The organism is Photobacterium sp. J15, from assembly GCF_963870815.1.
GTDB lineage: Bacteria > Pseudomonadota > Gammaproteobacteria > Enterobacterales > Vibrionaceae > Photobacterium > Photobacterium marinum.
In genome coordinates this window covers 57,672-173,014 of sequence record NZ_CAWMUI010000001.1, presented here as the reverse complement: position 1 = coordinate 173,014, position 115,343 = coordinate 57,672, and the positions used below count along the sequence as shown (strand labels likewise).

Annotated in this window: 98 protein-coding genes, 6 tRNA genes, 5 rRNA genes and 3 riboswitches (1 of these 112 only partly in view); of the genes, 35 read left to right on the top strand and 74 right to left on the bottom strand. The window is 51.3% G+C overall.

Annotated features, from left to right (window positions below; all coding sequences use genetic code 11):
• The 10 genes from AACQ93_RS00825 to AACQ93_RS00780 all read right to left on the bottom strand — a co-directional run.
• Positions 1-2,130, bottom strand: a 23S ribosomal RNA gene (locus tag AACQ93_RS00825); it reaches 758 nt to the left of the window's first position.
• Positions 2,131-2,371: 241 nt separating this feature from the next.
• Positions 2,372-2,447: transfer RNA gene (locus AACQ93_RS00820), tRNA-Ala, on the bottom strand.
• Between the two features lie 28 nt (positions 2,448-2,475).
• Positions 2,476-2,551 (bottom strand) — tRNA-Val (locus tag AACQ93_RS00815).
• A 30-nt stretch (positions 2,552-2,581) separates the two neighbouring features.
• A tRNA-Lys gene (locus AACQ93_RS00810) sits at positions 2,582-2,657 on the bottom strand.
• Between the two features lies 1 nt (position 2,658).
• A tRNA-Glu gene (locus AACQ93_RS00805) sits at positions 2,659-2,734 on the bottom strand.
• Positions 2,735-2,825: 91 nt separating this feature from the next.
• Positions 2,826-4,377 (bottom strand): 16S ribosomal RNA (locus AACQ93_RS00800).
• A 378-nt stretch (positions 4,378-4,755) separates the two neighbouring features.
• Positions 4,756-4,871: ribosomal RNA gene (gene rrf / locus AACQ93_RS00795) — 5S ribosomal RNA — on the bottom strand.
• An 89-nt stretch (positions 4,872-4,960) separates the two neighbouring features.
• Positions 4,961-7,848: ribosomal RNA gene (locus AACQ93_RS00790) — 23S ribosomal RNA — on the bottom strand.
• Positions 7,849-8,090: 242 nt separating this feature from the next.
• Positions 8,091-8,166, bottom strand: a tRNA-Glu gene (locus AACQ93_RS00785).
• Between the two features lie 91 nt (positions 8,167-8,257).
• A 16S ribosomal RNA gene (locus tag AACQ93_RS00780) occupies positions 8,258-9,809 on the bottom strand.
• The 16S, 23S and 5S rRNA genes sit together here with 5 tRNA genes alongside, the layout of an rRNA operon.
• A gap of 460 nt (positions 9,810-10,269) precedes the next feature.
• On the opposite strand from AACQ93_RS00780, the gene AACQ93_RS00775 reads away from it, so the two are divergent.
• Positions 10,270-10,716 (top strand): RNA recognition motif domain-containing protein, encoded by a 447-nt coding sequence (locus AACQ93_RS00775; protein ID WP_064601587.1) that lies wholly within the window; start codon positions 10,270-10,272, stop codon positions 10,714-10,716.
• Here AACQ93_RS00775 and murI read toward each other — a convergent pair.
• The 3 genes from murI to AACQ93_RS00760 all read right to left on the bottom strand — a co-directional run bounded on the left by murI (position 10,685) and on the right by AACQ93_RS00760 (position 14,105).
• Entirely contained in the window at positions 10,685-11,476 is a 792-nt protein-coding gene (gene murI / locus AACQ93_RS00770) for a glutamate racemase (protein WP_064601586.1), read from the bottom strand. The genes AACQ93_RS00775 and murI overlap by 32 nt on opposite strands.
• A gap of 71 nt (positions 11,477-11,547) precedes the next feature.
• Positions 11,548-12,228 carry a Dph6-related ATP pyrophosphatase gene (locus AACQ93_RS00765; protein ID WP_064601585.1) on the bottom strand — a complete coding sequence of 227 codons (681 nt, stop codon included), beginning with the start codon at positions 12,226-12,228 and terminating at the stop codon, positions 11,548-11,550.
• 53 nt (positions 12,229-12,281) lie between these two features.
• A complete protein-coding gene (locus AACQ93_RS00760) occupies positions 12,282-14,105 on the bottom strand; it encodes a TonB-dependent receptor domain-containing protein (RefSeq protein WP_064601584.1) in 1,824 nt (607 codons plus the stop codon).
• A gap of 40 nt (positions 14,106-14,145) precedes the next feature.
• Positions 14,146-14,371, bottom strand: a riboswitch (cobalamin riboswitch).
• A gap of 148 nt (positions 14,372-14,519) precedes the next feature.
• On the opposite strand from AACQ93_RS00760, the gene trmA reads away from it, so the two are divergent.
• Positions 14,520-15,626, top strand: coding sequence for a tRNA (uridine(54)-C5)-methyltransferase TrmA (trmA, locus tag AACQ93_RS00755; RefSeq protein WP_064601583.1), 1,107 nt, complete (start codon positions 14,520-14,522; stop codon positions 15,624-15,626).
• 60 nt (positions 15,627-15,686) lie between these two features.
• On the opposite strand, the gene AACQ93_RS00750 is transcribed toward trmA, so the two are convergent.
• Both AACQ93_RS00750 and fabR read right to left on the bottom strand, forming a co-directional pair.
• The gene (locus AACQ93_RS00750) at positions 15,687-16,061 is read right to left on the bottom strand and encodes a YijD family membrane protein (protein WP_064601582.1); all 375 of its coding nucleotides are present in this window, start codon (positions 16,059-16,061) and stop codon (positions 15,687-15,689) included.
• A 24-nt stretch (positions 16,062-16,085) separates the two neighbouring features.
• The gene (gene fabR / locus AACQ93_RS00745) at positions 16,086-16,718 is read right to left on the bottom strand and encodes an HTH-type transcriptional repressor FabR (protein WP_007471138.1); all 633 of its coding nucleotides are present in this window, start codon (positions 16,716-16,718) and stop codon (positions 16,086-16,088) included.
• 325 nt (positions 16,719-17,043) lie between these two features.
• On the opposite strand from fabR, the gene sthA reads away from it, so the two are divergent.
• The gene (sthA, locus tag AACQ93_RS00740) at positions 17,044-18,459 is read left to right on the top strand and encodes a Si-specific NAD(P)(+) transhydrogenase (RefSeq protein ID WP_064601581.1); all 1,416 of its coding nucleotides are present in this window, start codon (positions 17,044-17,046) and stop codon (positions 18,457-18,459) included.
• Positions 18,460-18,513: 54 nt separating this feature from the next.
• Here sthA and cysQ read toward each other — a convergent pair whose 3' ends face one another.
• The 14 genes from cysQ to gspC all read right to left on the bottom strand — a co-directional run bounded on the left by cysQ (position 18,514) and on the right by gspC (position 31,315).
• Positions 18,514-19,347, bottom strand: a complete 834-nt coding sequence (cysQ, locus tag AACQ93_RS00735; RefSeq protein WP_064601580.1) for a 3'(2'),5'-bisphosphate nucleotidase CysQ — start codon at positions 19,345-19,347, stop codon at positions 18,514-18,516.
• Positions 19,348-19,356: 9 nt separating this feature from the next.
• Complete coding sequence (gene nudE / locus AACQ93_RS00730; RefSeq protein WP_007471131.1) at positions 19,357-19,908, bottom strand: ADP compounds hydrolase NudE; 552 nt, start codon at positions 19,906-19,908, stop codon at positions 19,357-19,359.
• 159 nt (positions 19,909-20,067) lie between these two features.
• Positions 20,068-20,826 (bottom strand): type II secretion system protein N, encoded by a 759-nt coding sequence (locus tag AACQ93_RS00725; RefSeq protein WP_064601579.1) that lies wholly within the window; start codon positions 20,824-20,826, stop codon positions 20,068-20,070.
• Between the two features lie 2 nt (positions 20,827-20,828).
• The gene (locus tag AACQ93_RS00720) at positions 20,829-21,305 is read right to left on the bottom strand and encodes a type II secretion system protein M (protein WP_064601578.1); all 477 of its coding nucleotides are present in this window, start codon (positions 21,303-21,305) and stop codon (positions 20,829-20,831) included.
• Positions 21,302-22,558, bottom strand: coding sequence for a type II secretion system protein GspL (gspL, locus tag AACQ93_RS00715; protein WP_232323260.1), 1,257 nt, complete (start codon positions 22,556-22,558; stop codon positions 21,302-21,304). The genes AACQ93_RS00720 and gspL overlap by 4 nt, the downstream gene beginning before the upstream one ends.
• Entirely contained in the window at positions 22,527-23,537 is a 1,011-nt protein-coding gene (gspK, locus tag AACQ93_RS00710; RefSeq protein WP_064601576.1) for a type II secretion system minor pseudopilin GspK, read from the bottom strand. The genes gspL and gspK overlap by 32 nt, the downstream gene beginning before the upstream one ends.
• Positions 23,534-24,208 carry a type II secretion system minor pseudopilin GspJ gene (gene gspJ, locus AACQ93_RS00705; RefSeq protein WP_064601575.1) on the bottom strand — a complete coding sequence of 225 codons (675 nt, stop codon included), beginning with the start codon at positions 24,206-24,208 and terminating at the stop codon, positions 23,534-23,536. The genes gspK and gspJ overlap by 4 nt, the downstream gene beginning before the upstream one ends.
• Positions 24,195-24,557 (bottom strand): type II secretion system minor pseudopilin GspI, encoded by a 363-nt coding sequence (gene gspI, locus AACQ93_RS00700; protein WP_064606432.1) that lies wholly within the window; start codon positions 24,555-24,557, stop codon positions 24,195-24,197. The genes gspJ and gspI overlap by 14 nt, the downstream gene beginning before the upstream one ends.
• On the bottom strand, positions 24,554-25,147 hold the full coding sequence (gene gspH / locus AACQ93_RS00695; protein WP_064601574.1) for a type II secretion system minor pseudopilin GspH: 594 nt from the start codon (positions 25,145-25,147) through the stop codon (positions 24,554-24,556). Before gspH ends, gspI begins: the two co-directional genes overlap by 4 nt.
• Before the next feature lie 52 nt (positions 25,148-25,199).
• On the bottom strand, positions 25,200-25,634 hold the full coding sequence (gene gspG, locus AACQ93_RS00690) for a type II secretion system major pseudopilin GspG (protein ID WP_007471116.1): 435 nt from the start codon (positions 25,632-25,634) through the stop codon (positions 25,200-25,202).
• Between the two features lie 25 nt (positions 25,635-25,659).
• Positions 25,660-26,880, bottom strand: a complete 1,221-nt coding sequence (gspF, locus tag AACQ93_RS00685; RefSeq protein WP_064601573.1) for a type II secretion system inner membrane protein GspF — start codon at positions 26,878-26,880, stop codon at positions 25,660-25,662.
• A 3-nt stretch (positions 26,881-26,883) separates the two neighbouring features.
• A complete protein-coding gene (gspE, locus tag AACQ93_RS00680) occupies positions 26,884-28,386 on the bottom strand; it encodes a type II secretion system ATPase GspE (RefSeq protein ID WP_064601572.1) in 1,503 nt (500 codons plus the stop codon).
• 2 nt (positions 28,387-28,388) lie between these two features.
• Positions 28,389-30,398 (bottom strand): type II secretion system secretin GspD, encoded by a 2,010-nt coding sequence (gene gspD / locus AACQ93_RS00675; protein WP_064601571.1) that lies wholly within the window; start codon positions 30,396-30,398, stop codon positions 28,389-28,391.
• Between the two features lie 29 nt (positions 30,399-30,427).
• Positions 30,428-31,315: a type II secretion system protein GspC gene (gene gspC / locus AACQ93_RS00670; protein WP_064601570.1), complete on the bottom strand. Its 888-nt coding sequence runs from the start codon at positions 31,313-31,315 to the stop codon at positions 30,428-30,430.
• Between the two features lie 290 nt (positions 31,316-31,605).
• Between gspC and hslR the strand changes: the two genes are divergently transcribed.
• The 4 genes from hslR to AACQ93_RS00650 all read left to right on the top strand — a co-directional run bounded on the left by hslR (position 31,606) and on the right by AACQ93_RS00650 (position 37,084).
• The gene (hslR, locus tag AACQ93_RS00665) at positions 31,606-32,013 is read left to right on the top strand and encodes a ribosome-associated heat shock protein Hsp15 (protein WP_064601569.1); all 408 of its coding nucleotides are present in this window, start codon (positions 31,606-31,608) and stop codon (positions 32,011-32,013) included.
• A gap of 26 nt (positions 32,014-32,039) precedes the next feature.
• The gene (hslO, locus tag AACQ93_RS00660; protein WP_064601568.1) at positions 32,040-32,918 is read left to right on the top strand and encodes an Hsp33 family molecular chaperone HslO; all 879 of its coding nucleotides are present in this window, start codon (positions 32,040-32,042) and stop codon (positions 32,916-32,918) included.
• Positions 32,919-33,235: 317 nt separating this feature from the next.
• On the top strand, positions 33,236-34,867 hold the full coding sequence (gene pckA, locus AACQ93_RS00655) for a phosphoenolpyruvate carboxykinase (ATP) (protein ID WP_064601567.1): 1,632 nt from the start codon (positions 33,236-33,238) through the stop codon (positions 34,865-34,867).
• Between the two features lie 171 nt (positions 34,868-35,038).
• Positions 35,039-37,084, top strand: a complete 2,046-nt coding sequence (locus tag AACQ93_RS00650; protein WP_064601566.1) for an AsmA family protein — start codon at positions 35,039-35,041, stop codon at positions 37,082-37,084.
• Here the strand turns inward: AACQ93_RS00650 and AACQ93_RS00645 are convergent.
• The 3 genes from AACQ93_RS00645 to AACQ93_RS00635 form a co-directional block, all read right to left on the bottom strand.
• Positions 37,009-37,932: a bifunctional GNAT family N-acetyltransferase/hotdog fold thioesterase gene (locus tag AACQ93_RS00645; protein ID WP_064606430.1), complete on the bottom strand. Its 924-nt coding sequence runs from the start codon at positions 37,930-37,932 to the stop codon at positions 37,009-37,011. The genes AACQ93_RS00650 and AACQ93_RS00645 overlap by 76 nt on opposite strands.
• A gap of 61 nt (positions 37,933-37,993) precedes the next feature.
• The gene (gene dtd, locus AACQ93_RS00640; RefSeq protein ID WP_007471096.1) at positions 37,994-38,431 is read right to left on the bottom strand and encodes a D-aminoacyl-tRNA deacylase; all 438 of its coding nucleotides are present in this window, start codon (positions 38,429-38,431) and stop codon (positions 37,994-37,996) included.
• Positions 38,428-39,369, bottom strand: a complete 942-nt coding sequence (locus tag AACQ93_RS00635) for a virulence factor BrkB family protein (RefSeq protein ID WP_007471095.1) — start codon at positions 39,367-39,369, stop codon at positions 38,428-38,430. The genes dtd and AACQ93_RS00635 overlap by 4 nt, the downstream gene beginning before the upstream one ends.
• A gap of 104 nt (positions 39,370-39,473) precedes the next feature.
• On the opposite strand from AACQ93_RS00635, the gene AACQ93_RS00630 reads away from it, so the two are divergent.
• A complete protein-coding gene (locus AACQ93_RS00630; protein WP_064601565.1) occupies positions 39,474-40,115 on the top strand; it encodes a DUF2959 domain-containing protein in 642 nt (213 codons plus the stop codon).
• On the opposite strand, the gene AACQ93_RS00625 is transcribed toward AACQ93_RS00630, so the two are convergent.
• Positions 40,112-40,642 carry an AAA family ATPase gene (locus AACQ93_RS00625; RefSeq protein WP_064601564.1) on the bottom strand — a complete coding sequence of 177 codons (531 nt, stop codon included), beginning with the start codon at positions 40,640-40,642 and terminating at the stop codon, positions 40,112-40,114. The two genes, AACQ93_RS00630 and AACQ93_RS00625, sit on opposite strands and share 4 nt — an antisense overlap.
• Positions 40,643-40,732: 90 nt before the next feature.
• Positions 40,733-42,562 (bottom strand): translational GTPase TypA, encoded by a 1,830-nt coding sequence (gene typA, locus AACQ93_RS00620; protein ID WP_007471089.1) that lies wholly within the window; start codon positions 42,560-42,562, stop codon positions 40,733-40,735.
• 564 nt (positions 42,563-43,126) lie between these two features.
• On the opposite strand from typA, the gene glnA reads away from it, so the two are divergent.
• The 5 genes from glnA (at position 43,127) to AACQ93_RS00595 (ending at position 50,577) form a co-directional block, all read left to right on the top strand.
• Positions 43,127-44,536, top strand: coding sequence for a glutamate--ammonia ligase (gene glnA, locus AACQ93_RS00615; RefSeq protein ID WP_064601563.1), 1,410 nt, complete (start codon positions 43,127-43,129; stop codon positions 44,534-44,536).
• 125 nt (positions 44,537-44,661) lie between these two features.
• Complete coding sequence (locus AACQ93_RS00610; protein WP_064601562.1) at positions 44,662-45,231, top strand: DUF4124 domain-containing protein; 570 nt, start codon at positions 44,662-44,664, stop codon at positions 45,229-45,231.
• 124 nt (positions 45,232-45,355) lie between these two features.
• The gene (gene glnL / locus AACQ93_RS00605) at positions 45,356-46,405 is read left to right on the top strand and encodes a nitrogen regulation protein NR(II) (protein WP_198160089.1); all 1,050 of its coding nucleotides are present in this window, start codon (positions 45,356-45,358) and stop codon (positions 46,403-46,405) included.
• A gap of 55 nt (positions 46,406-46,460) precedes the next feature.
• Positions 46,461-47,876 (top strand): nitrogen regulation protein NR(I), encoded by a 1,416-nt coding sequence (gene glnG, locus AACQ93_RS00600; protein WP_064601560.1) that lies wholly within the window; start codon positions 46,461-46,463, stop codon positions 47,874-47,876.
• A gap of 178 nt (positions 47,877-48,054) precedes the next feature.
• Positions 48,055-50,577 carry a bifunctional diguanylate cyclase/phosphodiesterase gene (locus AACQ93_RS00595; protein WP_064601559.1) on the top strand — a complete coding sequence of 841 codons (2,523 nt, stop codon included), beginning with the start codon at positions 48,055-48,057 and terminating at the stop codon, positions 50,575-50,577.
• 486 nt (positions 50,578-51,063) lie between these two features.
• Here AACQ93_RS00595 and hemN read toward each other — a convergent pair whose 3' ends face one another.
• The 4 genes from hemN to AACQ93_RS00575 form a co-directional block, all read right to left on the bottom strand.
• Positions 51,064-52,437 carry an oxygen-independent coproporphyrinogen III oxidase gene (hemN, locus tag AACQ93_RS00590; protein ID WP_064601558.1) on the bottom strand — a complete coding sequence of 458 codons (1,374 nt, stop codon included), beginning with the start codon at positions 52,435-52,437 and terminating at the stop codon, positions 51,064-51,066.
• Positions 52,438-52,640: 203 nt separating this feature from the next.
• Entirely contained in the window at positions 52,641-53,111 is a 471-nt protein-coding gene (locus AACQ93_RS00585; protein WP_036801620.1) for a DUF2489 domain-containing protein, read from the bottom strand.
• Positions 53,112-53,123: 12 nt separating this feature from the next.
• Positions 53,124-53,669, bottom strand: coding sequence for a Der GTPase-activating protein YihI (gene yihI, locus AACQ93_RS00580; RefSeq protein ID WP_064601557.1), 546 nt, complete (start codon positions 53,667-53,669; stop codon positions 53,124-53,126).
• Positions 53,669-54,310, bottom strand: coding sequence for a class I SAM-dependent methyltransferase (locus tag AACQ93_RS00575; protein ID WP_064601556.1), 642 nt, complete (start codon positions 54,308-54,310; stop codon positions 53,669-53,671). The genes yihI and AACQ93_RS00575 overlap by 1 nt, the downstream gene beginning before the upstream one ends.
• 55 nt (positions 54,311-54,365) lie before the next feature.
• Between AACQ93_RS00575 and AACQ93_RS00570 the strand changes: the two genes are divergently transcribed.
• The gene (locus AACQ93_RS00570; protein ID WP_007471069.1) at positions 54,366-54,653 is read left to right on the top strand and encodes a hypothetical protein; all 288 of its coding nucleotides are present in this window, start codon (positions 54,366-54,368) and stop codon (positions 54,651-54,653) included.
• A gap of 554 nt (positions 54,654-55,207) precedes the next feature.
• Here AACQ93_RS00570 and AACQ93_RS00565 read toward each other — a convergent pair.
• Positions 55,208-55,825, bottom strand: a complete 618-nt coding sequence (locus tag AACQ93_RS00565; RefSeq protein WP_064601555.1) for a c-type cytochrome — start codon at positions 55,823-55,825, stop codon at positions 55,208-55,210.
• A 157-nt stretch (positions 55,826-55,982) separates the two neighbouring features.
• Between AACQ93_RS00565 and yihA the strand changes: the two genes are divergently transcribed.
• Positions 55,983-56,648: a ribosome biogenesis GTP-binding protein YihA/YsxC gene (yihA, locus tag AACQ93_RS00560; protein WP_007471066.1), complete on the top strand. Its 666-nt coding sequence runs from the start codon at positions 55,983-55,985 to the stop codon at positions 56,646-56,648.
• 735 nt (positions 56,649-57,383) lie between these two features.
• On the opposite strand, the gene AACQ93_RS25425 is transcribed toward yihA, so the two are convergent.
• Together AACQ93_RS25425 and polA are read right to left on the bottom strand one after the other, a co-directional pair.
• The gene (locus AACQ93_RS25425) at positions 57,384-57,431 is read right to left on the bottom strand and encodes a hypothetical protein (protein WP_438616993.1); all 48 of its coding nucleotides are present in this window, start codon (positions 57,429-57,431) and stop codon (positions 57,384-57,386) included.
• 194 nt (positions 57,432-57,625) lie between these two features.
• The gene (gene polA, locus AACQ93_RS00555) at positions 57,626-60,397 is read right to left on the bottom strand and encodes a DNA polymerase I (RefSeq protein ID WP_064601554.1); all 2,772 of its coding nucleotides are present in this window, start codon (positions 60,395-60,397) and stop codon (positions 57,626-57,628) included.
• Between the two features lie 328 nt (positions 60,398-60,725).
• Here polA and elbB point away from each other — a divergent pair, with 328 nt between their 5' ends.
• Positions 60,726-61,376 carry an isoprenoid biosynthesis glyoxalase ElbB gene (elbB, locus tag AACQ93_RS00550; RefSeq protein WP_064601553.1) on the top strand — a complete coding sequence of 217 codons (651 nt, stop codon included), beginning with the start codon at positions 60,726-60,728 and terminating at the stop codon, positions 61,374-61,376.
• Positions 61,377-61,630: 254 nt separating this feature from the next.
• On the opposite strand, the gene AACQ93_RS00545 is transcribed toward elbB, so the two are convergent.
• From AACQ93_RS00545 to recQ, 4 genes are all read right to left on the bottom strand, one after another.
• Positions 61,631-62,068 carry a GNAT family N-acetyltransferase gene (locus AACQ93_RS00545; RefSeq protein WP_064606428.1) on the bottom strand — a complete coding sequence of 146 codons (438 nt, stop codon included), beginning with the start codon at positions 62,066-62,068 and terminating at the stop codon, positions 61,631-61,633.
• An 89-nt stretch (positions 62,069-62,157) separates the two neighbouring features.
• A complete protein-coding gene (locus tag AACQ93_RS00540; RefSeq protein ID WP_198160088.1) occupies positions 62,158-62,847 on the bottom strand; it encodes a 7-cyano-7-deazaguanine/7-aminomethyl-7-deazaguanine transporter in 690 nt (229 codons plus the stop codon).
• 202 nt (positions 62,848-63,049) lie between these two features.
• On the bottom strand, positions 63,050-63,367 hold the full coding sequence (locus AACQ93_RS00535) for a DUF3630 family protein (protein ID WP_064601551.1): 318 nt from the start codon (positions 63,365-63,367) through the stop codon (positions 63,050-63,052).
• A gap of 320 nt (positions 63,368-63,687) precedes the next feature.
• Complete coding sequence (recQ, locus tag AACQ93_RS00530; protein WP_007471054.1) at positions 63,688-65,529, bottom strand: ATP-dependent DNA helicase RecQ; 1,842 nt, start codon at positions 65,527-65,529, stop codon at positions 63,688-63,690.
• A gap of 213 nt (positions 65,530-65,742) precedes the next feature.
• Here recQ and rarD point away from each other — a divergent pair, with 213 nt between their 5' ends.
• From rarD to ggt, 4 genes are all read left to right on the top strand, one after another.
• Positions 65,743-66,654, top strand: coding sequence for an EamA family transporter RarD (gene rarD / locus AACQ93_RS00525; RefSeq protein WP_064601550.1), 912 nt, complete (start codon positions 65,743-65,745; stop codon positions 66,652-66,654).
• A gap of 105 nt (positions 66,655-66,759) precedes the next feature.
• Positions 66,760-67,560: an AraC family transcriptional regulator gene (locus AACQ93_RS00520; protein WP_064601549.1), complete on the top strand. Its 801-nt coding sequence runs from the start codon at positions 66,760-66,762 to the stop codon at positions 67,558-67,560.
• Between the two features lie 136 nt (positions 67,561-67,696).
• Positions 67,697-68,389: a LysE family translocator gene (locus AACQ93_RS00515; protein WP_064601548.1), complete on the top strand. Its 693-nt coding sequence runs from the start codon at positions 67,697-67,699 to the stop codon at positions 68,387-68,389.
• A 118-nt stretch (positions 68,390-68,507) separates the two neighbouring features.
• Positions 68,508-70,289: a gamma-glutamyltransferase gene (ggt, locus tag AACQ93_RS00510; protein ID WP_064601547.1), complete on the top strand. Its 1,782-nt coding sequence runs from the start codon at positions 68,508-68,510 to the stop codon at positions 70,287-70,289.
• Between the two features lie 80 nt (positions 70,290-70,369).
• Here ggt and uvrD read toward each other — a convergent pair whose 3' ends face one another.
• Positions 70,370-72,541: a DNA helicase II gene (uvrD, locus tag AACQ93_RS00505; protein WP_007471044.1), complete on the bottom strand. Its 2,172-nt coding sequence runs from the start codon at positions 72,539-72,541 to the stop codon at positions 70,370-70,372.
• A 24-nt stretch (positions 72,542-72,565) separates the two neighbouring features.
• Between uvrD and AACQ93_RS00500 the strand changes: the two genes are divergently transcribed.
• The 6 genes from AACQ93_RS00500 to AACQ93_RS00475 are packed head-to-tail and all read left to right on the top strand — an operon-like array spanning position 72,566 to position 75,541.
• A complete protein-coding gene (locus AACQ93_RS00500; protein ID WP_064601546.1) occupies positions 72,566-72,895 on the top strand; it encodes a hypothetical protein in 330 nt (109 codons plus the stop codon).
• Between the two features lie 2 nt (positions 72,896-72,897).
• Positions 72,898-73,164, top strand: coding sequence for a BufA1 family periplasmic bufferin-type metallophore (locus AACQ93_RS00495; RefSeq protein WP_007471042.1), 267 nt, complete (start codon positions 72,898-72,900; stop codon positions 73,162-73,164).
• Positions 73,165-73,207: 43 nt separating this feature from the next.
• The gene (locus AACQ93_RS00490) at positions 73,208-73,471 is read left to right on the top strand and encodes a BufA1 family periplasmic bufferin-type metallophore (RefSeq protein WP_007471039.1); all 264 of its coding nucleotides are present in this window, start codon (positions 73,208-73,210) and stop codon (positions 73,469-73,471) included.
• 24 nt (positions 73,472-73,495) lie between these two features.
• Positions 73,496-74,332 (top strand): MNIO family bufferin maturase, encoded by an 837-nt coding sequence (gene bufB / locus AACQ93_RS00485; protein ID WP_064606426.1) that lies wholly within the window; start codon positions 73,496-73,498, stop codon positions 74,330-74,332.
• Positions 74,310-75,083: an HvfC/BufC N-terminal domain-containing protein gene (locus AACQ93_RS00480; RefSeq protein ID WP_064601545.1), complete on the top strand. Its 774-nt coding sequence runs from the start codon at positions 74,310-74,312 to the stop codon at positions 75,081-75,083. Before bufB ends, AACQ93_RS00480 begins: the two co-directional genes overlap by 23 nt.
• A 2-nt stretch (positions 75,084-75,085) precedes the next feature.
• The gene (locus AACQ93_RS00475; RefSeq protein ID WP_064601544.1) at positions 75,086-75,541 is read left to right on the top strand and encodes a DoxX family protein; all 456 of its coding nucleotides are present in this window, start codon (positions 75,086-75,088) and stop codon (positions 75,539-75,541) included.
• Between the two features lie 83 nt (positions 75,542-75,624).
• Here AACQ93_RS00475 and yigB read toward each other — a convergent pair whose 3' ends face one another.
• From yigB to lptM, 6 genes are read right to left on the bottom strand one after another with little or no spacing between them, the layout of a single operon-like run.
• A complete protein-coding gene (gene yigB / locus AACQ93_RS00470) occupies positions 75,625-76,341 on the bottom strand; it encodes a 5-amino-6-(5-phospho-D-ribitylamino)uracil phosphatase YigB (protein WP_064601543.1) in 717 nt (238 codons plus the stop codon).
• Positions 76,342-76,377: 36 nt separating this feature from the next.
• Positions 76,378-77,298, bottom strand: a complete 921-nt coding sequence (xerC, locus tag AACQ93_RS00465) for a tyrosine recombinase XerC (RefSeq protein ID WP_064601542.1) — start codon at positions 77,296-77,298, stop codon at positions 76,378-76,380.
• Positions 77,295-77,996, bottom strand: a complete 702-nt coding sequence (locus AACQ93_RS00460) for a DUF484 family protein (RefSeq protein WP_064601541.1) — start codon at positions 77,994-77,996, stop codon at positions 77,295-77,297. The genes xerC and AACQ93_RS00460 overlap by 4 nt, the downstream gene beginning before the upstream one ends.
• Positions 77,993-78,823: a diaminopimelate epimerase gene (dapF, locus tag AACQ93_RS00455; protein WP_064601540.1), complete on the bottom strand. Its 831-nt coding sequence runs from the start codon at positions 78,821-78,823 to the stop codon at positions 77,993-77,995. The genes AACQ93_RS00460 and dapF overlap by 4 nt, the downstream gene beginning before the upstream one ends.
• A gap of 14 nt (positions 78,824-78,837) precedes the next feature.
• Positions 78,838-80,091 carry a diaminopimelate decarboxylase gene (lysA, locus tag AACQ93_RS00450; protein WP_064601539.1) on the bottom strand — a complete coding sequence of 418 codons (1,254 nt, stop codon included), beginning with the start codon at positions 80,089-80,091 and terminating at the stop codon, positions 78,838-78,840.
• A 30-nt stretch (positions 80,092-80,121) separates the two neighbouring features.
• The gene (gene lptM, locus AACQ93_RS00445) at positions 80,122-80,250 is read right to left on the bottom strand and encodes an LPS translocon maturation chaperone LptM (RefSeq protein WP_084418879.1); all 129 of its coding nucleotides are present in this window, start codon (positions 80,248-80,250) and stop codon (positions 80,122-80,124) included.
• Positions 80,251-80,328: 78 nt separating this feature from the next.
• Here lptM and cyaY point away from each other — a divergent pair, with 78 nt between their 5' ends.
• Positions 80,329-80,640: an iron donor protein CyaY gene (gene cyaY / locus AACQ93_RS00440; RefSeq protein WP_007471017.1), complete on the top strand. Its 312-nt coding sequence runs from the start codon at positions 80,329-80,331 to the stop codon at positions 80,638-80,640.
• 94 nt (positions 80,641-80,734) lie between these two features.
• Here cyaY and AACQ93_RS00435 read toward each other — a convergent pair whose 3' ends face one another.
• Positions 80,735-83,350 carry a class I adenylate cyclase gene (locus AACQ93_RS00435; protein WP_064606424.1) on the bottom strand — a complete coding sequence of 872 codons (2,616 nt, stop codon included), beginning with the start codon at positions 83,348-83,350 and terminating at the stop codon, positions 80,735-80,737.
• A 353-nt stretch (positions 83,351-83,703) separates the two neighbouring features.
• Between AACQ93_RS00435 and hemC the strand changes: the two genes are divergently transcribed.
• The 4 genes from hemC to AACQ93_RS00415 are packed head-to-tail and all read left to right on the top strand — an operon-like array spanning position 83,704 to position 87,752.
• A complete protein-coding gene (gene hemC, locus AACQ93_RS00430) occupies positions 83,704-84,636 on the top strand; it encodes a hydroxymethylbilane synthase (RefSeq protein WP_007471012.1) in 933 nt (310 codons plus the stop codon).
• Positions 84,636-85,391, top strand: a complete 756-nt coding sequence (locus tag AACQ93_RS00425) for a uroporphyrinogen-III synthase (protein ID WP_064601538.1) — start codon at positions 84,636-84,638, stop codon at positions 85,389-85,391. Before hemC ends, AACQ93_RS00425 begins: the two co-directional genes overlap by 1 nt.
• Before the next feature lie 4 nt (positions 85,392-85,395).
• Positions 85,396-86,568 carry a uroporphyrinogen-III C-methyltransferase gene (hemX, locus tag AACQ93_RS00420; protein WP_064601537.1) on the top strand — a complete coding sequence of 391 codons (1,173 nt, stop codon included), beginning with the start codon at positions 85,396-85,398 and terminating at the stop codon, positions 86,566-86,568.
• Positions 86,565-87,752 (top strand): heme biosynthesis HemY N-terminal domain-containing protein, encoded by a 1,188-nt coding sequence (locus AACQ93_RS00415; protein ID WP_064601536.1) that lies wholly within the window; start codon positions 86,565-86,567, stop codon positions 87,750-87,752. The genes hemX and AACQ93_RS00415 overlap by 4 nt, the downstream gene beginning before the upstream one ends.
• Before the next feature lie 342 nt (positions 87,753-88,094).
• Here the strand turns inward: AACQ93_RS00415 and AACQ93_RS00410 are convergent, their stop codons facing one another.
• The 3 genes from AACQ93_RS00410 to AACQ93_RS00400 all read right to left on the bottom strand — a co-directional run bounded on the left by AACQ93_RS00410 (position 88,095) and on the right by AACQ93_RS00400 (position 92,594).
• Positions 88,095-88,529 carry a hypothetical protein gene (locus AACQ93_RS00410; protein WP_064601535.1) on the bottom strand — a complete coding sequence of 145 codons (435 nt, stop codon included), beginning with the start codon at positions 88,527-88,529 and terminating at the stop codon, positions 88,095-88,097.
• 70 nt (positions 88,530-88,599) lie between these two features.
• Positions 88,600-89,382, bottom strand: a complete 783-nt coding sequence (locus tag AACQ93_RS00405) for a class I SAM-dependent methyltransferase (protein ID WP_007470995.1) — start codon at positions 89,380-89,382, stop codon at positions 88,600-88,602.
• Between the two features lie 71 nt (positions 89,383-89,453).
• A complete protein-coding gene (locus tag AACQ93_RS00400; protein ID WP_064601534.1) occupies positions 89,454-92,594 on the bottom strand; it encodes an EAL domain-containing protein in 3,141 nt (1,046 codons plus the stop codon).
• A 160-nt stretch (positions 92,595-92,754) separates the two neighbouring features.
• Between AACQ93_RS00400 and asnC the strand changes: the two genes are divergently transcribed.
• Entirely contained in the window at positions 92,755-93,216 is a 462-nt protein-coding gene (gene asnC, locus AACQ93_RS00395; RefSeq protein ID WP_007470990.1) for a transcriptional regulator AsnC, read from the top strand.
• A gap of 103 nt (positions 93,217-93,319) precedes the next feature.
• On the opposite strand, the gene hemB is transcribed toward asnC, so the two are convergent.
• The 9 genes from hemB to rmuC all read right to left on the bottom strand — a co-directional run bounded on the left by hemB (position 93,320) and on the right by rmuC (position 101,360).
• Positions 93,320-94,369 carry a porphobilinogen synthase gene (gene hemB, locus AACQ93_RS00390; RefSeq protein WP_007470989.1) on the bottom strand — a complete coding sequence of 350 codons (1,050 nt, stop codon included), beginning with the start codon at positions 94,367-94,369 and terminating at the stop codon, positions 93,320-93,322.
• Positions 94,370-94,426: 57 nt separating this feature from the next.
• A complete protein-coding gene (gene tatD / locus AACQ93_RS00385; RefSeq protein ID WP_064601533.1) occupies positions 94,427-95,215 on the bottom strand; it encodes a 3'-5' ssDNA/RNA exonuclease TatD in 789 nt (262 codons plus the stop codon).
• Between the two features lie 78 nt (positions 95,216-95,293).
• Positions 95,294-96,058 carry a Sec-independent protein translocase subunit TatC gene (tatC, locus tag AACQ93_RS00380; protein WP_007470985.1) on the bottom strand — a complete coding sequence of 255 codons (765 nt, stop codon included), beginning with the start codon at positions 96,056-96,058 and terminating at the stop codon, positions 95,294-95,296.
• An 11-nt stretch (positions 96,059-96,069) separates the two neighbouring features.
• On the bottom strand, positions 96,070-96,408 hold the full coding sequence (gene tatB / locus AACQ93_RS00375) for a Sec-independent protein translocase protein TatB (protein ID WP_007470983.1): 339 nt from the start codon (positions 96,406-96,408) through the stop codon (positions 96,070-96,072).
• Between the two features lie 3 nt (positions 96,409-96,411).
• Positions 96,412-96,660, bottom strand: a complete 249-nt coding sequence (tatA, locus tag AACQ93_RS00370; RefSeq protein WP_007470981.1) for a Sec-independent protein translocase subunit TatA — start codon at positions 96,658-96,660, stop codon at positions 96,412-96,414.
• A 68-nt stretch (positions 96,661-96,728) separates the two neighbouring features.
• The gene (ubiB, locus tag AACQ93_RS00365) at positions 96,729-98,363 is read right to left on the bottom strand and encodes a ubiquinone biosynthesis regulatory protein kinase UbiB (RefSeq protein WP_064606422.1); all 1,635 of its coding nucleotides are present in this window, start codon (positions 98,361-98,363) and stop codon (positions 96,729-96,731) included.
• Between the two features lie 5 nt (positions 98,364-98,368).
• Positions 98,369-98,974: a ubiquinone biosynthesis accessory factor UbiJ gene (locus AACQ93_RS00360; protein ID WP_007470976.1), complete on the bottom strand. Its 606-nt coding sequence runs from the start codon at positions 98,972-98,974 to the stop codon at positions 98,369-98,371.
• A gap of 7 nt (positions 98,975-98,981) precedes the next feature.
• A complete protein-coding gene (gene ubiE / locus AACQ93_RS00355; RefSeq protein WP_007470974.1) occupies positions 98,982-99,737 on the bottom strand; it encodes a bifunctional demethylmenaquinone methyltransferase/2-methoxy-6-polyprenyl-1,4-benzoquinol methylase UbiE in 756 nt (251 codons plus the stop codon).
• A gap of 72 nt (positions 99,738-99,809) precedes the next feature.
• On the bottom strand, positions 99,810-101,360 hold the full coding sequence (gene rmuC, locus AACQ93_RS00350) for a DNA recombination protein RmuC (protein ID WP_064601532.1): 1,551 nt from the start codon (positions 101,358-101,360) through the stop codon (positions 99,810-99,812).
• 297 nt (positions 101,361-101,657) lie between these two features.
• Between rmuC and AACQ93_RS00345 the strand changes: the two genes are divergently transcribed.
• Complete coding sequence (locus AACQ93_RS00345) at positions 101,658-102,566, top strand: DMT family transporter (protein WP_064601531.1); 909 nt, start codon at positions 101,658-101,660, stop codon at positions 102,564-102,566.
• A 135-nt stretch (positions 102,567-102,701) separates the two neighbouring features.
• Here the strand turns inward: AACQ93_RS00345 and AACQ93_RS00340 are convergent, their stop codons facing one another.
• Positions 102,702-103,904, bottom strand: a complete 1,203-nt coding sequence (locus AACQ93_RS00340; protein WP_064601530.1) for a multidrug effflux MFS transporter — start codon at positions 103,902-103,904, stop codon at positions 102,702-102,704.
• A gap of 119 nt (positions 103,905-104,023) precedes the next feature.
• On the opposite strand from AACQ93_RS00340, the gene AACQ93_RS00335 reads away from it, so the two are divergent.
• Together AACQ93_RS00335 and AACQ93_RS00330 are read left to right on the top strand one after the other, a co-directional pair.
• On the top strand, positions 104,024-104,971 hold the full coding sequence (locus tag AACQ93_RS00335) for a LysR family transcriptional regulator (RefSeq protein WP_064601529.1): 948 nt from the start codon (positions 104,024-104,026) through the stop codon (positions 104,969-104,971).
• A 127-nt stretch (positions 104,972-105,098) separates the two neighbouring features.
• Entirely contained in the window at positions 105,099-106,886 is a 1,788-nt protein-coding gene (locus tag AACQ93_RS00330; protein ID WP_064601528.1) for an aminopeptidase P family protein, read from the top strand.
• Between the two features lie 180 nt (positions 106,887-107,066).
• On the opposite strand, the gene thiH is transcribed toward AACQ93_RS00330, so the two are convergent.
• The 8 genes from thiH to AACQ93_RS00290 all read right to left on the bottom strand — a co-directional run bounded on the left by thiH (position 107,067) and on the right by AACQ93_RS00290 (position 115,336).
• Positions 107,067-108,179, bottom strand: coding sequence for a 2-iminoacetate synthase ThiH (gene thiH / locus AACQ93_RS00325; RefSeq protein WP_064601527.1), 1,113 nt, complete (start codon positions 108,177-108,179; stop codon positions 107,067-107,069).
• A gap of 9 nt (positions 108,180-108,188) precedes the next feature.
• Positions 108,189-108,959 carry a thiazole synthase gene (locus AACQ93_RS00320; RefSeq protein WP_064601526.1) on the bottom strand — a complete coding sequence of 257 codons (771 nt, stop codon included), beginning with the start codon at positions 108,957-108,959 and terminating at the stop codon, positions 108,189-108,191.
• Entirely contained in the window at positions 108,960-109,181 is a 222-nt protein-coding gene (thiS, locus tag AACQ93_RS00315) for a sulfur carrier protein ThiS (RefSeq protein ID WP_064601525.1), read from the bottom strand.
• Positions 109,182-109,188: 7 nt separating this feature from the next.
• Positions 109,189-109,950 (bottom strand): HesA/MoeB/ThiF family protein, encoded by a 762-nt coding sequence (locus AACQ93_RS00310; RefSeq protein WP_157097502.1) that lies wholly within the window; start codon positions 109,948-109,950, stop codon positions 109,189-109,191.
• Positions 109,940-111,190: a thiamine phosphate synthase gene (gene thiE / locus AACQ93_RS00305; RefSeq protein WP_064601523.1), complete on the bottom strand. Its 1,251-nt coding sequence runs from the start codon at positions 111,188-111,190 to the stop codon at positions 109,940-109,942. The genes AACQ93_RS00310 and thiE overlap by 11 nt, the downstream gene beginning before the upstream one ends.
• Positions 111,187-113,112 carry a phosphomethylpyrimidine synthase ThiC gene (gene thiC / locus AACQ93_RS00300; RefSeq protein ID WP_064601522.1) on the bottom strand — a complete coding sequence of 642 codons (1,926 nt, stop codon included), beginning with the start codon at positions 113,110-113,112 and terminating at the stop codon, positions 111,187-111,189. The genes thiE and thiC overlap by 4 nt, the downstream gene beginning before the upstream one ends.
• A 136-nt stretch (positions 113,113-113,248) precedes the next feature.
• Positions 113,249-113,346: riboswitch (TPP riboswitch) on the bottom strand.
• A gap of 103 nt (positions 113,347-113,449) precedes the next feature.
• On the bottom strand, positions 113,450-114,820 hold the full coding sequence (locus AACQ93_RS00295) for a voltage-gated chloride channel family protein (protein ID WP_064601521.1): 1,371 nt from the start codon (positions 114,818-114,820) through the stop codon (positions 113,450-113,452).
• A gap of 85 nt (positions 114,821-114,905) precedes the next feature.
• Positions 114,906-114,969, bottom strand: a riboswitch (Fluoride riboswitch).
• 290 nt (positions 114,970-115,259) lie between these two features.
• Positions 115,260-115,336: transfer RNA gene (locus AACQ93_RS00290), tRNA-Trp, on the bottom strand.
• Positions 115,337-115,343: the final 7 nt, after the last annotated feature.

Genomic DNA, 115,343 nt, shown 5'->3' with positions numbered 1-115,343 from the left:
GGCGTACCTGCTTCGAAGCCTCCCACCTATCCTACACATGTAGGGTCAATGTTCAGTGCCAAGCTGTAGTAAAGGTTCACGGGGTCTTTCCGTCTAGCCGCGGGGACGCAGCATCTTCACTGCGATTTCAATTTCACTGAGTCTCGGGTGGAGACAGCGTGGCCATCATTACGCCATTCGTGCAGGTCGGAACTTACCCGACAAGGAATTTCGCTACCTTAGGACCGTTATAGTTACGGCCGCCGTTTACCGGGGCTTCGATCAAGAGCTTCGACCTAAGTCTAACCCCATCAATTAACCTTCCGGCACCGGGCAGGCGTCACACCGTATACGTCATCTTTCGATTTTGCACAGTGCTGTGTTTTTAATAAACAGTTGCAGCCACCTGGTATCTGCGACTGCCGGCAGCTCCAAGAGCAAGTCTCTTCACCGCCAGCAGCGTACCTTCTCCCGAAGTTACGGTACCATTTTGCCTAGTTCCTTCACCCGAGTTCTCTCAAGCGCCTTGGTATTCTCTACCTGATCACCTGTGTCGGTTTGGGGTACGATTCCTTACTATCTGAAGCTTAGAGGCTTTTCCCGGAAGCATGGCATCAATAACTTCACTGCCGTAGCAGCTCGACATCGGGTCTCAGCCTGATGTATTCCCGGATTTGCCTAAGAATACAGCCTACACCCTTGAACCAGGACAACCGTCGCCTGGCCCACCTAGCCTTCTCCGTCCCCCCATCGCAATAGTAAGAAGTACGGGAATATTAACCCGTTTCCCATCGACTACGCCTTTCGGCCTCGCCTTAGGGGTCGACTCACCCTGCCCCGATTAACGTTGGACAGGAACCCTTGATCTTCCGGCGAGGAGGTTTTTCACCCCCTTTATCGTTACTCATGTCAGCATTCGCACTTCTGATACGTCCAGCAAGCCTTACGACTCACCTTCAACCGCTTACAGAACGCTCCCCTACCCAATACGCCAATGCGCATTGCCGCAGCTTCGGTGTATAGCTTAGCCCCGTTAAATCTTCCGCGCAGGCCGACTCGACCAGTGAGCTATTACGCTTTCTTTAAATGATGGCTGCTTCTAAGCCAACATCCTGGCTGTCTGAGCCTTCCCACATCGTTTCCCACTTAGCTATAACTTTGGGACCTTAGCTGGCGGTCTGGGTTGTTTCCCTCTCCACGACGGACGTTAGCACCCGCCGTGTGTCTCCCGGATAGTACTTACTGGTATTCGGAGTTTGCAAAGGGTTGGTAAGTCGGGATGACCCCCTAGCCTTAACAGTGCTCTACCCCCAGTAGTATTCGTCCGAGGCGCTACCTAAATAGCTTTCGGGGAGAACCAGCTATCTCCAGGTTTGATTGGCCTTTCACCCCTAGCCACAAGTCATCCGCTAATTTTTCAACATTAGTCGGTTCGGTCCTCCAGTAAGTGTTACCTCACCTTCAACCTGCCCATGGCTAGATCACCTGGTTTCGGGTCTAATCCCAGCAACTGCACGCCCAGTTAAGACTCGGTTTCCCTACGGCTCCCCTATTCGGTTAACCTTGCTACTGAAATTAAGTCGCTGACCCATTATACAAAAGGTACGCAGTCACCCCGAAGGGCTCCTACTGCTTGTACGTACACGGTTTCAGGTTCTATTTCACTCCCCTCACAGGGGTTCTTTTCGCCTTTCCCTCACGGTACTGGTTCACTATCGGTCAGTCAGGAGTATTTAGCCTTGGAGGATGGTCCCCCCATGTTCAGACAGGATATCACGTGTCCCGTCCTACTCGATTTCACTCGTTATGCGCCGTCGGCTACGGGGCTGTCACCCTGTATCGCCAAGCTTTCCAGCTTGTTCACCTAACGCAAGACTAGCTTAAGGGCTAATCCGGTTTCGCTCGCCGCTACTGCCGGAATCTCGGTTGATTTCTGTTCCTCGGGGTACTTAGATGTTTCAGTTCCCCCGGTTCGCCTCACAACGCTATGTATTCACGTTGTGATACTTGCTTATACAAGTGGGTTTCCCCATTCGGAAATCCGAGAGTATAGTGATTCTTACCATCTCCTCTCGGCTTATCGCAGGTTAGCACGTCCTTCATCGCCTCTGACTGCCAAGGCATCCACCGTGTACGCTTAGTCACTTAACCATACAACCCCAAGAGGTTTCGTATGGCAAACAACCAAGGTTTTCCATCTGAGTATTGATGGAATAGTTTTGCCGGACTCTTACACAAGACACTTGAATGTGTATTGCTTGAGAACTCGTTTGTCTTTCGACAAACAATAATTCAATTATGAATTACTAGTCAGCTTTCCAGATTGTTAAAGAGCATGTGTTTCCATCAGGAACCACTTTTTAAATATTCTTGTGTAAAAACACTTAAAGAGTGGTGGAGCTAAGCAGGATCGAACTGCTGACCTCCTGCGTGCAAGGCAGGCGCTCTCCCAGCTGAGCTATAGCCCCATCATGGGTATCTTTCAAAGAGAAAGAGTGGTGGGCGATACCGGGCTCGAACCAGTGACCCCCTCCTTGTAAGGGAGGTGCTCTCCCAACTGAGCTAATCGCCCTCCGATGTTTTACATCTTCCGAGGAGAAGATGGTGGGTCGTGCAGGATTCGAACCTGCGACCAATTGATTAAAAGTCAACTGCTCTACCAACTGAGCTAACGACCCGTGGCGTCCCATAGGGGAGTCGAACCCCTGTTACCGCCGTGAAAGGGCGGTGTCCTAGGCCTCTAGACGAATGGGACTAAGTGTGTCAGGTTTGGGCACCTGAACATGTTCTTTACTTTTTAACCAGGCAATCTGTGTGGACACTGCATCAAATGAGCAGTCTATCGTTAAGGAGGTGATCCAGCCCCAGGTTCCCCTAGGGCTACCTTGTTACGACTTCACCCCAGTCATGAACCACACCGTGGTAAACGCCCTCCCGAAGGTTAAGCTATCTACTTCTGGTGCAGCCCACTCCCATGGTGTGACGGGCGGTGTGTACAAGGCCCGGGAACGTATTCACCGTGGCATTCTGATCCACGATTACTAGCGATTCCGACTTCATGGAGTCGAGTTGCAGACTCCAATCCGGACTACGACATACTTTCTGGGATTCGCTCACCATCGCTGGTTGGCCGCCCTCTGTATATGCCATTGTAGCACGTGTGTAGCCCTACTCGTAAGGGCCATGATGACTTGACGTCGTCCCCACCTTCCTCCGGTTTATCACCGGCAGTCTCCCTGGAGTTCCCACCCGAAGTGCTGGCAAACAAGGATAAGGGTTGCGCTCGTTGCGGGACTTAACCCAACATTTCACAACACGAGCTGACGACAGCCATGCAGCACCTGTCTCACGGTTCCCGAAGGCACTCCTCTATCTCTAAAGGATTCCGTGGATGTCAAGAGTAGGTAAGGTTCTTCGCGTTGCATCGAATTAAACCACATGCTCCACCGCTTGTGCGGGCCCCCGTCAATTCATTTGAGTTTTAATCTTGCGACCGTACTCCCCAGGCGGTCTACTTAACGCGTTAGCTCCGAAAGCCAGAACTCAAGGTCCCAACCTCCAAGTAGACATCGTTTACGGCGTGGACTACCAGGGTATCTAATCCTGTTTGCTCCCCACGCTTTCGCATCTGAGCGTCAGTCTTTGTCCAGGGGGCCGCCTTCGCCACCGGTATTCCTTCAGATCTCTACGCATTTCACCGCTACACCTGAAATTCTACCCCCCTCTACAAGACTCTAGCCTGCCAGTTCAAAATGCTGTTCCGAGGTTAAGCCCCGGGCTTTCACATCTTGCTTAACAGACCGCCTGCATGCGCTTTACGCCCAGTAATTCCGATTAACGCTCGCACCCTCCGTATTACCGCGGCTGCTGGCACGGAGTTAGCCGGTGCTTCTTCTGCAGCTAACGTCAAAGATATACGCTATTAACGCATACCCCTTCCTCACTGCTGAAAGTACTTTACAACCCGAAGGCCTTCTTCATACACGCGGCATGGCTGCATCAGGGTTTCCCCCATTGTGCAATATTCCCCACTGCTGCCTCCCGTAGGAGTCTGGACCGTGTCTCAGTTCCAGTGTGGCTGATCATCCTCTCAGACCAGCTAGGGATCGTCGCCTTGGTGAGCCGTTACCCCACCAACTAGCTAATCCCACCTGGGCTAATCCTGACGCGAGAGGCCCGAAGGTCCCCCTCTTTGCTCCGAAGAGATTATGCGGTATTAGCTATCGTTTCCAATAGTTATCCCCCACATCAGGGCATATTCCCAGGCATTACTCACCCGTCCGCCGCTCGCCGCCCATAATTTCCACCGAAGCTTCTATTATGTCGCTGCCGCTCGACTTGCATGTGTTAGGCCTGCCGCCAGCGTTCAATCTGAGCCATGATCAAACTCTTCAATTCAAGTTTTGGCTCAATGAATACTGATTGTTCCAACCGAAGTTGAAACGAATTGACTGTGCCAAATAATAAGTAAACTTAGTATTTGTATTGGTCACTCAGTTCATTGATAAATCTTTTTGACTAATCATTTCACGAGTGCCCACACAGATTGCATGGTCAAATTGTTAAAGAACGTTGACTTTCAATGCCTTAGCACTGTGTGCATCAGCAAGTCAGGTGGCGTATAATACGCTTTTCTGATGTCCAGTCAAGATAAAATTTTCAACTTTTTCATTGCCTCAATGGAAAAGCAAAAACCCTATGTTGACTCCGCTCACATCCTGTCCGGTTTGAGCGAAAGAAAAGCCCGTTGTTGCCAACGGGCTTCCTGAAATCAAAGCCTGGCGATGTCCTACTCTCACATGGGGAGGCCCCACACTACCATCGGCGCTATTACGTTTCACTACTGAGTTCGGCATGGGATCAGGTGGGTCCATAATGCTATGGTCGCCAAGCAAATTCGTTACAATCTTGGAAAATCTGACTATGTTCTCGCACTACATTCAAGTGCTCATGGAGTCCTATAAAACCCCTTGGGTGTTGTATGGTTAAGCCTCACGGGCAATTAGTACAGGTTAGCTCAACGCCTCACAGCGCTTACACACCCTGCCTATCAACGTTCTAGTCTTGAACAGCCCTTCAGGATACTTAAAGTATCAGGGATGACTCATCTTGAGGCTCGCTTCCCGCTTAGATGCTTTCAGCGGTTATCGATTCCGAACTTAGCTACCGGGCAATGCGTCTGGCGACACAACCCGAACACCAGCGGTTCGTCCACTCCGGTCCTCTCGTACTAGGAGCAGCCCCTCTCAATCATCCAGCGCCCACGGCAGATAGGGACCGAACTGTCTCACGACGTTCTAAACCCAGCTCGCGTACCACTTTAAATGGCGAACAGCCATACCCTTGGGACCGACTTCAGCCCCAGGATGTGATGAGCCGACATCGAGGTGCCAAACACCGCCGTCGATATGAACTCTTGGGCGGTATCAGCCTGTTATCCCCGGAGTACCTTTTATCCGTTGAGCGATGGCCCTTCCATTCAGAACCACCGGATCACTATGACCTGCTTTCGCACCTGCTCGAACCGTCATTCTCGCAGTCAAGCGGGCTTATGCCATTGCACTAACCTCACGATGTCCGACCGTGATTAGCCCACCTTCGTGCTCCTCCGTTACGCTTTGGGAGGAGACCGCCCCAGTCAAACTACCCACCAGGCACTGTCCTCACCCCGGATAACGGGGCCAAGTTAGAACATCAACACTACAAGGGTGGTATTTCAAGGACGGCTCCACAGATACTGGCGTACCTGCTTCGAAGCCTCCCACCTATCCTACACATGTAGGGTCAATGTTCAGTGCCAAGCTGTAGTAAAGGTTCACGGGGTCTTTCCGTCTAGCCGCGGGGACGCAGCATCTTCACTGCGATTTCAATTTCACTGAGTCTCGGGTGGAGACAGCGTGGCCATCATTACGCCATTCGTGCAGGTCGGAACTTACCCGACAAGGAATTTCGCTACCTTAGGACCGTTATAGTTACGGCCGCCGTTTACCGGGGCTTCGATCAAGAGCTTCGACCTAAGTCTAACCCCATCAATTAACCTTCCGGCACCGGGCAGGCGTCACACCGTATACGTCATCTTTCGATTTTGCACAGTGCTGTGTTTTTAATAAACAGTTGCAGCCACCTGGTATCTGCGACTGCCGGCAGCTCCAAGAGCAAGTCTCTTCACCGCCAGCAGCGTACCTTCTCCCGAAGTTACGGTACCATTTTGCCTAGTTCCTTCACCCGAGTTCTCTCAAGCGCCTTGGTATTCTCTACCTGATCACCTGTGTCGGTTTGGGGTACGATTCCTTACTATCTGAAGCTTAGAGGCTTTTCCCGGAAGCATGGCATCAATGACTTCACTGCCGTAGCAGCTCGACATCGGGTCTCAGCCTGACGTATTCCCGGATTTGCCTAAGAATACAGCCTACACCCTTGAACCAGGACAACCGTCGCCTGGCCCACCTAGCCTTCTCCGTCCCCCCATCGCAATAGTAAGAAGTACGGGAATATTAACCCGTTTCCCATCGACTACGCCTTTCGGCCTCGCCTTAGGGGTCGACTCACCCTGCCCCGATTAACGTTGGACAGGAACCCTTGATCTTCCGGCGAGGAGGTTTTTCACCCCCTTTATCGTTACTCATGTCAGCATTCGCACTTCTGATACGTCCAGCAAGCCTTACGACTCACCTTCAACCGCTTACAGAACGCTCCCCTACCCAATACGCTAATGCGCATTGCCGCAGCTTCGGTGTATAGCTTAGCCCCGTTAAATCTTCCGCGCAGGCCGACTCGACCAGTGAGCTATTACGCTTTCTTTAAATGATGGCTGCTTCTAAGCCAACATCCTGGCTGTCTGAGCCTTCCCACATCGTTTCCCACTTAGCTATAACTTTGGGACCTTAGCTGGCGGTCTGGGTTGTTTCCCTCTCCACGACGGACGTTAGCACCCGCCGTGTGTCTCCCGGATAGTACTTACTGGTATTCGGAGTTTGCAAAGGGTTGGTAAGTCGGGATGACCCCCTAGCCTTAACAGTGCTCTACCCCCAGTAGTATTCGTCCGAGGCGCTACCTAAATAGCTTTCGGGGAGAACCAGCTATCTCCAGGTTTGATTGGCCTTTCACCCCTAGCCACAAGTCATCCGCTAATTTTTCAACATTAGTCGGTTCGGTCCTCCAGTAAGTGTTACCTCACCTTCAACCTGCCCATGGCTAGATCACCTGGTTTCGGGTCTAATCCCAGCAACTGCACGCCCAGTTAAGACTCGGTTTCCCTACGGCTCCCCTATTCGGTTAACCTTGCTACTGAAATTAAGTCGCTGACCCATTATACAAAAGGTACGCAGTCACCCCGAAGGGCTCCTACTGCTTGTACGTACACGGTTTCAGGTTCTATTTCACTCCCCTCACAGGGGTTCTTTTCGCCTTTCCCTCACGGTACTGGTTCACTATCGGTCAGTCAGGAGTATTTAGCCTTGGAGGATGGTCCCCCCATGTTCAGACAGGATATCACGTGTCCCGTCCTACTCGATTTCACTCGTTATGCGCCGTCGGCTACGGGGCTGTCACCCTGTATCGCCAAGCTTTCCAGCTTGTTCACCTAACGCAAGACTAGCTTAAGGGCTAATCCGGTTTCGCTCGCCGCTACTGCCGGAATCTCGGTTGATTTCTGTTCCTCGGGGTACTTAGATGTTTCAGTTCCCCCGGTTCGCCTCACAACGCTATGTATTCACGTTGTGATACTTGCTTATGCAAGTGGGTTTCCCCATTCGGAAATCCGAGAGTATAGTGATTCTTACCATCTCCTCTCGGCTTATCGCAGGTTAGCACGTCCTTCATCGCCTCTGACTGCCAAGGCATCCACCGTGTACGCTTAGTCACTTAACCATACAACCCCAAGAGGTTTCGTATGGCAAACAACCAAGGTTTTCCATCTGAGTAAATGATGGAATAGTTTTGCCGGACTCTTACACAAGACACTTGAATGTGTATTGCTTGAGAACTCGTTTGTCTTTCGACAAACAATAATTCAATTATGAATTACTAGTCAGCTTTCCAGATTGTTAAAGAGCATGTGTTTCCATCAGGAACCACTTTTTAAAGTTTCTTAAGGAAAAAACCTTAAAGAGTGGCGTCCCATAGGGGAGTCGAACCCCTGTTACCGCCGTGAAAGGGCGGTGTCCTAGGCCTCTAGACGAATGGGACTAAGTGTGTCAGGTTTGGGTACCTGAACATGTTCTTTACTTTTTAACCAGGCAATCTGTGTGGACACTGCATCAAATGAGCAGTCTATCGTTAAGGAGGTGATCCAGCCCCAGGTTCCCCTAGGGCTACCTTGTTACGACTTCACCCCAGTCATGAACCACACCGTGGTAAACGCCCTCCCGAAGGTTAAGCTATCTACTTCTGGTGCAGCCCACTCCCATGGTGTGACGGGCGGTGTGTACAAGGCCCGGGAACGTATTCACCGTGGCATTCTGATCCACGATTACTAGCGATTCCGACTTCATGGAGTCGAGTTGCAGACTCCAATCCGGACTACGACATACTTTCTGGGATTCGCTCACCATCGCTGGTTGGCCGCCCTCTGTATATGCCATTGTAGCACGTGTGTAGCCCTACTCGTAAGGGCCATGATGACTTGACGTCGTCCCCACCTTCCTCCGGTTTATCACCGGCAGTCTCCCTGGAGTTCCCACCCGAAGTGCTGGCAAACAAGGATAAGGGTTGCGCTCGTTGCGGGACTTAACCCAACATTTCACAACACGAGCTGACGACAGCCATGCAGCACCTGTCTCACGGTTCCCGAAGGCACTCCTCTATCTCTAAAGGATTCCGTGGATGTCAAGAGTAGGTAAGGTTCTTCGCGTTGCATCGAATTAAACCACATGCTCCACCGCTTGTGCGGGCCCCCGTCAATTCATTTGAGTTTTAATCTTGCGACCGTACTCCCCAGGCGGTCTACTTAACGCGTTAGCTCCGAAAGCCAGAACTCAAGGTCCCAACCTCCAAGTAGACATCGTTTACGGCGTGGACTACCAGGGTATCTAATCCTGTTTGCTCCCCACGCTTTCGCATCTGAGCGTCAGTCTTTGTCCAGGGGGCCGCCTTCGCCACCGGTATTCCTTCAGATCTCTACGCATTTCACCGCTACACCTGAAATTCTACCCCCCTCTACAAGACTCTAGCCTGCCAGTTCAAAATGCTGTTCCGAGGTTAAGCCCCGGGCTTTCACATCTTGCTTAACAGACCGCCTGCATGCGCTTTACGCCCAGTAATTCCGATTAACGCTCGCACCCTCCGTATTACCGCGGCTGCTGGCACGGAGTTAGCCGGTGCTTCTTCTGCAGCTAACGTCAAAGATGCACGCTATTAACGTACACCCCTTCCTCACTGCTGAAAGTACTTTACAACCCGAAGGCCTTCTTCATACACGCGGCATGGCTGCATCAGGGTTTCCCCCATTGTGCAATATTCCCCACTGCTGCCTCCCGTAGGAGTCTGGACCGTGTCTCAGTTCCAGTGTGGCTGATCATCCTCTCAGACCAGCTAGGGATCGTCGCCTTGGTGAGCCGTTACCCCACCAACTAGCTAATCCCACCTGGGCTAATCCTGACGCGAGAGGCCCGAAGGTCCCCCTCTTTGCTCCGAAGAGATTATGCGGTATTAGCTATCGTTTCCAATAGTTATCCCCCACATCAGGGCATATTCCCAGGCATTACTCACCCGTCCGCCGCTCGCCGCCCATAATTTCCACCGAAGCTTCTATTATGTCGCTGCCGCTCGACTTGCATGTGTTAGGCCTGCCGCCAGCGTTCAATCTGAGCCATGATCAAACTCTTCAATTCAAGTTTTGGCTCAATGAATACTGATTGTTCCAACCGAAGTTGAAACGAATTGACTGTGCCAAATAATAAGTAAACTTAGTATTTGCATTGGTCACTCAGTTCATTGATAAATCTTTTTGACTAATCATTTCACGAGTGCCCACACAGATTGCATGGTTAAATTATTAAAGAACATTGCCGAACACGTCGCTAACTTATATAAGTCGCCGTACTCCGTGTCGGTGAGGCGGCATTATAGAGACTTTGATCACTCTGACAAGCCCTTTTTTTAAAAAAAATAGCCGCTTGGTGATTATTTCAGCTAATGTGAGAGAAACGCCTCTAATTTCAACATTGGAGGATCGTCACATTCACTAACTAGCAATTGCAAGTCAATGAAAGTAATATCGATGTGACTCTGTTGTTAAAATAAGCAATAACTTCTCTTCTTATAATTATTTATGACGATGTAGCTTTGAATATGAAATTTTCCAATCCAATTATGTTAGCGATAGCCGCTATTGCCATTATCGGGGCCTTACTATTTTCCTTTATCCCTTTAGCTCCGGGTATCAGTTTCGCTCTGGGTGCAATCGTGGCTGGTTTCGCTGTTGACCACTTACAGAAGACAAACCTAAGTGTCGATTCATCTCAGAGTAGTAAAACCCTTTATGTTGGTAACCTGCCCTACCGGGCGAATGAAAGCGATGTGAAGAAACTATTTGCCGATCACGGCGAAGTGTTTGCTGTACGCCTGATGAAAGACAAGCGCACAGGTAAAAGACGAGGGTTTGGTTTTGTTGTTATGAACAGCAATGATGCTGATAACGCCATCAGCCAACTCAACAATAAAGAATATGGTCAACGCACTTTGAAAGTGAGAGAAGCTAACGAACCTAAAGCTTCGGATAGTTCAGAGATTGAATAGCCTCTAGCTTCATTTCTTTTAAACTTTGATTCAGCGCCGCGTGATGATTTACCGCGGCGCTGTTGTATGTAAAGTTCACCACACTATCCACTCGTCGCACTTCTATTTCTCCCAGTAACGCTTTTACACGATTCGCAATTGCCAGCCCCGAATCAATTATGTTCACCGGTGCGCCAAACGCATCCGCAATTTCCCCCTTAATAAGAGGGAAGTGAGTACAACCTAATACAATGCTGTCAATCTTATCCTGCCAAGGAGAAAGAATTTCTGACAGTTCTTTCATCGGGACAGCGATTCCGCGCAACTTCGCTTCAGCCATTTCAACAAGACGAGTGGAGCCGATACGATGAACATCGCAATCACTGGCAAACTGACTGACAAGCTGATCGGTGTATTCACGCTTTACGGTAGCCGGTGTAGCCAATAGTCCAATTGCTTTGCGCTCACTGAGCAATGCAGCGGGCTTTATCGCAGGAACAACACCGACAATGGGAATCGTTAATCGAGAACGGAGTGTTGGTAGGACAATAGTGCTTGCCGTATTGCAGGCAATCACCACTAGGTCAATATTATGACGTTCAACTAAGAGCGAAACGATATGCATCGTTCGGGTAATTAATTCTGCTTCAGGCAGCTCGCCATAAGGAAAGGCGGCATCATCGAATGCATACACATATTGTACATTGGGTAACTGGGCATAAATTTCCTGGTAAACAGATAAGCCACCAACACCAGAATCAAAAATGAGTACCCGTTTCACTCTTCACCACATACAAAATTAACTCTCAGGGCGCTCATCATACTGCGATCTTCATCAGATAAAAAATGATGCTAACCAGCAAATGCTGAATTCATCAGTTGGTATCTCTGATAGTGAAAACGATCCTGCCGTTCGATGCCTTGAAGCTTGAGTTGCAGTTTCCCTGAAAAACAAGGGGCTTCTATAACCAGTGTATGGAATTCACCATCTTCTCCACATGGATCGATTCCCTCGGGAAGTCCGACTAAAAAGTCTTCTGTGTACCAATGACCACAATAACGACCATCTAACTGACTGGTATCAACTGTGGTAACTAATGTCCTGATACCACAATCAATGATCTCCTTTGCCAAGACACGACTATCACGACCTAACAATGGAAAGACACACTGCCAACCTGCAGGTTCAATATAGCTTCGACGATAATCTGCAATACCATTACAAAACATGTCACCAAACGCGACAGCATCAAAGACCACCTTGCTGTCTCTCAAGCCATTCACGACTAATGACTGATAAACCTCATTCGGCGGGAAAACTTCAGGCAATGGAATAGTAATTAAAGGTAATCCGGCTAACCGAGCCTGTTCTTTGACAACATCAAGTGGTGTAGCCTGAAACGGCACTTCGTCTTTCAGGTATGTGGTATAGAGGCCCACGATCTCGTAACGGGGATCATTAAGAAGTTTAATCAGCGTCAGGGTAGAGTCTTTGCCTGAAGACCAGCTGACAATGGTTTTTAGTGGTTTCATAGCTATGATGATTAAGAAAGCCACCCATCGGTGGCTTTAATTTTATTAAATCTCTAGAACTGATAATTGATTGTCATGAAGTAACTACGTTCAGGAGCTTGGTAATCACTGACAGTCTCGTAGTCCTTATCAAACAGGTTAGCAACTCGTCCACGAACAGTAAGTGCATCTGTTACATAATAGCTAGCCGCAAAATCAAACAGGGAGTATGAATTTAGTTTCTTAGTATTCGCAGCATCATTGTAGCGCTTACCTTGATATAGGTAACTCAAATCAAATTGCCACTGATCGAGTAAGTAAGAAATATTCCATTTTCCACTTTCTTTTGCTCGTCGTTGCAACTCATTACCCGTATCTTTATCTTCTGCATCTAGAAAATCCATAGATAGGTCATGATACAGAGCTCCAGTTACAAAGTTTGCTGTTAACTCTAAACCTTTAATTTCAGCTTCGCCCACATTAACGTTCGTGGTGCCATTTGATGATATAAGGTTGTCAATGTTGTTCTGATAAACAGCAATACGCCAACCAATAAGACTATACTCGCCTTCTAAAGCCACTTCATAGTTTTTGGACTCTTCAGGTTTCAAGTCTGGATTTCCAGAGTAACATCCCCATGATGAACACTCTAATGGCCAATACAATTCATTAAACGTTGGCGCCTTAAATGCAGTGCCCATCGAAGTGGTCACTCGAATATTCTCTATAAACGACCATCCGGCACCAACTTGCCAAGTCGTTTCTCCACCATAAGCGTCATGATCATCATGACGCACATTACCTTCAAGCTGAAATGTATCATTATCATAAAGCGCCAAGAGGTAGGCTGCAGTATTATCACGCTGAGTCTCGGTATATTGGGCTGAGCTATTCGTCACCTCCTCAGTGGACCAATCCAGCCCTCCACCAATTTGGATATGACTATTCAACTGGTAAAAGTTTGCCCAGGTAACCGTTGTTCGTTGTGTTTCAATAGTCCCAGGTATTTTACCCTGACCATATGACTCAGCTTCATCCTGATTGTTTGACAAAGTAAAAGCTGAAGACAGTTCGTCACTTTGAAACTGAATAGTCCCTGCAACGTTATACAAATCACTCTTACTTTTATCTACACCTGACCACGGGTTATCAAACTCAGTGTATTTATCTTGGTAATAACCGTTAAGCTTTATCACCCAATTCTCATTTAACTGCTTACCAGCATCAGTTACAAAATACTTATTTCGATAACCATCGTCATCTTTGTCTAATGGGTTCGAACTTGTCGGCTGAACATCATATCCATCACTGGTTTCATACGTCGCAGCAATTTTGCCCCATAAGCCATTTTCATTACTACCAGCAGCACTTACACCAGAACTATAGTAATTATCACTACCAACACCAGCATCCAATGCAATGCCATCATTACCCTGGTAAGTCGTAATAATGTTAATCACACCACTTACAGCATCTGAACCATAAACAGCAGCCCTTGGGCCACGAACAAACTCAATTTGTTCTACTCCAGATAGAGGAATAGCAGTAAAGTTGGCATACCCTAACGTTGCACTACCGATTCGTACTCCATTCATCAAAACAAGTACATGTTTTGAAGATGTTCCTCGTATATATAACTCTGCATTCTGCCCTGGCCCACCTTGGTTAGCTACCTGAACCCCAGGCAAACGACGTAAAACTTCAACTAATGATTTAGCCTGAATTGCGTCAATTTCTTCTTTCGTAACAACCGAGACAGGCGCAATAACATTTTTAATCGGCTGTTCAAATCGGTTGGCCGTCACGACCATCACTTCATCGGGTGTGGCTTCTGCTGCAAAAGCATTAGATTGGAAACACAGCGGCGCCAACGCCACTGCTAACAGCGTTCTTTTCATTTATTTTGATACCTTAAGTCGCGTTTATAACAAAGCAGCACTCCTGCTTGCTACACTGGTCGGTCTTCGGACTTAAGAGCAAGGTTAAATAACCACCTAAGGCAACAACTTCCCACTTCTGTTTGCTGCATTGCACAGCCGGAAGAAGCAGTGTTCGGAACTTTCGTCCATGTGCTTTCGTTCTCTATCACCGCTGCGCGTCAGTCACGGAGTTCCACCGTGTTCCCTCACCTGATTACAGGTTAACCAGCGCAAGAAGAATGCTAATTAGCATTGCAGTGATTGTCTAGCTTTGTTGTCGATTGCATATTAATAATCACTGCCAGCTACACTTTTATCCGGCACAACACTGGACATCAGTGACCAATGCAATAAAATCTGCGCTCTTAATTTGAGCAGTTTGAGGCACACGAAATGGCATCCACCGCAATTAATCCAGCTGATTACCAGTCACAGCTGGATGAAAAAGCAGAGCGTATTCAAAAGATCTTTGCAGACTTTGAAACCCCTGAACTTGAGGTGTTCGCCTCACCTGCTGAGCATTACCGTATGCGTGCTGAATTCCGCGTTTGGCACGAAGGTGATGACCTTTACTACATCATGTTCAATCAGGAAACGCGTGAGAAATACCGCGTCGATCAGTTCCCGGCAGCCAGCCGTCTGATCAACGACCTGATGCCACTACTGGTTGATGCACTGAAGCCTGTTAAAGCACTACGCCACAAACTGTTCCAGGTTGATTTCCTGTCAACACTGAGCGGTGAGATCCTGGTTTCTATGCTGTACCACCGCCAACTGGACGAAGAGTGGGTGACAGAAGCAAAAGCTCTGAAACAGCGCCTGAACGATGAAGGCTTCAACCTGAACTTCATTGGCCGTGCCCGTAAGCAGAAAATCGTACTAGATCAGGATTTCGTAATTGAAAAACTGAACGTTTACGACCGTACCCTGACTTACAAGCAGGTAGAGAACAGCTTTACCCAACCAAACGGTGAAGTTGCCCAGAAGATGTTGGAATGGGCTGTTGACTGTACTCGCGATAGCGAAGGCGACCTGCTGGAACTTTACTGTGGTAACGGTAACTTCTCGCTGGCGCTGGCACAAAACTTCGAACGTGTACTGGCAACCGAACTGGCAAAACCATCTGTTGATTCGGCGCAATACAACATTGCAGTCAATGAGATCGACAATGTCCAAATCATCCGTATGTCTGCCGAAGACTTTACTGATGCAATGGAAGGTAAGCGTGAGTTCCGCCGCCTGAAAGATCAGGGGATTGATCTGAAGAGCTACAACTGCAATACGATTTTTGTCGATCCGCCACGCTCAGGTATGGATGAAGGCACCTGCCGCATGGTTCAGGCTTATGACCGAATCATGTACATCTCATGCAACCCTGAAACACTGAAAGAGAACCTGGATATCCTGGGCGAGACTCACCGTGTGACCCGTTTTGCCCTATTCGATCAGTTCCCATATACCCACCACATGGAAGCGGGCGTACTGCTTGAACGTAAGTAATCCGCAGGATTCGAGCACAAAAAAAGGCGCCAATGGCGCCTTTTTTACATCTGCTTATGATTAAGCATCCGCAGATTTTGATTTCGAGTTCATGATACCCAGCTTGTAAACAACCCAGAACAGCAAACCCAGCGCAATAATCAGCGGCAGGAAGTTAGAGCCCATATCCGGGGTTTGGGCACGTAAGAAGGCCGAATATCCAAATGCACCAACCAGGAAGCAGGCAAATGCAATAGCAGGAGTGCCTTCAGCCATAGGTTTGTTCAGGTATTCCTGGTACAGGCAGTACACTGCCAGACCAAATGCGATAACAGGGAAAACTGAAAACGAAACAGCGCTCGATGTGAATACAGCCAAAGTCGCATTACCACACAGACCTGCCAATAATGATAGGACCAGCGTTTTACGCTCAGCTTTTACTTGTTCCTTGTTCATATCCTTTTCACCAACAAAATAAAGTTAGAGTTTCTGCCTGAGCTCTCGGCGCTCACGCTCTTTGCGATACCAATAGGCACCCTTTGCAATCATTCGCAATTGCATGATCAGTCGTTCGGCATGCTCGGCACGCGCATGACTGTCCAGATCCAACGCCTCAGCACCGGAACTGAAGACCAGAGTGACCGATGCTTCAGCCTGAGTATAGGCTTCATCATGGGTCACGCCGGTTTTGGCTACTAAATACTCGGTCAACTCCGCCACAAAATGCTGGATTTCCCGGGCAACAGCCGCACGAAACGCGGGGGAAGTACCGGAACGTTCGCGCAAAAGCAACCTGAAGACGTTCGGGCTACTTTCAATAAATTCCATAAATGTTTCTACAGAGGTACGGATCACACTGCCCTCTTTAGCAATGCGTTGACGTGCCTGACGCATCAGCTGACGAAGGATCAAGCCGCCTTCATCAACCATAGTCAGACCCAGCTCATCCATATCTTTAAAATGACGGTAAAAAGACGTCGGTGCAATACCAGCTTCCCGCGCCACTTCACGCAAACTAAGACTGGAAAAGCTACGTTCCGCACTCAGCTGATTAAATGCAGCATCGATTAATGAACGACGGGTTTTTTCTTTTTGCTGAGCCCTGATACCCATGAACCTATTGTTTCTCTGTAAACTTTTTTCGCAACTATACGCGCTTTTACTTACCACTTCAGCGTGATTCGTCATTTATATGACGATCAAACCATACTAATTCCTGATCTGAGCTGAATCAAAGCCGTAATTATTACTTTTAACTATCGGCTCACAAACTGACAGAATGTCGCTTTACTGACAGCTTACTCGTTATTCTAACGATTTTTATCATTAACAACGTGATCGCTCACTCCCTATGACCAATCGCTAATTCTAACCCTGACGACAAGAAGTTAAACTATAGCAACAGCAATGTTGCAGGGATGATAAAAAGGCAGAAACCATGACCAAGTCTACAAAAAAGAGTGTTCAGCACTTTGATGCCATCGTCATCGGCAGTGGCCCGGGAGGGGAAGGTGCGGCAATGGGACTAACCAAAGCCGGATTCAATGTCGCGATTATCGAACGGGAAGACAGTGTCGGCGGCGGGTGTACCCATTGGGGAACCATTCCCTCCAAAGCATTGCGTCATGCGGTCAGCCGAATCATTGAGTTCAACCAAAACCCACTTTATTGCAAAAACAACTCCACCCTGCACAGTACTTTCAGCCAGATCCTCGGCCATGCACAGGATGTCGTGAACAAACAGACCCGCATGCGCCAAGGATTTTACGACCGTAACCAGTGTACGATTATTTTCGGCGAAGCCAGTTTTACCGACAGCCACACCATCAGAGTCACAGCCCCTGACGGCAGCCTCGACACTTACAGCGCTGACAAATTTGTCATTGCTACTGGCTCACGTCCCTACCAGCCGAATGATGTCGATTTCCGCCATTCACGGATCTATGACAGTGATTCCATTCTCCGGCTGAAACACGACCCGCGCCATATCATCATTTACGGAGCCGGGGTGATCGGCTGCGAATATGCGTCAATTTTCCGCGGGCTCGGGGTTAAAGTCGATTTAATCAACACCCGGGATCGACTGCTAGAATTCCTCGATAACGAAATTTCAGACTCACTGTCCTATCACTTGTGGAACAGCGGGGCGATGATCCGCAACGGCGAGATCTACGAGAAAATTGAAGGCACGAAAGACGGGGTGATCCTTCACTTGCAGTCGGGCAAAAAGATGCGGGCAGACTGCCTGCTATACGCCAATGGTCGGACAGGCAATACCGATCGGCTAAACCTGGATAAAGTCGGCCTGACACCGGACTCACGCGGTCAACTCAAGGTAAACCCAAATTACCGGACCGAGGTCGAGCACATCTATGCTGTCGGTGATGTGATTGGTTACCCCAGCCTGGCCAGTGCCGCTTACGATCAGGGGCGGTTTGTCGCTCAGGCTATCGCCAACGGAGCCGCGCAAAGCCAGCTTATTGATCATATCCCGACCGGTATCTATACCATTCCGGAAATCAGCTCAGTCGGTAAAACCGAGCAGGAACTGACAGCGGAAAAAGTGCCTTATGAAGTCGGCCGCTCTCAGTTCAAGCATCTGGCCCGGGCGCAGATTGCCGGAACCGAAGTCGGTAGCCTGAAGATCCTCTTCCACCGCGAAACCAAAGAGATCCTCGGGATCCATTGTTTCGGTGAACGTGCTGCGGAGATCATCCACATCGGCCAGGCAATCATGGAGCAGAAAGGCGAAGGCAATACCATCGACTATTTCGTCAATACCACATTCAACTATCCGACTATGGCTGAAGCCTACCGGGTAGCCGCCCTTAATGGCCTGAATCGATTGTTTTAATTCCTTCAAACATAAAAAACGGAGCTTGTGCTCCGTTTATTTATTCAGTGAGGATTAATTGGCGTCCATCATCCGATTGTCTGGTGTCAGGATTGACGACCAAGGCAGGCTTTCATCACCCAGCGTAATAAAGTTCGGATTTTCCAGCGTATGACGCTCATTGTAAGAGAGCGGCGTCAAATGCGTATTAAGAATCCTGCCACCAGCTTCTTCGACAATACATTGAGTCGCAGCAGTATCCCACTCCCCGGTCGGGCCAAGGCGCAGATAACAATCCACCGTACCTTCTGCCACTAAGCAAGACTTCAAAGCAGCAGAACCCAATGGAACCAAATCATAATTCAATGACGGATCGAGCCTGCCGGTAATCGCACTGATATCCTGGCGACGGCTGATCGCCACCGCAATCGACTGAGTTGGCAACTCATGCTTATGGGTTGAGATCCTTACCGTTTCACCTTCAGGCGTTATTTTCCAGGCACCTTTTCCCTGGCAGGCATAATAAGAGACTCCGGATACCGGCGCATAAACCACGCCCATGATCGGACGATGATTTTCCACCAAAGCGATAATAGTGGCAAAGTCACCACTACCGGCAATGAATTCCTGAGTTCCGTCCAGCGGATCCACCAGCCAGTATCGCTGCCACTGGCTGCGCTCAGACAGCGGGATCGCAGAATCTTCTTCCGACAGCACCGGAATATCCGGCGTCAGTTCTGTCAGCTTCTCCATGACCAGTTTATGCGCGGCTAAATCAGCGCTGGTCACCGGAGTGTTATCAGTTTTCACCATCTTTTCAAACTGACCGCGCTGGTAGATATCAAGGATCACCTGCCCAGACGCACGGGCTATATCAATAACGGAAGGCAACAGGTTCGATAAGTCCATAACTCGCTCCTATTGTGATAGTTGTTTTAATGCGAGGAAAAGTGCAGTGATACTTCTGGCTTCGGCAAAATCAAGGTGATGAACCAACTCTTCTGCCTGGTTAACCGGCCAGCGCACTACTTCCAGCGGTTCAGGTTCATCACCTTCTAAACGCTCTGGATACAGGTCGCTGGCAAGGAACAATGTCATCTTACTGGAGAAATATGAAGGTGCCAGAACAACTTCTTTCAGTGGCTGCAGGTTACGGGCTCCAAAGCCGATTTCTTCCTTCAGCTCACGGTCTGCCGCTTCTGCCGCTGACTCACCATGATCGATCAGGCCTTTCGGGAAGCCTAATTCATAACGCTCTGTACCGGCAGAATATTCACGAATCAACAGCAAATCACCATCTTCTGTCACTGGCACCACCAGCACGGCATGACGGCCACTTGGCTTCATTCGCTCGTAAGTTCGCTCTTCACCATTGGAAAAACGTAAATCAAGGGATTCGATTTTGAAGAGTCGAGACTGGGCAACCACTTCCGTTGCCAGAATTTCAGGTTTGTTCTTATCCAGAGCCATGCCGTTATCCTGTATCACCATTGAAGCACCCGCTAACGGAAAGCCGCTTCTGCCAAGCAGGCGGCCATCCGATACGGGTAGTAGCTATTTAAGGGCAATAGCCGAGTGAAATAAAGTAAATTATAGGGAAAGCGTTAAGTTGACTGAACAACTCAACTATTAGAGACGGCCACTGTAGTTAATCTTGTAGCGCCCTTTCGGATCTGGGTTACCTAGCCACTTCAGCTGTTTACCCAACTGTGGCGGGAACTCAGCCCCAGGTTTGAACCAGCCATTCAGGCTATAGCTCTGATTTTTTGCCAACTCAGCCTGCCATTCACTCGATACAGCTTTCGAGTCCTGATTCACAGCCGCAACCACTTTACCCTGATCGCACTTCAGATCGGCAATAACCGGTCCGGGTTTTAATTCACCCAATGGCGAACTAACACTTCCAGCACTCCAGACCAGTGAGCCGTCAAGAACAGAACAATAAGGTGACTGATACTGGTAATCACGTAATGTCAGTTCCAAGCTGCCGGCAACCGTTGCCGGAACCGCTACTCGGGCATATTTCATAACCTGCTGCGCCGGCATCGACACCAACAGTTTTTCAGCAAACGGACCTGCAGAGCCGTATCCAATCACCCCACGGCCATTGAGGCTCATGTCACTTCCCTGACCAAAACGCACGTCAAACGCCGCTTTGCCAGTCAGCAAGGAGCCGATACGCATGTCCCATTGCAGGCGACCATAATTCTGGCCCTGCCATTCAACCCGGGAAGCGGAACCCAGCCAAGGAGTACCACTCATTCCTGAGACTTTTAATCCGCGAACAGGCGGAACCTGCTGCCAAACCCAGTTTGCCGGAATGTGAGCAACTAAGCTGGCTACCAATACGGCGCCAAAAGAGACGCCTAATCCTATCTTATACTTCACTACTATCCTCGGCCCAGCTGTAGACGGTTCACCTCTACCATACCGGCAGCATCCGCTTTTGATACATCAAGGAACTGGGCATCAATACCATGCTCCTTTTTGAGAAAGGCCAGCCAGTTAACCAATGTATTGAAAGGTAAAGGCTTCACCCAAACCTGTACCGCCTCACTGCGCGGTTGCATCCGGATCAATTCAATCCGGAACTGGCGGGTTGTCTCGTTTACCACCTGGTTCAGACCTTTATTGCTGACAGAAGCGGTTGAACCGGACTGCCTGCGTAACGTCGTAATTTCATCGGCTTTGGCACTAATCCAGGTCAGCATCTGGCGTTCGTTCCGCAGGCGGTTTTCAGCGGTTTCCGCACGATTCTCCAATGGCTGCCACAGGCCCCAGTAAAGCACAGCAACCAGCAGGGCAATCCCGCCCCCCAGAACTAACCGCTGCTCGCGGGCACTTAAGGCCTTCCACCACGCTTTCATGATTTTCTCCTTAGCACCACAGCACCGGTAACCTGATTACCTTCTTTGTTCAGTTGTCCTTGCTGGACTTCAAACTTATCCGACAACAAAGAGCGCAACTGCTCAAAGTGCTGGAATTCCGTTGAGCTGGCCTGGAAACGCAACTCCGATCGGTTCTGATCGTATTTCAGGTTCTGAACCGACAGCTGAGAAACCTTGCTTAAAGCCGGCCCCAGTTCAGCCAGCCAAGGCAGCAACCCTTGCTCATTTCCGGCACCACCCAAGCGGGTAAGCTCACTGTTTACCTGGCGTTTAAGGTAGCTCTGAGATGGAATACGCCTGAACTGAGGCAGGATCTGGCGGAAAATACGCTCACTCTCAGCTTTATAAGCCTGAGCCTGATTCTCCATTCGCTGAACGGACACTACGTGTTCAGCCACTACCGCCACCAGCATCAAGCCTGCTGCAATCGCCACTTTTCGCCACGGCTTGATATGTTTGCGCCAGGCAGACTGTGGTTTGTAAGGACCGGATAACAGGTTTGACTTACTCTCATCTGCACCCAATGCCAGCAACTGCATCACCAGCTCAGGTGTTTCAGCCTGCCACTTACCCGGCACAGATTTTGGTGCCGGCGTATAGTGGCGGATCAACAGCTCTTTCGGAGCACCCTGATCTTCAGCATCAGCGTCTTCTTCGCTTTCATCTTCAGGCGTCACCGGCACTTGCTGCGCCGACAGCCAGGCACCAAGCCATGAGGCCTCAGCACCTACACCCTGCGATTCAGACTGGCGGATCAGCCACTGCCCTTCCAGCTCGGCCGCAGTATAACTGTCGCTGAACAGCGGCAGACACAAACAGTCCGGAATAAGCTTTTTCACTTCAATGCCAGCATCTTTAAACGCCGCCAGCATCACCCTAACCTTACTGTGCTCAACCACCGCCACATGAGCTGTGTTGCCTTCCCGCTTCAGCAGGTGAACATGCAATGCATCGACATCCTGTGCCAGCTCTTCTTCCAGCAAATAAGGCAATACCGTCGCCAGTTGGCGACCGGAACCGGCCGGGATCTCCACCTGGGTCAATAACAGTTCACCAGCAGGGATCAGTGCATATACCGGACGCTGCGCCGCATACTCGGCCAATTCTTCTAAATGTGAAAGCCCGGCCAGCTGGCCCGATGCAATCACTTCTTTTTGCTGTGGCGACCAGACCAGCCATTGCACCGGCTCATCCGGCCGGCTACTTAGCCTTATCGTCAGAAACTCGCTCACTGATTCCTCCATAACGGCGACGAACAACCGTCACCTTGTCTTGACCATCACGTTTAAGTAAGGCCACTAATCTGACCCTGGATCTGTCGACCATGATCTCTGTATCCAACTGAAAATAATCGCTTGTTATACCTAAATGCGATTCTGCCTGTTTTTTAATATCTGCACTGAGGCCATTAAGCGGACTGACAGCCAGAAAATCCTGAACATTCTGCCAGCCATCATACGGACGATCAGCAATCAGCTTCTGTGCATCCGACAAAGATAATTCAGGAGTAAACAAACCAACCAACAATGCCGCCTGATTCTCACGGATTGTATTCACATTCAGCTTCATATCTGTTGTCGGTATCGCACAAAGCAGCGGTTTAACCTTGTTATAAATCTGCGCAGTTACGCCATTAACCGCACGTAATTCACTAACATCTGCCATCCAATCCCGTGGCGGTAAGTACGGCGGCTGAAAGCCTTCATAAGTACTGTCACCCGCACCGAACGCAGAGTTCACACCTTCCGCGGAATCTATATATTCCCAGGTCGAGTCAGCGACCACTTCGGCTTCATAACTGTCGATCCCGTTTTCCTCCAGAATCGCCTGCAGGTAGCGCACTAAAAACGGCTTTTTGGTACTGTCGGCTTGAGGCTTAACTCCGGACAGTGCATTAAGGTTAAAGCAAGCCTGACGGTCAACGATGTCACCAATAGCCTCGCCACCATCCAGCGGATAGCGCTGGCCTTCTGTCGCCCAGGCCTGACTCAGGTTAACCGTATCACTATCATCAACACCCTGCCGGATTGCCACTTTGCCCAGTTCCTCCATTCCCAGTGCGTACCAGTACGCCTGTTGGTTCTGGAGCTGATTTTCAACCCGGTAGAAATTAAGCTGCATTCGTTCTGTCATCTGTGCCGCCAGCAATGTCATCAAAGCCAGCAACATCAGAACCACAATCAGGGCGACACCATGCTGCTTTTTCATCAGCTATCCCCCTGCTTCTTCTTCGTCTCAAGGGCAGAGGCCGGCAACATGTACACCCGTTCAATGTCACCATAATCTTCGAGGGTCATCTTCACCATGATGCCCTCCGGCAGTGCCCCGCCCTGATTCCAGGTTTCCTGCCACTTCTTCTTACTGTAGAAACGGAAAGACAGCTTGGTTACCTCAGAAAGAACTGGGCGAACCAGCGCATCTGTGCCAACAACGGTATCCGGATAACGGAACCACACCCTCTCAAGCGTATCATCAACGATCCGATAACCGACCCGAACGTTTTCTCCGCGAGGGAACATCTGCTGCGGGTTTTGCCAGCCGGTACGGGTAAAAATGATCCCCATACTGGCGGAGTCCATCAGGTATTCACTGCTGAGCAATAACTTGTCCGAGGGATCTTCCCCCTGGGAGCGGTTTTTCCTGGCAACGATCTGACGGAAGTCATTGTCCATCATCACCATCGCCCGCTGAATTTCCTGCAATCGGTCATTGTGTTCGCGTGATATCTGATCACTGCGCTGTACACCATTCATCACCTGATAGGCCGATACACTCAGCATAGAAAAAACAGCTATTGCCACCAGTACTTCCAACAGGGTAAAGCCGCCCTGGCGACCACGTACCATTTTTTTCCGGCTGTTCTGTCGGTTAATTTTCAACATAAGTTCTCAGTGTCACTACCGACTGTTTTCGATCCTGATCTTTTGCCACAGTCACATCCAGCGCCCGCAAATAACCATCGGCGGTCTTGGTACTTTTGATGGACCAGTACCATTCACGACCAGCCAGCTCTGACTTCCCTCGTTTTTCCGAACTCGGGATCTGCCCGGACAAGCGCATCTTGGTCAGTTCGTTATCGGCCACCATGGCTGCAAAAGTTTTCTCTTCCAGGTAGCCAAGGGTATTTAAGTGCTGACTGACTGCTTTCATCACACTCAGGGCCGCGGTAGCAAATACTGCCAGAGCGACCAGCACTTCAAGCAAGGTCATCCCGCGATTGTTTTTTTTCATCGCGCATCCCTTTGTTGTTTCTGGCTCTCGATGGTCTCACCGGGAGCAAGCAGGTACAGCTGACCAATCTCATCAGCCTGGACCCGCCAAAATTCATTTTCCCCGTCAATTTCAAATTCAAGGGTAAACGGGGTGTATTCACCGCTGGCCATCACGACAACCTGCGGCGGTTTGATTTTTTTCTTATCAGTTTGTTCAGCAAACAGGTCTTCATTAAACAGCGAACCCGGTTTGAACAGACGGTCTTTGTCCTGCCAGGAGTAACCGCCAATCTCAACCCGCAGGCTGATTTCTTCGTCCATATCCACTTCGGTAAAGAAGCGGGATTCTTTGATCGGCTGCCAATCTTTACCGGTTAGCTGAAGAAACTGGTAACGGTGGCGTTCAACCCGCACACCGTAATCAATGCCATTTAACAGGGCATCTTCTCCCAGTAGCTGAACCAGATGGTGAAAACGTGCAGCTTCTTCTTTCGCTGTGTCATCCTTACTTTCAGGCAGCATCACAATGACGGCCACTGCACTGGTTGCAAGCAACACCAACACCAGCAAAATTTCTATCAGGGTAAAACCCGCTGCACGCTTCTTCATCTTATTTCAGCCTCTGGCAATGAAAGGCGACCTTCAGGGCCGCCTGCCACTGTTATCGGTCATGCATATTCCAGTTACCGATGTCAGCATTCACGCCGTCACCACCTTCCTGACCGTCAGCACCCAGGCTGAAGATATCTACTGCGCCATGCTCGCCCGGCATCACATAGTTATACTCGTAACCCCAAGGGTCTTTTGGCAGACGCTTGATGTAGCCGCCATCTTGGTAGTTGCGAGGTTCAGGGCTTGCTGAAGGTTTGGTGACAAGTGCATCCAGACCCTGGTCTGTGCTCGGATACACGCTGTTGTCCAGCTTGTACATATCCAGTGCCTGCTCCAGAGCACTGATGTCAGTAACGACTTTCTGTTGATCCGCTTTTTCCTTGTTACCCAGCAGGTTTGGCACAACTAGGCTGGCCAGCACCCCCAGGATCACGATCACTACCATTACTTCCAGCAGCGTAAAGCCGCGTTGTTTGCGTTGCATTGAAAAAACCTCCAAAGGAAAAAAACTACATACCGACCATGTTGTTAAGAGCAATAATCGGCATCAGGGTGGCCACCACGATAAACATGACGATGCCAGCCATCGCGACAATTAACAAAGGTTCGAAAATACCCAGAGCCATATTTACCAGCGACTCGAAATCACGGTCCTGGTTATCAGCGGCCCGGGTTAACATCTGCTCGAGTTCGCCACTACGCTCACCACTGGCGATCATATGCAGCATCATCGGCGGGAATAATTTGGTCTGCTCAAGGGATACCCGAAGACTGGCGCCTTCCCGTACCTTATCCGCAGCTTCAAGCACCTGTTTGTTCACCCAGGTGTTGGTCATCACATCTGATGCGACTTTCATCCCTTCCAGCAAGGGGATGGCACTGGAAGTACAGATCGAAAGGGTACGAGCAAAACGCGAGGTACTCAGGCCACGGGCCACTTTGCCAATCACCGGCAATCCCATAATCCAGCGATCCCAGCGCATGCGAAAGTCCGGCTTTCTCAGTGCCGCTTTCAGCAACAGAATCAGCACCGCAATGGCTAACACAACCGCCAGCCCCCAGTTCTGAACAAAATCACTGGCAACCAGCAGCACTTCGGTAATCGTCGGTAGCTGCTGTCCCATCTGGACAAACTGATCGACAATCTTCGGCACCACGGTCGCAAGCAGAAACGACACCACACCCACGGCAACCAGAGTCAGCATGGTCGGGTAAATCATTGCCTGCTGCAGTTTGCTGCGCATCTGCTGGCGGTTTTCGGTGTAATCCGCCAGACGGTTAAGCACGGTATCAAGGTGACCGGATTTTTCACCGGCCGCCACCATGGCACGAAACAGCTGATCAAAGATATGCGGATATTCGGCCATGCTGTCTGAAAGGGTATAACCCTCAACCACCCGGGAGCGAACAGCCAGCAACATTTGCTTCAGTCGCGGCTTCTCACACTGCTCAGCGACCGCCTTAAGGCACTCTTCCAGCGGCATTGAAGCCTGAACCAGAGTTGCCAACTGACGGGTGATCAGTGACAGCTCTGTGGTACTGATCCCTCGACGCAGGCTGAAACCGGCAGAAGCCCGCTTCTGCTCACGCTCACGAGTCTGAACCACTTCAACCGGAATCATCCCCTGCTCGCGCAGTTGCTGACGTACCTGACGGGCATTATCCCCTTCAAGTACCCCTTTCTTCTGCCGCCCTTTGGCATCGAGAGCTTTATATTCAAACGCCGCCATTTATCAGCCCTCCTTGGTTACCCGCATTACTTCCTCAAGGGTCGTAATACCGGCTTTGGCTTTCGCCAAGCCATCATCACGGATGCTCGGAGTATGGTCACGAATTGCTTTCTCGATAGCCAGTTCACCCACTTCTGCGTGGATCAGCTCCTGAACCTTTTCATCTACCAGTAACAGCTCATGGATACCGGTTCGACCACGGTAGCCCTTGTTGTTACATTCTTCACAGCCTTTAGCCCTATACAAAGTCAGCGGCGCATCAGCAGGCAAACCAAACAAACGTTTCTGCTCAGTTGACGCTTCATATGGTTCTCGACAGTGTTTACATAAAGTACGGACCAGACGCTGAGCCAGTACGCCCAACAGGGATGAAGACACCAGAAACGGTTCTATACCCATATCTCGCAGACGAGTAATCGCACCCACCGCGGTATTGGTGTGCAGGGTAGACAATACCATGTGACCAGTCAGGGATGCCTGAACCGCAATCGAGGCGGTTTCAAGGTCACGGATCTCACCAACCATCACCACATCCGGGTCCTGACGCAGAATCGCGCGAAGACCACGGGCAAAAGTCATGTCTACCTTAGAGTTCACCTGAGTCTGGCCGATACCGTCGATATCGAATTCAATCGGGTCTTCCACCGTCAGGATATTACGTTCCTTACCGTTCAGCTCCTGCAAACCAGCATACAGTGTGGTCGACTTACCGGAACCAGTCGGACCGGTCACCAGAATGATACCGTGAGGGCGCTCGATGATATGCCTGAAGCTCTCATGGTTAGTATCAGTCATACCCAAGCTGTGCAGGTCAAGGCGGGTCGCGTTCTTATCAAGCAGACGCAGTACCACACGCTCACCGTGTGATGACGGCATAGTCGACACACGCACATCGACCGCGCGGCCACCGATACGCAGGGAAATACGACCATCCTGCGGAACGCGTTTCTCCGCAATATCCAGCCTTGCCATAACCTTGATACGTGACACCAGTAACGGTGCCAACTTGCGGTTCGGCTGCAACACTTCACGCAATACACCATCAACCCGGAAACGGATCGACAGTGATTTTTCGAAGGTTTCAATGTGGATATCCGATGCAGCCTCTTTAATCGCTTCGGCCAGCATGGCATTAATCAGCTTGATAATTGGCGCATCGTCTTCTGACTCAAGCAAGTCTTCCGATTCCGGCAGGTCTTCGGCCAGCGAGAAGAAATCATCGCTGTCTGAACCCAAATCCTCCATCAGCTGACGCGCTTCGGACGAATCACGCTGATACACTTCCGTCAGCTTAAGCTCGAACTCTTTTTCTGCCAGCTCCTGAGGAACAAATGCCCCACCGGAAGCCCGGCGGACTTCCGCCAGGACGGCCGCATTCAGCGGACAGGTAAAGAACAGTGTCAAACCTTGCTCTGCCTGCTCCAGTACCACCCGGTGACGCCTAGCAAACGAGAAAGGCAGACGAAACAGGGACAGGATTTCACCGGCCTGGTTATCTGCTTCCATAATTATTTCTCCAGCTGAGCAACAAAGGCACGAACTTCTGCCGGCAGAGAAATATCATCGCCATATTTAGGAAGAATCGGCAACTCAGCATCCGGCATCAGGCGCAGACCTTGGTCAGCCCTATACAGCTGCTCAGCACGAATATAGTTATACTTGCGCTGAGTAATACCATCGGCAGTCATACCATCGCGAATAATCGTCGGTTTGATGAACACCATCAGGTTGGTTTTACCTTTGCTGGTCGTTGTCGACTTGAACAGATGGCCAAGAATCGGGATATCGCCCAAAATCGGGATCTTCTGTTCATTCTCATTCACTTCCTCAGAAATCAGGCCGCCCAGGACAATCATCTGTTTATCTTGAACCAGAACCGAGGTTGTAAGCTGACGCTTGGAAAAACGGACATCCACCGCACCTTCTGCACCCAGTACATTAGATACTTCCTGCTCAATTTTCAGCTGAACCGAATCACCTTCGTTAATTTGCGGGGTGACATTAAGCTTAATACCCACTTCCTTACGCTCAACAGTCTGGAATGGGTTGTCATTATTCGAGCTTGAAGTTGAACCAGTAACGACTGGTACTTCCTGGCCAACGATGAACGAAGCCTCACCATTATCCATCACGGTAATGCTTGGCGATGACAGAATGTTGGAATTACGATCAGTTGCCACAGCATTCACCAGTGCCGTCCAATCGCCCATCACAATACCTAATGCGGCACCATTCACCCCACCAAGAACATTACCAAGAGTAGTAAAGTCGCCACTCTCGGTTATTTCCACATCAACAGGGTTACCATTTGAATCAAGACGTTGCTCGGTTCTTGTTTTCTCCTGAGCATCTTCTAATCCAATGGCGTATTTACTGATTGGTATACCTGAGTTGCTGAACTGAACCACACCGGCATCCAGTGAACCCCACTGAACACCGAACTGAGCACCGTCACCTTCGGTCATTTCAACAATCATCGCTTCGATCAGTACCTGGGCTCGGCGGATATCCAGCTGGGAAATAATATTTTCCAGCGCTCGCATAATATCCGGCGGCGCAGTCAGGATCAGGGAGTTGGTATCAACGTGAGCCGAAATCATCACCTCGTTCTTCTTAGAAGAGGATGATTTGCTGCCTTGCTTTTCAGCCTGCAGGTTTTCAGACACCCCTTTCAGGACATCAACCATTTCTTCGGCATTGGCATATTTAAGGTAAATGACTCGGTTGTTACCCGAGGTCGCCATTTCCTTATCTAACTGACGGATAAGACGCTTCAAACGGTTGCGAACTTTCGGGTCACCCGAAAGCAATACAGAATTGGTACGCTCATCAGCAACTAGCTTCGGCTGCAGGAAAGGCGGGCGAGATTTCGCATCTGAAGTCTTATTCAGAGCCTCAACAATACGAACCATTTCCGCCGCAGAGGCATTGTTCAGCTCTACAACATCAATCTCTTTGTCACCGGCACGGTCAACACGTTCAATGATTTCTGCCAGACGATTAACCACCGCAGCACGGCCGGTGATCATGATAATATTCGCCGGATCATAATGAACAACGTTACCTGCACCGGCATTGTCGTTAAGCTGGCGCAACAGTGGCGACAGCTCACGAACCGATACATTACGCACCGCAATCACACGGGTTACAACTTCATCGCCCTTGATTGGGTCTTTCGCACCCACAACCGGGATAGCTGAAATCTTCGCATCTTTATCACGAATAACCTTCAGCACACCGTTATCCATTTCTACGACAGCAAAACCATAAACTTCCAGTACATTCAGGAAGAACTGGTAATACTGTTCATCATTCAGCAAATCATAACTACGAACATTGACCTGACCGCGGACAGCAGGATCAACGATAATCGTTTTCTGCAGATTGCGCCCTACAATATTAATGAATTCCTGAATATCGGTTCCTTTGAAGCTGGCACTGAAGTCATTTGCCATTGCAGAACTGCACAGCAGAGTCCCGACCAACCACAGGGCACTTTTACCCATCCATTTTTTCACAAAAAACTCCTGCGTTCTCTCGCGTGTAACTAGCGCAACTCAATATAAATATCGTGTAACTGGCCTTCCCGCTCTACCGTCAGGGTAAAGTCTGTAGCCTGTGACAATTCTGTCCATAACTTAGCCATGACAGTCGGATCCGTCAGGTCGTTGCCGTTCAGGCTGACAGCCAAATCATTAGCCTTAAGCCCGACCGAATCAAATAAGGCGCGCTCCTTGCCCGGATTAACCCGGTATCCCACTAATTTGCCGTCCCGCTTAACCTGAGACAAACGAATATAACTGAACAGAGACTGAGGCTTTTCCAGGATCTCCTGCTTAATACGGCTCAGATCCGAAGAGGCTGTCGGCCTTTTTACCTCTTTAATCGGCGGTAACGGGGTAAATTTGCGGCTCTTTTTAAATTCCTCGCCATCCAACATCAGAGTTTCGTCACGACCCTGATTTCGGATAATAACCCGGTCAACAAACACCGCCTGCAAGGTGGCACGCGTACCTTCAATCGTCTCGTTGATACCATAAGTATTCTGTTTACCGCGGTGGGTAATTACCGCAAGGCTGCTTTGTGGCGAGGAACTTGCTACCACACCAACCAAAGTGAGATTAAGACGCGTAACCGGTGCATCTTGCTTCACCGGTTCTTTTTTAACGACGGGTGCATTCTGCTGATAGCGACCGAAAAGGTTCATATCCAAAACATCGGACACCTGAAAACCTGATCGGTTCGATGTGGAAACAGAAACCTGCTTCGCCTGCCATGAAGACGGAGCTGCCGCCGGCTGGACAACAGACCAGATAAGGCGTCCCAGGATCCATGCCAGCATCACCACCAGCAACCAGGTCATCATACGGGTGAGTGCGGTGACTGACATCGGGCGCTTAGTCTGAAGCAGGCCCAACCATTTTGCTGCAACCATTTTAAAATCCATTAATCTTGTGGATGTAGTCTAGATACGGCGGCTTGGATGCCGGATCTGATAAGAATACCTGTTAGTAAAAAATAACGGCAGTCTTTTACTTATAAAAGATGAAATATACCAAAACAGATCACGTAAAAAACATATCTACTATCAATACAATAAGACATTATGGAGCAAATATGTTCCCTTTACTGTTGAAATCTATGGTCAATATCACCATTTACTAAAGCTGACGCTGTAATCGCATTGTGGTATTTTTAGCGCCCTTTATGGGCTAGGAGCACGTTATGGGCCAGAAATCATCAGATTCTGACACTCTCCAGGTACGTCTTGATAAATGGTTATGGGCAGCACGCTTTTATAAAACCCGCTCAATTGCCCGTAACATGGTCGACGGTGGCAAAGTGCACTATAACGGGCATCGAAGCAAACCAAGCAAGCTGGTTGAAGTCGGTGCAGAAATCCGTCTGAGACAGGGCAACGACGAAAAAACCGTTATCATTGCCAAATTGTCTGACACTCGCCGAGGCGCTCCTGAAGCCCAAACGCTATATCAGGAAACCGCCGAAAGCATGCAACAGCGCGAAGCACATGCGAAATTGCGCAAGCTTAATGCCTACGGCAATCCAAGCCCTGACAAGCGTCCCGATAAGAAACAGCGACGCGATATAATTAAGTTTAAGAGCAGTAACTAAATTTTACCTGCCGGAGTATACAAAAGATGGCAAACGATAGTCTGTACCGTTACCTGTTTGACGGTGTATCTGTACGTGGTGAACTTGTTCAGCTGAACGAGACATATCAACAAATCATTTCCAGCAAGGAATACCCTGCTCCGGTTCAGCATCTGCTGGGTGAGCTGCTGGTTGCAACCAGCCTGCTGACTGCAACCCTGAAATTCGAAGGCTCAATCACTGTTCAGCTTCAGGGTGACGGCCCGGTAAAACTGGCAGTGATCAATGGCGACCACGATCAGAAGATGCGTGGCGTAGCACGTTGGGAAGGTGATGTACCGGCTGACGGTTCAATCCACGACCTGATCGGTAAGGGCCATATGGTAATTACCATTACCCCTAACCAAGGCGAGCGCTACCAGGGTGTGGTTGGTCTAGAAGGCGACAGCCTGGCCAGTTGCCTTGAAGGTTACTTCGAAAACTCTGAGCAGTTGAAAACCCGCATCTGGCTTCGCACCGGCGAAATCGAAGGTCAGCCAAAAGCGGCCGGTATGCTGCTGCAGATCCTGCCTGACGAACAAGGCAGCGCAGAAGACTTCGAGCACCTGGAAAAACTGACAGAAACCGTGAAGAACGAAGAACTATTCAGCCTGGAGGCTCAGGAAGTACTTTACCGCCTGTACCATCAGGAAACTGTTCAGCTGTTTGAACCTCAGGAAGTCACTTTCCACTGTGGTTGTTCTCGTGAGCGCAGTGCTTCAGCAATTGCATCAATTGATCGAAGCGAAATAGAACGCATCGTTGCGGAAGAAGGTAAGGTCTCTCTGCACTGTGATTACTGTGGCACCAGCTACGACTTTGACAGCATTGATGTTGCCGCCCTGTTTGAAAATGCAGCAGCAAGCAGCAGCGATCAGGTTCATTAATTATCGCCACACATTAACACTGAAAGTTAATTACAAAAGCCGGAGTTGATCCGGCTTTTTTTACTTTTGCAGCACATAACCCCCTCCATCCTGAAAGCAAATAACAGCTAACCCCCGCTTTTTTCAAGATAAATATTAAATCTGAGATCTAGCGCAATCGCTTTACATTCCCGTAAAATACTCACCCACAAAACCACTAAAACTTTTACTCCAGCTTAACTTTTGGATGATTAATTTTTGATTAACATCCCTGATTTAGCCCCTTAGGGTTGCTAGCATGGTCAACAGTTAAACAACATCTTACCCAAGGAGCACCTATGACTGTCATGAACGTCGAGAAAAAGGTTGCAAAACATATGGATCTGTCTAAATACGGTATCAAAAATGTTACAGAGGTAATTCGTAACCCATCTTACGAATTTCTGTTTGAGGAAGAGACCAAACCGGGCCTGGAAGGTTATGAAAAAGGTGTCGTAACAGAGCTTGGCTCTGTCGCTGTTGACACTGGAATCTTCACCGGCCGCTCACCAAAAGATAAGTTCATCGTTAAAGATGACACAACAAAAGATACCCTATGGTGGGCAGACCAAGGCAAAAACGATAACAAAGCCATTGGTCAGGAAGCGTGGAACGATCTGAAAGATCTGGTTACTGAACAACTGTCTGGCAAACGCCTGTTTGTAATAGACGGTTACTGCGGTGCCAACCCTGATACCCGCCTGTGCATCCGTGTTATCACAGAAGTAGCATGGCAGGCGCACTTCGTGAAAAACATGTTCATCCGCCCAAGCGAAGAAGAGCTGGAAAACTTCGAGCCTGATTTCGTGGTAATGAACGGCGCCAAGTGCACCAACCCTAAGTGGGAAGAGCACAGCATGAACTCTGAAAACTTCACAGTGTTCAACCTGACTGAAAAAATGCAGCTAATTGGCGGCACCTGGTACGGCGGCGAAATGAAGAAAGGTATGTTCGCAATGATGAACTACTTCCTGCCGCTAAAAGACATCGCATCCATGCACTGCTCCGCTAACATGGGTGAGAATGGCGATGTTGCTGTCTTCTTCGGCCTGTCCGGTACCGGTAAAACAACCCTGTCGACAGATCCGAAGCGTGCCCTGATCGGTGATGATGAGCACGGCTGGGACGACAACGGCGTCTTTAACTTCGAAGGCGGCTGCTACGCGAAGACAATCAACCTGTCTAAAGAAGCTGAGCCGGATATCTACAACGCAATCCGCCGCGATGCGCTGCTGGAAAACGTCACAGTTCGCGGTGATGGCTCAATCGACTTTGATGACAACTCGAAGACAGAAAACACCCGTGTGTCTTACCCTATCTACCACATCGAAAATATCGTGAAACCGGTATCTAAGGGTGGACATGCAAACAAGGTGATCTTCCTGTCAGCTGATGCGTTCGGTGTTCTGCCTCCGGTTTCTAAACTGACTCCTGAGCAAACCAAGTACCACTTCCTGTCTGGCTTTACTGCCAAGCTGGCCGGTACTGAGCGCGGCATCACTGAGCCGACTCCGACCTTCTCAGCCTGTTTCGGTAATGCCTTCCTGACACTGCACCCAACCAAGTACGCAGAAGTACTGGTTAAGCGTATGGAAGCCGCAGGCGCTGAAGCATACCTGGTTAACACCGGCTGGAACGGCAGCGGTAAGCGTATCTCTATCAAAGACACCCGCGGTATCATTGATGCCATCCTGGATGGTTCTATCGATAAAGCGGAAACCAAGCACATTCCAATCTTCAATCTGGAAGTACCAACTGCACTGCCAGGCGTAGATCCTGCCATCCTTGACCCTCGCGATACCTACACAGATCCTCTGCAGTGGGAAAGCAAGGCGAAAGACCTGGCTGAACGCTTCATCAATAACTTCGACAAGTACACAGATACTGATGAAGGTGCGTCACTGGTTTCAGCTGGCCCTCAGCTGGACTAAACCATCACTCTGACTTTACTCGGCCCCTCTTATGAGGGGCCTTTTTTATATCGCCAACCAGCCCGACCAAAGTCAAAAACTGCTGATAAATAAAACAATCCGGCTTGCAGCCATAACCTTTTTCCGTCAAGTTATAACCTTCCTCCAACACACTCAGACAGGAAAGCGCCGATGCGTCTGGCCGGGAAACTATCCGCAACTGTAATTGTCCTCTTGCTGCTTTGCCTCACTATAGTGCTGGCGTTGCTTCATACCCGGCATGCCTCCAGCATGGTAACTTATGCGCTCAACACGTTTTCCCCTTACTCGGTAACCGCAAACGCCGTCAGTTACCACATTACCGATCCCTGGCACCTGACTGTCAGCGATATCCACTTCAAAGATCAGCACCAAAAGAGCGAAAACCTAAACGCCAAAGTTCTTCAGCTCTGGTTCTCACCAGGTAAGCTGCTTAAACCCGGCTGGCACTTTGACACCATACTGATAGACGGCCTTTCCCTGAGCGCAAATACCGAACAACCATTACTGCCTGAGTTGTATACCGACCGCCTGGCACTGACCAACTTCAACTGGCACAGCGCGCAGCTCAGCCTGGAAAACAGTAAATTGCAACTGGATAACTGGCAGAATAGGCCGGACTCAGGTCAAACCTTCAGCGGAGATTTTCAGCTGGCGGCAGACCTGTTAGTCTGGCAGGGCATCAAACTCAATGAAGTCCTGCTCGACGGTGACTACAAACCAAACAGCGATACGCAGCCGCAATGGACACTATACGGCTTTTCTTTTGACTGGCAGCAGGCCAACTTTAATGGTCAGGCCGAATATATCGAACAGGATGACGCCCTGATCCTGCACCAGCTGACAGTCTCCGATTTAAAACTGCACCACAGTGAATCACTCAACAGCCAATGGCTTGAACAACAAACTCGCTCACTACAGCTTCCACAAACAATTGAGATCCACCGCCTGGATATCTTAGACAGCAGTTTTGAACAGCCACAGCTGAGCTTAAACCACGCTAACCTATCGCTACAAAACTGGCATTGGCCAGCCGATCACTGGCACCAACAGGATGCCCGCTTTTCCCTCAGTGCCGACAGCCTGCGCTGGCACGATACCGTAATGGATGCCCCCCTAGCTGAGCTGGCTTTTTCCCCGAAACAAATCGTTATCGAAGGCGCATCTGCCAAAGCCCTTGAAGGCTATGTCCAAACCGATGGCACACTGACTCCAAACACTCTGGCCCTGAATCAGCTGACGCTGAACAGCATCAAGTGGTTCCTGCCTGAAAACTGGCCTGATTTAATCAAGAAAACCAGCCAGCATTTTGACAATATCCAGCTGGCAGCTCTGGATATCGGCTATGCTCAGGTTACTGACACTGCTCCCGGCCGTCATTTCCAATTCTCGGATCTCAACGTTAGCGGCCATGACCTGCTCCTTAAACATGAAGGACAAGCCGGTTTATGGCAGGGTGAACTGACCGCCAGCAGCGGTTTTGCCAGTATCAAGACAGTGAGTATGGTGGAACCCATAATTACTATGCGCAGCCAGGAAGGACAGTGGCAGCTGAGCGAACTGATTGTGCCGTTCAAAAATAGCGGATTACTGTCAGCCAATGGCAAAATTAACCTGCAACAGGAAGGTCAACCGTGGCAACTTGAGCTGACCACTGACAGTATGCCTGTCAGCGTGCTGCCTCAGTGGCTCAACCTGCCTCTTCCCCTTGGCGGAAATATGGATATAGAACTGACTGCAAATGGCCTCGGCCAGCATGCAACCAGTCTGGCCTACAGCTTAGAAGGCGAGTTGAAAGGACAATTCCGCCAGCTTCAGCTCAGCCAACAAAAAACGAAACAAATATGGCAGCAATGGAGTGGGAGCAAAACAGAGCAGCACAGTGGAAAAGACACTATGTCAAAAACCGACATTGAGGAAACTAAGCCTTTCTCCGTTAGCGCCAACCAACTGCACGTTCAGGCAGAACGAGGAAAGATCAAACTGGCGCCGATATCACTGCAAAGCCGAGGCTTTACGGCAACATTGCAAGGTAACTGGGATTTAGCCAAACCCAACGGCAAACAAGTGAAGTTGCAGGCAACTCAGGGCTGCCTGCAACTGGAAAAAGAATGGCGGGGCAATCAGAAACAGGTTTTACAGTCGTCATCCTGCGACGGTAACAACATAAAAGTGCCAGTGAAAACAGACGCCAGCTGATCACCACTATAAACACCGACTTCAACAATAACGCGGCCCTTGCGACCACTGGCCAGTCGGTCCAGATCCCCCTGAAGGCTTTCAATGGTGGCTACCGCTCGCGGGCGCTCTTTGACTGGTGCGACATAACGGATACGGCTGTCAGCCAGCACAATATCGGCTTTGAGCTTGCGCTCTTTCAGCAACATCCAAACAAATCCCCAACCCGCCAGTGTCGCCATGGTAAAAATACTGCCGGCGAACATGGTCTCAGAAGGGTTAAGGTTGGCATTGATCAGGGCACTGACTTCAAAGCGGTAACCGGTATACTGGCTGATCCTGACCCCCATCTTTTCACTGATCGGGATCTGAAACTGCCATAACTCCTGCAGCTCCTGACACCACTCGGGATGGCGAAGCACACCAGTCATCGGCTTGAGGTGTTTTAGCATCTGCTGGTGCCGCACCGGACCGCGCTCTTCACTCAGCTCTCCCTCACTGGAAAAGCCATGACTGAGGTAGAAAGGAATGGCATCTTCGCGGGCATTACAGACCAGGCGCTTGGCACCTTCCTGACGGGCCAGCGATTCCAGCGCCATCAACACAATCGCCCCCATCCCCTGATGACGATAATCCGGATGCACCGCCATAAAACGGATCTGACCGTCATTATCCGGCGTCATGTACAAGCGACCGATGGCAATGCTTTCACCGTTATCACCGACAACCATCCGGTGACAGCTCATCTCATCGTAGGCATCCCGCTCCGAGCCGACCGGCATATGCCAAGGCTCTCGCAGCATCTGCCAGCGAAAATGGTAATACTGAGCCAATTCACTCTCAGTCTGCGGGGTGATCAATCGAAACATGCCATCCATCTCCACTGTTATTGAGGCCCGGCTCCCTGGGCGCTCATTGCCGGGGTAGCCGTTAAACCTGCAGCCAGAAAGTCACCGGGCCGTCGTTCAGCAGGGCAACCTTCATATCGGCAGCAAAGATGCCGGTTTCGGTCTTGATATCTTTGGCCTTACAACATTCGACAAAATATTCGTACAGACGTTCCGCATCCGCCGGAGCCGCGCCCGACGAGAAGCTCGGGCGCATCCCTTTCTTGGTATCCGCAGCTAGCGTGAACTGGGAAACAACAAGAACGCTGCCACCGGCCTGCTGAACATTCAGGTTCATCTTGCCTTCGTCATCTTCAAAAATCCGGTAGCCCAGCACGCGATCCCGCAGGCGTTGCGCTTTTGCCTCATCATCGTCTTTCTCGACACCCAGCAGTACTAACAAGCCCTTGCCGATAGCCCCTGTTACCTTTCCGTCGACAGTTACACTGGCTTCACTCACTCGCTGAATAAGCGCAATCATTCCCCTGGCTCCTTTGTTTCATGGTTTTCTTTACTTACTTGCTGCTCGAGACGATTTTCCGAATCCACCTCAGCCTGCACCTTAGGCTGCCAGTGTACACGTTCACCGAGGCTGGCGGTAATTTCAGCGCCCAACAACACGATACACCAGCACAGGTACACCCAAACAAACAGGATAGGGATCACCGCCAAAGCGCCGTAAATCACCTGATAAGAAGGGAAGTTAGTAATATAAAGCGCAAAGCCCTTCTTACTCAGCTCAAACAGGGTACTGGCAAACAGCGCCCCGACCAGGGCATGGTGAAAACGCACTTTAATATTCGGCACCAGCAGGTAAAGCCCAAGGAACGCACTGCTGGACATAATGACCGGCAACGCACGCAGGGTTTGCTGGAACAGGCCGTGAACCGCTTCACTTTCGAGCAGATTAAGCGAGCCGAGATAAGAACTGACCGCAATGCTGGTACCGACCAGTATCGGCCCTAGCGTCAGCACCATCCAATAGATAGAAAATGAAATCATCGGGCGGCGCTTTTCATGCACCCGGAAGATAAAATTGAGTGCCCGATCGATCGATGAAATCAGCATCAGCGCCACCACAAATAATGCGCCGATACCAACTGCCGTCATCTTTCCCGCATTAGCGACAAACTCATTGAGGTACTGCTTAACCACTTCACCTGCCGCCGGAACAAAGTTCTCAATAACAAAATTTTGCAGCAGTTCCCCCAAGCCGGCAAACACCGGGAAGGTCGACAAAGCGGATAAAACCACGGTCAGTAATGGCACTAAAGACAGCAAAGTGACATAAGCCATCGACCCGGCTGCCACTGTCAGGCGGTCATGCCCGATCCTCCGGCGCAGATATTTGATATACGCAAACCCAATAGCCAGATATTGCTGCCAAGACAGCTTGCCTGTTATCTTTTTGTCAGCCATAGTCTCTACAAATTTATTTATCTGTTTTTATAGTCAAAATAGTTGGTCCGGCGGCAGATAACAAACGCCACCCAACCCTTTCTAAACGAATTCAGGAGCCAGTTATGCCTTATCTGCTCGTTGCCATGCTCAGCCTTACTCTATTGTCCGGATGCCAAAGTGCCTATTACTCAGCGATGGAATCAGTCGGGATCCATAAACGTGAGATCATGGTCGACCGGGTTGAAGAAGCCAATGAAGCCCAGCAGGATGCCCAGCAACAGTTCACCAGCGCCTTAGACGCCCTCAAATCCCTAACTCAGTTTGACGGCGGCGAACTGGAAGACATGTACAACCGCATCAATGACCAGTATGAAGCCAGCAATGATGCTGCCGAGAAAGTCAGCAGCCGTATTGCAGCCATTGAGGATGTCGCTGATGCCCTGTTTGATGAGTGGCAGGATGAACTGTCCCTTTACACTAGCAGCAAACTCAAGCGCGACAGCGAGCGTAAGCTCAACAATACCAAGGCTTCCTATAAGCGAATGCTGAGTGCCATGCACCGTGCAGAACAGAAAATGACACCGGTGCTTAATACCCTGCGCGACAACACCCTGTACCTGAAGCATAACCTCAATGCTGCCGCTATCGGCGATCTGCAAGGCGAATTCAACACCTTGCAGCGTGACATTGAGCGCGCGATCGGAGATATGGAAAACGCTATTGCCGAATCAGAACGCTTCATCTCCCAGCTAAAACAAGCTTAACCTTGCGCAAGACGGGTCTGCACCCAGCCGGCCCGCTCTTCCACGCTTCCCCACGGCACTTCTGCAACTTCATAACCCAATCCCTGATAAGTTGCCACCAACTGGTGATGGATCTGCTCGGCCTCTTCAAAACTGTGGGGGCGTTCATCATCCTGAACATAAATATCACGGTGAGGAGCACAAAAGAAAACAACCGGATAGTAACCTTGTGCGGCTTCTCGATAATCAGGTGTCACCACCTCGCCACCGACAGCCAGATAGGCACAGATATCACCAATCGCCCGATCTACAAACGCAAGCTGAGTCTCGACACAAGCCTGGTCGCGCTGTTGTGACATCATATCCAGACACAGTTCAGCAAAGCGCGGTAAATCTGTCCACGGCAGAACGCCGTCTGCCAACTGCGATTGCTGCCGGATCAGGGTTCGGGAAACCTCCGGGAATGTCAAAAAGCCCTGCTCCCCCAACGCATTCATTAAAGTCGTTTTCCCGGCACCGGGCCCGCCGGTAATAATAATGGGTTGCATCGCCCAATCCTTGTTTTCCATGCTTCAGATACAACAATCCCCCCATGGTAGCACCGATGGGGGGATTGATTAACGTTCAGCAGTCAGCGATTATTTCGCAGTACGGCTTGCACGTTTACGATCGTTTTCAGTAAGCAGTTTCTTACGGATACGAATGTTTTCAGGTGTAACTTCTACCAGCTCGTCATCATCGATGAACTCAAGCGCCTGCTCCAGAGTGTACTTAATTGCAGGAGAAAGAACCTGAGCTTCATCAGTACCAGAAGCACGAACGTTAGTCAGCTGCTTACCTTTCAGACAGTTTACTGTCAGGTCGTTAGAACGGTTGTGAATACCGATGATCTGACCTTCGTAAACTTCGTCCGCGTGCTCAGTGAACAGACGGCCACGCTCCTGCAGGTTGAACAGTGCGTAAGTCAGTGCTTTACCTGTTGCGTTTGAAATTAGCACACCGTTGTTACGCTGACCGATAGTACCACCTTTGTGTGGGCCGTAGTGATCAAACGTATGGTAAAGAAGGCCAGAACCTGAAGTCAGGGTCATGAACTCAGTTTGGAAACCAATCAGGCCACGAGAAGGCATGATGAAGTCCATACGAACACGGCCTTTACCGTCTGGTGCCATGTCTTTCAGTTCACCTTTACGCAGACCGATGTTCTCCATGATGCCACCTTGGTGCTCTTCTAGCACGTCGATAGTTACCACTTCGAACGGTTCCATTAGCTGACCATCTTCTTCTTTGATGATTACTTCCGGACGCGATACTGCAAGCTCAAAACCTTCACGACGCATGTTTTCGATCAGGATAGACAGGTGAAGTTCACCACGACCTGATACACGGAATTTATCCGGATCTTCAGTTTCTTCAACACGCAGGGCAACGTTGTGTACCAACTCTTTCTGCAGACGCTCAAGGATGTTACGTGAAGTTACGAACTTACCTTCTTTACCTGCAAACGGAGAAGTGTTTACCTGGAACGTCATGGTTACTGTTGGTTCATCAACAGACAGAGCAGGCAGGGCTTCTACTGCGTTCACGTCACAGATAGTGTCAGAGATTTTCAGCTCACCAAGGCCTGTAATTGCAATGATGTCACCGGCAGTTGCTTCTTCAACTTCGTGACGCTCAAGACCAAGGTAACCAAGAACAGTACCTACTTTACCGTTACGGGTCTTACCGTCAGCACCAACAACAGTTACCTGCTGGTTTGGCTTAACAGAACCGCGGGTTACACGGCCAACACCGATAACACCTACGTAAGAGCTGTAGTCAAGCTGAGAAATCTGCATCTGCAGAGAACCGTCAACGTCAACATCAGGAGCCGCTACGTTATCAACGATAGCCTGGAACAGCGGTTCCATGTTCTCGCCGGTTTCGCCTTCTTCCTGTGTAGCCCAGCCGTTCAGTGCCGATGCGTAAACTACCTGGAAGTCCAGCTGTTCGTCAGTTGCACCCAGGTTGTCGAACAGATCGAATACCTGATCCATTACCCAGTCAGGGCGTGCGCCAGGACGGTCGATTTTGTTGATAACAACGATTGGCTTCAGGCCGTGAGCGAATGCTTTCTGGGTTACGAAGCGAGTCTGTGGCATTGGGCCGTCAACGGCATCAACGATAAGCAGAACAGAGTCAACCATAGACATGATACGCTCAACTTCACCACCGAAATCGGCGTGTCCCGGAGTATCTACGATGTTGATGTGGTAATCATTCCAGTTAATCGCTGTGTTCTTCGCAAGAATGGTAATACCACGCTCTTTTTCGATGTCGTTGGAATCCATTACGCGTTCTTCAACTTCACCGCGAGACTCTAACGTGCCAGACTGCTGAAGCAGTTTGTCAACCAGGGTGGTTTTACCGTGGTCAACGTGCGCAATGATTGCGATATTTCTTAGTTTATCGATCTGTGGATTTGACATGTGTTTTACATTCACTCAGAACATGCAGCGACCGGATGGCAGCTACTTGGTTAAAAAAACGGCTCATAATCTAACAGATTTTACGTCAAAACCCACGAAATATGTGATTTATATCACCAGCTTTTTTCATACTCAGCGTCAACCAGTGAAAACAGGGACATTTTTGGCAACTCCCGCCCCTGTTTCCCGCTTCAATTCTTCCTGTTTTTATCCGCAATAATCCACCAGCTCAGAAGTAAAACCTTCCAGCTCTGAATTACCTTCAGCCTAATATAGCTGGCGGATAATAATGCATCGACGGATTGACATTATGCTGGCCCGGGCTAATAGTAAAAGCGCACCAATAAGGTGAAGATGCATTACTTTGCACCACAACAGTGCAGCAATTCACCAAAACGGTGCAGGAAAAGGAATGATTTAGCCTGCCAATCCCCATTTTTGGGCGATTTAGCAGCTTTTTACAGTTGGCACGGTTTTAGCAAAGACTATTTCAGATGAACGACAACCCCGTTCGAAATATTTTTTGCGGCCAGTTGCCCAACCTAACACCGGAGGTTACTCAAGATGTCAGTAGAAAACGTACTAGCGCTGATCCAGGAAAACGAAGTTAAGTTTGTAGACCTACGCTTTACCGACACCAAAGGTAAAGAACAGCACATCTCTATCCCAGCCCACCAAATCGATGCCGACTTCTTTGAAGAAGGTAAGATGTTCGACGGCTCTTCGGTTGCTGGCTGGAAAGGTATCAACGAGTCAGACATGGTAATGATGCCGGATGCTGCAAGCGCAGTACTTGACCCGTTCACCGAAGATGCCACGCTGAATCTCCGCTGTGACATCCTGGAACCTTCTACTATGCAAGGTTACGACCGTGACCCACGCTCTATTGCTAAGCGTGCTGAAGATCACATGCGTGCAATTGGTATTGCCGACACAGTACTTATCGGCCCAGAGCCAGAGTTCTTCCTGTTTGACGATGTGAAGTTCGCAACTGATATGTCAGGTTCTTTCTTCAAGATTGATGACGTGGAAGCGGCATGGAACACAGGCAGCGACTTTGAAGGCGGTAACAAAGGCCACCGTCCAGGCGTGAAAGGCGGTTACTTCCCGGTAGCACCGGTTGACTCATCACAGGACATCCGTTCTGCTATGTGTCTGGTTATGGAAGAAATGGGTCTGGTTGTTGAAGCACACCACCACGAAGTGGCGACAGCAGGCCAGAACGAAATCGCGACCCGTTTCAATACCCTGACAGCGAAAGCTGACGAAATCCAGATCTACAAGTATGTGGTTCACAACGTAGCTCACGCTTTCGGCAAGACAGCAACCTTTATGCCTAAACCACTGGTTGGCGACAACGGCTCTGGTATGCACGTTCACCAGTCACTGGCGAAAGACGGTAAGAACCTGTTCGCAGGCGACAAGTACGGCGGTCTGTCTGAAACAGCGCTTTACTACATCGGCGGTATCATCAAGCACGCTCGTGCTATCAACGCCTTTGCCAACGCTTCAACAAACTCATACAAGCGTCTGGTTCCTGGTTTCGAAGCACCGGTTATGCTGGCTTACTCTGCCCGTAACCGTTCAGCGTCAATCCGTATCCCAGTGGTACCAAGCCCTAAAGCACGCCGTATCGAAGTTCGCTTCCCGGACCCAACAGCAAACCCATACCTGGCGTTTGCAGCCATGCTGATGGCTGGTCTTGACGGTATCCAAAACAAGATCCACCCGGGCGAAGCAATGGATAAAGACCTGTACGACCTGCCAGCAGAAGAAGCAGCGGAAATCCCGACTGTTGCTGAATCACTACAGGGCGCACTACAGTCTCTGAACGAAGACCGTGAGTTCCTGACAGCTGGCGGCGTATTCTCTGATGATTTCATCGACTCTTACATCGAACTGAAATCTCAGGATGTCGAGAAGATCAACATGACTACGCACCCACTTGAGTTCGAACTTTACTATTCAGTGTAAGTAACTGATAAATAAGTTAACCATTAAGATTAAGGCCTGCTTCACAAGCAGGCCTTTTTGCTCTTGCCGTCCGGCTTCAGGCAGATAACTTTAACTCCTACCTGTAACCAGCCAAGACCATATCCATGAAGTCATCTCGCCTGTTCATCCTAACCTTTCTCCTTACCAGCCTGTTTTCGACAACAACGGTTCAGGCGTCAACCATCTACACCTGGGAAGATGAAAAAGGCGTGGTGCATTTTTCTGATCAGCCCCGCCCCGGTGCAGATACCATTAATCTCAACATCCCCGAACCCAGTAATAGCAAGGCTAAAAGCGCAGATAAATCGCAGACGACCAATCCCCAGCCAGAGCAAACCAAAGAACCGGCTCTGCCAGCTGCGACCATCAGTCTAATTTCGCCTCTTCATGAGCAAACCGTCCGCAACAATGAAGGGATAATCGATGTATCCGTAGTCAGTAACCGCAAACTAACCAAAGGCCACAATGCCCGTCTGCTGCTTGACGGCAAACCTTATGGCAGGCCACAGACCAAGTTCAACTGGCAGCTTCATAACATAGACAGAGGCAGCCATACCCTTCAAGCTCAGTTACTTAAACACGGCAAGGTTATTGCATCATCAGATATGATCACTGTCTACCTGCACCGGGCATCAATACTCAACCGCCAGCCACCAGCGATAACACCCAAGTGATCCCCGGTCCGGCGCGATTTTTCATTCACGATAGCAGGCAGACAGGCTAAACTTGATTGCACCACTATGGTGCACTACTGGTTCATTGCACCAAACTGAACTGGCTCAGACAAGGATGATTATCGTGACTGCCGCTTTTACACCGCTAATTCTGGACAATCTGGTCACTGCAATTCTGCTGCTTGATGAAGGGTTGACGATTCGTTATGTCAATCCGGCCGCCGAGCAACTGCTTTCCTACAGCAAGCGCCGGCTCAACAATGCCTGTTTTCCGGAACTGTTGCAGCACTCTTCCATAGACCTTGCGCTGATCCAAGCCACCCTGCAAAGTGGTCAGGGGCTCGCTGACAGTGACGTTACCTTTGTCATTGACGGCAGACACTACACGGTAGAACTCAATGCCAGCCCGCTGTCCTGGCAGAAAGAGCTGCTTATCCTGCTTGAGCTCAAACCTATCGACCAGCAGCGCCGGATCAGTCAGGAGCTGAGTCAGCATGCCCAACAGCAGGCAGCCAGAGAGCTGGTACGCGGCCTGGCCCACGAAATCAAAAACCCGCTGGGCGGATTACGGGGAGCAGCCCAGTTGCTGGAAAAAACCCTGCCAGACCCGAGTTACAAAGAATATACCCAGATGATTATCGAACAGGCCGACCGACTGCGTAACCTGGTCGACCGGCTACTGGGACCGCAGCGCCCCGGCTCCCGCCAGGTGGATAACATCCACGTGATCCTGGAAAAAGTACGTCAACTGGTCGCCATCGACAGCGGCAGCGATATCCATCTGCATCGCGACTACGACCCCAGCCTGCCGGACTTCACCATGGATCCGGAGCAGCTGGAACAGGCCATTCTCAATATTGTCAGCAATGCCGCCCAGACCCTGCACCAGAACGGGGGCGGGAATATTACCCTGAAAACCCGTACTGCCCATCAGGCCCTAATCCACGGCAAGCGCTACCGGGTTGCCGCCAAAATCGACATCATTGATGACGGTCCGGGGATCCCGGGTGATATCCAAGACACCCTGTTCTACCCAATGGTAACAGGGCGTGAAGGCGGCACCGGACTGGGGCTGTCAATCGCTCAAAACCTGATTGACCAGCATCAGGGAAAAATTGAAGTAATAAGCTGGCCGGGCCATACCAAATTCACCATCTACTTACCGATAAAATAACAACCATGGCCAGTCACCCTGAAGCCAACGGCATGATAGCCAGAGAGGACGAACTATGAGCAAAGGATTAATTTGGGTTGTCGACGATGACAGCTCCATTCGCTGGGTTCTGGAACGAACCCTTAATGCGGCAGGACTAAAATGTGAAACCTTTGCCAACACCGACAGTGTACTGGAAGCACTGGAACGCAGCGTGCCGGACGTATTAGTATCTGACATTCGGATGCCGGGTACCGACGGCCTGGCCCTGCTCAAGTCGCTGCACCGGGATTACCCGTCACTGCCGGTGATAATCATGACAGCTCACTCGGATCTGGATGCAGCGGTTAACGCTTACCAAGAAGGGGCTTTTGAATACCTGCCAAAACCCTTCGATATAGATGAAGCGGTCAGCCTGGTAGAGCGCGCAGTCACCCACAGCCAGGAGCAAAAGCGTCAGCAGCAACCGGAAACCAGTCCTCAGAATGCCCCGGAAATTATCGGTGAAGCACCGGCGATGCAGGAGGTTTTCCGCGCTATCGGCCGCTTGTCCCGCTCATCAATTTCAGTGCTGATCAACGGTGAGTCCGGTACAGGTAAAGAATTGGTAGCCCATGCCCTGCACCGCCACAGCCCACGCAGCCATAAAGAGTTTATCGCCCTGAACATGGCGGCGATTCCTAAAGATCTGATTGAATCCGAGCTGTTCGGTCATGAAAAAGGCGCTTTCACCGGCGCCAACAGCGTCCGCCAGGGCCGCTTTGAACAAGCCAACGGCGGCACCCTGTTTTTAGATGAAATCGGCGATATGCCCCTCGATATCCAGACCCGCCTGCTGCGGGTGCTGGCTGATGGTCAATTTTATCGGGTCGGCGGCCACTCGCCGGTTAATGTTGATGTCAGAATTATTGCCGCCACCCACCAGGATCTGGAAAGACTGGTTGCCAACGGCGACTTCCGTGAAGACTTGTTCCACCGTCTGAATGTCATCCGGATCCACCTACCAGCACTGAAAGACCGCCGCCAAGATATCCCGCAACTTACCCGGCATTTTCTGCAGCGTGCTTCTGACGAACTCGGCGTTGAGGTCAAAACTCTGCATCCGTCAACGGAAGATATCCTCACTGAACTCGACTGGCCGGGGAATGTGCGCCAACTGGAAAATACCTGTCGCTGGCTAACTGTAATGGCAAGTGGTAACGAAGTCCTGCCGACAGATCTGCCGCCGGAATTGCTGACTCCCGACAGCAAAACAACCCAAGAGCAAGGGAACGGCCACTGGCACCACGCTCTCGAACAGTGGGCCAGGGATACCCTCAAGCAAGGTAACCAAAACCTTTTGGGTGAAGCCTTGCCGGAGTTTGAAAAAATCCTGCTGGAAACCGCACTGGAGTATACCCACGGCCATAAACAGGAAGCTGCGAGGTTGCTTGGCTGGGGCCGCAATACCCTGACCAGAAAACTCAAGGAACTCAATATTTCTGCTGAATAGCGAATACTCACTCAATGAAACCAGTAGAAGCGGTAAAGGAGATTATCGGCTTCTACTGACTCATCTCTCATTATTTGATCGCAATTCTTGTGATCAACGAAAGAGCGTTTGCATGTTTATATTATTTATCAGAATATTTGAGCATCAGAATTACAGTACGACGAACTGAGCTTCGACAATGCCCAGACCCCGCCTGATGACATTGCGCTTTGCGGTAATGGCACCGTTTACCCTGCTGATGGTACTGACCGTCGGGGTTATCGCTATTTCCCAACAAAACAGCTATGAACGCATGCTGACTGAAGTCAGCGGCAAGTTGCTCCGTTCCTATACGGCAAGTATCAGCAACGACCTGCGGGTATTTTTAGGCGATCCCTTCAACACCAACCTGACCATAGCCGACAGTATTCAACGCCACCATCTTTATCAGCCACCCAAACTAACCGGACTGGAATCCTATCTCAAAGATGCTATGGCCAGGCTGTACATACACCAGCCGCAAATCACAACCATCGGCTTCGGCAGCAAAGACAAATTCTTCGTCGGTTACCGTAAAAATGACCAGCAATTATCCCTGATGCTGAAAGACCGGCGCACCGACAATCAGCTTTATATTTTCAACGGTGCCAACCATTTTAGTTCCACCAGCCTGAAACTGGCAGGCTATGATCCGACAAACCGTCCCTGGTATCAGCCGTTTACCCGCGACCTCAAGCCCGGCTGGGCTGATGTCTACACCAACCAGGACGAAAATCTCAGCCTAACGATATCCGCCGTCAGCCCGGTGATTGATGATGAGAGCCAAGTCCTGCTCGGCATGATGGTAACCGACATAAACCTTAATCGTCTCAATGGCTTCTTAAACCGTGAAAGCCGGAATTTCTCAGGCAGTACCTACATCATTGACCGTCAGGGCAAACTGATCGCCAGCTCTGGACTGGCCCCCAACAACCAGCCCGTAACCCAGTTACCACAACCGGATGTCCTGATCTCCGCCAGCCAGGAAATCCTGGTCCAACGACAGCTGACAGATACAGAAGTTGTCAGTGAATTTCAGTTCGAACATGATAAAACCCGTTATTTCAGCCGTATAACACCTTATCGTGATGAGTTTGGCCTCGACTGGCAAATAGTTATGATCATGCCCGAAGAAAACCTGCTCGGTCACTTGCCTGAACAGCAAGAAACCGCTCTGCTGGCTGCAGCACTAATGGCGGGGCTTGGCCTGCTTATCGGCCTGTTTGTTATCAAACGGATCACCCAGCCGATAGTCGACATCGCCAAAGCTTCACAGACACTAAGTGAAAACAACTGGGCCGTGGATGTCCGCCCGGCTCTCAGGCTTCAGGAAACCGATCAGTTGGCATCGGCCTTTACCGCCATGTCTGCCCGTCTTCAGCGCTCTTTCAATACTCTGAGAAGGCAGGTGCTCTATGACGACCTGACCGGCCTGCTGAGCCGGGAAGGACTCATTGAGGCCACCAAAAACCCGAATGCCGAACACAATGCCACCCTGATACTGATTGATCTGAAAGCCTTCAGACACATCAATGACAGTATTGGCCATCTCAACGGCGATCAGCTGCTCGTCTCTGTCGCCCGCCGACTGGAAAATACCCTGCCCGACAATGCGCTGTTCGGCCGGGTCGGGCGGGATGAGTTTGCGATTCTGGTCTCAGGGATCAGTCAGCGAAGTGAAGCGGAGGCAATAGCCCGCCAATTACTGAGTACTTTCTACCTGCCATTTATCGTCAACGGTGTTGAAGTCATGGTATCCGCCAGTATCGGGGTTGTGCAGGGAATCCTGCCGCAGAGTGGTATGTCGGAATGGCTGCGTAATGCCAGCCTGGCGATCAATCACAATAAAGGACAGGATGATCAGCCAGTATGCTATTTCGAACCGAAAATGCTGGAAGCATCATTGGAAAAAACCCGGCTGGCAGCCGAACTCAACCGGGCACTGGAAAACCACGAACTGGAAGTTCACTTTCAGCCCCTGATCAGCCTGAGTGGCACAACAGTCTGTGGTGCAGAGGCTCTGGTTCGCTGGCGCAGTCCTTCTCGCGGGCTTGTTTCCCCGGCCCAATTTATTCCGCTGGCCGAAGAAAACGGCATGATTATCGAAATAGGCTATCAAATCCTGCACCAGGCCTGCCAGCAAACCCGACAGATGATTGAACAGGAAGACTGGTCACCGGATTTCATGTTGCATGTGAACGTCTCGGTCCGCCAGCTGATGCAGGCTAACTTTGCCGAACAGACCAAAGAGATACTGAAACAAACTAAGCTGCCGGCAACCAACCTGACCCTGGAGCTGACCGAGTCCCATTTGGTCAGCCGCCCTCAACAGGCAACCCAAGCCCTGCAAAAGCTACGTCAACTCGGGATCCATATTGCCATCGACGATTTCGGCACCGGCTACTCGTCGCTGGCTTACCTTACCCAGCTACCTTTCGACAGCCTGAAAATCGACCGCTCTTTTGTCAGCCAACTGACCGAAGGTGATAACTATTCCCCGGTAATCGCGGCCATCATTACTTTAGCCAATAATTTCAATGCCGATGTTGTGGCTGAAGGGGTTGAAACTCAGGCCCAGGCCGAGCAGCTGAAAAGCCTTGGCTGCCACTATGCCCAAGGGTTCTACTATGCCAGACCGCAGCCATTGAGCGAATGGCCGGTAGAACAGGATAGTCATGTTTGATTTACGGCCAGTTATGTTGCCAGTGTTTTTAATAAAATATTTTACACAAAACTGACCAATTGATTATTTTTTGAGCGACAGCAATTCCATCTTGCCTAATTTCGAGTAAAATACGTCCACTTTAAGCCAACGGAACACTGTCCCAGAACTGATCCTGAACGATCCCAGACTTTCAGGACGAGCGTTCCACTGGCTTAAAGCGAAATAAAACAGCGTCCTGCTCTAAGCAATCCACGCAAACACCATCAAAAATACTGTGAGATTTCCCCATGCTGGAAAGTATTCTTTCATTTAGCGTGGCTATGCCAGCTGTCAATGATATTGCAGCCAATGGCCCGGGCCATTTTGCCGCTGGCGTATTGGCACTAATAGCCGCCGTAAACATGTTTAACGGCTGATAACCCCGTTGATCAAAAAAGCCCTCACGACTCAGGTTCTGTAACCTAAGTCGTGAGGGCTTTTGTATATCAGGCGTTTTTTCTAGCGTCAGATCACGCGAGAGAACTGCTGCTGGCGGGCACGATCGCGCAGGTACTTGTCGAAACACATGCAGATGTTACGAATCAATAAGCGACCTTTCAGGGTAACCTGAATGTAGCGCTCATCAACTGTCACCAGCTCATCATTGATGAAAGTCTGCAGCAGCTCAATATCTTCGGCAAAGTAAATTTTAAATTCGACGCCAAAACGCTGCTCAATATCCTGCATGTCCAGCTGGAAGTTACAAATCAGCGATTTAATCACTTCACGGCGCAGCAGATCGTCAGCATCCAGCGAAACACCTTTCCACAGCGCTTCGCGCTGTTCGTCCACGCTGGCGTAATATTTCTTCAGCTCTTTCTGGTTCTGAGCATAACAGTCACCAATCATAGAAATCGCCGATACCCCCAGCCCCAACAGGTCACAGTCGCCCTGAGTGGTATAGCCTTGGAAGTTGCGGTGCAGCACACCATTACGCTGAGCAACAGCCAGCTCATCATCCGGCAGAGCAAAATGGTCCATACCGATAAACTGGTAACCGGCTCCGGTCAAGGTTGCGATGGTATCTTGCAAAATTGCCAGCTTCTCATTCGCGCCAGGCAGGTCTGCGTCATGAATTTTACGCTGCGCAGCAAACAGCTTAGGCATATGAGCATAGTTAAATACTGACAGCCGACCCGGTTTCATTGTCAGCACCTGTTTCAGCGTTTCGGCAAAGCGCTCCTGATTCTGTTTCGGCAGACCATAAATCAGATCCAGGTTGGTCGAGCGGAAACCCAGCTGCTTCGCCCGCTCAACAAGAGCAAAGATAAATGCCTCGTCCTGCTCACGGTTAACCAGCTGCTGCACTTCTTTGTTAAAGTCCTGCACCCCGATACTCACGCGGTTGAAGCCCTCGGCTCGCAGGTGATCCAGCATATCCAGTTCAATTTCGCGCGGGTCGATTTCGATACTGATTTCAGCATCATCGGCAAAATCAAACTGATCGCGCAACAAACCGACCAGGCGGCTGATTTGCGCCTTGGTCAGGAAAGTTGGTGTACCACCGCCCCAGTGCAGCTGGCTGACCTTGCGATCACCGAGCAGGCTCGCGCGCTGGCGGATTTCCTGCTCCAGGGCATCGAGGTACTGATCGGCCTTGTGCTGGTGACGGGTGATGATCTTGTTACAGCCGCAGTAGTAGCAAAGCTTGTGACAAAACGGAATATGGACATACAGTGAAAGGTTACGCTCGGGGTATTGAGCGCATGCCATATCAAATTCCGCCGAGGTAAAGGCTTCATGAAACTCAAGGGCGGTCGGGTATGAGGTATAGCGGGGACCGGAATAGTTATATTTTTCTATCAGCGCCTGATCCCAAATTATCTGCTCATGTGACATGACATACTTCCACTAATCGTCTGGGGGAATAAGTTGCAAAAACCAAGTGTGCCATAACCTGGTCGGTATTGTAGATGTTTTACTTGTTCACTAAGCCGAAAATGATATCGGACTCAATGACAGGGGTGTAGGGTATCCCCTCATCTACACTGATATCTTCAGTATAGATGAGGATAATCAAGCACTAAACCACGTTTTCTGATTTATGGCTTCAGTGCCAGAATGGCGTCCAGCTCTTGCTTTATATCGTCAAGCAAACGAGCTTCGGCTTTCATCCGCTCCAGATCAAGCTTCATTCGCTCTTTCTTCTGCAGCGTCTTACGAGCATCACCACGCGGCATGTCTTTCACCACATGGTAAAGCTCGGTCATCGCCGGATACAGGCCGGAAAAATCAACCGCCTGCTCGCCCTGCAAGACTTCCATCAGCTTATAAAGGCGGATGGAAATCTCAGACATGTCGCACTGATCCTGCTTACCGGCCTCAGCAATAATGAACACGCTGTCCATGATATTGGCATTGCGCTGTTTAATCTGCTCAGCCTGCTGAAGGGCAGCTCGCTCAAGGAAGGCCTTGTGGCGGGTATGCTGCTGGTACAGTTTAAATAACAAGTAACCGGCATACGTCGCCAGCACGGCAACAATGGTACCGGCCAGTCCTAACCAAAGCGTCATATCCTGCAAGGGTTACTCCTTATCGAATGAATCTTCAAACGAGTCGAATTCCATGTTTTCAAACTGATCCAGCAGATCGTCATCTGAAGAAACACGAGCCACCGGTGCCATTTCCGGCTCATCGTCTTCTTCCAGCAAGCCCAGCTGGTTCATCAGTTGCTCAATGCGATCCAGCTTCTGATCTACCTGCTTCTGCAGACCGGCACCCAGCTTCTCACCGGCTTCGATGCGATCGAGCAATACCATCAGCTGAGCATCATTTTCCAGCATAGCCAGTTCTTGCTCGGCGCTCATACGGCGCTCTTTCTTAGTTGCTGGCTTAGTATCAACAATCAGAGGCACCGGCTTTTTACTGCCGATACGCGGGTCTTTACGCTGACCCTGTGTTCTTGCTTTTTCCACTTGGGCTACAGAGTGGCGACTACCCGCCTTCTGGCCTTTGCGCTTCTTATCTTTCTGGCGTTTACGGCCTTCTTGATCTAGCTGAGTTACGCTTTTCTCTTGGTATAACGCCGGTCCTTCAGAACCAGGCTTACGGCTTTTTCTTTTACGGGTCATTACTGGGTTTTCCTCAGCAAAATTACATCATTTCCAACAAACTCGACTTCCAGGCCATCACGCTGTGCCAGATAGTGGAAGGTCTCACGGCTGAAAAAGCTCACGTGGGTTGGGTCGTTCTTATAATGCCAGTTCACAAAGGCATCGAGATCTCTGGCTAACTTGGTCATCAGTCCCAGCCATCCGCCGGGTTTCACCATGTCGAGCAACTGCCCCCATTCCTTCGCAGGCGTATAAAAATGTTCGATCGCTTCTGTACAGGTGACAAAGTCATACTGCCGTTCCAGCGCTGTCGGCTCATGGGCAAAATACGGATCATAGATCGCCATATTATACCCCATCTCTTCCAGCATAACGGAAAGTGTCGGGCCCGGTCCGCAACCAAAATCCAGCCCGTCCAGCTGAGCCGGTCCTAGGCGTTCGGTCAAAGGTGCCACCAGGCGATCGAGAAAACGGCGATACCCCTGATCTTCCGGGTTATTCTCATGCTGGTCATAAACTGCCTTTTCCTCTTCCGGTGGCAGCAATACATCAGGATCAGCGAAAATCAGTGCACATTCAGTGCAGCGAAAATACGTCCGACGCTTATCCTGGTGGAATGTACCGGCCGATGGGCTATTACACAGCGGGCAGGTTGGCATGACTTTCTGACTCCTGTATCCAGCCAGCCCTCAGCTTAACGGCGGGGCGGCTTAAATGAAGCCGGGTATCATAGCAGATTTGATGGAGAAGTGTGCACTTTTGCACCACGAAGAATACGGGCGCAGAAAAGAAAAAAGCGACAGGTTTTCACCTGTCGCTCTGTATGTCGCCATTGCTGGCTTTATCCTGTCTAGTCAGTCCTTAACCAGTATGAAACATCCCGGTCAGACAACAATCCTGTTGTTATTAGTGCTTTCCCTGCCAACGTTTATTGTTTTTCATCATCCTGATGAATTTTCACCGTCCTTGCGACAACATCCTGTTGCTACGGTTAATCCCTAACCGGCTTTTCCATAAAGCGTGTTACCCGTCCCGGTAACCCATTTCACCATCCCTGTGGGTACACTTTCCGTCGTGTACCTTTTCTTTTCCGTAAGCGTCTTCCTGACGAATCCTACGCATCTTGCGAACTTCCCGGCCTCCTGGCCAGACGTCCTGTGAATCCTTCAGGCTTCATGCCTATGCCATCATGGCGCTTTCCAATCCTTCGTCGCACTCCCTGTCGACAACGCTTACTTTACGCCGATTCAGGTCTGATACAAGGTTGCTCACTTAAGCTCATTTATTGAAATAATCTTTCACTCAACCTAAGTTACTGATAAATCAGTAGCGGAATAAAATATCTTCCGTTCCTTTCATCATCATCGTCCGCATCGAATGGTCGATCTCTTACAAACCGGTCAGCTTTTCTCTCCGCTATCGACAATTTTGTTATTAACTTGCAGGACAAAACCGCCGCAGTGTCTGACTATTTTTGCTCCAAGTACTAAAAAGGCAGCCAGAGCTGCCTTTTTTATTCGATGAGATTGTTAATGGTTTTTCACAAATCCACACAATTAATGCAGCCCACCGACGTACTGAGATAAAGCGGTAATTTCATCATCGGTGAGTTTAGCGGCAACAGAGCGCATCATGGCATTCATATCATTCATGCGCTGACCGCCACGGAATTTTTCCAGCTGCAATTTTACGTATTCAGCATTCTGACCGGATATTTTAGGAAAACCTGACAGGCTGGTTCCGTTGCCACGCGGCCCATGGCAGGCCGTACAAGCAGCGATCCCGCGCTCAGCATCACCGAAGCGGTAAAGCGCCTGACCAGTTTCAATGGATGATTCGGGAGTCGTATTGTCTGAAATTGGCAGGCTGGCATAGTAAGCAGCCAGATCAGCCATATCCTGTTCATTGAGCGGCATTGCCATCCCGCCCATCACTGGATCATTACGGCCCTGCTTGCCTCCTGTGGTCATACCCAGCTTGAAATCTTTCAGCTGTTTCTCAAGATAACCGGGATGCTGACCAGCGATTTTAGGGTATTGCGCCATTATGCCGTTACCATCTGCACCATGACAGGCGGCACACGTTGCGGCTTTTGCTTTTCCAGCTTCTGCGTCTCCTTGGGCCCAGGTTGAGCAACTGGCAAGAAGAGTCAATATCAGTGCTAATTTCTTCATGACATTCCGTTTATAATTATTGAGCTTCCAGTACCACAAGTAATGCTCAGTTACATGGTATACAATGCGACCACAAACCAAACATGGTTGCTTATATTTTACACCTTTTCACATAAAAGTAATCAGTTGACTACATAAAGACTTGACGGAGTTAACAGTGAATCAACCTCTCAACTATAGAAACACAAGATTCATCACAAGTGCACCGGACATCCGCCACTTGCCAAACGACACAGGCGTTGAGATCGCATTTGCTGGCCGCTCCAACGCAGGCAAGTCGAGTGCCCTGAACCGCATTACCGATCAGAAAAGCCTGGCACGTACCTCTAAAACACCGGGCCGTACCCAGCTGATCAACATGTTTGAAGTTGTTAACGGCTGTAACCTGATTGACCTGCCTGGCTACGGCTTTGCCCAGGTTCCGCTGGAAATGAAACTGAAGTGGCAAAAGTCACTGGGTGAATACCTGCAGAAACGCGAATGCCTGCAAGGCCTAGTGGTACTGATGGATATCCGCCACCCGATGAAGGATCTTGACCAGCAAATGATCAGCTGGGCCGTTGAGAGCCGCCTGCCGGTGCTGGTTCTACTGACGAAAGCAGACAAACTGAAAAGCGGTGCTCGCAAGCAGCAGCTAATGAAAGTACGTGAAACTTCACTGGCCTTCGGCGGCGACGTTCAGGTTGAAGTGTTCTCTTCTCTGAAAGGCCTTGGTGTTGATCAGGTTCGCCGCAAGCTGGACAGCTGGTTCGCCCCTGAGCTGGAGCGTCAACAGGCACTGCTGGAAAGTGAAGAAGCGTTTCTTGACGACGATGCCGAATAAGCAATAACCGGCGTGATTATGGCTCTGTTTTCAGGGCCATAAAAATTCCCCACCTTCCAGGTGGGGCAACGGGAGAGAAATAGGAGGTTTTTATTTTTGTCCTAAAAGGATCAATGATTTCCCAAACCAACGCAAGTTTTTTATCCGGCTTTTGTTTATTTTTCCATCACTAATTTCGCCTTCCTGACCGTATTTCCCGCCACAAAACATCAACTTTTAAGGCTTTAGCCACAAAACCTGCCTCAATTAGTTTTTCATGCAAAATAAGTAACAAAAGATGTCTTTCTCATGCGCTAATTATGGAATTTAATTACAGATTTAAGATATGACAGGTGAAAAAAAAGCCACCCCAAGCAGAGAGTGGCTATTTCATGGATTTGTTGGCTAGCCGGTATCAGACCCGCTACCAATAACAAATATGAACAAGAAGCGTGAATAATTATACCCACCTCATACTAATAATTAAAGTAATTACTCTAAACAAACAACAAAGAGTGAGCTAAGGCGCAAATCGTTAAAGATATTAAATGGGATAAGATAAAAATGTCCCAATTACTCAAATTGCAACAATGCGCATATGTTTTAAGCAGAAACTTAAGAACTGCTGGTTAAAACAGCAGAAAAAGAAAGAAAAGGTGGTATTAAAGAGAAAAGAAAGAGTAAAAAAGACAGGAGCGAAGAGTTTTGGCGGCCCAAAATAAAAAACGCCCTGGCCAAATGGCCAGGGCGGCTGAATCAGCCAAATCCAATAACGTGAAACAAAAGGTCTGAAAGATAGAACATCTTACCTCTGTACCCTACGCCGTTAACTGTATATCAAATGCACAGATTTTAAAAGACATTTTTGTAGTTTTTTTTCATTTTCTCGTAACTCAATTATACAAATAGTAATTTTCTTATTGATTATTTCTCATAAAAAAATAGCCAGCACTTGGCTGGCTATGATTTAAAAAAGGCAATTTTGCGGTTAAAAAGCCTTAGTGGGCTTGGTCCCAGTTATCGCCAGAACCAGCTTCAGCAATCAAAGGCACGTCCAATTCTGCTGCCGATTCCATCAGACGACGGATTTCAGCCGACACGCTTTCCAGCTCTGATTCCTGTACTTCAAAAACAAGTTCGTCATGAACTTGCATTAACAAACGTACACGACCCGGTTCCTGCTGTTCAACCCACTCATCAACCATCACCATCGCGCGCTTGATGATATCGGCAGCCGTCCCCTGCATCGGTGCGTTGATCGCCGCACGTTCAGCCGCTTTACGGCGCATTCCGTTGCGGGACTTAATGTCCGGCAGGTACAGGCGGCGACCGAACAGGGTTTCAACATAACCCTGCTCGCTGGCAGCTATACGGGTGCTTTCCATGTATTCCAGCACGCCCGGGTAGCGCTCGAAGTACACATTCATATATTCCTGCGCTTCGTTACGCCCCATATCCAGTTGCTTAGCCAGGCCAAAGGCACTCATACCGTAGATCAAACCAAAGTTAATCGCTTTGGCGCGACGACGCTGCTCACTGGTAACCGATTCAATCGGCAGACCCAGAATTTCCGCTGCCGTTGCTGCGTGGATATCTTTACCGTGTTTGAACGCATCCACCAGCGCCTTATCACCAGACAGGTGGGCCATGATACGCAGCTCAATCTGCGAGTAGTCGACAGCCAGTACCTTGTAGCCAGTCGGAGCGATGAATGCCTGACGGATACGACGGCCTTCTTCGTTACGAACAGGGATATTCTGCAGGTTAGGATCACTGGACGACAGACGACCGGTTGCCGTCACCGCCTGGTGATATGAAGTATGAACACGACCGGTCGCCGGATTAACCATCTTCGGCAACTTGTCAGTATAAGTGGACTTCAGTTTGGCCAGACCGCGATATTCCAAGATCAGCTTCGGCAGCGGGTAGTCCAGCGCCAGTTCCTGCAACACTTCTTCGTTTGTCGACGGCGCGCCTGACGGCGTTTTCTTCAGTACCGGCAGTCCCATTTTTTCAAACAGGATCGCCTGCAGCTGTTTAGGTGAGCTTAAGTTGAACTCTTGCTCGGCGATTTCGTATGCCTTCTGCTCAAGCTCATCCAGGCGGGCTGCAATTTCTGCCGACTGGGCACTGAGCTGCATGCTGTCAATCAGCACCCCGGTACGCTCCATACGAGACAGTACAGGCACCAGCGGCATCTCAATATCTTCGAAAACCGACTTCAGCTTCTCATCCGCATTCACTTTTTCGATCAGCAGGTTATGCAGACGCAAAGTAATATCCGCATCTTCAGCCGCATACGGGCCGGCTTGCTCCAGGTCGATTTGGTTGAAGGTCAGCTGCTTCTTACCTTTACCTGCAATTTCTTCAAAGCTGATCGTCTTATGTTCCAGATAACGCAGTGCCAGGCTGTCCATATCATGACGGCCGACCACACTGTTAAACACATAAGATTCCAGCATGGTATCGAACTTAATGCCCTGCATCCCAATGTCATAGCGTGCCAGGATGCTGGCGTCGAATTTCAGATTCTGACCGACCTTGGCCTGCTGCGGATCTTCCAGCAACGGCTTCAGCTGCGCCAATACCCAATCGCGATCCAGCTGAGCCGGCGCATCCAGGTAGTCATGGGCGACAGGGACATAAGCGGCTTTGCCTTCTTCTGCCGCAAACGACACACCGACCAGGTTTGCCGTCATGTAATCCAAACCATCCGTTTCAGTATCAAAGGCAAATACCTCCGAGGACTTCAGAATTTCCAGCCAAGTGTTGAATGACGCTTCATCCAGCACCGTCTCATAACCGCTGCGGTCAATCACAGGTGCAACCGGCTTTTTCTCTGCCGGGGCAGAAGCCGCTTTCTCGTCAGCAACAATTTTGCCGTCACTGCCATCCAGCATTTCCGACAACCAGCGGCGGAACTGCAGCTTGCCGAACAGTTTGGTCAGTTCATCGGTATCCGGCTCACCTTTGCGCAGCTGATCCGGTGTTACATCCAGCTCAACATCCAACTTAATGGTAGCCAGCTCATAAGACAGGTAAGCCGCTTCTTTATGCTCTTCGAGCTTTTTCGGCATGGTTTTCGAACCACGAAAACCAAGCGCCGGGATATCATCCAGGTTGGCATACAGCGCATCCAGGCCACCGATACCGGTCAGCAACGCCTTCGCCGTCTTCTCACCCACACCCGGTACACCCGGAATGTTATCGACCTTATCACCCATCAGGGCAAGGTAGTCGATAATCAGCTCAGGGCCGATACCGAACTTATCCACAACCCCGGCCGGATCCATCACTACGTCCGTCATGGTGTTGATCAAAGTAACATTCGGATCCACCAACTGCGCCATATCCTTATCACCGGTACTGATCAATACCGGCATACCCGCTTTCGACGCCTGAGTCGCCAACGTACCGATCACATCATCCGCCTCTACCCCGGACACCGAGATCAATGGCAGTCCCATTGCTTTGATCACCGCATGCAAGGGTTCGATCTGACCGCGCAGATCATCCGGCATTGGCGGACGATGCGCCTTATACTCAGGGTAGATCTCATCACGGAAAGTTTTGCCTTTTGCATCAAAGATCACCGCTACATGCTCGGTTGCATACTGGCGCAACATGCTACGCAGCATATTAACTACGCCATAGACAGCACCCGTCGGTTCGCCATCTGAATTGGTGAAGTTCGGTGCCGCGTGATAGGCACGGTACAGGTAGGATGATCCGTCAATCAGAATAAGTGGATTTTCTGGGATAGTTGCCATAAAGATATTCTTATATCCAGGGGATGAAGGAATTAGGACACTAGGATGCCACGACAACAGGCAACTGTTAACTACTGAATGTTTTCCACCAACCAAGCTTAATCTGTGGATAACTTTGTTAGTATTTAATTTATACCCGTTGATCAGAATTCATAAAAAATAATCAATTTTCAAACAAACCAATATTAATCAACAACTTAAGATCTAATGCAAAAATGGATCCTCGATCCTAAAATGATCATTAATTGTGGAAAAAGTTAACAGACCGATCTGAAATAAGCTTTACTGGGTGTAAAATTAGACAATTCTGACCATAAAGGAAGCCAATATGAAGAAGATTGCGGTTATTTTGAGCGGCTCAGGAGTATTTGACGGAACAGAAATCCACGAGGCAGTACTGGCCCTTCATGCGATTGAGCAAGAAGGGGCAAGCTGGCATTGTTTTGCACCAAATATTGCTCAGCACCATGTCATCAATCACCTGACTGGTGAAGAAATGGATGAGAAACGCAATGTCTTGATCGAAGCCGCCCGCATTGCCCGCGGCAACATTGAAAATATTGAAAACCTCAAAGCCGCTGACTATGACGGCTTACTGCTGCCGGGCGGCTTTGGCGCAGCCAAGAATTTGTCCGACTTTGCCTTTACCGGTGCTGGTTGCGAGATTAACCCGGAAGTCAAAAGAGCCTGCCAGGAATTCGCGAAAGAAGAGAAACCTGCAGGCTTTTTATGTATCGCCCCGGTAATGATCCCTGCCATTTACGGACCAGGGGCCAAAGGAACCATTGGCTATGATGCGGATACCGCTCACGCATTTAACAAAATGGGAGGAGAACATATTAACTGCCCTGTTGATGACTATGTTCTTGATCAGAAGCGCCGTATCCTGACTACCCCTGCCTACATGCAGGCAAGCAGCATCAGTGAAGCGGCCAGTGGGATCAATAAGCTGGTAAAGGAACTGGTGAAATTAGCTTAGCGGGATCAAAGAGAACGTTTTTACAAACGGTAGATAAAGAAAAGCGGCGCTACTTTGGGGAGCGCCGCCCAGCAGAATTGGTGTTCGTTTTCAGCCCTACACTAAAAACCGACCATAGCTGAAGTACACTGGAAGCAATGTGAGCAATGTCGTGCCTTCAAACAAGGGAGCCGTTTTGCTTTCCTCCCTCGCTGAGTGCCAGTTAATAATAACCATTCTCATTTGCTTTGCAAGCATTTTGTTGAGAATTATTGTCATTTAATTGCCAGCGACTTCACAAAATGTAACCTATAATCTTCAATTCCGTCTTTTTTCTCCATGTGTTCAATGAGATAGCTATTTCTCAGTAACAAACGCAACATAGCCGGAAAACGGTTACGCGATTTCACCCGCAGCTCTTGATACCCCTGCTCGGCTACCCAAGCTTCCTGGGCCTCCAGCAGTGCCTGAGCGACACCGCTACAACGCCCTTCCGGCGCGACGCCACCCAACCAGCTATAGAAGCAGGTTTCAGACAAACGGTAGCCAATCTTCACTCCGACTAACTGACCGTCTTTCTCCGCGACCAGGATCAGGGGCTCGCGGCCTTTTAGCCTGGCTTCCAGCGCAGCTTCATCAGCAGGAGAAGCAAACTCCTTAATCCGGGCCAGTACCGTTACCGCTTCAGCAATATCTGTCTGACGTATCTTCATCATTTTTCTCCCTGCCGATTCACACAAAAAAGCCGGCTCAAGGCCGGCTTCTCAGTGTAATACCAAACGTTTTAATAATCAGGTACCGATTATTGTTCTGTCGGTATCCAGTCCTGCTGCGCTCCGGCCTTTGGACGAATGGTCGTCAGGCGCTTGATCAGATAATTCAGCAACACACCGTAAAGCGGAACAAACAGGCTCAGGCTGATGATCATCTTGAAGCTGTAATCCACCAGTGCAATTTCCACCCAGTTTTCCGCCATGAACGGATCCGGGCTGTTGTAGAAAGCAATTGCAAAGAAAGCAATCGTATCCAGAGCATTACCAAAGATGGTCGAGCAGGTCGGCGCCACCCACCACTGCTTGGTCTGACGCAGGCGGTTAAATACCGAAACATCCATGATCTGGCCCAGCAGATATGCCATAAAGCTGGCTATCGCGATCCGAGCAACAAACAGATTGAACTCAGCTAAATGTGACCAGCCCTGATATTCCCCCTGGTAGAACAACACCGAAAGAACATAGGAGATCACCAGAGCCGGAGCCATCACCCGCAGGATGATCTGACGTGCCATCGAAGCACCGAAAATCCGTACGGTCAGATCCGTCGCCAGGAAAATAAACGGGAAGGTAAATGCGCCCCAGGTCGTGTGGAAGCCAAAGATGGTAAACGGCAATTGCACCAGATAATTACTTGAAGCAATAACCAGCAGGTGGAAGACAACCAGAATCGAAAGGGCTTTGCGCTGCTGCGCGAATGAAAATTGAGATGCAGTCATGTAAGACCTTTTTGTCATTGGGGGAGAGGGAACCCAAAACACTGCCGCCGGGCGATCAGGCTCGACCGCAGCAACCGAAGCGGCGATTATACATTAACCACTTACGTTGCCCAGCTAAAAATCAAACTGAACACAAAGCAACCGTTTGCAGAGGGTGGAAAGCATTTTTGCCGCAAAAATTGCCAGCACAAAACTGCACTAACTAGCCCAGCAAACGGGCCAGGAAGACCAGGGTTTCCTGATCGTCTGCCGACAGCCCTTCCAGCCACAATGCCGAAGAATAGTGCTCGCCTTTTAACAACAAGCGGCAACCTTCAAAATCAATCAGCCATACATGCAGATCCGCATTCAGTTCCCGCTCCAACACCTGCGCATCAATCCGTGCTACCAATTGATCTGCCACTAAAGGGAAACTGTCGTAATCAAAATCCGGCCCGTCGATTTGCAGCAGCCCGGAGGCCACATCCAACTCGCGACAGCTGAAAACTAGATGAGAAGCAGGAGAGTGTACAGTTGCCATGGAAGGCTCCTTTTTTCAGATAACAGCAGGGCAATTTACAGACATTCTGACAGCAGAATAACCAGCCTACTGGCATTTCTGTAACCAATTGTTTCTATGGGTATCAAGCAATAAAGAAACTATAGCCAGCGAGGTGTGCTTCGTGTTCTTATTAGCCCCGCAGTCCGGAAGCGAGAAAACGAATACCGTCCTTTCCCTTTTTCCGGTCGGCAGGTGAATAAACATTCTCACCAAATACGCAAGCTGTTTTGTAGCGAACTGGACATACTTAGTATGTTTCTTTGACGCATTTCAACCGGACCCAGGCAGTCCGGTTTTTTTTATTCTATTCCCAGCGTCAGGTGCTCTTCGATAAGGGTCAGGAAGGCATCGCCGTATTTTTCCAACTTGCGATGACCGACACCGTTCACCGCCAGCAACTCACCAGCAGAGGTCGGCAGCATTTCCGCCATCTCCATCAGGGTCGCATCATTGAACACCACATATGGCGGCAGATCTTCTTCATCAGCAATGGCTTTACGAAGCTTACGCAGCTTGGCAAACAGCTTCTTGTCATAATGGCGGCTAGCCAACTTGTCATTCTTGGCACTGCGCGCGGCAATATCCAGTCGAGGCACTGCCAGTTCCAATTCGACTTCACCACGCAGGACACCACGGGCTTTCTCAGTCAGCTGCAAAGTTGAGCTGCGGACAATATTCTGGACCAGGTAACCGCGATGGATCAGCTGGCGCAGAATACTGACCCAGAACTCATGGCTGTGCTCGCGGCCAATACCATGAGTACTCAACTTGTCATGGCCAAGCTCGCGGATCCGCTGGTTCTGCATCCCGCGCAGCACATCAACGACATGGTTAACCCCGAAACTCTGGTTAACCCGATATACACAGGACAAGGCTTTCTGTGCCACTTCCACCGCAGCAAAACGCTTCGGCGGATCCAGGCAGATATCGCAGTTACCGCAAGGCTCTTCGCGGTATTCACCAAAATAGTTCAACAGTACCTGACGGCGACAAGTCTGGGCTTCGGCAAAGGCACCCATGGCATTGAGCTTATGGCTCTCGATCTGTTTCTGTGCCCCGTCTTCTTTTTCATCCAGACAACGGCGCAGCCAGGCCAGATCTGAAGGGTCATAGAACATCACCGCCTCGGCTGGCAGTCCGTCACGCCCGGCACGCCCGGTTTCCTGATAGTAAGATTCGATATTGCGGGGAATGTCGTAGTGCACCACAAAACGGACATTGGGCTTGTTGATGCCCATGCCGAAAGCCACGGTCGCCACCACGATATGGATATCATCGCGCTGGAAATCTTCCTGCACCCTTGCACGCTCATCGAATTCCAGGCCGGCATGATAGGCCGCCGCCCGGATCCCGCTCTCACACAATTTCTCGGTGATCTGCTCCACCCGCTTACGGCTGTTGCAGTAGACAATCCCACACTGCCCCCGTACACCGCGCAGGTAACTGCTCAGCTGTGACATCGGCTTGTACTTTTCCTGCAGGGTATAGCGGATATTCGGGCGGTCGAAGCTACCCAGGTAGATATGCGGATCCGTCAGGCTCAGGCGCGACAGGATATCCTGACGGGTTGTCTCGTCAGCCGTCGCGGTAAGAGCAATAATTGGCAGCTGGTCAAAATGCTGTTTCAGGGTACCCAACGCAGCATATTCAGGACGAAAATCATGGCCCCACTGCGAAATACAGTGCGCTTCATCCACGGCCACCAGACTGAGCGGCATATCGCGCAGTCGCTCCATAAATTCCCGGGTCATCACCCGCTCCGGCGAGACATAAGCCAGCTTGACCTCACCGTCCTGCATAGCGCGGTAAGTTTCCTGCATCGCCTCGCGGGACTGGGTAGAGTTAAGACAGGCAGCCGCCACCCCATTAGCTTTGAGCTGGTCGACCTGGTCTTTCATCAGGGAGATCAAGGGAGAGACCACCAGCGTCAACCCATCGCACATCAGGGCCGGGATCTGGTAGCACAGCGATTTACCGCCACCGGTCGGCATGATCACTAGGCAGTCACGGCCTTCGGCAACCGCTTCGATCACCTCTTGCTGACCGGTACGGAATGTCTGGTAACCAAACACATCCTGCAAAATCTGCTCACTGGCCGGAAGGGAGACGGACTGACAAACGGCGGCGCTGCTAGATGACATAAATCGACTCTTTCATAAACGAGCTGGCTATTCTATACCAATCAGATCAGCGATGGGAGCACCACCATCGCTTCGCCGCCCCCAGTTCACACTCGGGAAGCAGCCCGGCTGATAATCACAGGTGACACTGCAAGCGAACACGTTTTATACTGGTTTTGCATATTTTTATGAAAATACATGCAATCCCATCCGCCGCATACGACAAGAGATTCAATGAACGAACAAAACCAGGAAACCCGGCGCGGGGTCATCCTTGCCCTTTCCGCCTATACCATGTGGGGGATCGCCCCGATTTATTTCAAAACGCTCCAGGCAGTCAGCCCGCTGGAAATTCTCAGCCACCGGGTGATCTGGTCGTTTTTCTTTATTGCTGCCATTATCTGGTTCAGCAAAAGCTGGAGTAAGGTCCGGGCCGTGCTGCGCCAACCGAAAACCCTGCTGATCCTAGTGGCCACCTCACTGCTGGTCGGCGGTAACTGGCTGATTTTTATCTGGGCCGTCAACAATAACTATATGCTTGATGCCAGCCTTGGCTATTACATCAACCCGCTGCTCAATGTCATGCTGGGCATGCTGTTCCTGGGCGAACGGCTAAGGCCATTGCAGTGGGTAGCGGTATTCTTTGCCGCCTGTGGTGTCGGTGTCCAGCTGCTCAAATTCAGCTCCCTGCCCTGGGTTGCCCTGGCACTGGCGACTAGCTTTGGTCTTTACGGCCTGATGCGGAAAAAAATCCGCCTTGATGCAGAAACCGGACTGTTCATGGAAACCTGCCTGCTGCTGCCGCTGGCAGCCTGCTATGTGTTGTTCATAGCTGACAGCCCGACATCGGACTGGACCACCAACCCAATGAACACCAACCTGTTGTTGATGGCTGCCGGTATTGTCACCACTGTGCCCCTGCTCTGTTTTACCGGAGCCGCGACCAAACTCAGGCTGTCCACCCTCGGCTTTTTTCAGTACATCGGCCCGAGCCTGATGTTCCTGCTTGCCATTACCGTCTACGGTGAGCAATTTACCGCCGACAAAGGCTACACCTTTGCCTTTATCTGGGGCGCTCTGATGCTGTTCAGCTTCGACGGCATCCGGGGCCACCGCCAAAGCCGCAAACTGGCCCGCACCAGCTAATAACCCCGGCGGCTTGTCATTATTTTACAAGCCGCCTCCCTTCACATATGGTCTACTGATAAATCTCATCATAATTCCGCTAAGGCAACAAACGGGCAGTACAGGATGAACAAGGATACGGTTAACCATCAGACTACAGGCATTGAAGACATCAGCCTGATTGATGCCCATTACCGCCAGTTTGCCTTCAAGCGCCACTACCACCTCGACTACCACATGGGATTAATCACAGAAGGCCAGCAGGAATACTATTTCAACGGCACCCGCTACCGGGCAGGGAAAGGGGAGCTGGTGATCATGCCGCCCGACGAAATCCATGACGGCCAACCGCAGCAGGACAGCGGCTATAAAGTTAAAGTATTCAGTATCACCCCGGACTGGCTCCACAAGCAGGCCGATGAACTCGGCGCCAAAGGACAGGTCTATTTTCCCCTCCATAAGGTGGCCGACAACCAGCTGTTTTTCGATCTCAGCCAGCTACACTGCAAGCTGGGCAATCCCCTGTTCCCGCAACTGGCCAAAGACTGTATGCCGATTGAGTACTTCTCCAAACTGCTCACCCGCCACAGCCAGCTGCGGCCCAAACAGGCAGTTCCGCTCGGCAGTAAAGACCTCAACCAGCTGCGCGACTACCTGATGGCAAACCTTGACCAGAAGATCAGTCTAGAGAGCCTGGCCGCGCTGTGCGACCTCAGCCCGTCGCAACTGCTGCGCCAGTTTAAAAAAGCCACCGGCATGACGCCTTATGCCTGGCTGGCGCGGCTGCGACTGGAACATGCCATGGCCTTGCTCAAAGCCGGTTACAGCAGTACTGAAGTGGCCTATCGGGTCGGTTTTTATGATCAGGCCCACTTTGTCCGCAGTTTCCGCCAGGCCTTCGGCGTCGCCCCTTCAGCCGTCAAGTAACAACTCAATCCACCCGGTGTTAATTTTTTACAAGCGCGGGCTGACAGAACAAGGCAATCTATCGCCTGCAATATCACCTTGCATTACATCGTTTGAATTACATCATCCTGAACCGCATCGCCCGGAAAGAACAGCCATGAACGAAATCACACCACTTATCACCTTACTGACCGTCCACATCCTTGCCCTGATGAGCCCGGGCCCGGACTTCGCCCTGGTGGTACAAAACGCCGGTCGTTACGGCCGACAAACCGGGATCACTATCGCCCTTGGCCTGTCTCTGGGGATCCTGATGCATTCCATCCTCAGCCTGACCGGAGCCAGCCTGCTGATCCACCAGCACCCGACACTGTTTGCCCTGCTTCAGGCCGCTGGCGGCAGTTACCTGTTATGGCTTGGAGCCGGCGCGCTGAAAAGCACGCTCAAACCCACGCTAAAAAAATTGTGGAGAAAATCAGAACAGCGGAGTAAATCAGCACAAGTCACCGAGCAGAACCCTGAGAAGCCAACCAAGCTGATTGCTAACCGTAAGCAAGCACTGGCGAAAGGCTTTACGACCAACATTCTCAACCCGAAAGCATTAGTATTTTTCCTCAGCCTGCTATCTACCTTGGTACCGGCTCATATGTCACTGAGCGGCAAGGCCGGAGCCATCGGCCTGCTGTGGCTGAGCTCTTTCCTCTGGTTCGCCCTGCTGGCATGGCTGCTGACCGGACAACGAATGCAACAAAAACTTCAGCGCTGGACACCTTATATCGACGGGCTGTGCGGCATGCTGTTTGTTGTTATCGGCGGGATGATCCTGCTCAATATCACCCTGCTGAGCTGATTGGAAAACAAGGCAAATTCTTGATTACGACCACAAAACAGCCATGAGAAATTAGACAGTCCGGCATTCCGCTCTTACGCTTTTTTGTTAACCCCATGGTTGCATAAGAGGAAAAGTCATGGCGCGGACACTAACCCAACTGGCGATGGCCGTTGTGGCAGCCAGCCTGTTTATCTCACCGGTGATCAGTAAGGAAGCAGGCAAAACCACCAACAAACAGACGGCAGATCAGGTAGCTCCGGAAACGACAACCGGGCGAAGTACCCAAACCCTGGTCCGCGGCAAAGAGTGGATGGTGGCTGCCGCCAACCCGTATGCCAGTGAAGCCGGTGCTGCCATTCTGCGTCAGGGTGGCAATGCTATTGATGCCATGGTAACAACCCAGCTGGTTCTCGGGCTGACAGAGCCGCAATCCTCCGGCATCGGCGGCGGTGCCTTCCTCGTCTACTGGGATGCCGAAAAAGATCGTCTCACTACCTTTGACGGCCGGGAAACAGCTCCGTTTGCCGCCACACCGCGCCTGTTCCAGACCCCAGAAGGCCAACCACTGGCCTTTTTCGATGCCGTCGTCGGCGGCCGCTCAGTCGGTACCCCCGGCACTGTGATGCTGATGTGGCGCACTCACCAGCGCTACGGCAAATTACCGTGGCGCGATCTGTTTTCACCGGCCATCAAACTGGCCAAAGACGGCTTTCTTGTCAGCCCGCGGCTTGCAACACTTATCGCCAATGATCAGGAACGCCTGAAACGCTGGAAAGACACCGAAGCCTATTTCTTCAATCAGGACGGCAGTCCGCTTCGGGCCGGGCAAACCCTCACTAACCCGGCTTATGCCGATACCCTGACCCAAATCGCCGAACGCGGAGCCAGTGCTTTCTACCATGGTGACATTGCCAAAGATATTGTCCGCACGGTACGCAAGGCGGAAGACAACCCCGGCGTTCTCAGTGCCATGGATCTGGCGACCTACCAAATCAAAGAACGTAAGCCGGTCTGTGCCCCCTACCGCCAGTTCGAAATCTGCGGAATGGGGCCGCCAAGCTCAGGTGCTCTGACCCTTGGCCAGATAATGGGTATGCTCAGCCACTTCCCACTGGATAAAATGGGCCGCAATGATATCAACAGCTGGCGCCTGATCGGTGATGCTTCCCGTCTGGCTTTTGCTGACCGCGGCCGCTATATGGCCGACAGCGATTATGTCCCGATGCCAACAGCAGGCCTGCTGGCCGATGACTACCTGGCACAGCGCGCAACTCTGCTGAAAGGCGATAACGCCCTGACAAAGGTTGAGCCGGGGCAGCCAGTCTGGTCCCATGCGATGAATTACACCACCGATGAGGCACTGGAACTGCCCTCCACCAGCCACTTCTCAATCGTCGATCGCGACCGCAATGTGGTCTCTGTGACCACCACCATAGAGAACGGCTTCGGCTCCCGACTGATGGTCCGCGGCTTCCTGCTCAACAATGAACTGACCGACTTCTCGTTCCGCACCCACATTGACGGCCGCCCCATCGCCAACCGCCTCGAGCCGGGCAAGCGTCCGCGTTCCTCGATGGCCCCAACCATAGTGATGCGCAAAGGCACCCCGTATCTCGCTATCGGTTCACCGGGCGGCAGCCAGATCATCGGCTATGTCGCCAAAACCCTGGTCGGCCACCTCGACTGGAACCTCGACCTGCAGCAAGCCATCAACCTGCCGAATATGAATAACCGCTTCGGTGCGTTCGAGCTGGAACAGGGCACAGCCGCCGAGCAGTGGGCGCCGAAGCTTGAGCAAATCGGCTTCGAGATCAAAGTCAAAGACCTGAACTCCGGAGTCCAGGCAATTAAAATTGACGGCAAACAGCTCACCGGAGCCGCCGACCCGCGCAGGGAAGGCAAAGTGATCGCCCAATAAGCGCTTTAAGGATCACAAACGACGAGCACAAAAAAGCCCGCCGGTATCAACCTGCGGGCTTTTTCAATATGAATGAATAATTACATCGGCTGCAGTTTCGCGTACTGGGTTACCAGCCACTTGATACCTTCACCGTTGAAGGCCACCTGTACCCTGCTCTGGGCACCGCTGCCTTCAAAGTTAATGATGGTACCTTCACCAAACTTCGGATGCATCACCCGCTGACCAAGATTGAAGCCGGTCTGGTTGAAGTTATCATTCACTTTAGCCTGGCTGAAACGACCCGCACTGGCCGGACGCGAAACCTGTGCCTTCATCCGGACTTCCTCGACAAACTCCGACGGGATCTCACGGATAAAGCGGGATGGCTTATGGAAGTTATCCTTGCCATACAGACGGCGCATCTCAGCATAAGTGATATATAGCTTCTGCATCGCACGAGTCATACCCACGTAGCAAAGGCGACGCTCTTCTTCCAGGCGGCCCACTTCCTCGGTAGTGCGTGAACTCGGGAACATGCCCTCCTCAACACCGACCATGAAGACTACCGGGAACTCCAGACCTTTAGCGCTGTGCATTGTCATCAGCTGCACCGCATCTTCAAACTCGTCGGCCTGACCTTCACCGGCTTCCAGCGCCGCATGAGAAAGGAAAGCCGCCAGCGGACTCATATCTTCGGCTTCTTCCGGCACCTCAAACTGACGGGTCGCCGTGACCAATTCCTCAAGGTTTTCAATACGGGCCTGAGCTTTTTCTCCTTTCTCCTGCTCGTACATTGCACGCAGCCCGGAGTTGCGGATCACCTCGTCAGTCTGCTGGAACAGCGGCTGCTCACGGGTATCATCTTCCAGTGCATTTATCAGCTCAATGAAACGGCGCAGCGAGTTAGCAGCACGGCCTGCCAGCACCTGCTCTTCCAGCAGGGAGACACTTGCCTGCCACAAAGTCGCGCCGCGATCACGGGCTGCCATGCGGATAGTTTCCAGCGTGCGATCACCCAAACCACGGGCAGGGGTATTCACCACGCGTTCAAAAGAAGCATCGTCATTACGGTTGGACATCAGGCGCAGATAAGCCAAAGCATCTTTAATTTCCTGACGCTCGAAGAAGCGCATGCCGCCATAAATGCGGTAAGGCAGACCGGTCTGAATCAATGCTTCTTCCAGCACCCGCGACTGGGCGTTGCTACGATACAGAAGTGCAGTCTCATTGAGCGCACCACCCTTGTCCTGCCATTCCTTAATCTTGCCGACCGCAAAGCGGGCTTCATCCAGCTCATTGAAAGCGGAATAAACAGAGATCGCTTCACCTTCGTCACCATCGGTCCAGAGATTTTTACCCATTCGCTCATTATTGTGGGCGATCAGTTCGTTGGCCGCTTTCAGGATATTGCCGGTCGAGCGGTAGTTCTGCTCCAGGAAAATGGATGAGGCGTTAGAAAAGTCACGCAGGAAACGCTGGATATTTTCTACCTGGGCACCACGCCAGCCGTAAATCGACTGATCATCATCACCGACAATCATGACATTACAATCCGGTCCCGCCATCAGGCGCAACCAGGCAAACTGGATGTTGTTGGTATCCTGGAACTCGTCAACCAGGATGTGCTTAAAGCGCGCCTGATAATGCTCGCGGATATGTTTGCTGCGCTGCAGCAGTTCAAATGCCCGCAGCAACAACTCAGCAAAGTCGACCAGGCCGGCACGGTCGCAAGCTTCCTGGTAAGCGGCATAGACCCGCAACCAGGTCTGCTCGACCGGATCGTTGAACGTTTCAATATGAGCCGGGCGCAAACCCTCATCTTTCTTACCGTTGATATACCAGGCGGCCTGGCGTGCAGGCCACTGTTTCTCGTCCAGGTTCTGGGCTTTGATCAGGCGGCGCAGCAGGCGCATCTGATCTTCAGAATCCAGGATATTGAAATCTTCCGGCAAACTGGCATCAAGGTAATGAGCACGCAGCATACGGTGACACAGGCCGTGGAAAGTACCGTTCCACATCCCGGCACAGGAGCCCTGCATCAGCTCATTGATACGACCGCGCATTTCAGCCGCCGCTTTATTGGTGAAGGTCACCGACATGATGGAATACGGTGACGCCTGCTCAATCTGCATCAGCCAGGCGATACGATGAACCAGCACCCGGGTTTTACCACTACCCGCTCCCGCCAGAACCAGGTGATTACCTAACGGCGCAGCCACCGCCTCTCGTTGCTTGTCATTCAGGCCATCTAACAGAAGTGAAGGATCCATCGTTATCTACTGGTTATTTATACAATGCTGATGATTATACCAGCTAAAATTGAGAATGCTTCGAGAACTTCACCGGATGCCTGCGGAATCGGTCACCGCCGCCATACTGCTGTCTTGCTGTTTATAAATTCATCAGATTCAAACTCTTGCCCTGATTTATTTGATCTATGCTTGGAAAGGCGGAATGTTAACGATCGCGAGAAAAAGTTAAAAAAGAGTGAAATAAAACCTCCCCTCGCCCTTTCTTATGTTCCGAGAGCACCGACAGGTGCCACTGATAATCACAAACACACTGAGAGTCATAAAAGGAAGCGTTGCGAACAGCGCAACCGTCAGCAAATCAAAGAGGAATAATTATGAAGAAGACAACCAATATCGCTCTGGCTACCGCAGTAACCGGCCTGCTTGCTCTGGCAGGTACCGCAGCGACAACATCGACGGCCGTGGCAGCAGAAGCGAAAGAGAAGTGCTATGGCGTAGCAAAAGCCGGTAAGAATGACTGTGCAACCAAGACCAGCTCATGTGCCGGTACTTCGAAAACCGACGGTCAGAAGGATGCCTTCATCATGGTCCCTAAAGGCCTGTGTGACCGCCTGGCTGGCAGCTCAAAAACGTCATCCTAACCGCCCTTAATCCTCCATCATTTGCTCAACTGAAGGAATCATTATGAAGAAGACCAATATCGCTCTTGCCACTGCGGTAACAGGCCTGATCGCCCTGGCCGGCACTGTCGCCACTACATCGACGGCCGTTGCCGGTGAAGCGAAAGAGAAATGCTACGGCGTGGTAAAAGCCGGTAAGAATGACTGTGCGACCAAGACCAGCTCATGTGCAGGTACCTCAAAAACAGACGGCCAGAAAGACGCTTTTATCATGGTTCCGAAAGGCCTGTGTGACCGCTTGGCCGGCAGCTCTTCCGAGGCGAAATAAGTGAACGGCCCGGTAGAAAAAGGGATGGTCGGGGTGGGGCTGCGCTCCCCCCACATATCCCAATTCGTGGAACAAAAGCCGGATATCGGCTGGCTGGAAGTGCACAGCGAGAACTATTTCAATCCCGCGTCCACAGCACGCCAGCAGTTGCGTCACCTTGCCGGACACTACCCGATCAGCTGCCACGGTATCGGCCTGTCACTGGGTTCCGCCGATCCCCTCAGCCGGGAACACCTGGTACAGCTGAAGCAACTGGTCGATGACATTGAGCCATTTGCGGTTTCCGATCATCTGAGCTGGAGTTCGGTCGACGGCCAGTTTTTCAATGATTTGCTACCGCTACCCTATACCGAAGACGCCCTGGCACACTTCTGTCACAAAGTTGACCAGGTGCAGGACTTTCTCGGCCGCCAGATGCTGATTGAAAACCCGTCAAGCTACCTGAGCTTTGCCCACTCGGAGATCCCGGAATGGGAATTCCTCCGCGAAGTTCAGCAACGCACCGGCTGTGGCCTGCTGCTCGACCTTAACAATATTTATGTCAGTGCCTTTAACCACGGCTTTGACTGTAACAATTACATCGCGGCACTGGATCCGTCGACGGTGAAAGAAATCCACCTCGCCGGCTTTACGGTAAAACAGTTCGACGACGGCGAAATCTGGATAGATACCCACAGCAAGCCGGTCAGCGAACCAGTGTGGCAGCTCTACCGCCAGTGGCTACAGCTCCACGGTAATACCCCGACCCTGATCGAATGGGACCTGGATATACCGGAGCTGCCTGTTCTGCTTGCCGAAGCCGACAAAGCCACCACTATCATGATGCAGGAGGCAAAAGATGGGCAAATCTCAATCCCGTGATCTTGCGCTGCGCCGGCTCCAGCAGGACTTTGCTGCCGCCCTGCATTACCAACCAAGTCCGGTAACAGATGAAATCACCGACGGCCAATTTCAAGCCGAACAGCTGATCCAGATATATCGTAATAACTTCATCATCAGCCTGTCAGAGATCCTGGAAGTGGTTTATCCGAGCGTGAAGGCAGTGGTCGGTGAGGAATGTTTCAGCCAACTGGCCCGCCAGCATGTACTGACCTGCCCGCTGCAACAAGGGGATGTCAGCCACTATGGCGAAGGCTTGTGTGACACCATCGAAAGCCAGCCGGAACTTAGTGCGGCGGTTCCTTACTTAGCCGATCTGGCCCGTCTGGAATGGAGCCTGGATCTGGCTTCCCGTGCACCGGCCATCGAACCGTCTTTTCCGTTTCACAAGCTGACACAGATCACCGAAGCCAATCTGCCAACACTCAAGCTGGTTGTGCCGGAGCCGACATATGTACTCGATTCACGCTATCCGGTCGCCAGCCTCTGGCAGATGATCACCGATGACCAGATCGAGCCGATTGACCTCAACCAGCCAGAATCGGTAATTATCCAGCATCGACCGGTGCACATGGAGGTGCGGGCGACAACCCCGGACGCGACAGCACTGATCCGGCTCAGCCAGCAACAACAGACTCTGAGTGAGGCCTCCGAGGCCATGCTCACCATACTCGGCGAGCTGATCCAGCAACAGTTTTTTTCCGATATTCATGGTTTGCCAAAGGGAGAATGAGCATGCTGAATTTCATCAAGCAAGTTGACGATCTTACCCGGCGGATCACCGACCCGCTGATCCCCTTTCTATTATTATTCACCCGTCTATGGGTTGCCTGGGTGTTCTTCAAATCCGGTATGGTGAAATACTCCAGCTGGGACAGCACCCTGTACCTGTTTGAGTATGAATACCAGGTTCCGCTGATCCCGTGGCAAATCGCCGCCTATGCCGGTACCGCTGCCGAGCTGATCCTGCCAGCCTTCCTCGCCCTTGGCCTGTTCACCCGGCCAATGACACTGGCTCTGTTTGCTTTCAATATCATTGCCGTGATCTCTTACCCGCTGTTATGGGAAAAAGGCTTCTTCGACCACCAGTTGTGGGGAATGATGATGCTGGTGAATATTTTCTGGGGCGCGGGTTTGTTCTCCGCCGACAAACTGCTCAACAATGAACCCAAGCAAAGCCTACTGGAATAAACTCAATCCCGCCAATTCATAACATGAAGGGATCAAAAAAGGCGATCGATGATCGCCTTTTTCATTCTATGCGCGAGGCTGATTCAGACCAACTCCAGCAACTGTGACAGACTGTGAATTTCCACATCAGGCAGCCATTTGGCCTTCGGTTCCCGGTGCAGCTCTCTTTGCTGATCGTTATACCAGCAAGCCTGAAAACCGTTCTGTTTGGCACCGCCAACATCGGTCACCAGATGATCGCCGACATGAAGAATGCTGCTTGCAGGCAAATCCAACGCCTTCGCCGCCAGCTCAAACATATCTGGCTCCGGCTTTGCCAGACCGTCACGCCCTGCTACCAGTACCCGGTCAAAATAATGTCCCAGGCCGATTTTACCGGCATCAACATTGCCGTTAGTAATCGCGACCAAGGGGAGTTTTTGCTTCAACGCAGACAGCACCCGGTGGGTTTCTTCCGGCACATCAACCTGATTACGAACAACCAGCACCCGGGCAACACCGTCATCAGCAGCCTGCTCGGCCTTCGGCCGGGTGTAGCCAAGCTGCATCAATCCGACCCGCAACACTTCATAGCGCCAGCGGGTAACGTCATGGCGCAGCATAGGGTCCTCGGCCGCCAATTCCATCTTCAGGCGCTTCCAGTCATCCCGCTCCACCTTATGGCTGCACGGATGATGTTCCGCCAGCCAGTCATGCATGGCCTGCTCGGCACGGTGGATCACCGGCCGGTTGTCATACAAGGTGTCGTCTAAATCAAAAGTCAGTGCCTTTAACGGCTGAAGATTGCGATAAAACTGCATGGCAGCCCTCTGTTATCTCTGTTTCGCGCTTAGGCGTTATCCCTGGCGCTTGCCCCGCTTAGCTCTCGGGTGAGCCTCATCATATACCTGTGCCAAATGCTGGAAATCAAGGTGGGTATAGATTTGGGTTGTCGACAGATTAGCATGACCAAGCAATTCCTGCACAGCCCGCAGATCGCCGCTCGACTCCAGCATATGGGTCGCAAAGCTGTGGCGCAGTTTGTGGGGGTTGATGTGGCTCGATACAGCCTGCTTCTGCCCCCATTCGGCCATCCGCTTCTGAACATTCCGGTTGGAAATCCGCGTGCCCTGTTTGGAGACAAACAGCGCCGGCTCACCGCTTCCGGCCAAACTGCCACGCACACGCAACCAATGACCAACCCACTCCCGGGCCAGACCGGCAAACGGTACGATACGCTCTTTGTCACCCTTACCGATCACCCGCAAGTCACCCTTATTCAGACTGACATTCTTAACGTTCAGGTTCACCAGCTCCGACAGACGCAACCCGGCGCCGTACATCAATTCCATCATCGCCCGGTCGCGAATAGATAGGGGATCATCTTCATCAACACTGAGCAGTTGATCCATCTCATCGACATCGAGGTTCTTTGGCAACGGCCTTGCCTTACGCGGTGCCGATACGCCCTTAGCCGGATTGGCCTTCAGGAAACCTTTATTCACCAGATAATCGAAAAAGCTGCGCAACGCTGACAGACGCATCGACAAACTGCTGGCCTTAAGGCCATCACGCATCCCTTTGCTTGCAAGCTGGCGCACCCAACCGGCATCGACTGCATGCCAGTCAGTCACGCCCAGCTCCACCAGCTGCTCAGCCATGGTCGTCAGCTGGCGCTTATAGTTCTGCTGGGTGTGCAGACTCAGCTCACGCTCACTGCGCAAGTATTCGTAGAAACGGAGCAGGGGCTTTTCCAGCCCGGAGGGCAACTGGCTCAATCAAACACCTCACGGGTATACTCCCAGTGATGGATCAGACGGGTCAGGATCAGAGCCAGCTGTTCAACAAACAAAGTGTCCATTGATGGCTGGAAGTGGCCGCCATCATTGCTGGCAAAGCTAAGCACCCCAATCGTGCGCTCCAGCCCCAGCGGCAAGACGACAAAAGAGCCTAAATGCGGCGGTTCATGGAACAGCAGCTCGCTCTCTTGCTTGCGCAAACGTCCGAGATACACCGGACGGCTAGATAGGTGAGCAACTCGGAAACTTTCAAAAGCCCTGCGCTCGAGGTAAAGCTCATCATCCAAGCTGTCAAACAGGCGAAGGGTGTAATCAAGGCCCAGCTGATTGCTGAGCTCGTCCAGGATCGACAATGCCTGGTAAATATTGTGGGTCTGGAACAACTTCTGCTGGGCTCGGGCAAAAATCTCAAACAGCTCGCTGTTTTTCCTTGCCGACCCAATCAGGGAGCCGATTTCACCTTCCAGCTCACGCACCCGGTGGCGCAGCCTGTCAAGCTGGATTTCAACCAGCGATACAGCTCCGCGTTCGCTGTGAGAAACCTGCAGCTCATCCAGCAACTCTGGCTGGCGGTTAAAAAAATCAGGATTGCTGCGCAGAAACTCTGCCACATCCTGATCGGTCAACGGGGTGTCTGCCATTACCGGCAGCTCATCCAGTTGGGATACATCTGTCATAATACTATCTGTCCATCAAAGACATGTGCTACCGGGCCGGTCATATAAAGCGGCTTGCCTTCTCCGGCCCAGCGAATATGGAGTTCGCCTCCCGGCAGGCTGACTTTCACTTTGTCATCCAGCAGCCCCTGGCGACGGCCAACAGCGACAGCCGCACAGGCACCGCTACCGCAAGCCTGGGTTTCACCTGCGCCGCGCTCATAGACCCGCAGCCGGATTTCGTTACGGTTCACAACCTGCATAAAGCCGGCATTTACCCGCTCGGGAAAACGTTCGTGGGATTCTAGCAACGGCCCCAGCGTTTCCACATCAGCAGTGTCCACATCATCGACAACGGTCACACAATGAGGATTGCCCATGCTAACGGCACCGCAGAACAAAGTCTTGTCACCGGCACGCAAGATATAGGTTTTTTCGCTCTGCTTAGCTTTGAACGGGATTTTTCCCGGTTCAAATACAGGGACGCCCATATTGACCGTCACCTGATTGTCGTTTTCCAGCTTCAGCACCATCTTGCCGGCTTTGGTACTGACCGAAATATGGTATTTATTGGTCAGCCCCTTCATCCAGACAAAACGGGCAAAGCAACGGGCACCGTTGCCGCACTGCTCCACTTCACTGCCGTCGGCATTGAAAATCCGGTAATGAAAATCGGTTTCCGGATCATAAGGTGGCTCCACCACCAATAACTGGTCAAAGCCGATCCCGCGATGGCGGTCGGCCAGTCGTCTGATGGCGTCCGGCGAAAAGAATACATTCTGCGTAACGCTGTCCACCACCATGAAGTCATTGCCCAAGCCATGCATTTTCGAGAAATTTATCTGCATGTTGTCCCTTATTTTTATTCTGGCAATACGTGCTCAGACTGCCACAGCTGCTCAAGCAATTCACGCTCACGCACCACGTGGGCATTTTGGCCGTCGACCATGATCTCCGCAGCCCGCACCCGGGTATTATAATTAGATGCCATCACGAAACCATAAGCACCGGCCGAACGTACCGCCAGCAGATCGCCCAGCTCCACGCACAAACCACGATCTTTACCGATAAAATCCCCGGTTTCACAGATAGGACCGACCACATCATAGGTCACGACTTCACCTTCACGCGGCACAACCGGCACGATTTCCTGCCAGGCCTGATACAGCGTCGGGCGGATCAGATCATTCATCGCAGCATCGACAATGGCAAAGTTCTTATGTTCGGTCAGCTTGAGGTACTCGACCCGAGTCAGCATCACCCCGGCATTGGCGGCAATCGCCCGGCCCGGTTCAAACACCAGCTCCAGCTCTTTATGATCTTTCAGGCGAGCCAGCAGCTCTGTCGCATACTCTGACGGCTGCGGCGGCTGTTCATCACTGTATGTCACACCCAGGCCACCACCGACATCAAGGTGATCAATTTCAATACCTTCGGCTTTCAGGGTATCAATCAATGCCAGCAGACGGTCGATGGCATCCACAAACGGGCCGATTTCAGTCAGCTGCGAGCCGATGTGACAGTCAATCCCGGTCACTTCCAGGTTAGGCAGGCTTTTTGCCAGACGATAGACATCCGGTGCCCGATCAAAGGCAATACCGAACTTGTTATCACGCAGGCCGGTGGAAATGTAAGGGTGAGTTTTGGCATCGACATCCGGGTTGATCCGCAATGAAATCGGCGCCACTTTGCCCAGCTCGCCCGCCACCTCGTTAAGACGCTCAAGCTCAGGTTCAGATTCAACATTGAAGCACTTGATACCCAGCTCCAGTGCCCGTTTCATTTCCGCTGCCGTTTTGCCGACACCGGAGAACACGACTTTGGCCGGATCGCCACCGGCGGCGACTACCCGCTCCAGCTCACCCTGCGACACAATATCAAAGCCGGAACCCAGTCGGGCCAGCACATTTAGCACCGCGATGTTGGAGTTCGCCTTAACCGCGTAGCACACCAAGTGCGGATGATCGCCCACCGCCCGGTCAAACGCATGCCAGTGACGCTCCAGAGTTGCCCGCGAGTAAACGTACAGCGGCGTGCCATGACGCTCGGCAAGCTCAGTCAGTGCAATATCTTCGGCCCATAACTGGCCGTCTTGCTGGTAATTAAAATAATCCAATGTTGTCTCTTCCCTGTCCGTTCGCCGTCGTTACTGCTGCTGCTGCTGTTGCTGTTGCTGCTGATCAGAATCTTGAGGCATGTAAAGCGGCCCGCTCTGACCGCAGCCAGTGAGTGCCAGAACACCCAAAACTAAAATTGCTAATAAACCTTTACGCATTTTTTAAAGCCAGTGATTATCATTTCATTGCCCTCTATAATCGCACCAAGAAAACGAAAAGCAATAGGACGCAATGCGATGAATGATACTGAATTTCATAAGTTGGCCGATGAGGTCCTGATGAGCATCGAAGAAGGCATCGACGAATCCGGCGCTGACATCGAATATGAGACCACCGGAAACGTACTGACGCTGGAATTCGAAAACCGTAGCCAGATCGTTATTAACCGCCAGGAACCCCTACATGAAATCTGGGTGGCTTCCAAATCAGGCGGCTACCACTTCAAATACCAAGACGGCGAATGGCACTGTACCCGCAGTGGTGCCGAACTGGTTTCCCTACTGAAGCAAGAATGTTCCCTGCACGCTGAAGAGCCGGTCAACTGGTAACATCGGCTCCTCTTCAAGCATGGTAAAGAACAAACGCAAAAGCCATGATCAAAAAAAGCTAGCCTCAGGCTAGCTTTTTTCTTTTCATTATCTGTCAGCGCATCGACATCATATTGACCGTCGTGCCTGAAGAGGCCGGACGGCGCGCAACCTGCTGCCCGCTCTTGAACGGAATCACCTGCAACTCGCCATTTTCGGTATGCACGATGTCATAGAACTGCGGCAGGTTGAAGTTAATAAAGTTGGCGCTGTAGCTAAACCTGTCATGAGCCGAAGTATAGAAACGGTTAACTCCGTGAACCATTTCATCCTTATCACCGCTGCACTGACGATAAACTTCAATCCGGTTCGCCTCATCCAGGATGTAGATATTGAACCCGGCATCACAGTCTTCAAAGAAGAACTGGATCAGACCTTCACTGGCATAAGAGTCGACAATTTCCGGCGGATGCGGCTCATCAGTCTTCCCCATCACCAGGTTCGCCGAACCGTTCAGCTTGTTAGTCGAAATACAGCTATAGAAATCTACCGAATTCTCCAGCTTCTGTACCGACACACCACGACGTTCAAAGAACAGGCCGTGGGTCTGCTCTCCGATGCGGATTGCTTTAAAGCGACGGCGTTTTTCCTGCTCAACCGGCTTCAGGCGCATCTCGATACATTCAGCCACCAGCTGGTAAACCAGGTTCCGGATCAGGCCGCGCATGTGCTTGCTGTAACAGAACACATCCACTGACTCCGGCGGGATCGCATCCTGGTGCATCTTGCCGAGAATGGTCTTTAGCGCATCGAGCATCGCGCTCTCACCACTGAAATTCAGAGTACGCACTTCATTCCAGGAATTCCGGTAAACCAGATCCACACTGCCGACTAGGCACTTCTGATCCGGGCCGTAGCTGAAAATATCGGTGTTTTTGAAATCGAAACGCACCGAGCGGTTCTTCAGTTCTGTCGTCGGGTCATTTTCCAGATTGATAAACAGGCCAAGCTGGCGGATTTCACACGGACTCGACAGTGCCTGCAAGCTCGGCTGCGGACGACGGATCGGGAAAGTGTTGCGAATATCGCTGACCAGCTGATAAAGCTTATCAATGTCCATCGCCGCATCACGTACCACGGTATGCAGGCAGGTTGATTCGGTCAGCAGACCGTTAAAATACGCCCACGCCACCAGCTTACTCAGGTAACGGTTATGGTCGAGTGACGGACGGCCGATAATGGCGTACGGATCCAGCGAATGCTTATACAGATACCAACCCGCAGGGTTAGTGCGACCAGCAGGCACCTCAATCAGCGTCAGATCCGGTTCATGCAAATCCGGTGAAATCTGCGGGTTAAGCAGCGTTACCTTACCCGGCAGTACCTCAAAGGCCGCGTACAGCTTACGCGCCAGAATACTGATATCTTCCGGGCTGATAGCCGAGGTAATGTTATTACGACGGGCAAAGCGGATCAGGTTACGGTAGCTGAGCATCAGAGCATCAAGCAGCTCATTATGCGCTTCTTTAACTTCCTCGACCTTCCAGTCACGGCGACCGTCCAGCTCCTGAAGTACCTCCTGAGGCCACTGCCAGTCAGAAGTCAGTTTCTCCAGCACCTTGCGGCGCCATGGTACAGAACCAGAAGCCGGTTCACGGGTCAGCTTTTCGTGAGTCTTAAGGTAGAAACAACGGCGCACCAAATCCAGGCGACGGTGATCGTCGATACGCTCCAGGTAACGGGTAACCTTTTCCAGCATCAGGAAATAGGCATCCATACAATACTCAGTGCGATCTTCGGCAAAGAATCGACGCTTGGCGTCCACACTCAGCAATTGGGTGTGCGGGTATTCCCAGGAATAAGCTTCAAGCAAAATCGCTTTCAGCACCGATTTATAAGGGGAGTCGATACTCTTATACAACTGCCACAGACTGGAGCCAAAATACTCTTCGGCCGGGATCCGGCTAAGGCCACCGAAATCAATCCACTCACCACGGCGGATATACCCGTTCCTGGTCAGGAAAGCGATATATTCATCGTAGCACTCTTCCATCTCCGGCGGCGCCATAAACCACAAAAGCGGCAGGCCGGCCAGTTTCACCGCCGAACGGTAAAATTCATCAAGCAGCAGCAAGTGCTGGCTCGAGCCACAGTTCTCGCCGGTCATCTGCTCTGAAAAATTCTCGCGGAAGCGGTTTTCGTCGATCAGGAAAAAGTTGGCTTCAACCCCCTGGGACATAGCCCAGTCGGATACCAGAGAGCATTTACTCTCAAGCGCATTACGCGCTTCAGGCGTCATATCGGTGCGGATGCAGACCCAGATATCGAGATCGCTGGTCAGACTCTGACCAAGCGATGAAGTACTGCCCATAGCATACAGGCCCAGAATAGGAGACTCATCATCGCTCAGTTGAGGCGCATTAATGACCGACTGGGTTGTCAGCGCACAATCATCAATAAACTGCTGCTGTTGTTCAGAGGCAGTGAAAGCCGCAATACCAACCGGAACCACCTGATCCAGGTAGCCGGGTACGGACGGATGATTGTAGTGAAGCAAAACAGTCAGCAGGTTAAAGACCTGTTCGGACTGCGCATTCATCGCTGCACGGGCACGCTCCAGGCGAAGCTGGTTGAGCTGGTCCAGGCGATTTTTAAGCGTCTCGATATAATTCTGCAAGTTACTCTTCCAAGAGCTGCCTGATTGATTATTAAGCAGCCCCAAAAGTGTCATGGTTAGTGTAGACAGAGTCATACACGTGAGCAAAAACGTGATCAATGTAACAGTTTCTGCATCGAGCGTAAAGTTAATGACGTTTTATGACAAATTATTAATGAAACAACAAACCATCAAGCCGTTCATTTATCGAACAATATCTCAGTATTGAATCCAAATTTATCAGGTCACCAACGCCAGTATTGTAATAAATTCTTCACCAAAAGGTTATGTGAGAAATATCACATTACTGACAACCCGCCTCAAGACAATACTGCTTCACCGCACTGAGGACAACAAGTGAATTACCATCATCGCGCAGGAGTGGTACGATTACTCTATAAAAGCAAGCGATTTATGGACCTGATTCTATGACCGATAAACCGATCCGCATTGCCACCCGCAAAAGCCCGCTGGCAATGTGGCAAGCAGAATTTGTAAAAGACGCACTGGAGCAAGCGCACCCAGGCCTGGCCGTTGAACTGGTCCCTATGGTTACTAAAGGCGATGTTATTCTGGACACCCCGCTGGCCAAGGTCGGAGGCAAAGGCCTGTTCGTCAAAGAGCTGGAAGTTGCCATGCTTGAAGGCCGCGCCGATATCGCCGTCCACTCGATGAAAGATGTCCCGGTTGAGTTCCCTGAAGGACTGGGCCTAGTCACCATCTGTGAACGCGAAGATCCGCGTGATGCCTTTGTATCCAACACCTACAACAATATTGACGAGCTGCCAGCCGGTGCCGTTGTCGGTACATCCAGCCTGCGCCGTCAGTGCCAGCTGCGTGCCCAGCGCCCGGATCTTGTCGTTAAAGACCTGCGCGGCAATGTAAACACCCGCCTGCGCAAACTGGACGATGGTGAATATGATGCCATTATCCTGGCCTGTGCCGGCCTTAAGCGCCTGAAGATGGACGATCGCATCCGTTGTGCTATCGCGCCGGAAACCAGCCTGCCGGCTGTCGGCCAGGGTGCTGTCGGTATCGAATGCCGCTTGGATGATCAGCGCGTACGCGACCTGCTTGATGCCCTGAACCATCAGGAAACAGCGACTCGCGTTCTGTGTGAGCGCGCCATGAACAACCGCCTACAGGGTGGCTGCCAGGTGCCAATCGGCAGCTACGCGGAAATCAAAGACGACACCATCTGGCTACGAGCCCTGGTCGGTGAGCCGGACGGCAGCAAGATTGTTCGCGGTGAGATCAGCGGCCCGACCGCCGATGCCGAAACATTAGGTACCCAACTGGCAGACCAACTGCTTGGTGACGGTGCCAAAGTCATCCTGGACAAGCTATACGGCGACGCCTGATGACAATACTGATCACCCGCCCGGCGCCGGAGTGCCATCAACTCACCCAGCAGCTGAATGCCGCGGGGATCAGTGCCATTGCCCAGCCCCTGCTGGAAATCCAGCCGGGGCAGCAACTCCCCTCCCTGATTCCACAGCTAAATTCCCTGCAACCTGACGATTTTCTGATTGCAGTCAGTGTTCATGCAGTGAACTTGGCTCACAATTACTTGATGTCACACGATGCCAGCTGGCCAAAAAACGTGCATTATATGGCGGTTGGACATAAAACCGCGGCAGCATTAGAAAAATGTACCGGTTGTGACGTCTTGTCTCCTGTCTCAAGCTGTGACAGCGAAGGATTACTGGCGTTACCTGCCCTGGCACAACTTCAGGGCCGCCGGATTGTGATCCTGCGCGGTAACGGAGGACGGGAACTGATTTATCAGACCTTGCAACAGCGCGGGGCTGATGTCAGCTACTGCGAAACCTATCAGCGCAGCTGGATTGCACTGGACGGTAAGCAGCTTAGCCAGGTCTGGCAGGCCCGGCATGTTTCATCTCTGGTGGTGACCAGCGGCGAACAGCTGGCACACCTGAGCAGTTTAGTTCCAGAAAGTGACAAGGCTTGGTTTCTTCAATGCCACCTTTTCGTACCAAGCCAACGAATCGCGGACCAGGCTCTCCAGCTTGGTTTCCGTACTATTTCCACCGTGGGAAGTGCCGCCAACAGCGCCCTTTTCACTACCCTAAGCAAAATAGGCACGATGGGATAATCGGATGACTGACAAAAAAACCAATAATGAAACTCCTGCAGATAACAAGCAATCGGCAGCGTCAAAAGCAACGGACAAGCCTGGTCAATCGAGTGCCAAAGCGCAAGCACCTGCCGCTGGCAGCGCACCGAAAAAACCGGCAGCTCAGCCTGCTGAAAAGAAAAGCGGCAGCAAAACCGGCGCAATCGCTATTGCCCTGGTGATTGCCCTTGGTGCCGGCCTTTACTACCACGGCCACCAGCAAACCCAAACTCAGAATGCCCAAATGGCTGCGCTGAAGCAGCAGCTGGCCGGTATGCAAAGCCAGCTTGAAGCCGCAAAGCAAGATACCCTGAACCAAGTTGAGAAAAGCCTGCAGCGTACTGACGTTTCCCTTTCCCAGCAGGAAAAATCTATCTCAGGCCTGCAACTGGCCCTGGCAGAAATGAAAGGTCGCCGTCCGAATGACTGGCTACTGGCCGAAGCCGACTACCTGGTCAAAATGGCTGGTCGCAAACTGTGGCTGGAGCACGACACCGCCAGCGCATCGATCCTGCTTGAATCTGCCGACCACCGCATCGCCGAGCTTAACGATCCGAGCCTGACACCGATCCGCGAAGCCATGCACAGCGATATTACGGCACTGAAAGCTGTCGCCCGTATCGACCGTGACGGCTTAGTACTACGCCTGACCAGCCTGCAAGAAGCTGTACCGGGCCTGCCACTGGCTAATGCCATCATGCCGGAAGCCGAGCCGGTTGAAGAAGCGACAGTGACAACTTCAGTTAATGACTGGCAAGAAAACCTGATGACGTCGCTGAAAAAATTCAGCGAGCACTTTGTGACCTACCGAACCCGAGACGGCAATGTACTACCACTGCTGTCACCGAAGCAGCACTTCTACCTGCAGGAAAATATCAAGTCGAAGCTGGAAACCGCCATCAAAGCGGTATACCGCGAGCAGGGTGAGCTGTACACCAAGTCGCTGACGATGGCCAAAGAGTGGGCTGAACAGTTCTACGATATGGAAGATCCGGCAACACAGAGCTTTCTCCAAACCCTGGACAAACTTTCTAAAGAAAGCATCCAGACAAGCTACCCTGCGAAGCTGAAGTCCCAGCCACTTATCACCGATGCCATCAGCGAGCGTATCCGTCAACAAGTGAAACCACTTAGCACAGAGGAGAATCCGGCATGATCAAACTTCTACTGCTGGTCGCTGCGCTGATCGCCGGTATCGTTGTCGGTCCGATGCTGGCAGGCAATCAAGGTTATGTCCTGATCTCTGCCGCTAACCACACCATGGAAATGAGCCTGACCACACTGATCCTGTTGGTGATTGTGCTGTTGGGTGCCCTCTTCCTGCTGGAAAACATCATCAAGCGCCTGCTGTCGATGAGCAGCCGTACCCGCGGCTGGTTCTCTGGCCGCAAAACCCGCAAAGCCCGCCAGCAAACCTCAACCGGTCTGGTAAAAGTGCTGGAAGGTGACTGGAAACAGGCTGAGAAGCTGGTTGTCAGAGCTGCCAGACACAGTGATGCGCCACTACTGAACTACCTGGCTGCCGCAGAAGCAGCCCAAGGCCAGGGTGATACCACCCAGCGTGATGAATACCTGAAACTGGCTGCCGATATTGATGACCAAAGCCTGGCTGTTGCCCTGACCCGTGCCAAACTGCAATACCAGCAGCAACAATATGAGCAGGCGATGGCAACCCTACAGGGCATCAAACAAGACCACAGCCGCAACCCAATCATGCTGGCACTTCTGAAAGACTGCTACCTGAGACTGGAAGACTGGAAACCGCTACTGGCAATGCTGCCTCAGCTTGAGAAACTGGGCGTGATCAGTGCAGAAGAAAGCGCAGAGCTGTATATCAAAGCCGAGTGCGGCCTGATGGCACATATCACTCAGCAAAACGGCAGTGATGGCCTGATGGGCCATTGGAACAGCCTGAGCCGCAAAGCGAAGCAACAGCCGGCCCTGATTGCCTGTTTCGTTAAGCAAATGAGCAGCCGCAATGCTGACAGCGAAGCCTATACCGTCCTACGTGATGCTCTGAAGAAGAACAACGATGAGACGCTGATTGAACTGGTACCGACCCTGAACCTACCAGACAATCATCCAGCAATCGTCCGCCTGCAGGATCTGCTGCGTTATGACAGCAACAACCCAAGTACTCACAGTGCCCTTGGCCAGTTGTTCATGCGAGAAGAGAAGTGGGAAGAAGCCAAACAACACTTCGAAAAAGCCATTGAGATCCGCCCAAGCATGAGCGATTACGGCTACCTGGTCGAGGTAATGGAAAAACTCAACGACAGCAAGGCCGCTGCCAACCTGTCACGCGAGGCATTATCCCTGGCACTTCCAGCTAAAAGCTAACATAAAAGCAAAATAAACCACTAACAGAAAAGCACCCTTTACGGGTGCTTTTTTATTATTAAAATCATCAACTTAAGTTGCCAAATATATTACTTTGTATCCAAGTGTTAATAGGAGTTTCATCTTGTATCTATACCATTGATAGCATATTGGAGAAGGTATTCAATACCGTCTCGAATCGCTGATTAAATGGATAACACACAATGGATATGCTTCCCTGGCTAATCGTATCTGGCATCGTGGTTTCCGTGATCACCTGCGTTATGACCGCAGTCCTGATCAAAGAATCATAAGCCATAAAAAAGCCTCCGTGACGGAGGCTTTTTTGGTGATTCAAACTGTCTAGAGCCGCAAGGCATCCTTCGCTTTCTGCAAAGCCTTGTCATATCGCTGCACAGCCTTGGCGGCTTTCTTCAACTTTTTATGCTTCTTCTTCGCCAGTTTCTTAAGCTGCTTGGCCTGCTTTTTAGTCACAGTCGGACGAGCGACAATCTCTTCATGCTCAATTAAGTCAATTGCAGCCAGATGTGCCTGAGCCGCGGGGGTCAGCGCCGGATGATCTCCAACATTATGTAACTTATCATCCTCGGCAACAGCGGATTCCGCCTTAACGGCTTTCCTCACCTTCAGGGCACTGGGTTTGCACAGATACGCTTTATCACTAGCCACTCGGGCACAACTGCTGCATACAAACTGCGGCTCACTGACAATCTTACTGATCACAGCAAACTTATCGGCAATCTCGACACGACGATACTTACAAAGAGACTTGGCCATTTCCCACTACTCCTTCAGCAACCGCTTTTTCTAATTATTGTTTCTATCCTTATCGCCAGCCTGCTATTTCTTATTTGCTCGACTCTTTCATTGCGGCAATCACATAAACATCAAAACGATTCTTCTTGGTTTCTATCGCCATCGACGGTTTTTGTTGATCAAGATACTCGGCATAATCCGGACGCTTAACCACCACGCGCTTGGTCGCCAACGCCAGAGCAGGCACAAGCAGGCTATCAGCATCATTATCGGCACCGACCAGGCTCTGGAACACCCGCATCTCTTTTTTTACCAGCGCCGATTTCTTCTTATGTGGATACATAGGATCCAGATACACCACATCCGGCGCCTCAAAATCCGCGTCAGCTGCCAGTTTATCCAGCGCATCATGGCTTGATGCATGAAGCAGGCTCATACGCTCAGTCACCCAGCCGCCGATTTCCGGATCCTGTTGCGCCCGGTGCAAACCATCATCCAGCAACGCCGCCACAACAGGGTGACGTTCCACCATCTGGACCTTACAGCCCAATGAAGCCAGCACAAAAGCATCACGCCCAAGCCCAGCGGTTGCATCAACTACGGTTGGCGTCACTCCACCTTTCAGGCCGACCGCTTTAGCAATCGCCTGACCGCGACCACCGCCGAACTTACGACGGTGAGCCACTGCACCACCGGCCAGATCGACGTAAACCGCACCAAGTTTAGGCTCATCCAGCTTGCGCAATTCCAGCCGTTCAGCCGTCAGCACCAGGGCAAACGCACTCTCGTCATCATGGCTGAGCCCCCAACGCAGGGCCAGTTCATCCAGCTCATGCTGGCGTTCAGGAATTTCACAAATCAGGGCTAGTTGCACAGAGTTCTCCGGTTCAGAAACAACAGATACCGCATCATCACCACAAAGGTCAGCGGCAGACAGGGGCGGAATTATAGCACTGCCTCTGGCTCGTAATGCAACTCAGCAACCAGCTCTGCCAGCGGCTTCGGACGACCAAACAGATAACCCTGAGCATAGTCGACACCAAGCACATTGAGTCGCTGCAAAATCGCATCATTTTCGACAAACTCAGCCACGGTCTTTTTGCCCATCTTCTTGGCCAGCTCATTGATCGCTTTAACCATGGCAAAGTCCATTTCATCTTTGGCGATATCACGGACGAAAATCCCGTCAATCTTGATGAAATCAACCGGCATTCGTTTCAGATAGCCAAACGAGGACAACCCGGTACCAAAATCATCCAACGACAGCAGACAGCCCAGCTCCTTGAGCTGAGTGAACAGCATGATGGCCTCACTCAGGTTGCCAATCGCCGCGGTTTCAGTAATTTCCAGACATAACTTATGGGTCGGCAACCCGGAGTTGCGAATTTTATCAATCAGGAAGTAGACAAAATCACGATTCCCCATTGACTGCCCCGACAGGTTGATAGCACAAAGCCCCAGCTTCTCTACTGCCTGCGGATGAGCCACCAGCCAGTCAATCACTTCATTGATAACATAGCGGTCGATCAGGTGTGCGAGGTTATAACGCTCTGCTGCCGGCATAAACAGCCCCGGCGAGACAATCGAGCCGTCCCGATCGCGAATGCGCACCAGAATCTCATAATGTTGCTTATTACTGACCACAGACAATGGAGTAACCTGTTGGGCGAATAATTCCAGACGGCGGTCGGCCAGCGCTTCGCGGATCAGGTTCACACACTCCATTTCCAGCTCGCGGCGCTTCAGCTCTTCATCATCAGGATGATACAGATGCAGGCGATTCCGTCCTTCATCCTTCGCGGCATAACAGGCGGTATCGACCTGAGCATGTACCTGCTGCGGCGAGCCGGCAGTATGATCAATCAAGCGAATACCTATCGATCCGCTGAAATTAAACCGGGTGTTCTGCCAGTAAAATTCCGCCTCTTCCAGCACCAGAAGAACCTCGGTACCAAATTTTACCGCTTCAGCCTGACTGCAGTTATGCAGGATAATGGCAAATTCATCACCGCCAAGGCGCGCCAGCGTTGCCTGGCTCGGCGTAATCCCCCGCAGCAGCAACGCCACCTGTTTTAGCGCCTCATCACCGGCTTCATGACCGGCGGTATCGTTAATCACCTTGAACTGGTCAAGGTCGATATACAGCATCGCATGACGGGCATCCTGCTCCCGGGCTTCCTGCAGGGCGGTCTCCAGCTGCTTTTCAAAATGGTTGCGGTTATATAAATCAGTCAGGAAATCATGGTTGGCCTGATAAGCCAGCTTGGCTTCCAGTTCATAGGTTGCCGTGACATCCTCGCCCACCAGCAGCAGCTGTTGTTTAAGTTGGGCAGAACGGATGGTTTCGCGGATCCATACCGTTTTGCCATCGGCACAGCGGTAACGCACCTTGCGGCGCCAGACCTGCTGCTCATCAGGTTCACGGACTCCAGAAATATACTGCTGCGGCACCGGCACATCATCGTAATAGAATTCCGTCACCTTATGGCCCAGCAGCTCGCGCTTGTCGTAACCGAGCAGATCAGCTGCAAACTGGTTAACCGATTGAATTCGGGCCTTGTTATCCAGTGCCAGCAGGATCACCGGCTGCTGTTCATATAATACCCGGTAGCTGACTTCCCGTTCACGCAGCTTCTCTTCCATCTGGTGGCGGGAAGTAACATCACGGGCCTCAAACAACAGCTGTTCCTTTTCACCTTCCGTGCTTGGCATCCGCTTCATGGCGATATCCAATACCCGCCAGCCGTCATCAATGCTTTGCACTTCAACTTCAAAGCGTACCCGCTGCTGCTGCCAGGCCGATTCAAATGCCTGGCTCAGCGATAATGTCGCCCCCTGATTCCAACACAGCCAGCGCCATAGCGGCCGGTCATATTTGATCACCGAGCGACCAACCAGGTTTTGCAACGCGAGGTTGCCCGAAATCAGCACCCCGTTGTCGTCAAGCAAACCGATATACTGGAAGCTCTGATCAAATACCCCTTCAAACAGTGCCCGACTGCGCTGCAGTCTCTGCTCGCCTTTGTGCAGACGACGAATGATAAAGCCCAGCAAAACAATAATCGCGCTCATTACCACCACGGCCATGCTAAGAGCCCATAACTCTTTCTGGTAGCGATCGAGCCAGCTCTGCGGCTTATTGATATACACAATATCATCACCGTCGACGGCCAGATCCCAGCGACGCAGTGCCTGATAGTTGAACGTTTCCTGCCCCGGGGTATGAACGAATACCGGCAGCTCACGGATGCCACCATTGATGATCGCCGCCAACAATTGACCAGCCAGCCGACCAGTCTCGACCCCGTCGGTGATCACCCCGCCAAGCACGCCGTGTTTGAGCATGAACTGGTATGACACATAAATCGGTGCGGTGGCATGTTCACTGAGCGACTCAAGAAAAGCGTCACAGGCCATGTACTTACCGCTGCCGTCCTGGAAGTAGCTCAGAAACATGATGGCTGAGTCGTCGGGCAGATCGGCGACCTGCTCAAAAACTTCATCAAAACTTTGATCGGAGAAACGATGGAACACGATACCGGAAGGGTTCATCGCCATATAACGCTCCACCCCCTGCCACAACGCCTCGCCGGTGTAGGTTTTATCCGCAATGATATAAAGGTGTTTCATATCCGGCTGAAGCTCCATTGCCAGCTGAATATTATCCGCAGCATCAATCGTATCGAGTACCCCGGCGATCTGGTGCAGGCGGTTATACTTTTCCGGCAGGTATTTGTTAACCCCAGCCACAACCACCGGCGTATCGCCGATTTCATCGGCCAACTGATTCACCAGCCAGAGCGCGTTATCGTCGGTCGCGACTATCGCCCGGTACTTTTCATTCGCCAGCTTGGTACGGTAAATATCGAGGAGTTTGTTGAGGTAATTTTCTGACTGGTAGCGCTTACTGTCCATGTAGCTGACATGGAGCGGAATGTTCTGATCCTCAGTTGCCGACTCCAGTCCCACCTGCAAGGCATCCGTCCAGCCCATACCACGGTGGTAAGAGTGGATCACCAGGGTATCTTTAACCTGAGCAAAAACAGGGGCCGCTAGCAGCGCAAGAAGTAAAGCAAGAAACCGCATAAAATGAAAAAGATCCTGTCGTTGAAATCCCCTGCTACTCCGGCCATACAACCGACACCAGCCTTCCTTGCAGTGTTCGCGGGTCATTATTTTTAGGTACTTGAGCGCGCTCAGTATAAGATATGAGCAGTGATCTATAAACAAGGGAATCAATAAAACCATGACCCAGCCACCACGGATTGATGATCTAGACCGCGATATCCTCAATGCCCTGATGAACGATGCCCGAATCCCTTATGCCGAAATGGCCAAGCGCTTCAATGTCAGCCCGGCAACCGTGCATGTCAGGGTAGAAAAGATGCGCGCCGCCGAAATCATTACCGGCACCGAAGTGGTCGTGAACCCGAAGCTGCTCGGCTATGACGTTTGCTGTTTTATCGGTATTAACCTAAATGCAGCACGTGACTACCACTCCGCCCTGGAGAAGCTGAACAGCCTCGACGAAGTTGTGGAAGCCTACTACACCACCGGCGCCTACAACATTTTCGTTAAGCTGATGTGTAAGTCGATCGAAGAGCTTCAACATGTACTGATCGACAAACTGCAGGCTATCGACGAAGTTCAGTCGACTGAGACCCTGATCTCGCTGCAAAACCCGATCAACCGCAATGTGAAGCCATAAAACAGCACGAGAATCCGGAAAATCAAAAGCCAAAAATAAAGGGTTGGAGCCAAGGCACCAACCCTTCTTTCACCGGCTATTAAACCGATGCAGTTTAGCTAGATTACTCAGCGCTGCTGTCCAGCTCAGCTTTACGCTGTGCGGCATCTTCTGCCAACCACTCAGCCACAGTCTTGGCAAAGTAAGTCAGGATACCGTCAGCACCGGCACGCTTGAAGCAAAGCAGGGATTCCATGATGGTTTCGCGCTCTTTCAGCCAACCATTCTGGATTGCCGCCATGTGCATCGCATACTCGCCGGATACCTGGTAAGCAAAAGTCGGCACCTGCAGTTCGCTCTTCACGCGGCGAACCACATCCAGGTAAGGCATACCCGGCTTCACCATTACCATGTCCGCACCTTCATTAACATCCATCGCCACTTCGTGCAGCGCTTCGTCACTGTTGGCAGGATCCATCTGGTATGTCTTCTTATCACCGCCTTTCAGGTTACCCGCTGAACCGACTGCATCACGGAACGGGCCGTAGTAGTTCGACGCATACTTGGCAGAGTAAGCCATGATCTGGGTGTGGATGTAACCGGCTTCTTCCAGAGCTTCACGGATAGCACCAATACGGCCGTCCATCATGTCTGACGGAGCAACAACATCTGCACCCGCTTCGGCATGAGACAGTGCCTGCTTAACCAGCACTTCTGTAGTGATGTCATTCATCACATAGCCGTCTTCGTCAATGATGCCGTCCTGACCGTGGATAGTGAACGGGTCCAGAGCTACATCAGTGATCACACCCATTTGCGGCACATGCTCTTTCAGCAGGCGAACCGCACGCTGAACCAGACCTTCAGGGTTGTAGGCTTCGGCGGCACAGGTGCTCTTGAAATCCTGGGAAATCACCGGGAACAGCGCGATGGCAGGAACACCCAGCTTCGCCAGATACTCAGCTTCCTTCAGCATGAGATCAAGGGACAGGCGTTCAATACCCGGCATTGAGTCAACCGTTTCGCGGCGATTCTTACCCATAAGGATGAACATAGGGTAGATCAGATCATTCACAGAAATCTGGTTTTCCGCCATTAGTCGGCGGCTAAAATCATGCTTACGCATGCGACGCATACGGCGTGCCGGAAACGCGCCCTGGATGGATACAGACACTGCATACTCCTTGTTGGGTTGATTCGCTTTTTGCATATGATACCACTCCGACCGGACTTAGGCTGCCCGGATTGCAAAAAACGCCTGAGTTGTTGCATATGAAGCGGCCATCAGCTCCGCCGGATCCTGATTACGGCACTCGGCAATCACAGTTGCGATATGCGGCAGAAATTTTGGTTCATTGCGGCTCGACTTAGGTTTAGGACGGTAATCCCGCGGCAGCAGGTAAGGGCAGTCGGTCTCAATCATCAACCGGTTATCCGGAATATAACGCACAATATCGCGCAGTTCAGTGCCCCGGCGCTCATCACAAACCCAGCCGGTAATGCCGATATGCAAATCCAGCGCCAGGCAGTCACGCAGCTCGGCTTCAGTACCGGTAAAGCAATGCAGCACAGCGGCCGGCAGTTTGTCACGCCACGGCTTTAAAATCGCCATAAACCGTTCATGGGCATCACGGCAGTGCATGAACACCGGCATGTTCAGCTCAGCCGCCAATGCCAACTGGGCTTCAAATACCGCTTCCTGCTGCGGACGGGGAGAAAAATCACGATTAAAATCCAGCCCGCACTCACCAATCGCCACCACTTCAGGCTCAGCCGCCAGGCGGCGAATCTCAGGCAGGGATAAATCCTCGACTGTCTTGGCATCATGCGGGTGAACCCCGGCAGTGCTGTAACAATAGTCCGGCCAATTGCGAGCCATTTCCTGCGCCTGAATACTTTCTTCAATACAGGTACCGGTCAGGATCAGCCCTTCAACACCGGCTTCCTTCGCGCGGGCAATGACCTCATCACGATCCTTGTCAAAACGACTGTTGGTTAAGTTCACCCCGATATCAATCATCTTGTTATCCGTCTCTTTATACTCTCAATTCATAAAAAAACCGGCCAAAGGGGCCGGTTTTTCTGTAACTTACTTGGCTTAGTGCTCGTCATGACCTGCCGTTTCAGTTTCATCCTCTTCTTCCTCGCGAATGTAGAAGCGAGAGAAGAACAGGCCAACCTCAAACAGCAAGCACATAGGTATTGCCAGCAATGTCTGTGAAATAATGTCCGGTGGCGTCAGCAGCATACCGACAACAAATGCAGCCACAATGATGTATGGCCGCTTCGTTCTCAGGCTCTGCGGATCAGTCGCCCCTGTCCAACACAGCAGAATAATGGCAACCGGAATTTCAAACGCAATACCGAACGCCATGAACAGTGCCAGAACGAAATCCAGGTAACTGGCAATATCAGTGGCTACCTGCACCCCTTCCGGGGCAATACTGGTAAAGAAGCCAAATACCAGCGGGAAAACCACAAAATACGCAAATGCCACACCAGCGTAGAACAGCAGCGAGCTGGAAAACAGCAACGGCATGATCAGCTTACGCTCATGCTTGTACAAGCCCGGAGCAATAAACCCCCAAACCTGATACAAAATCATTGGCACAGCAATAAACACTGAGGTAACCAAAGTGAGTTTTATTGGTGTGAAGAAAGGCGATGCCACATCCGTTGCAATCATCGTCGCCCCTTCAGGGAGACGCTCGACCAGCGGGGCCGATAAGAATGCATAGATGTCGTTGGCAAACCATACCAAACCAAGAAAAACCACTATTACACTCAAAATTGAACGCAGCAGCCGGTTACGCAGCTCTACCAGATGGCTGAATAACGGTTGCGTGTCTTCGACTGTCGACATAGTGATGTAATTTAATCCTGCTTTTGAGAAGTCGTTGCTGAGGTTTGCTCGTTATTACCGGCATAAGGACGCTGGACGTCCGCGGCGGCTTTTTTCAGCTCATCGACAGAGTTCTGCAGATCAGGGGATAAATCCTGCATGCCCATTTGCTCGGCCTTTTTCAGATTTTCCTGCAATTCCTGAATCTTCAGCTCCTGCGAAATTTCATCTTTGACCGAATTAGCCATATTACGAGCAGCGCCAACCCAGCGCGATACCGAACGGATCGCGACTGGAAGGCGTTCCGGCCCCAGTACAACCAATCCCACCACAGAGATCAGTATTAACTCCCAGAACCCGATATCAAACACGCGTTAAACCTGCTCTTTGTCTTTCTGGCTCTTCTGAGCCTGCTCGTCTTGCTGGTTGTCAGCCAGTTTCTTCTGATCGAAATCCGCATCAGCGTCTTTCTTGGCTGCCGGCTCTTCGTCACTGATAGCTTTCTTGAAGCCCTTCACAGCTGAACCCAGGTCACCGCCCAGTGTGCGCAGTTTCTTGGTTCCGAAAAGAAGGACAATGATCAGTGCAATGATTAGCAATTGCCAAATACTAATACCACCCATGCTTGTTTTACCTCAGCTCATTGTGGTTGATAACAAAAACGATATGTGTTGGCAGCATACTTTACCTGCTATTTTCGGCAAGCACGCCACCCTAGTAACCAAAACGTGACCCCTGTTGCGGCGGAAACCGCCGGATAAGTTTCAATATGATTACTAAAAAGTATGGCAGAACATACAACCAGAGTTGCACCAATGCCAAAATAGAACCTCGCGTAGTTCTGATAACGCCGACTTTCCATGAAATTTTCGAAAAGAGTGTCGACGCGCTGATTCAGGGCATTACTCTGACGCAAACTGTCATAGAGCAGCTCAGGCAGTTCAGGCAATTTTTCTGCCCAGAACGGCGCCCGGCTTTTTACACCATCAATCACCGCCTGCGGACCTACCTGGCGCGACATCCAGTCTTCCAGGAACGGCTTGGCGGTATCCCACAGATCAAGCTGCGGATACAACTGGCGACCCAGTCCTTCCACGTACAGCAGGGTTTTCTGCAACAATACCAGTTGCGGCTGCACTTCCATATGGAAGCGACGCGCAGTATTGAACAGGTTCAGCAGCACATGTCCGAACGAGATCTCTGCCAGCGGCTTTTCGAAAATCGGCTCGCACACCGTACGGATCGCGAACTCAAACTCATCGACATTGGTATCTTGCGGTACCCAGCCGGAATCTACGTGTAGCTCAGCGACTTTTCGGTAGTCGCGATTGAAGAATGCCAGCAGGTTTTCCGCCAGATAACGCTTATCTTCGCGGTTCAGTGTGCCGACAATACCACAATCCAACGCAATCCACTGCGGATTGTGCGGATTTTCACGGGCAACAAAAATATTCCCAGGGTGCATGTCGGCATGAAAGAAGCTATCACGGAATACCTGCGTAAAGAAGATGGTGACGGCATTTTCTGACAACAACTTCATGTCAGTGCCGTTGGCCACCAACGCTTCGACATCAGAAACCTGAATGCCGTAGATGCGCTCCATCACCAGCAGCCGCTCGCTGCTGAGGTCGGTATAAACCTCCGGCACATATAGCATTTCGCTATCTTCAAAGTTACGACGCAGCTGAATGCCGTTCGCCGCTTCGCGCATCAGGTTCAGCTCATCCAGCAGGGTTTTCTCATATTCCTGCACCACTTCAACCGGGCGTAAGCGACGGGCTTCCGGCATAAACCGCGACAAGATGCGGGCCATGCGGTACATCAACTTAATATCGGCCTGGATCACCGGCAGGATATCCGGGCGGATAACTTTCAGCACTACCTCACGACCATTTTCTTTCAGCGTAGCGGTGTGTACCTGGGCAATCGACGCTGATGCCAGCGGCGTTTCATCAAAATCATCAAACCACTTTTCCAGCGGCCCGCCCAGTGATGCTTCCATATGCTGCTTGGCCAGCTTGCCGTCAAACGAGGCCACCTGGTCCTGCAACAATGCCAGCTGATCGGCAATATGCGGCGGGAACAAATCCCGGCGGGTCGACATCATCTGGCCGAACTTGATCCACACCGGACCCAGTTCCTGCAATGCCAGACGCAGGCGCTCACCCAACGGCTTTTGCGGATGTTCGTTCTTGATCCAAAACAGCGACTTACGTGCCGTCTTCGGCAACTCGGCCCGCGGATCATCGGGTATCAGCTCATCCAGCCCGTAACGGAGCTGAACTTTGGTGATTTGGTATAAGCGTTTGAATTCCGAATGTCTCATCATGCTCAGCTTTGCCCTAGCAGTGTGTTAAGGCGAGCTTCAAAACGAGCCACATCAGATTTCAAGTCGTCAACCTGATCGGCAAAATGGGCAATTTCCAGCGCCTGAGGCGCCAGCTTCCACTCTTCAGTGACCACTTCCGCCAGATCCCGCTGACGATTTTCGACGCCCTTGCGGATTTGCTCAGCGCCATTTTTCAGGCCGCTGACCAACGTATGCGCCACGATATCACCGGTATATTGCGACAGTTTCTCTTCAACATCCGGCTTCAAACCGCTCAGCAGCGCAGAAAACTGCTGCGCCAGCTGAATATCGCCATCCAGGGCCAGTTTGTCCGCCTTGATCAATTGAGTCAGATTGGCCTGCTGGCGCAACTCAGGTAATACGGTCAGGTTCAGAGCCAGCCGACAATCAACGTCGCCTTCATAAGCCCCCAGCACGTCAATCTGCTGGCTGAAAACGAAGGTCAGCGTTTTGCCGAACTCATTGATGGTGACGCTGATCACCTTGCCGCGCAAACGCCCCAGCCGACGCTGACTCTCAGTGTCGTCCTTCAGTAGTGTGTTTAGCGAGGTTTCGACCGCGCCGGTCACAAAAGCATCGAATGGCATAATGTCCTCAGAACTTGTAGCCTCGGTGCAGAGCAACGATGCCACCAGTCAGGTTGTAGTATTGGGTCTGCTCGAAGCCGGCATCCTTCATCATCCCTTCCAGCGTGTCCTGATCTGGGTGCATACGGATGGATTCAGCCAGATAGCGGTAGCTGTCGGCATCATTGGCGATCAGCTCACCCATCTTCGGCAGCAGGTGGAACGAATAGGCGTCATAGACTTTTGACAGCGGCTCCAGAACCGGCTTGGAGAACTCCAGCACCAGCAGGCGGCCGCCCGGCTTCAGCACTCGGAACATCGAACGCAGCGCTTTGTCTTTATCGGTCACATTACGCAGACAGAAACTAATGGTAATACAGTCGAAGTAATCGTCCGGGAAAGGCAGCTCTTCAGCGTTAGCCTGTACGTAAGAAACGTTACCGACCACACCGATATCACGCAGCTTGCTACGGCCGACTTTCAGCATTGAGTTATTGATATCTGCCAGCACCACATGACCGTCATCACCGACGATACGTGAGAATTTGGCTGTCAGATCGCCGGTACCACCACCCAGGTCCAACACACGATGACCTCGGCGTACACCACTGCAATCAATGGTAAAGCGCTTCCATACACGATGGATGCCAAACGACATCAGATCATTCATGATGTCATACTTCGTCGCCACGGAGTGGAACACTTCCGCAACCATATCCGCCTTTTCGTCTTTAGCTACTGTCCGGTAGCCAAAATGGGTCATATCTTGTGTGGTGTCCGTCATGTTCTATCTATCATCCTATATCTCTATAATTACTGGCTTAGTGTACTTGATGGCCGGGCTTTGCTCAAAGCACTACGGCAAATCATTTGCCGCAGAAATGGCAGCCGGTGACGATGCCGACACTTTCGCTGCCGGGCCCTCCAATTCAATCTGTGAACGCTCAGCCAGAGCTGGGCTGATATCCCGTTTCACCTCAACACCGAGCTGCTTGAAACTTTCGGCCTGACGGATCACATTGCCACGTCCGGTAACCAGCTTGTTCATCGCTCCCTGGTAGCTCTGGTTGGCCTTATCAAGCGAAGCACCGACAGCTTCCATATCAGTAACAAACAGGCGCAACTTGTCATACAGCTTGCCGGCACGCTCAGCGATTTGCTTGGCATTCTGGTTCTGCCGCTCATTGCGCCACAGATTATTAATCGTGCGCAGCGCCACCAGTAGAGTCGTCGGGCTGACCAGCATGATATTCTGATCCATGGCATCGCGGATAAGGCTGGGGTCGGCTTCTACCGCAGCCTGGAAAGCAGGCTCAACCGGGATAAACATCAACACATAATCAAGGCTGCGGATGCCGTGCAGCTGATGGTAATCCTTGCGGCTTAATCCACGGATATGACTGCGCACTGAAGCCACATGCTCGCTCAGAGCCAACTCCTGCTCAGCAACGGTATCGGCATTGAAGAAGCGCTCATAAGCCACCAGCGACATCTTGGCATCGACTACCACATCTTTATCCTGTGGCAGGTGCACCACAACATCCGGCTGATAACGCTTGCCGTCCTCATTTTCCAGGCTGATTTGGGTCTGATACTCATGGCCTTCCCGCAAACCGGATTCACTCAGTACCCGGGACAACACCACCTCGCCCCAGTTACCCTGCGCTTTGTTATCGCCTTTCAGAGCCTGGGTCAGGTTCACCGCCTCACGGGCCATCTGCTCATTGAGTTGCTTCAAGCTATTGATTTCATGCACCAGAGTGTGGCGCTCGCGGGCTTCCTGGCTGAAATTATCCGTTACCTGCTTTTTGAAGCCTTCCAGTTGCTCTTTCAGCGGAGTCAGCAAGGTTTCAAGGCTCAGCTTATTCTGCTCATCGACAGTACGGGTCTTTTGCTCGAACAGGCGGTTAGCCAGGCTTTCAAACTGCACCCGCAACCTTTCTTCGGCAGTTTCCAACAGGGTGATTTTCTCATCTGCCGCCTTCTGCTCTTCGAAATGACGAGCCTCCTGCTCACGCAGATCGGCTTCCAGCCCGGCATTAGCCGAACGGGCATTTTCCAGCTGCTCGGTCAGGTACTGCTTTTCATTCTTCAGCGCTTCAAAATGGCGCATTTTCTCCAGTGCCGCCGCCAGCCGGGCATGCATCTGGCGCAATTCCATCGTCAGGCGGTCGCGTTCGACATCCAGCTCATCTATCTCCTGGGTGCGCTCTGCCAGCTGGCCGCGGATCTGCTCTTCACGGCTCTGCGCCAGCCGGAGTTCGGCTTCAGCCTGCTGGGTAAGTAACTGTTCTTTCTGCTGCCAGCGACCTTTCATCCACAGTGCGGTAATCACACTGGCAATCGTTGCACCGGACAAAGCCGCAACCGCAGCCAAAGCAGGGCCGGTGAGCCATTCGGTAATCATGATCTGTCACCCCAAAATTATCTGTCTTCTCGCGGGATCATTCCTGGTTAATATGAGCTAAAGGCTAAGTGGATACTGGATAAATGTCCACCTATTATCATCTGAGACAACTCAGCCTGTCACTGCATCGCTGTTCGTACCAAGCTATTCATAACTATATAAAGCGACCGGATTGCGCTTGTGGTCACAGCTTGACGACACAAGATCTGGTCGGGTATCCCACATTGGCATAGACTGAGCGCCTTTGGTATGACGAATAACCCGTGCTGCGGACAGCCTCTTTAGAATGGAAAACTGATGAACGAACGTTATGCGCTAGGATATGGATTGGCCGCCGTGCTGCTGTGGTCAACTGTCGCCACCGCCTTCAAAATCACCCTTGAGTATTTCACCCCGATCCAGATGATGGTGGCAGCCAGCCTGGTCTCTGCGCTAGCCCTGACCGCCATCGCCTTTTACCAGGGCAAGCTGCATCTGCTCGGCCGCACCCTGATGGCCCGGCCGCTTTATTATTTGCTGCTTGGCCTAATTAATCCTTTTGCCTATTACATGGTGCTGTTCAAAGCTTATGATCTGCTGCCGGCCTCGCAGGCCCAACCGCTCAACTACAGCTGGGCAATCACCCTGACCCTGATGGCTGCGCTGTTCCTCGGCCAGAAAATCCGTAAGCAGGACTGGATCGCCTGTATCCTGGGTTACCTGGGTGTGGTCGTCATTGCCACCAAGGGCGATATTATGGCACTGCAGTTCGATAATCCGGCCGGGGTAGCCCTGGCACTGCTGTCGACCCTGTTGTGGGCGATGTACTGGATCCTCAACACCAAAAACCAGGCCGATCCGGTTCTTGGTGTTCTGCTCGGCTTTTTGATTTCCCTGCCGTTTTCATTCGGCCTCAGCCTCTACACCGGCGACTGGCAGCCAGTCCCTTGGCAGGGCTGGGCGGCGGTAAGTTATGTCGGACTGTTTGAGATGGGCGTGACCTTTGTGCTCTGGCTCAATGCCCTGAAGCTGACCAGAAACACCGCACGGATCAGCAACCTGATTTTCATCTCGCCGTTTATATCACTGATGCTGCTGGCTACCATCATAGGGGAAGAGATCCATGTCTCGACACTTGCCGGGCTGGTTCTGATTGTCTGCGGTCTGCTGGTACAGCAATGGAAAGGAAAGAAAACAGAAACGGCAAGTTCATCCTGTACTGAATAAAAGACTTTCTGTATCCCATAAAAAGAAAAAAGCCTGCCACATCAGTGGCAGGCGAATCGGATAAGGGTTGTCGAGACCCAGCGCCCTAAAGGGAAGACGTCTTGTTATAAATTCAAAAACTTATCCGCCACAAACTTAGCTGCTAGCAGGTGCCGCATGCCAGCGGTGACCTAGTTTCGACCACAGGATCAACAGACCCGGGATCAGCAGCCACATCTGTAGCGTCAGCAATACTGGCGGTATCAAATCCAGTCGCTGGGTAATACTAACCATCACTCCGGCACCGCTCATCTGGAACAGTCCCAGCAAAGCAGCCGCCGTTCCGGCTCGGTCACCAAACGGTGCCAGCGCCTTGCCAGCTGCAGCGCCCAGCACGAAAGAGAAACCGAAGGAAGCCATAAAAATTGGCACCATAAATGCCCATGCTTCGCGGATATCGCTCAATAACAGCATTACAGCACCAGAGCCCACCAGCATCAGCAGGCCGATATTCAGGGTATTACGGGTACCGAAGCGATCCATGTATTTCGGTGCCACCATACAGCCCAGAATATTCAGTGCCGCATTCACGCCGAACCAGATTGTAAACTGCGACATGCTCTGGCCCATCTCTGTCATCAGCCAGACCGGAGCTGAAGTGACGTAAGCGAGGATCACTGCCATTGCCAGCATACAAAGGGTGGCATGGAACAGAAATACCGGCTCGCGCAGCACTGACAGATAGCGCTCAGCACTGATCAGGGCACCGTCGGTGTTGGTATCTGCCGGACGGGTTTCCTTAAAGAACACGGTCAGCATAATTCCGGCAACCAGCGCGAATCCGGTCATAAAGCTAAAGTTTGAACGCCAGCCGAACTCATGCGTCAGCCAGGAGCCCAGCAGCGGAGCCAGGGCAGGAATAAAACAAATCGCACCATTCAGGTAGCTGATCATCCGGCCGCTGCGCTCCGGGCCGAAGCTATCGCGAACAGCCGCAAATGCAGCAACGGAAGTCGCACAGGCACCAAAGCCTTGTGTCAGTCGGGCAACTAACAACAGGTCCAGAGACTGAGCCAGGTAAGCCATTGCACTGCTCAGGGCATAAATCATCACCCCGCCCAGCGCAATCGGACGGCGACCGAAGCGGTCAGCAAGCGGACCGGCCAGCAACTGCCCCAGACCAAGGCTGAACATAAACCAAGTAACTGTATCCTGAACCCGGGCGTGATCGACCGCAAAGGTCTCCGCCATCGCCGGCAACGCCGGTAAGTAAATATCAATAGCCAGTGGGCTAAAGAGGACAAGCGTGACCATCAAAGCGACCAGTCTTGCCCCTGTTTGTGAGGTTTCAGGCTTCATGCAACTTTCCTTCTTGTGATGGCGGGCAGTCTAAGGCTTTAGTGATATGAACAGAAATGGTTTATATTCAAATCAGAATTTCCCATGAGGAATATCACTGACCCTGAGGTGCTGTTGCTGTGTCTTTCGAAAAACTTACCCGTCTCGATCTCAACCTGCTGGTTTGCCTTTATGTCCTGCTTGAAGAGTGCAATGTCACCCACACTGCCCGGCGGCTTCACCTCAGCCAGTCGGCCGTCAGCAAAAGCCTGATGCGGCTGCGGGAGCAGTTCAACGACCCGCTGTTTACCCGCTCAGCCCACGGCCTGATCCCGACACCGCGCGCCAAAGCCCTGCAACCTTTGCTTGAGCACCTGCTGCGGGAAGTAGAGCAAATGACGGCACCGCCGACCTTCAACCCGGCCACCAGCGAACGTCATTTCAAAATGGCTCTGGTTGAAAGTGCCTACCCGCTACTGCTGCCTCAGTTCCTCGGGGAAATCTTCAGCAAAGGCCCTAACATCATCTTTGATACCCAGGCCTGGGAAACCAATACGTTCGAGCGCCTGCAACGGGGGGAAATCGACTTCGGGATCACTGGTAAAGACCTCAATCCGCGAGATGCCATGCTGACCCTGATGCCACCGAAAGACATCATCTGGCAGGAACTGTACCGGGATACCCAGCGCTGTATCGTCCGCAAAGACCATCCGATCCTGAGCCAGACCTGGGATGAGGATAACTACCTGAGACAGCGCCACATTCAGGTGCGGTGTGACGGCAGCGACCGCTGGCTGCTCGACTACAAACTGGCCGACCGGGGACTAAAACGTGATATCGCGATCTATGTGCCTGACTTCAACAGCGCCGCCAGCCTGTGCACCCATACGGATTTGATCTTCACCGCCCCGAGCCACTTCGCCAGCCATATCGCCGCCCAGCTCGATCTGGTGGTTATGCCGCTGCCACCTAAACTTCCTGCCATGGCTTACACCCTGTTCTGGCACCAACATCAGGAAAATGATCCGGGACACTGCTGGCTGAAAGAGTTAATCATCAGCCGATGTCATGATTTGTCTGACACTTAATTGCAGCCCGGCACCAAACGCGTTAACGTAGCTGCAATGAACGGCCTTGCAGCTATTACGGACCTTACCGAGGCCGATCTCTTCTTTTCCGTCAACATGGACGGTGACTTACTTAAAGGAACAAACCATGCAAGCTGTTATCTCACAACGAGTGGAGCAGATCCGCCAGTGGCTGGCGGAAAGCCAGCTCGATGCGCTGCTTATTCCTCACGAAGATGAATACCTGGGCGAGTACATTCCTGCCCACAACGAACGCCTTCAGTGGGCCACAGGTTTCACCGGCTCAGCAGGTATGGCAATTATCACCCGCGATAAAGCTGCTGTATTCGTTGATGGCCGTTATGTCGTTCAGGTTCGCAAGCAGGTTCCGGGTGATGTGTTCGAATATCGCCACCTAATCGAAGAACCACCAATGCAATGGGCTCAGGATAATCTGGCCACCGGTAGCCGCGTTGCGGTTGACCCTCGCCTTCACAGCGGTGCCTGGCTGGAGCAAATGACCGAAAAAATGGCCGGCAGCCTTGCGCTGGTTTGCATCGACGCCAACCCAATCGACACCCTGTGGCACGATCGCCCGGCGGCAACCCTGTCTGACGCCAAGCTGATGAGCCTGGATTTTGTCGGCACCAACTGTGCAGAAAAACGCACTGAAATTGCGGCTGAACTGAAGAAGCAAAAAGCAGAAGCAGCCCTGTTGACCCAACTGGACAGCATTGCCTGGCTGCTGAATATCCGCGGCAGCGATGTACCAAGCCTGCCGGTTCTGCTTTCAACTGCCATTATCCACGCCGATGAAAGCGTTGATTTCTATATTGACCCAGCTCGCCTGCCAGCAGAATTCAGTGCACATGTCGGTGACGGTGTTCGTATCCACCAACCTGAAGAGCTGGAAGCCGGCCTGAAAGCCCTGAGTGGTAAAGAGGTTCTGATTGACCCGGCCACCAGCAATGCCTGGGCCGGACAGGTACTCAACGGTGCAGGTGCCCGTATGATCGCCGCAGCAGATCCTTGCCTGCTGCCGAAAGCAGCCAAGAACCCGACCGAAGTTGCCGGCATGAAAGCCAGCCATATCCGCGACGGCGTGGCGATGGCTAAATTCCTGGCTTGGGTTGATGCTCAGGTGGCTGCCGATAATCTGCTTGATGAAGGTACGCTGTCTGACAAGTTGTGGCAGTTCCGTAGCTTAGATCCGAGCTGTACTGATGTCAGCTTCGACACCATTTCGGCAGCCGGCGGCAATGCTGCAATGTGCCACTACAACCACCTCAACCAGCCAGAACCAAGCGTACTGGAAATGGACAATGTCTACCTGGTGGATTCAGGTGGCCAGTACCCAGACGGTACAACTGACATCACCCGTACGATCGCTGTCGGCCAGCCGGGTGACGAAGTGAAGAAAGCCTTTACCCTGGTACTGAAAGGCCATATTTCGCTGTCATCAGCTCGCTTCCCGAAAGGCACCAACGGCACCCAGCTGGATGCCCTGGCTCGCCAACACCTGTGGGCGCACGGCTATGATTTCGACCACGGTACCGGCCACGGTGTGGGCCACTTCCTGAGTGTTCACGAAGGCCCGCAGCGTATTTCCAAAGTCTACAACCCGACGGCCCTGCTTCCGGGTATGGTGTTGTCTAATGAACCGGGTTACTACCGTGCAGATGCCTTCGGTATCCGTATTGAGAACCTGGAGCTGGTTGTTGAAGTCGAAACCAACGGCGACATGACCATGCTGGGCTTCGAGTCTCTGACCCGGGCTCCGATTGACCGTCGCCTGATCGACTTGTCACTGATGACAGATGCCGAGCTGGCTTGGCTGAACCACTACCACCAGACGGTATTTGATGTGATCAGCCCGTCGCTGGAAGGTGATGACCTGGCATGGCTACAGCAGGCAACAGCGCCGCTTACCCGCTAAGCCCGCAACACGCAGCCTGAAAATAACAAACGCCCGCATATTCACATGCGGGCGTTATTACATCTACGACACAACAATCAACCGTTCGGAATTTGGCTTTAGAGCAAAGAGAAAGCGCAGAATTTATAAGCATAAATGAACACTTTCGATGCCGATATAAAGCCAAATAACACCTGTCAATTACCCGGAATAGGCGTGATGCCAGTCTTTCCACACTACTTCAAAGCCGTGCTGCTTCACCGCCTGAGCCACTTCGGCAACAGCGCGGTCATCACTGATCGCAAACTGCTCCAGCTCCGGCTCATCATCGGCATAACCGCCGGGCTGGGTTTTAGACCCGGCCGACATACTGGTGATCCCCAATGGCAAGACATTGTCGCGAAATTGCGGAGATTCACGGGTCGATAACGACAATTCCACGTCCGGATTCAACAGCCGATAAGCACAAATCAGCTGCACCAGCTGGCGATCGGTCATCACCGACTTCGGCTGTACCCCCCCCTCGCACGGCCGCAGGCGCGGGAAGGAGATAGAATAGCGGGTCTGCCAGTAGGTGCGCTCCAGATAATCCAGATGGCTGGCGACAAAGAAACAATCCGTGCGCCATTCTTCAAGGCCAATCAGTGCTCCGATACCAATCTTATCTATGCCTGCGCGGGCCAGGCGATCCGGGGTTTCCAGACGGTATGCAAAATCCATCTTATTGCCACGTAGATGATGTTTGGCATAGGTCGGCGCATTATAGGTCTCCTGATACACCATTACGGCATTCAGCCCCAATGTTTTCAGCTCGGCATACTCATGCTGATCCAGCGGCTGAACCTCCATCGCCAGGTAGCTGAACTGAGATTTGACCGCGGGCAGGGCCTGGCGGAAATAATCCATCCCGACTTTGCGCTCATGCTCGCCCGTCACCAGCAATACACTATCAAAATTCATCGCCTTAATGGCCAGGCATTCTCGCTCAACCTCCGGTACAGCCAACGTCCGCCGCTTAATTCGATTCTCCATCGAAAAACCACAATAAGTACAGGCGTTGGCACACAAGTTCGACAAATACAACGGCACATAGAAGGCAATAGTGTGGCCAAAGCGGCGACGGGTCAGCGCCGCCGACTGCTGAGCCATCTGCTCAAGGTAAGGTTCTGCGGCCGGAGAAATCAGCGCTTTGAAATCTTCCAGATCCCGCTTGTTTTTCCGCAGAGCCCGCTCAACATCCGCGGCCGTTTTGCTGTAAATCGACAGTCGGATATCGTCCCAGTCAAGCTGCTGCCAGACATCAACATAGCTCATACCGGTTCCTTATGCGGTCTGATCAAGAAACGCCGTCAGCGGACTTGAAGCAATGGCATGATTGACGGTTCCAGCCAGTCCGGCCTCATACGCCATACGACCACTTTCCACCGCCATCCGAAACGCCCGCCCCATCACCACCGGATCGGCGGCTGCCGCGATTGCCGTATTCACCAGTACCGCATCAGCTCCCATCTCCATCGCCTCAGCAGCATGGGACGGAGCACCGATCCCGGCATCAACAATAACCGGCACCCGGGCCTGATCGATGATAATTTCCAGGAAATCCCGGGAAGCCAGCCCCTTGTTCGAACCAATCGGCGCGCCCAGCGGCATCACCGCCGCACAACCTACCTCTTCCAGTCGCTTACACAACACAGGATCGGCATGGCAATACGGCAGCACAATAAAGCCATCTCGGGCTAGTTGCTCTGCCGCCGCCAGCGTTTCAATCGGATCAGGCATTAGGTATTTCGGGTCCGGGTGGATCTCCAGCTTCAGCCAGTTAGTCCCGAGCGCTTCACGGGCCAGCTTGGCAGCAAATACAGCTTCTTGAGCATTCTTCGCTCCGGACGTGTTCGGCAACAGGTTGACGCCAGCCTCCAGCAAAGGAGCCAAAATATCATCATACCGGTTTTCGATATCCACCCGCTTAAGTGCTATGGTCACCAGCTCAGATCCCGAAGCCACAATGGATTCCGCCATCACCTTGCTGTTGGCGTATTTGCCGGTGCCGGTAAACAGGCGGGATGAAAAGGTCTTATCAGCAATAGTCAGCATTTAGCCTCCGGCAATAGCTTGGAACAGGGCAATTCGGTCGCCCGTCTTCAACTGGGTACTATCCCATTCACTTCGGGTAACAATATAGTCGTTCAAGGCCACCGCAGTTGCCTGCAATGGCATATCCAGTGTCTTGAGCAGTGCGGTCAGGCTATGTCCTTGCGGACATTCGACAGACTTGTCGTTCACCTGTACCTGAATCACTGACGGCGTGGCTGTCATAACGGTTTTATTCTCCTGTGCCACAGACCGGGCACTGTTTATCCTGGGTTAAATTAAATCGCTGCCATGCCATGGTCAGGCCATCAAACTGCAGCAAAGTCCCGAAAGCGACTTCCCCGGCTCCGCTCAACAGCTTGATACATTCCAGCGCCTGCATATTACCCATCACCCCGACAACAGGCCCGGCAATGCCGGAGCTGCTGCAATTTTGCGGCTCCGGCGAAACATCAGGCCGAGGTGGAAACAGGCAGTGGTAACAGGGGCCATGACCCTGGCGAAAATCAAAGGACATCAGCTGGCCCTGCCAGCGAATCGCCGCTCCTGAGATCAAAGGCTTGCCGGCACTAAAACAAGCCTGATTAATCGCATGCCGGGTCGTCAGATTATCGGAACAATCAAGAACCACGTCGGCCAGAGCGATCTCCATTGCCAACCGCTGCCCGGCCAGCCGAGCCTGTACCGGACGTACCCGGATATGCGGGTTCAGAGCAGTCACTTGCTCGGCAGCCATCAAAGCCTTACTCCGACCCTGATGACTGTCGCGGTAAATGACCTGACGCTGCAGGTTCGAACTGTCCACCTCATCATCATCAGCAATCATGAGGTGACCGATACCAGCCCCGGCCAAATACAAAGCCGCGGCAGAACCCAGCCCACCGGCACCGACCAGCAGCACCTGGGCCTGCGCCAGCAATTGCTGCCCTTGTTCACCAACTTCGGGCAGCATTATTTGGCGGTTATAACGCAAAAATGCCTGATCACTCAGCATCCGTTGCATCCTTGGCTGGCTCATGACGCACGAGCAGCTGATTAAAGTCGTCTAGAGCGGCTTTAGGATCTTCGGCCTGGGTAACAGCCCGGACAACCGCGATACCATTCACTCCGGTACGCCAGACTTTTTCAGCCCGACTCAAATCAATACCGCCAATGGCAACAGTCGGAAACGCCTCGCCAATCAGCTTGTGATACAAGGCTAAACGGTTAACACCCTGCGGCTTGGATGGCATCTCTTTGGTGGTGGTCGGGAAGATATGGCCTAAGGCAATGTAGCTTGGGGAAAATTCAGCAGCACGCAGGATTTCATAATAACCATGGGTAGAAAGACCCAGACGCAAACCGGCTTGCTGGATAGCAACCAAATCAGCGGTATCCAGATCTTCCTGCCCCAGATGAACACCGTAGGCCTTGTGCTCTACAGCCAGCTGCCAGTGATCATTAAGATATACCTGCGCCTGATGTGCTTTGCCGGCTGCGATCACCTGTTTGATCTGAGCTTCCAATGTCGACTCGTTTTCATCTTTGATCCGCAGTTGAGTAGTCGCAACTCCCAGATCCAACAAGCACTCAACCCACTCGGCCGAATCCACTACCGGATATAGCGCAAGCTTCGCCGGATCTGTCGCTGCAAACGGCTCAACAGCCGCTTCTTTGCAAGTCCACCCCAAGTCTTCTGCTTCTGGGTGGTTAGCCGTTAAAGCTCGGGGAAACAGCTCACGGCTCATCGGCCAGCCAGTTTCACCATAACCATCCATGTGGCTTTCCATATAGCCACGAGCATGAGCCCGGGCCAGAGTCACCGCATCCTCCAGCGGAAAATCCAGTGCCAGCGCAACCATCAGCATCGCACGCTGCGGCTCACTGGCACCGGCGTGGTGACAATACACGGCTCTGGCTTCACCATTGTGGTGCCAGATATCAATACACCCTTTCTCAGTTGGCAGGCCGCTGACAATTAAATTTGGTTTTTGGGCAACCTGCTGCTGCATTTCACTTACCGACGGATAAGGTGCAATCCACTGATCCAATACCTTATACCCGGTAATATCAGCCCCATCCGGGTTAAACACCAGACTGAACTGACGCTCTTCGAACTGAATGTCGACTGTTTCCGACTCGCTCCAATCCACACTGACCTGTTCTCCCAACTGGTACTTATCAGCAGCAGCCAGCAAGGGTTCCACATGCATCAGCAACGGTGTCAGGCTATCGGGCAAACATAAAGAGCTCATTGACGATCCTCTTGAATAGGGTGGTACAACTCACTACCCCGGGCGCGGAATTCAGAGGCTTTCTGCTGCATTCCCTGTAATGGTTCATCAAGTACTTTAATTTCCAGCTCATTGTTGTGTTCAAGATTGCTGGCGTAATCGCGTACTTCCTGGGAGATCTTCATTGAACAGAACTTTGGTCCGCACATTGAGCAGAAATGAGCCACTTTACCGGATTCCTGGGGTAGAGTTTCATCGTGATAGGCTCGGGCCGTATCCGGATCCAAGCCTAAATTAAACTGGTCTTCCCAGCGAAACTCAAAGCGCGCTTTCGACAATGCATTGTCACGCACTTGCGCTCCCGGATGACCTTTCGCCAAGTCTGCCGCATGGGCACACAACTTGTACGTGATCAGACCCACTTTTACGTCTTCTTTATTAGGCAATCCAAGATGTTCTTTGGGAGTGACATAGCAAAGCATGGCGCAACCATACCAGCCAACCATCGCCGCACCGATCCCGGAAGTAATATGGTCATAACCCGGAGCGATGTCCGTAGTCAGCGGGCCTAAGGTATAAAATGGTGCTTCATGGCAATGCTTGAGCTGCTCTTCCATGTTTTCCCTAATCATATGCATCGGCACATGTCCCGGCCCTTCAATCATCACCTGTACATCATATTCCCAGGCAATTTTGGTCAGTTCACCAAGGGTTCGCAGTTCACTGAACTGCGCTTCATCATTGGCATCAGCAATGGATCCCGGACGCAGGCCGTCTCCTAAGGAAAGGGAAATATCGTATTGGGCACAGATCTCGCAGATCTCTCGGAAATGGGTATAAAGGAAGCTTTCCTGGTGGTGAGCCAGACACCACTTGGCCATAATCGAACCGCCTCGTGACACAATTCCTGTCACTCGCTTTGCGGTCATCGGGATGTAACGCAGCAGAACACCTGCATGAATTGTAAAATAATCAACACCCTGTTCGGCTTGCTCCAGCAAAGTATCGCGGAAGACATCCCAATTAAGGTTCTCGGCAATGCCGTTCACTTTCTCCAACGCCTGGTACATAGGCACAGTACCAATCGGCACCGGACTGTTACGGATTATCCACTCACGGGTTTCGTGAATATTGCGCCCGGTGGACAGATCCATCACCGTATCGCCGCCCCAGCGGGTCGACCACACCAATTTTTCAACTTCTTCTTCAATGGATGAACTGACGGCGGAATTACCGATATTAGCATTGACCTTAACCAGAAAGTTACGGCCGATAATCATGGGCTCAGATTCAGGGTGGTTAATGTTCGAAGGGATGATGGCCCGGCCAGCCGCCACTTCCTGGCGGACAAACTCCGGCGTAATATCTTCAGGCAGGTTTGCGCCAAAGCTAATACCCGGATGTTGCAGATTCAGAGTGGAATCTCGATATTTTTCCCGCCCCATGTTTTCACGGATCGCAATAAACTCCATCTCCGGAGTGATCACCCCTTGGCGGGCATAATGGAGCTGAGTAACCCGATGCCCCGGCTTCGCTCTGCGGATACAAGCTCGTTGACTAAAACGCAGCTCATCCAGCGTATCATCAACCAAACGGCTCAGAGCATAATCAGAACTCAGCCCGTCCAGCAGCTCGGTATCATTACGCTCTGCTATCCACGCATCCCGGACAGAAGGCAAGCCGGCATAGATATCAATGTCGCAATCAGGATCGGTGTAATAACCGGATGTGTCATAAACCCGTATCGGTTCATTGGGCTCATAAATCGGGTTTGATTTGGATCCACCAACAAGGCTATCCGACAGCGTTATTTCACGCATCGGCACCTGAACATCAGGACGGCTTCCTTCCACATACACCTTACGGGATTTCGGGTAAGGCTGGACGGTGAGTGAATCAATAAATTGTTTAGCTTCCAGTCTCGCTTGTTTGCGATTCGACATAGCAATTTCCTTTCATCTTATTAGAGGGAAGTTGCTTGACGGATGGGTGCATAAACAAGAGGCATACACTTAGGGTGTACAGCGTCGTCTGAATACTGCGGCTACGGCCGATCGATTTCGATGGTGTAGCTAGACAGATGAATTGTCTCTTGTTCCCTTCGCAGGTATTAGCCCGATCAGGTTCTACGGATCCCGCAAAGCGGTCTCAGCCAAATGGCACTCCGACAAGTTAAGTGATGAGTATAGGTAAGCACCTTACAGGCAGCAAGCGTAATTCACATAAATTATTGAACTTAAGCCCAAACAAAAAAGGCCGCACATTTGTGCGGCCTAAGAATTATTTACTGAACTTTTTCGCTAAATTTTTCAGAAGTGATGAATGAGTTTCTCGCAATTCACCCAGTTTATGGGTAATCGTCGGTGCTCCGTCTAAATCAAACAACTTAGGTACAGCCACTCGCTGAGAAGAATAGATGCCGGTATGGCCACTAAAGTAGTAAGCGGTATAACAGGCAATCGCAAAATAAAGCATATGGTCGGCACCAAACAGCTCGACGCCCATAATGGTACAAGCAAGCGGAGTGTTAGTCGCCGCAGCAAAAACAGCGAGGAATCCAAGCGCAGCAAATAAATCAACCGGCGCACCAAGTATCCATGCCATGGTGTTACCCAAAGTCGCACCAACAAAGAACAGCGGTGTCACCTCCCCGCCTTTATACCCGGCAGCCAAGGTAATCGCAGTCAACAGCAACTTAAGCAACCAACTGTACCACTCTGCACCACCTTCATGGAAAGCACTTAAAATACTGACGCCACCTTCACGACTTGAGTACACACCAAGGCCTATATAGTCATAGTTACCAATCAGGTGCACCGCCCCAATAACAATCAAACCTCCGACAACCACAATCAGGTAAGGGTTTTTAAGTGTTGCCTTGAAGATATCTTTAAACGCATGGGTAAGCTCACCGAACAGGTAACCCGCCAAACCAAATGCAATGGCAGCCAGAACAATTTTCGCCACCATCAGAATATCGACCTTCACCGCATGCTCAAACAAGGTAATGGTCTCAAGGAAGTCGATCCGATAATGGGTATGGTGTGCACCCCAAGCACTACATACAACATCAGCGAGGATAGCGGCAAACAGAGCAGGAATAATCGCGTCGTAGCGCAGACGCCCAATAGCCAGCACCTCAAGCGCAAAAATCGCTCCGGTCAATGGAGTACCGAATACAGCACCAAATCCGGCTGCAACACCGGCAATTAAGATCAGGCGGGTGTCTGCTTCATTCAGCTTGAAACAACGAGCCAGCCAGTGCGTCGTTGCACCACCGATTTGCACGGCCGTCCCTTCACGTCCGGCAGAACCACCAAACAAGTGAGTGATGACTGTTGTGATTAATACCAACGGCCCCATTCGGGTTGGAATACCAGCTCCCGGCTCATGAATTTCATCCATGATCAGGTTATTACCACCCTCTGAGTTTTTACCCAGATTCCGGTAGCAATAAACAATCACAATCCCGGCTAACGGTAACAGATATAGCAGCCAAGGGTTATCAATCCGGGTCTCAGTAGCGAAGCTTAAGCTCCAAAGGAAAAAGGCGTTAAGAGAGCCAACAATAACGGCAACAGGAATTATAAGAAGTGTCCATCTTAGGATCTGGACAAAAGTTTTGGGGTTAGCGCTTAGTGGGTGTGCCATACCAGTTATCTATCATTACAAAGTTAATTCTTCAGGATAGACGTTATGGCAAATGATTTAGCCCTACCATAGACGGATCTATCCTACTACAGCAGGAGTCATCATCTCAGTAGAGCGGTTAAAGGTGGAACTCCATCACCCGTAATGAACATGGCTGTTCATCAACAAAAGGGAATGCTAACGGGAAATACAGCAAGCAACAAGCTTAAATTTTGCCTTCAGGCAGTAAAATAGCTTTTGCTTGATATAAAGCAGGAAAGGTCACAGAAACAAAAACCAGCATTTAACCGGGACGCGTAATCTGAAGCTTCATAGATGGCAGAGAAGAAGGGATTCGAACCCTAACTCGCGCTGTTTTTGGTATCAGGGGGATCCGCTGCTCTGTCAATTGGAGCTATAAACGAAAAAAGCCTCAGCATTTCTGCTGAGGCTTCAAAGATGGCAGGGGTGGAGGGATTCGAACCCCCAACACGCGGATTTGGAATCCGCTGCTCTGCCAATTGGAGCTACACCCCTGTAGTCG

What these genes read in the sequence shown, in the direction of transcription:
- uvrD (WP_007471044.1), bottom strand. Translation starts at nt 72,541, where the DNA reads ATGGATCCTTCACTTCTGTTAGATGGCCTGAATGACAAGCAACGAGAG.
- AACQ93_RS00340 (WP_064601530.1), bottom strand. Translation starts at nt 103,904, where the DNA reads ATGAAGCCTGAAACCTCACAAACAGGGGCAAGACTGGTCGCTTTGATG.
- gspG (WP_007471116.1), bottom strand. Translation starts at nt 25,634, where the DNA reads ATGCAACGCAAACAACGCGGCTTTACGCTGCTGGAAGTAATGGTAGTG.
- yigB (WP_064601543.1), bottom strand. Translation starts at nt 76,341, where the DNA reads ATGCAGTTTTATCGCAATCTTCAGCCGTTAAAGGCACTGACTTTTGAT.
- AACQ93_RS00565 (WP_064601555.1), bottom strand. Translation starts at nt 55,825, where the DNA reads ATGAAGAAATTAGCACTGATATTGACTCTTCTTGCCAGTTGCTCAACC.
- AACQ93_RS00645 (WP_064606430.1), bottom strand. Translation starts at nt 37,932, where the DNA reads ATGTTTCGATTGATCACCCCGCAGACTGAGAGTGAATTGGCTCAGTAT.
- yihI (WP_064601557.1), bottom strand. Translation starts at nt 53,669, where the DNA reads ATGACCCGTAAAAGAAAAAGCCGTAAGCCTGGTTCTGAAGGACCGGCG.
- pckA (WP_064601567.1), top strand. Translation starts at nt 33,236, where the DNA reads ATGACTGTCATGAACGTCGAGAAAAAGGTTGCAAAACATATGGATCTG.
- AACQ93_RS00575 (WP_064601556.1), bottom strand. Translation starts at nt 54,310, where the DNA reads ATGCCAACCTGCCCGCTGTGTAATAGCCCATCGGCCGGTACATTCCAC.
- AACQ93_RS00460 (WP_064601541.1), bottom strand. Translation starts at nt 77,996, where the DNA reads ATGACAGATGTATCCCAACTGGATGAGCTGCCGGTAATGGCAGACACC.
- tatC (WP_007470985.1), bottom strand. Translation starts at nt 96,058, where the DNA reads ATGTCGACAGTCGAAGACACGCAACCGTTATTCAGCCATCTGGTAGAG.
- AACQ93_RS00775 (WP_064601587.1), top strand. Translation starts at nt 10,270, where the DNA reads ATGAAATTTTCCAATCCAATTATGTTAGCGATAGCCGCTATTGCCATT.
- gspC (WP_064601570.1), bottom strand. Translation starts at nt 31,315, where the DNA reads ATGGTTGCAGCAAAATGGTTGGGCCTGCTTCAGACTAAGCGCCCGATG.
- dtd (WP_007471096.1), bottom strand. Translation starts at nt 38,431, where the DNA reads ATGATTGCGCTTATTCAGCGAGTGAGTGAAGCCAGTGTAACTGTCGAC.
- AACQ93_RS00625 (WP_064601564.1), bottom strand. Translation starts at nt 40,642, where the DNA reads ATGCAACCCATTATTATTACCGGCGGGCCCGGTGCCGGGAAAACGACT.
- AACQ93_RS00410 (WP_064601535.1), bottom strand. Translation starts at nt 88,529, where the DNA reads ATGGCCAAGTCTCTTTGTAAGTATCGTCGTGTCGAGATTGCCGATAAG.
- AACQ93_RS00400 (WP_064601534.1), bottom strand. Translation starts at nt 92,594, where the DNA reads ATGCGGTTTCTTGCTTTACTTCTTGCGCTGCTAGCGGCCCCTGTTTTT.
- AACQ93_RS00520 (WP_064601549.1), top strand. Translation starts at nt 66,760, where the DNA reads ATGAACAAGGATACGGTTAACCATCAGACTACAGGCATTGAAGACATC.
- thiH (WP_064601527.1), bottom strand. Translation starts at nt 108,179, where the DNA reads ATGAGCTATGTTGATGTCTGGCAGCAGCTTGACTGGGACGATATCCGA.
- AACQ93_RS00585 (WP_036801620.1), bottom strand. Translation starts at nt 53,111, where the DNA reads ATGACGCTTTGGTTAGGACTGGCCGGTACCATTGTTGCCGTGCTGGCG.
- AACQ93_RS00330 (WP_064601528.1), top strand. Translation starts at nt 105,099, where the DNA reads ATGCAAGCTGTTATCTCACAACGAGTGGAGCAGATCCGCCAGTGGCTG.
- hemN (WP_064601558.1), bottom strand. Translation starts at nt 52,437, where the DNA reads ATGTCACATGAGCAGATAATTTGGGATCAGGCGCTGATAGAAAAATAT.
- gspH (WP_064601574.1), bottom strand. Translation starts at nt 25,147, where the DNA reads ATGAAGAAGCGTGCAGCGGGTTTTACCCTGATAGAAATTTTGCTGGTG.
- ubiB (WP_064606422.1), bottom strand. Translation starts at nt 98,363, where the DNA reads ATGAGACATTCGGAATTCAAACGCTTATACCAAATCACCAAAGTTCAG.
- lptM (WP_084418879.1), bottom strand. Translation starts at nt 80,250, where the DNA reads ATGCGTAAAGGTTTATTAGCAATTTTAGTTTTGGGTGTTCTGGCACTC.
- AACQ93_RS00295 (WP_064601521.1), bottom strand. Translation starts at nt 114,820, where the DNA reads ATGGCACACCCACTAAGCGCTAACCCCAAAACTTTTGTCCAGATCCTA.
- fabR (WP_007471138.1), bottom strand. Translation starts at nt 16,718, where the DNA reads ATGGGTATCAGGGCTCAGCAAAAAGAAAAAACCCGTCGTTCATTAATC.
- AACQ93_RS00320 (WP_064601526.1), bottom strand. Translation starts at nt 108,959, where the DNA reads ATGCTGACTATTGCTGATAAGACCTTTTCATCCCGCCTGTTTACCGGC.
- AACQ93_RS00345 (WP_064601531.1), top strand. Translation starts at nt 101,658, where the DNA reads ATGAACGAACGTTATGCGCTAGGATATGGATTGGCCGCCGTGCTGCTG.
- gspE (WP_064601572.1), bottom strand. Translation starts at nt 28,386, where the DNA reads ATGGAAGCAGATAACCAGGCCGGTGAAATCCTGTCCCTGTTTCGTCTG.
- hslR (WP_064601569.1), top strand. Translation starts at nt 31,606, where the DNA reads ATGGGCCAGAAATCATCAGATTCTGACACTCTCCAGGTACGTCTTGAT.
- AACQ93_RS00490 (WP_007471039.1), top strand. Translation starts at nt 73,208, where the DNA reads ATGAAGAAGACCAATATCGCTCTTGCCACTGCGGTAACAGGCCTGATC.
- AACQ93_RS00750 (WP_064601582.1), bottom strand. Translation starts at nt 16,061, where the DNA reads ATGAACAAGGAACAAGTAAAAGCTGAGCGTAAAACGCTGGTCCTATCA.
- asnC (WP_007470990.1), top strand. Translation starts at nt 92,755, where the DNA reads ATGACCCAGCCACCACGGATTGATGATCTAGACCGCGATATCCTCAAT.
- AACQ93_RS00760 (WP_064601584.1), bottom strand. Translation starts at nt 14,105, where the DNA reads ATGAAAAGAACGCTGTTAGCAGTGGCGTTGGCGCCGCTGTGTTTCCAA.
- AACQ93_RS00435 (WP_064606424.1), bottom strand. Translation starts at nt 83,350, where the DNA reads ATGACACTTTTGGGGCTGCTTAATAATCAATCAGGCAGCTCTTGGAAG.
- tatA (WP_007470981.1), bottom strand. Translation starts at nt 96,660, where the DNA reads ATGGGTGGTATTAGTATTTGGCAATTGCTAATCATTGCACTGATCATT.
- recQ (WP_007471054.1), bottom strand. Translation starts at nt 65,529, where the DNA reads ATGTCATCTAGCAGCGCCGCCGTTTGTCAGTCCGTCTCCCTTCCGGCC.
- rmuC (WP_064601532.1), bottom strand. Translation starts at nt 101,360, where the DNA reads ATGATTACCGAATGGCTCACCGGCCCTGCTTTGGCTGCGGTTGCGGCT.
- bufB (WP_064606426.1), top strand. Translation starts at nt 73,496, where the DNA reads ATGGTCGGGGTGGGGCTGCGCTCCCCCCACATATCCCAATTCGTGGAA.
- dapF (WP_064601540.1), bottom strand. Translation starts at nt 78,823, where the DNA reads ATGCAGATAAATTTCTCGAAAATGCATGGCTTGGGCAATGACTTCATG.
- AACQ93_RS00475 (WP_064601544.1), top strand. Translation starts at nt 75,086, where the DNA reads ATGCTGAATTTCATCAAGCAAGTTGACGATCTTACCCGGCGGATCACC.
- glnG (WP_064601560.1), top strand. Translation starts at nt 46,461, where the DNA reads ATGAGCAAAGGATTAATTTGGGTTGTCGACGATGACAGCTCCATTCGC.
- AACQ93_RS00595 (WP_064601559.1), top strand. Translation starts at nt 48,055, where the DNA reads ATGCCCAGACCCCGCCTGATGACATTGCGCTTTGCGGTAATGGCACCG.
- AACQ93_RS00545 (WP_064606428.1), bottom strand. Translation starts at nt 62,068, where the DNA reads ATGAAGATACGTCAGACAGATATTGCTGAAGCGGTAACGGTACTGGCC.
- AACQ93_RS00540 (WP_198160088.1), bottom strand. Translation starts at nt 62,847, where the DNA reads ATGACTGCATCTCAATTTTCATTCGCGCAGCAGCGCAAAGCCCTTTCG.
- ubiE (WP_007470974.1), bottom strand. Translation starts at nt 99,737, where the DNA reads ATGACGGACACCACACAAGATATGACCCATTTTGGCTACCGGACAGTA.
- gspI (WP_064606432.1), bottom strand. Translation starts at nt 24,557, where the DNA reads ATGAAAAAAAACAATCGCGGGATGACCTTGCTTGAAGTGCTGGTCGCT.
- AACQ93_RS00515 (WP_064601548.1), top strand. Translation starts at nt 67,697, where the DNA reads ATGAACGAAATCACACCACTTATCACCTTACTGACCGTCCACATCCTT.
- tatD (WP_064601533.1), bottom strand. Translation starts at nt 95,215, where the DNA reads ATGATTGATATCGGGGTGAACTTAACCAACAGTCGTTTTGACAAGGAT.
- sthA (WP_064601581.1), top strand. Translation starts at nt 17,044, where the DNA reads ATGACCAAGTCTACAAAAAAGAGTGTTCAGCACTTTGATGCCATCGTC.
- hemC (WP_007471012.1), top strand. Translation starts at nt 83,704, where the DNA reads ATGACCGATAAACCGATCCGCATTGCCACCCGCAAAAGCCCGCTGGCA.
- AACQ93_RS00650 (WP_064601566.1), top strand. Translation starts at nt 35,039, where the DNA reads ATGCGTCTGGCCGGGAAACTATCCGCAACTGTAATTGTCCTCTTGCTG.
- hslO (WP_064601568.1), top strand. Translation starts at nt 32,040, where the DNA reads ATGGCAAACGATAGTCTGTACCGTTACCTGTTTGACGGTGTATCTGTA.
- AACQ93_RS00535 (WP_064601551.1), bottom strand. Translation starts at nt 63,367, where the DNA reads ATGGCAACTGTACACTCTCCTGCTTCTCATCTAGTTTTCAGCTGTCGC.
- AACQ93_RS00425 (WP_064601538.1), top strand. Translation starts at nt 84,636, where the DNA reads ATGACAATACTGATCACCCGCCCGGCGCCGGAGTGCCATCAACTCACC.
- AACQ93_RS00610 (WP_064601562.1), top strand. Translation starts at nt 44,662, where the DNA reads ATGAAGTCATCTCGCCTGTTCATCCTAACCTTTCTCCTTACCAGCCTG.
- cyaY (WP_007471017.1), top strand. Translation starts at nt 80,329, where the DNA reads ATGAATGATACTGAATTTCATAAGTTGGCCGATGAGGTCCTGATGAGC.
- elbB (WP_064601553.1), top strand. Translation starts at nt 60,726, where the DNA reads ATGAAGAAGATTGCGGTTATTTTGAGCGGCTCAGGAGTATTTGACGGA.
- AACQ93_RS00765 (WP_064601585.1), bottom strand. Translation starts at nt 12,228, where the DNA reads ATGAAACCACTAAAAACCATTGTCAGCTGGTCTTCAGGCAAAGACTCT.
- trmA (WP_064601583.1), top strand. Translation starts at nt 14,520, where the DNA reads ATGGCATCCACCGCAATTAATCCAGCTGATTACCAGTCACAGCTGGAT.
- thiS (WP_064601525.1), bottom strand. Translation starts at nt 109,181, where the DNA reads ATGACAGCCACGCCGTCAGTGATTCAGGTACAGGTGAACGACAAGTCT.
- AACQ93_RS00720 (WP_064601578.1), bottom strand. Translation starts at nt 21,305, where the DNA reads ATGAAAGCGTGGTGGAAGGCCTTAAGTGCCCGCGAGCAGCGGTTAGTT.
- rarD (WP_064601550.1), top strand. Translation starts at nt 65,743, where the DNA reads ATGAACGAACAAAACCAGGAAACCCGGCGCGGGGTCATCCTTGCCCTT.
- hemX (WP_064601537.1), top strand. Translation starts at nt 85,396, where the DNA reads ATGACTGACAAAAAAACCAATAATGAAACTCCTGCAGATAACAAGCAA.
- AACQ93_RS00495 (WP_007471042.1), top strand. Translation starts at nt 72,898, where the DNA reads ATGAAGAAGACAACCAATATCGCTCTGGCTACCGCAGTAACCGGCCTG.
- typA (WP_007471089.1), bottom strand. Translation starts at nt 42,562, where the DNA reads ATGTCAAATCCACAGATCGATAAACTAAGAAATATCGCAATCATTGCG.
- thiE (WP_064601523.1), bottom strand. Translation starts at nt 111,190, where the DNA reads ATGAGCTCTTTATGTTTGCCCGATAGCCTGACACCGTTGCTGATGCAT.
- nudE (WP_007471131.1), bottom strand. Translation starts at nt 19,908, where the DNA reads ATGGCTCTGGATAAGAACAAACCTGAAATTCTGGCAACGGAAGTGGTT.
- AACQ93_RS00360 (WP_007470976.1), bottom strand. Translation starts at nt 98,974, where the DNA reads ATGCCATTCGATGCTTTTGTGACCGGCGCGGTCGAAACCTCGCTAAAC.
- AACQ93_RS00500 (WP_064601546.1), top strand. Translation starts at nt 72,566, where the DNA reads ATGCTGATGATTATACCAGCTAAAATTGAGAATGCTTCGAGAACTTCA.
- polA (WP_064601554.1), bottom strand. Translation starts at nt 60,397, where the DNA reads ATGGCAACTATCCCAGAAAATCCACTTATTCTGATTGACGGATCATCC.
- AACQ93_RS00310 (WP_157097502.1), bottom strand. Translation starts at nt 109,950, where the DNA reads ATGCTGAGTGATCAGGCATTTTTGCGTTATAACCGCCAAATAATGCTG.
- AACQ93_RS00415 (WP_064601536.1), top strand. Translation starts at nt 86,565, where the DNA reads ATGATCAAACTTCTACTGCTGGTCGCTGCGCTGATCGCCGGTATCGTT.
- gspJ (WP_064601575.1), bottom strand. Translation starts at nt 24,208, where the DNA reads ATGTTGAAAATTAACCGACAGAACAGCCGGAAAAAAATGGTACGTGGT.
- AACQ93_RS00630 (WP_064601565.1), top strand. Translation starts at nt 39,474, where the DNA reads ATGCCTTATCTGCTCGTTGCCATGCTCAGCCTTACTCTATTGTCCGGA.
- thiC (WP_064601522.1), bottom strand. Translation starts at nt 113,112, where the DNA reads ATGTCGAATCGCAAACAAGCGAGACTGGAAGCTAAACAATTTATTGAT.
- ggt (WP_064601547.1), top strand. Translation starts at nt 68,508, where the DNA reads ATGGCGCGGACACTAACCCAACTGGCGATGGCCGTTGTGGCAGCCAGC.
- AACQ93_RS00480 (WP_064601545.1), top strand. Translation starts at nt 74,310, where the DNA reads ATGGGCAAATCTCAATCCCGTGATCTTGCGCTGCGCCGGCTCCAGCAG.
- gspF (WP_064601573.1), bottom strand. Translation starts at nt 26,880, where the DNA reads ATGGCGGCGTTTGAATATAAAGCTCTCGATGCCAAAGGGCGGCAGAAG.
- AACQ93_RS00570 (WP_007471069.1), top strand. Translation starts at nt 54,366, where the DNA reads ATGAAGCCGGGTATCATAGCAGATTTGATGGAGAAGTGTGCACTTTTG.
- AACQ93_RS00635 (WP_007471095.1), bottom strand. Translation starts at nt 39,369, where the DNA reads ATGGCTGACAAAAAGATAACAGGCAAGCTGTCTTGGCAGCAATATCTG.
- glnA (WP_064601563.1), top strand. Translation starts at nt 43,127, where the DNA reads ATGTCAGTAGAAAACGTACTAGCGCTGATCCAGGAAAACGAAGTTAAG.
- cysQ (WP_064601580.1), bottom strand. Translation starts at nt 19,347, where the DNA reads ATGGACTTATCGAACCTGTTGCCTTCCGTTATTGATATAGCCCGTGCG.